The organism is Bacillus sp. NP247 (assembly GCF_018966865.1).
In the GTDB taxonomy this organism is placed as follows: Bacteria; Bacillota; Bacilli; order Bacillales; family Bacillaceae_G; genus Bacillus_A.
The window spans coordinates 2,305,180-2,420,522 of the sequence record NZ_CP076653.1 but is presented as its reverse complement, the minus strand read 5'-3'; the positions used below and the strand labels follow the sequence as shown (position 1 = coordinate 2,420,522).

The following is a 115,343-nucleotide window of genomic DNA, read 5'->3' as shown; positions in this document are numbered from 1 at the left end:
ATCTCGGTGATAATAACGGGAATGTCATGTATATGAAGGGCTCCCTAGCAGAATTCCTTGTAAAGGAGAGTGTGTCATGAGAAATATAGCCTTTTTCTTTTTTTTGCTAGTAATCGGAGGAGCGATGTCTAGTTGCTCTCGAGATACAACCTCTATTAAATATAATAAAAGTGGTCTCCCTATTTTGGATGATCGTCATCTTGTTGCGTATGTGGCGGCCCGCGAGGAAGTTGGTGAAGCTTTGCTTTCATCATTTTGTAAACAACGCGGGTGTACATATGAATTTATTCGCCTATCGACAGAAGAGCTTCTTCGGAGAGTAGAAGAGGAAGCTGGAAATCCGAAAGCGGATATTATTATTGGCGGTACAGTAGATGCGCATCAAATGATGAAGCAAAAGAACCTTTCTATTCCTGTTACGACCCAGCATGCGAACCGTATTTCAAAGTCTGTTAAAGATAAAGATGGTTATTGGTACGGTTATGAAGTGGAGAAACTAGCAATTGCGATTAATAAAGAGCGGTGGAATGAAGAAATAGCACCGCTCGGTCTTCCATATCCATCAAGGTGGCAAGATTTATTAGATCCGTTATATACGGGTAAGATTGCAATGCCTGATCCAAATGTTTCTGGCACAGCATATACGTTGTTTCAATCACTTATTGATACTTTAGGTGAAGAAGAAGCGAAAGAGTATGTTAAGAATCTTGCAAGGCAAGTTGGTGAAGTAACGGTGAATGGTTATATGCCCGCAGAACTGGTTGCGAGCGGTGAATATATGATAGGCATCAATTTTGCGGGAGATCAGAGAATGCTTCAGAAACAAGGCTTTCCTATTGTAAGTAATGAACCTGAGCAAACAGGTTTGTCTGTCAATGCGATTTCAAAACTAAAACGTGCACCGAGTGGTATTATTGCGGATTTATTTATTGATTATTGCTTATCAGAAGAAGCGGGGCACATTTTAGAAAAAGTTTCGTTTGGCGTACCAACGATGTTTGCGAAGAATCAGAAAGAGATAGAAGGTCAGCCAGTTAGAAGGACGAACAAAAATATATCAAATAGTGGGATAATCGAGATATGGAATAGACAGCGTCTCTCTCAAAAGTGAGAAAAGGAGACGAGAGTATATGTTTAAATGGCTTAAGCCAGCACCTGCAATTGAGAGATTACCAGCGGATATGATCGCTAAAGTATATACATTACTGCGTATTCGTGTACTAATTGGAATTTCAGTTGGATATGCTGCTTATTATTTAGTGCGCAGTAACTTTACGTTATCAAGTACGTATTTAGTACAAGAATATGGTTTTAGTACAGCTGAAATTGGATTACTAGGTTCAGTAATGGCAATTGTTTATGGATTTAGTAAGTTCTTTATGGGGAATTTATCAGATAAAGCTTTCGCCCAGCGTTTTATCGCAGTCGGATTATTCTTATCAGGGCTTGTAAATATTTGTTTCGGTTTTGCATCTTCATTTGGGATGATTGTTACATTACTTGTTCTGAACGGTATTGTACAAGGTATGGGAGCACCACCTTGTAGTATCGTTATGACGAAATGGTTCTCGAAGAAAGAACGTGGTACAAAAACAGGTATTTGGAATATTTCACATAACGTTGGCGGAATGCTAGTGCCGCCCCTTGTCGGAATTGGTGTAGGTATTTTCGGTGAAAATAATTGGCAGGGCGGAGTATTTATTTTCCCAGCGATTATCGCAATGGCAATTTCAGTTCTTGTTTGGATTAATGCGAAGGATACACCAGAGTCTGAAGGTCTGCCTCCAATTGATGAGTATCGTAATGACTATGAAAATCTTGAAAAAGCAGATAACGCTAGCAAGATGTCGCCAAAAGAAATTTTAATGAAATACGTAGTGAAAAATAAATTTGTATGGTTCTTATGTATTGCGAATGCATTTGTTTATTTAATTCGTTTCGGTGTTATTAACTGGGTTCCACTTTATTTAACGACAGTTAAAGGTTTTTCAAAAAATGAAGCACATGCAGCATACGCAATCTTTGAAGGTATGGCAATTCCAAGTTCATTAATTGTTGGTCTTTTAAGTGATAAATTATTTAAAGGGAAACGTATGCCATTGTGTATTATTAGTATGGTTGGAGTTGTTATTGGTACGGTTGTATATTGGCAAGCAACTAGCGTACTTGTTGTAAGTATTGCAGTTTCTATTATCGGATGTTTAATTTACGTACCACAGTTCTTAATCGGTTTAAGTGCGATGGAATTAGTACCGAAATTTGCAGTAGGTACGACAGTTGGTATGTGTGGTCTGTTCGGTTATGTAGGTGGAAGTCTTGTAGCAAACGCAGCAATTGGTGTTATTGTTGATCGTTCTGGCTGGGATGGTTGCTTTATCTTACTATTAACAGGTGCAATTTTATCAACAGTCTTCTTGTTCATCGTTCAACGTGGGCATGAGAGAAAAGCTCCTAAAGTGGCGTAATAGTTTATTCGGGAAAGCGATCCAATCATTATTTTGGATCGCTTTTTTATAATCGAAAGGACGACCATATGTAAAATTAAAGTTTTATGTGTAAATCGCTTATATATTAAATAGTACTTTCAGTTACTGAGGGGCTAGTTACTTAATATAATTTTTTTAGATTTAATAAACCGACTATATACATGGATAGACCAAAAAATCCGCCACCACAGCAGTAAAGCACAACATTAAATAAAGAAATCGAGATTTCTTCTGAGCCTAAATAGGGAAGGATATAATTCATAAAAACAAACATTTGGAAGCCCCAAAGTACACCTGCTTTTAAGCCAGCTTTTCTTAATGTTTTTTTATGTTTTAAATACTCTTCTTCTGTTGCACACTCAGTATCATTTAGGCCCTTCTTTTTCAATTTAAAGATTAAATAATTAGCATAAATCATATTAATAAGAAAAATAAATATAGTGCCTATAGATATTGTATGGTTCATAGTATCGACGAGTAACATAATAAGCATTACCAACATATTTAACCACCATAAACCAATTCCAGCTATAGCTAATTCTTTATTGATTTCTTGTTTTTGATACTCATCTCTTTCACTAATTGTTCCAATAAAATTATTATATACTTTTTCTTTCCATTCAATTTTCATCATTTAATCTCCCTCCCAAAATAGGCTGTTTAAATCTGTTTTTAACGCTTTTGCTAATTCGATACATAAAGCTAAAGAAGGATTATATTTATTGTTTTCAATTAAGTTTATTGTCTGTCTAGCCACATTAACTTTTTTAGCTAATTCTAGCTGAGATAGGCCTTCAGATTTTCGATAGTTTTTAACGTTATTCAAATATAAACCTCCTATTAATAGTTGTAGGCTTGTGTATCAAAATGTCATTTATATGTGACATTTTATACTTGAATAAGTAAAATGTCAAATATATATGACAAAAATGAAGGTGATGCAATTAGGAAAATCATTTTAAATAACTCAGCTTGGTAGAAAGTCCGTTAATATAGGAGGGCTTATATTCAATGTAGAATACTTGCAAATTCAATTTAAAGTGGCCTTTATCTTTTCCTTAAATCTATCTTAAAAGATAAGATGTCATATTTCTAATCATTGGTATTTTTGTTACAATATAAATGAATGTGTAAAACTTTGTAAAAAGAATGTAATAATATGTAATTTGTTTTCAGAAAGTTTTGTACAATCCGATTGTTTATTAAACTATTAAGTTATAAAGGGAGAGAGACTATGTTACCAAATACGGTTCGTACTCCAAACAAGAAGAAGAAATGGATTATCATCGGAGTTATTGCACTAATTGTTATTGTAGCAGCAGTTAATATTTTTGTTATGCAAGGTAAGAAGAAAGGTACGGCGAAGACAGATGCTGTAAGTTTTGAGAAAGTGACAGAGCGTAAGCTTAATAATACGAAATTAATTTCTGGTCAAGTGAAGCCAGGAAATATTGAAAGTTTCTATGCGGATCCGACTAAAGGAAAAGTGAAAGATATTGCGGTGAAAGAAGGACAAGAAGTAGAAAAAGGAACGAAATTATTCTCTTATGATAATGAAGAAATTAATCTTCAAATGAAGCAAGCTGATCTTGATCAGAAGATGGCTGATATGCGCTACGATCAAGGGAAAAAGAAGATTGATTCGTTGAAGAAAGAAATTAAGAAGGTAAAAGATAGTGGGGCTGGGAAAGAAGTAACAGACCCAATGGAAGAGCAAGTAAGTGAGTTAGAAATGGCGCAAAAGACAACTGACCTTGAGAAAGAAAAAGGGAAGTTACAAAAAGAAGAGTTAAGTAAAAAACAGAAAGAACTTACGATTTATAGTAATTTTACTGGTGTTGTACAGAAGTTAGATAAGGATGCAGCGCAAAGTTCATCTCAGGCATTAGGTGGCCAAGGGAAAGCATTCTTGCAAGTTGCTTCTAAAGATCCGTTCCAAGTTCAAGGGACTTTAACAGAGCTTCAAAAATCACAAATTCAAAAAGATCAAACGTTCACTGTAACTGCGAAAGCAAATAATAAGAAAAAGTGGACAGGTAAGATTACGGAAGTAAGTGAATTCCCAACGAGTGCAGAGATGGCTCAAGCTGCTGGTGAGGGAACTCAAAATATGTCTCAATATACATATAAAGCAAGTCTTGATAGCCAAGATGGTTTATCTCCAGGTTATCACGTTTCGCTGCAAGTAAATTTAGAGAATAAGACGATGATCGCTGTTCCAAGTAAGAGCATTGTAGAAAAAGGCGAAGATGCATTTGTTTATATCGAAGAAAAAGGAAAGCTTCGTAAACAAAATGTGAAAAAAGGTGCTACTGATGGAGATTGGACAGAGATTGTTGAAGGCGCAACAGTGGGGCAAAAGGTGGTTAAAAATCCTTCCGACAACGTGTATGACGGAATGGAAGTGAAAGAGAAATGATTACGTTAAATAATATTTCTAAAACGTATTATCAAGGGAAGTTGGCAGTGCCAATTTTACATGGTATTAGTTTAACGATTCAAAGCGGTGAGTTTATTTCGATTATGGGACCGTCTGGTTCTGGTAAATCAACGCTTATGAATATTATCGGTTGTTTAGATCGTCCAACAGAGGGCGAATATATGCTGAATGATGTGAATATCTTAACAGCAGACGAGTCAAAACTAGCTTTAATTCGTAATGAATATATCGGCTTTGTATTCCAGCACTTTAATTTATTACCGCGTCTTTCCGCAGTGGAAAACGTTGAACTTCCGCTCATCTATGGTGGGGTGAAGAAAGCAGAGCGTCGTCAAAGAGCTCTTGAAGCGCTGGGGAAAGTTGGATTATCAGATAGAGTACACCATTTACCTAGTGAGTTATCAGGTGGACAGAAGCAACGTGTAGCGATTGCAAGATCGATTGCAAATAATCCAACGTTCATTATGGCCGATGAGCCGACAGGTGCTCTTGATACGAAGTCTGGTGCACAAGTTATGGACATTTTCACGAAGCTAAATGCAGAAGGTACGACAATCGTTATGGTTACGCATGAAGAAGAGGTAGCAGCTTATTCTTCTCGTCGCATCGTATTGCGAGATGGGAAAATTACAGAAGATAGAAGGTGTGCAGTATGAGTTTACTAGATAGTATAAAAATTGCCCTATCTTCTATCCTAGCTCATAAACTGCGTTCAGCTCTTACGATGCTCGGTATTATTATCGGTGTTGGTTCTATTATTACCGTCGTTGCAATTGGGCAAGGCGGAGAAGCGATGCTGAAGTCAAAATTCGCAGGTTCTGGTGGTAATAACCTTATGCCAATTCAATTTAAACCAGATATTAATGATGAGTTTGCTATAGGTGGATTTCAAATGCCGAAGTTAACTGAAGAGGATATTTTGGAAGTAAAACAAGTGAAAGATGTTTCACACGTTATTACGACAAACCAGAATTCAGAGGTGCTTGATGTAAATGATAAAAAAGCAAATCTGAATGTTATTGGTCTTGATAATGAATATTTTGCAGTTAATAAAGTAAAGGTCGTAAAGGGACGTACTTTAAATGAATCAGATATTTCTCATGCAAATAACGTTGTGATGATTAGTACAAAAACAGAAGAGACGTTATTTAAGGACGTAAACCCAGTTGGACAAATTATTGAGATGAAGGGGCAGCCAATGCAAATTATTGGTGTGTATACATCTGATAATGAGTTTATGGGCTTTGAAATGGAAGAAGCGCTAATTCCCCTTACTTTATGGCCTGTTTTATACGGAACAGATGAGATTCAAAGTATAGCAATTCAATCTAAAAATGTAGACAATTTAGAATCAGCAGGGAAACAAGCTGTTGATGTATTAAATAGTCGTAAGCCAAGTGAAATTCCAGGTAAATATGAACTGGTGAATTTAAAAGAGTTCCAAGAAAATGTTTCTAAAGTTACTAATATCATGACGATGATCATCGGTGGTATCGCTGGTATTTCATTAGTCGTTGGTGGTATCGGTGTAATGAACATCATGCTCGTATCTGTAACAGAGCGTACACGTGAAATTGGGGTGCGTAAGGCACTTGGAGCAACACGTAGTAAAATTTTATTACAGTTTTTAATTGAAGCAGTTATGTTAACGCTTCTAGGTGGTTTAATCGGAATTGGTCTTGGGTATGGCGGGGCATATATCGTTTCCACATTTGCGAAGTGGCCACCGCTCGTTTCATGGGAAGTTGTCGTTGGAGGCGTGTTGTTCTCTATGACACTAGGTATTATTTTCGGATTAATTCCAGCGAACAAAGCTGCGAAGTTAGATCCGATTGAAGCACTTCGTTATGAGTAGATTATTAGTGTAGTAGAGAAGTTCTCTACTACAAGTTACCGTTCTAGTGGGCGGTTCGTAGCCTCTTGCATGAGGATGTGAACCGCCCGTTAGAACGGGTTATATAAATAGAGGGAGGCGTTATAATGGAAGCGAATATTAATACGCAAGATGTAGGTTCGAAAAAGCCATCATTATTTGGAATGATTACATCTCCAGGTGTGCAGTTTGAGAGAATGAAAACGAAAAGTCCGGTTTGGGGGGCATTTTTCCTGTTTGCTATACTTGGGACAATCACGGCAGCGGTAGTAGCTTATTTAGCGTTAGTTAATACCCCGGAGTTGGCAAAAGAGCTTAAGGGCGATTCAGCAGGTATGGTTAAAGGGTTTACTCTTGGAGGGGGAGCGATTTTTGGTTTCCTTGGAACAATTGTTGGTTTGTTTATTGTAGCTGGATTTTATAAGGTTATTATGATGTTCATGAGTAATGATACACCGTATATGAAGATATTATCTATTTATTTATATGCAAATATTGTTTATTATCTTGGTGGTATTCTAAATGCAGTGCTAGGTTTTATTCTTGGTGGAACTGGTACTGATAAATATACAAGTTTAGCGCCTTTATTTGATCAGGGAACGATTGCTTATGGTATTGGTTCTGCGTTTGAAGTGTTTAACATTTGGAGCTTGATCTTAACTGGTTTAGGCTTGCATATCGTTGCCGGTTTAAGTAAAAAACAGGCAATAATTTTAATTTCTATATTCTTTATCCTTACAATTGGATTTAGTATGTTAGGCGGTATGTTCTCTGGCTTTGGTAAGTAATATGTTATTTTGAAAAGGTGACTCTTCCTAGAGTCACCTTTTTTATTTTTACTCCTATTTCAAATACCCCCGGCAGAATTTCAAATACTGCCCAGTGTAATTTCAAATTCCGGCAGCAGTATTTGAAATTACCCACAATGAAATTTCCTTTCTCATTTTATATTGTAGAGGTACCGCGGAATACTGAAGAGGTATACCTTTTAGAAACGGGTACTGTGTGAAGCCAGCGACATTTGCAGATACGGTTGTTTTGTATGAAGGTATGATTGTAAATCAAATAAAGAGGTTAAATATTTACCAAGATTATGAAGAGTATTATCAATGTGGTTTAATCGGTCTTTGGCATGCTTATGAAAGGTATGAGGAGGAGAAAGGGAGTTTTCCTGCTTATGCTGTCGTAACAGTACGTGGTTATATATTGGGAAGATTGGAGAAAGAATGTGTAGTGCAAGAGAGGTATGTATGCACCGATGAGTATGAGGAACGATTTGAGTGTGAAGATGTGGGAACGAGAGCGAAGGACTTTATGAGTGTGTTAGATAAGAAGGAGAAGCACATCATTTCAGAGCGATTTTTTACAGGGAAAAATATGGGGGAGATAGCTTCTGAAATGGGGATGACGTACTATCAAGTGAGATGGGTATATCGACAAGCGCTTGAGAAAATGAGGGATAGTGTAAGGGGATAAGAATAATAAGTAGAATGGAAGGCAAGGGAAATATTGCGTTCCATTCTACTTATTTTAAGGCAGTAAATGTGGCAAGAGGTTTTTTGAGTGTAGTGAATCTTTTATGTTCATTCGGGATAATACATGTCCAGCTTTCAAAAATTGTTGCTGTAACTTATGAGAACCTATTTGTATTGTTATGGTAGTTCCGTTAAAAAAATGAATGTTAGCCTTGTTAGTTTTTTTTGAAAACTCTATCTCCTCTATATGGTTATAGAACAACCAAATGCAGTTTGGAGAAGAAGGAGATTCTGTTGGGAAAACACAAATATATTCTCTATGATTAATCGGAATTGGAACATTTTGTTTGAGCTTAAAGTTTATTTGGACTGCATGACGTCTACCTTGATAAGTAGAATGAACATGTGTTAGACAAAATTTCTTTATGAGTTGGATAGCTGTTTGGCAAGAGTACAGAGGGTTTCCACTACTGTCGATCATTTTTGTCCGGTAATAAGGGTGTTTGCAAGGTTCGAGCATCATTGTAGAACTAGAAATAAAAATATCATTTTCATTATCCATGATTCTAAAATCCTCCCTTGTGAAAATTATTATTCTGAATATAATTATATACGAATTATGTAAAAATATTATTAATCTTTTGTTTCATATTGTAAATTTTTACGGTTCGTTTACAATCAATAGATGATAGTCTTTCTAATTTGCATCGCTTGTACATATATATGAAAATAGAAAAGAGTAGGCGGTGATATAGCATGAAGAAAAAGTATATTATTATGGCTCTAGCTGTTGTTCTCTTAGTTTATTTAGCAAACAGTAATCCGGGTAAGGGAGAATATACGGATTGGGCAGCAAAACAATTTATGAAGCGTAATGATGTGAGTAAGAAGCTAGAAGAGGTTGAGAAAGAAAACAAAGAGGGTATACTTGGCGACTTAGCATCGGCGGGAAAAAAATTGGCAAATAAGTATGTTGAACCACAAGTTGGATTATTAATTGAGCATTATACAAAGCGAAATGATTATATTTTCTTCTCAACATATACGACAGAGTTTGATTTAGGTGGAGAAAATTATAAGTATGTTTGTGTTGGTTTTTCAAACATCTTTATTCCAATCGAAATGCCGAAGAAAAAAGACGAATCTGCAAAATAATGCAGATTCGTCTTTTTGATTTACAGAGTGATCTGAACTTCAGATACGTTTTTTTCTATGAGGCGAGCCCCTTTTTTACGAGTATTTTCACCAATTGATGAAAATACAGATGAAGAAAGAATGGTATCCATTACTTGATTTACGACTTGTTCATTTACTGGTGTGATGGGATTATCGATAGAAAAAACAACTGTTTTTCCATCTTCTTTCACGAAAATCATTTCGAGTACTTGCATGCTTTATTCCCTCCTTTTTAATTATAGATTAGAAAGATCTGACGTGCTTACAAGTTGTACAACGTGAAGAGATGATTGTTGTAGTGAAGCAAGAGCACGTGCTACTTCATGTACTTTTCCTAAATCTGCATTTGTTTTTACACGTTTGAATTGCTTGTTCTTAAAAACTGTTTTACCGTTTTTGTCTAATCCCCCGTTTAATACGAGACGTAAAGTTAAATCCATTACGATTGTTTCAACTGCCATGTTTATCACCCCCTTTCACTTTATAAATAGGTGGTAAATGTCATGTTTTGGCGTGAAATTTTTTCTTTTTTTTGGTACTCTTAAAAGACTAAGAGAGGAGTTTCGGGAGAATGAATCGTAAATGGTTATTTTGGATTCCTGTATTACTATGGATGGGGATTATTTTCTATTCTTCAGCACAGCCATATAAAAAACAGGATATGCGCTCGGATATTGAGCAATATATAAACGTTGAATTTGTGAAAGAGCATTTTTCATGGGTATCTATCGATTATGGCGGAGGTACACCTGTTAGTATCGCAAATAAAGGTGTAGGTGGATTTGTTGAGTTTTTCCTTCGTAAAGGTGCTCATTTTATGGTGTTCTTTATGCTCGGTTCATTGACGTATTATGCTTTTCATCGATCGGGTTATTCGAGAAAAAGGTGCTTTGTATACGCCCTCCTTTTCGTTGCGGGGTATGCAACATTTGATGAAATTCATCAATGGTTTACGGGAGACCGTACACCGATGTGGCAAGATTCATTGCTTGATACGTGCGGCGGGTTAACAGGAATTATAATAAGCAATTGGTTTTGGCATAGAAAAAGGAGCTAATCTCATTTAGAGATTTGCTCCTTTTTCATTTATCCATATCCACCTTATACGCCAAGTAATTCTTTTAGTTCGTCGGTTGATAGTTCGGTCATCCAACTATCGCTTGTAATGACGGCGTTATTTAATGATTGTTTTCGTTCTAACATTTCATCAATTTTCTCTTCAAGTGTTCCTGTTGTAATAAGTTTATGAACGTGAACGAAGCGTTTTTGGCCGATGCGATAAGCACGGTCTGTTGCTTGGTTTTCTACAGCTGGATTCCACCAACGGTCATAGTGAATGACATGGTTGGCAGCAGTTAAGTTTAATCCTGTTCCGCCAGCCTTTAACGATAAGATGAAGATGTCATACGTTCCGTTTTGGAACTGTTCGATCATCTTGTCACGTTCTTTCTTCGGTACGCTCCCGTTTAAGAAGAGTACGCGTTGACCGAATGTTTCTTCTAACATACTCTTTAGCATGTTCCCCATGCCAATGTATTGAGTGAAGATTAAGCAACTTTCATTTTGGTCTTTTATATTTTGGATGAGCTCCATTACTGTTTTTGTTTTCATAGAACGCTCGACGATGTTTTGTGGTTCTTCTTCTTTCAAATAAAGTGCTGGATGGTTACAGATTTGTTTTAGCTTGTTCAGCATTAGTAGTATAAAGCCGCGGCGCTCAATTCCGCTTAATCCTTCTACATTTTGTAATGTATCTTGAACAAGTTGTTCATATAAGGAAGCCTGTTCTCCAGTTAGTGGACAATAGGCTTTCTGTTCTTGTTTATCTGGTAAGTTTAATGCGACTGTTTGATCTTTCTTCGTACGACGCAGTAAAAACGGCGAGATAAATCGTTGAACTTGCTGGATTTTTCCTTCATCGCGGTCCTTTTCGATCGGTGTGACGAAGCGGCGCTGGAATTGTCCTAAACTTCCGAGATACCCATGATTGATAAAGTCGAAAATAGACCAAAGCTCAGCAAGTCGGTTTTCCATCGGTGTACCGGTCAAAGCAATTTTATGATTTGCTTGTAAGTTTCTTACTGCTTTCGACTGTTTCGTATGTGGGTTTTTTATATTTTGTGCTTCGTCTAAAATAACAGCGTCCCAGCATAACGTACTAAGTTCTTCTTCATCAAGCTGAGCTAATGCATAAGAAGTTAATATAACATCTGCGGATTGAAGAAAATCTTTAAATGACTCATCCTTAGCTCGGTTACTTCCATAGTGTAACTGAACACGTAAACTTGGTGCGAAACGCTCAAATTCTTTTTGCCAATTTCCAAGGACGGATGTTGGTGCCACAATTAATGCAGGACCTGTTTGGAGATTGTTTTCTTTAGCGTATAGTAAATAAGTTATCGTTTGAATACTTTTTCCGAGTCCCATATCATCGGCTAATAATGCTCCAAATCCAAGCTTTCGTAAGTATAGTAACCATTCAATCCCGTGTTGTTGATACGGGCGGAGTGTTGCTTGTAGCGAAGATGGTACATCTACTTTTGGAATATCTCCAATGTGTAGAAGCTTTTGGAAAAGCTCTTCATAATATCCATCTAGTTCGATTTCAATATCGGTAAACGGACTATCGTCTTCTACAATTTCTGTTTCCGCCGTATTAGATAAATGTTGCTGCAACACGTCTTTCATTTCTAGTCCATATTTATCTGCACGGTGCATTAGTTTTTTTACTTCTTCAATAAAGGCAGGATCAAGTCTCATCCATTGGCCATTTAAATTGAAAAGACGTTTGTTCTGCTCAACGAGTTCGAAAAATTCGCCTTCTGATAAATCAATTCCGTCTGTTGAAATGCGCCAGTCGAAATTAACGAGCGTATTCATGCCGAAGAAAGACTGTGTTTGTGCTGTACTTTGCTTCAGCTGAACGCGTAACCTCGGTTTTGTTGCTTTTAAATTTTGCCACCATGATGGTAGTAAAATTGTAATGCCTGCTGCGAGTAATTCATTACTTGCTTCGGTTAAGAAGTTCCAAGCTTCCGTTTCAAAGAGTTCTTCTCGGAACTTGTCGCCCTCTTTTAGCCACGGTACGAGCTTACTGAATCCCTCTTGTGTTTCAAGAATACGTTCTTCGTAATCGTGCCATCGTTTTGGTAAGGAATCGATACTTTCATATACATATATGCGATGCGCACCACGTTTTGGTGTAACGATTGTTTCAAGCTTCCACATTTCAAAGTTTTCTTGCGGTTCTTGTAGTCTTAAGCCGACTGTAAATGGAAGATCATCTTCAATATAACCAATTTTTCGAAGCCAATCTTCTTCATGTAGTGCTGCTTCCAATTGCCTTTTCGTAAAGTCGTAATGTTCATATAGCCTCTTTGCATCTTCCCATCCGTCATTTGAGCGAGCATCTTGCAAAATACTTTCGTTCACAGCGGCAGAGAAAAGAGATGCTAATATGTTATCTTCAATTGAGGTATTCTGGACTTTCCAAGATGGCTGTTGAGACCAATGCTTCATGTCAGGTGTGAAACTGCCGCTGACGAAAGCGTCCCATAATTCACTTGCGTCCTTTGTAAGCGCCGTAATAGGACCGTTCATTTGCATATTTGCAAATGAATTCATTGGTTTATTTGCGATGTATTCAAATGCCTGGGCATTCGTTAACATAACGCCTTGTTTTCCCTCATATGTTGCTTCTTTTAAAAACGTTCCATAGAAGGAAGTAGAGTGCCATGCGAATGCGTTTTTTTTCCAAGTTGCTACGGATAAGAGCGTACCGCTATCATCTTCTCCCCAAAGGAACCAACCTTGACTAACGTGCTGGAGCCTAATTGTTACTTCAGTTTGTATGATCATCGATTAATTTTCCTCTCCGTAATTCTTCTTGTAGTGCACGCAGGCGTGAATATAAGTTAGCGATATGAATAATGAAAGCATCCCATTCATCAGTTCGCTTTAGTCGTTTATAAAGCATACGTAATTTCTTTAAGTAACGAACGGCACGTTTATACGATTTGCGATTCCGCTCTTCAATTGCTTCCATTGCGGCATGGTGATAAAGAGGGAGTGCTGCTTCGGGCGCTTCTTTTTCAATATCTTTCAATGGTTCTTTCAAAAGTTCGATTACTTCAGATCCATATAAGAGCTGAAGTTCTGTCCATGCATGGTATTGTTTCTTCGCTAGTACGTATTGCTCATAGTTCGTGAAACTATACGGTAATAGTTCTTGCAAAATCATTTCTAAACCCGCTTGTTCATTCGTATGCGTTGCATATGTCTCATACATCATCACAAATAATCGAACGATATCTTGTATGAAGACGGTATTCTCTTGTTCCATTATCGTTTCCTTTACTTGTTTATAAGTAAAGGAAAGCCAATCTTTAGCACGATCCCACTCCATCGCACTTAATAACTCTTCTAACCAATAGAAGTAAAGGCTCACAACAGAAGCAGGCTGTTTTTTGAGTAATTCCATTGCTGATAAATCTTCATTGTTTAAAAAGAGCAGATGAGAAGATGCTAATGCTTTGGAAAGTGGATTGATTTTAGTATCGATTCGTTTTTCTTCTTCTTGTAGCTGCTCTTCTGTTCTTAACAGTTCACCCCATACGTGACGATAAATGAAGAATCGCTCTTGTGTATAGGCATCGGTAGAGAAGAATACTTCATGTATGAGCCGCGCTGTTTCTTGTAAAATCGGTTTAGATTCTTCTGGAATCGCCTCTGTTTTTAGGTCCCTAACGGTAGATTCAACTTTATCAACGAATAGGCGAACGACGTTAACTGGTTGGTGATAAGAATATAGTTTGTTTGCTTCAAACTCTTGAATTTCTTCTAATAATTTTTGAAAGCAATAAAGTGCCGCGTGCAACTTAAATAACTCATGAATAGCAACGATGCGCGGAGCTTTCCGTTCTAATTTTGTATAGAAGTCTGTAAAAAGACTCATAAGAAAATACATTTGTTTATAAGTGAGCCGCGCTTGTTCTTTTTTAAATGATTCATATTCATTTTCAAAGTATGTTTGCCAACTTTTATAATCCATTTCTTCAAAAGCTGATGATTGCAATACTTGTCGTGCAGTTCGAATAGGAGGAAGAGAAGGTTTTGTATTATTTTTGAATAAAGTTAAAACATCTCCTACTTGCCCAAAACTAGAAGCTGCAGATAGTAACACAGCAAGCATATGCTCACATTGCGTTGGCGCGAAGCAATCGCAATAGCTTTCAGTGACATTACGAATCGGGATGTGAACGCTATATACACTGCCTTCAGCATTTACAGTTCCGGATAGCGTATAGCCATCAAAGTCAACGTTATAGACAACACCACTACGATATAGGTGCCGAGCTGTAGCGACGTGCTCCTGATCAGCAACTTGCTGCGGATCAAGCCCTTGAACGAACTCATTCGCAATCATCATAATTTCATCTTTCGTAATTGAGTGTTGCAGCATAATATTCCTCCGTACACAGATTTCTTTCCTTTACCATTATAAACAAAAAATGCTCAAAACAGAAAAAATGAAATTTGGATTACAAAAAAGGATGTTGCCTAGTTGAACTTTCCTACTAGGAACATCCTTTTTGGGAATTAAGAGCGTGATTCTTGTAATACCGCTTTTACATATGGATCATGTAATATTTGTTTTATAATTGGTAACATGTTTTGCTCGAATGGAATATCAATAGGAAATGGCTTTTGAGAGCCTGGCTTTATTCCATATTGTACGATTTTGTAATGTGTATTTTCTTCAGACTTGAGCACAATTAATTTATAGCGATTGTCATCACTTGTGAGTGAGAAGTCAATTGCGATAGCATCATATGTTATATCATCTTTATATATGTACGGTTTTGGTGTACCGACCCAGTCTACCTTAGCTTGTAAATTCATGGACGTCACCTCCTTATATGTATTATATAAAAAATAAAAGCCAGCTCTCAATAAAGAGAACCGGCTGTAATTTAGCAGTCATTGGTTATTTTAAAATCTTCACTTTAACAGTTTTGCGTCCCCATTTGTTAGCAGCGCTATCTGATCCAAGTAGAATGTCGATACGGTTACCTTTAATTGCACCGCCAGTATCACCAGCGATTGCTTCTCCATAACCTTCTACCCATACTTTAGATCCTAATGGGATTACTTTCGGGTCAACAGCGATCATTTTCATGTTTGGGTTCGCTGTTAGGTCATGACCCATTGCAGTTAATACACGTCCGCCGTATGTGCCACCATTTTCGCTCGGATGAGCTGTATATGCTGTAGCTACAACTGTTAACTCACGACCACTAGATGGTTCGTTAGTTTCAGCAGCTTTCACAGCAGGCTTAGCAGCTGGTTTTGATGCCGCAGGTGCTACCTTAGCTGGTGCTGCAGCTTTAGCAGGAGTAGGCGTTTCTTGTTTCTCAATAACAGGTGCTGTACCTGTTAAGAAAGGAACATGAACATAAGCCGTTTTCCCGTTATATTCGAATTGTAACCACTCATTTTGTACTTGGTTCGTTGTTTCGATCATATCGTCTTTCTTAAGCGTTCCAAGAATTTCTGAGTTTGTGTTCGCTTCAGCACGTACATTTAATACGTTAGCTGTTACATAGTAAGAGTTCTTTGTAAACTCTGCACTTACGAATGCGTCTTTACCATCTAATTTGATTTGTGACCATCCGTTTTCTGTATTTAGAACATCTAATTTATGACCATTCTGTAATTTACCGACAACTTTTGATTCAGTAGTAGGGTTTTCTCGTACGTTTAGTACGTCTGTTGTTACAACAGTTTCTGCATTAGCAGATGAAGTGAAAATCCCAAGACCAAAAACTGCTGCTGTTGCTATTCCAATTAATTTTTTCATGATAGCCTCCATTGCGTTTGTTTTCGTGTCCTCATTATAGCAACAGATTTTTTCGGATTTTGGGAAAACACACAATTACAAACCATTCGTAATAAGTCGTTAACACTTTGTAACATAGCAGGAAATGAAGGAAAGCGTTTTTCACTCCGTATTTTTAGTAGGTTTATAGTTATAGTCAAAATTTTTAATACAACAGGTTTTTTTCAATGAAGCTAAAAATATTACGAGGACGTTACAAGATGATTACCATACGACTACATTCCTTGAGTATTTTACCGTTTTATGGGTAAAATAGTTATATAAACATAAACATCTCGTTTGTGAAGTTATAAACACGCGCTATATACTAGCAAAAAACCGCATAATTGTTACAAGAAGAAAGGGTTGCAAGGAATAAATCTGCCCTTTTTTAAAACTGTAACACATCCTTTTTTGGGAAAACCTCTTCCCATCCGCATATTTTCTCACGCAATTTGACAGTAGTATTCCTATCTTGTAGCTCTTGCAGAGTGAAAAGGTTGTACGGAAGGTAAGGCTGTCCATAAGAACTCTAATTGGTGAAGGCAAACTTGAAAGAGCCGAAAGAAAATCGCCGCAAAACTATGGTTTTTTATCCGATTTAACACATCGGAATTTATGATATTTACAAAAAATGAAACATACGAAGGGGGATTTGATGAGGAAACTGACGAAAACATTTATTGTCTCATTAACATTATGCATTGCATTTACACTTTGGGGGATTATTCCCGAATCTATTATTGGAGAAGGTAGCTTAGGAAATGTAACGACTGCAATTCAAGCTGCGTTAGTTAGTAAGTTTGGATGGTTCTATATTATTTCCGTTTCTATTTTCTTAGGAATTGCTATTTTCTTAATTGTTTCTAAGTACGGTTCGATTCGTTTAGGTAAAGATGATGATGAACCTGATTATAGTTATATGACATGGTTTGCTATGTTATTTAGTGCCGGTATGGGAATCGGTTTGGTTTTCTGGGGCGTTGCAGAACCGTTGAACCATTTATACACACCTCCGTTTGGAGAGGGTGCGACTGAAGAAAGTGCACGTCTTGCACTTCGTTTCTCATTTTTCCATTGGGGATTACATCCGTGGGGATTATATGCACTTGTAGCATTATGTATTGCGTATTTTACATTTAGAAAAGGAAGAGCAAGTACAATTAGTGCGACAGTGGGTCCGCTATTTAAAGGCGGTGAACATGGCCGTATTGCCCATACGTTTGATGTTCTAGCTGTATTTGCAACAGTATTTGGTGTGGCGACATCATTAGGGCTTGGGGCAAAGCAAATTGCGGGTGGTGTTAGTTATTTAACATCCATTCCAAACTCATTACCGACACAGCTAGTAATCATCGGAATTGTAACTGTCCTTTATATGCTATCTGCGCAAACGGGACTCGATAAAGGAATTAAATATTTAAGTAATGCGAATATTATTTTAGCGTTTGCACTTATGATAATTGTATTATTTGCAGGTCCAACAAACTTTATTATGAATTATTTCACTTCAACAATCGGTTCATACATTCAAGAATTGCCAAGTATGAGTTTCCGTTTAAGTCCATTAAATGAAGGCGGAAATCAATGGATTCAGTCGTGGACAATTTTCTACTGGGCATGGTGGATTGCATGGTCACCATTTGTAGGTACGTTTATTGCTCGTGTGTCACGCGGGCGTACAATTCGTGAATTTGTTATTGGTGTGTTACTCGTACCAACAGTAATTGGTGCGCTTTGGTTCTCTGTTTTCGGAGGAACAGGTATTCATATGGAATTGTTCGACGGGGCGAATATATATGGCCAAATTAAAGAAATGGGCACAGAAGTAGGATTGTTTGCTATGTTAGACCAAATGGGTAGTATGGGACCGGCTTTATGTGTGCTAGCTATTTTACTTATTTCAACATTCTTTATTACATCGGCAGACTCTGCTACGTTTGTGCTAGCGATGTTAACGACACATGGTAGCTTAAACCCACCAAATCGTATTAAAATGGTTTGGGGTATTGTGCTAGCGGCGTTAGCCTCGATCTTATTGTATGTCGGTGGCTTAGAGGCGCTGCAAACTGCGTCGATTATTGCGGCATTCCCATTTGTATTTGTTATTTTCTTTATGATCGCGGCACTATTTAAAGAGTTGCAAAAAGAAGGACGTATGAAACAACATAAATAATAGAAGGAAAGGGGCTGATTTTATGTCAGCTCCTTTTTTTATGAAAATATTAGGGAAAGTGTGGATAGCTGTAGTTTGAAAAGAAAAATCGATACGGTTCGACAATATCCGATATTTTACACATTATATTCATATTTTTGACAAAAATATGTCGGAAATGTGTTGTCACTTTTAGGTATATGTGCTATATTATTTCCTGTAAGCGATTTCAAATTGTTTTAAAGCGCATTCAAGGGGGACAACTAGAATAATGAAACGTTACGAAAGAAAGTGGAAGCATATTTGTTTGAAACGTGTGGCACATCGAAATGCCCAAGAAAGCACGGAACCAAAGATTGAAACTCGTAAAGAGCATCAAGAGAAGCAATTGGTTCTACAAAAATAGCAATCACTTTTTCGTATATAAATGAAGGTCGATCGTTCGTTGGGGGATGGACGTGAAATAACTTTCAGCTAAGGGGTATTGTCTGATATATATAGTATTACGGTAAAAAATAAGCACAGAGCATACGGCGCTCTGTGCTTATTTTTTAATGAAATCTATTTTTCTTTTTTAAATCGTACTGTTTTATCCCAACCAATTACTTGTTTCTTGCTCTTTGCACGTAAGTAAAGAATGAGACTGCGAATAAATAAATACGTAAAGAGCTGTGCGTACGTAAAGTACATAATGACGCTTATGAAAATATTGATCGGTGTAAAGGTTCGTTCGACGCTCTGGGCACTAAATAATTGAGAAACATATGTAATATATGCGACATACCACATAAATAGTAATGGAATGCTATATTGAATTTGGAATATCCCGAGCAGTCCAATTATAAACCAAACGTTTGAAATGATTAGGAATAGCCAAAATACGACATACACTAAAACTTGTTGTAAGGAATGGACGAGAAGTTTCCCTTTAAAGAAGCTTAACGAAGAAAACATTTTTTCTAAAATGTATAAGTTTCCTTGAAGCCAACGTGTACGCTGTTTAATAAGAATTTTTAAATGCTCAGGTTCTTGTTCCCATGTAACCGATTCTGGGACGATTGGTAAGAGATAGCCTTTTTGGGTAATTCTTAATGTTAATTCGGCATCCTCTGCGATTGCATAAGGATCATAGCCGCCAAGTTCTTCTAATGCAGAACGACGAAGAAGCATGTTTGTTCCGGTTAGTGAACCTGTTTGGAATAATAGCCAGCGTCCAGATTGCATAAGGAGCTGAAAAATTTGAAATTCTAATGAAATCATTCGTGTAAGCCAATTTCTTTTTTCATTTACTGTACGAACGTGTCCAACTGCCCCAACGGCATCCTGGGTTGTTTCAGCATGTTCTACGAGCATTCGCAGTGCATGTGGTTCAGGTTGATTATCTGCATCATAAACACAGAAATATTCACCGTCCGAAATGCTAAGGCCGTAGTTTAATACACGCGATTTTCCTTTCGGCTCGCCAGGTGGTACACGGATGTGATGAATATGAGCATAAGCTTTGTCGAAATCATCGCCAATTTCAGGTGTTTCATCTTGAGAGTTATCGTTTAATAAATAAACGTTTAGTTTGCCTGGGTATTCAATCTTTGCCATTGCTTCTAATGTATCTTTAATAACAACCCCTTCATTATGAGCGGGTATTAAAATATCTACACTTGGATAATGTTCTAGCGTACGATCTTTTCGTTTACTATTTCGATGAATTAAGCCCGCAATTGTTAAGAAAGAGTAATAAACGAGTAAAGCAGAGAATAGAAAGGCGGTAAAAATCAATACATATTTAATTGAAAATGTGATGCTGATCCAGAAAACGAGTACGCAGAACAGAAGGAATAAAAGGAGTATAACGAGTGTCATCATAATAATGTCGGTCCTTTGTTTCCAATTTGCTCTCGTGAAATTTTCATGTCTTGGATTGCCTCATTAGCAAGCCATTGCTCCATTTTTGGCTTTAGGCGGTTCATTACAATATCAGCACCGGCTTCATTTGTGTTTTGTAGTAAAATAACCAGTGTATTGCTGTCGTATTCAGCAGCAAGGTCAAAGTCATTCCTTACCGTTTCAACTAATAATGAAGCTACACGATCCATGACACTTTCCTTCGTATATTTACTAAAGGAAGTGAAATCAAAGAAAATGATAATGCCTGTTTCATTACGACGATTCATCGCAGTTGTTAATAAAGCTTGTCGTCTTTCGAATTCTTGTCTTGTTAATAATTTTGATTCTCCAATGTATTGCTCAAGCACTCTCACTCGTTCAGTTAACTCTTTATTTTTAAGGATAACCTTTTTTAATAAATGGGTTGAAATATAAACAATGAAGAAGTTAGCTGCCATCAGGAAGTGGGTAATAATATATTCCCATTGATCTGATGTACTCCATAAGTGAAGCCATGCTTGATAAAATAAATAGAATACTGAAATGATTGTTCCCAGTATGAAGAAAATAAATGCTGTTTTATCAGCTAAAAATAGGAATAGTACATTTATGATGACATATATAATTGTAAAAATGAGTGCGTGCTCATATTTCGTCACATGTACAGTAGTAAAATAAAATAAAATTTGTAAAATCCACATAGAGAGGACTTTATAGGACTTATCTTTCACGAAACTTTCCTCCTTACAGATAATTCGTGCTGGATATTTGTAGTATGCACAATTATTGAGAAATGGACCATGTAGCTGGAAGTTTTTTGGGGCGAGATACATCAAGTAGTATCCTTCTTGTACAAGAAAAAATAAACAGACATACTAATTATTGTAACATATCATCTATACATCTAGACATAATGGATTTAATATATACGAAAATTATATTTAGGATATATAAAAAAACCTCCTCTTTAAAAAGAGGAGGTTTTATATAAAATTATAGGAACATCATACCTGCAACTGCTGCGTTTAAGAAGTTCGCTAGTGTACCAGCGATAACTGCTTTAATCCCTAATTGTGCAATTTGTTTACGGCGAGTAGGAGCTAACGTTCCTGTTACACCTAATTGAATTGCGATAGAAGAGAAATTTGCAAAGCCACAGATTGCGAATGTTAAAATTAGATTTGTTTTTTCAGAGAAATCTGCCATGTGTGGTCCTAAGTTTGCATATGCAACGAATTCGTTGATTGCAAGTTTTTGACCGATGAAACTTGCCGCTTGTATAGCTTCACCTGGAGAAACCCCGATTAAGATTGCAAATGGTGATAGTAAGTAGCCGAAGATTAAATCAAGGCTAAGTTTAATATGGAACAAAGAGCCAACCAATCCTAATAGACCATTTAATAGAGCGATCAGTGCGATGAAAGCCATTAACATTGCTGCTACGTTAATAACAAGTTGCATACCTTCAGATGCACCACGTGCAGCTGCGTCGATAACGTTTGCGTCTTCACGTTCTGTAGAAAGTTCAACGTTGTTATCTACTTTTTCTGTTTCTGGCATAATTAGTTTTGCAATTAATAAACTTGATGGAGCTGCCATAATTGCTGCTGCTAATAAATGTTCTAATGGAATGCCCATCGCTGCATAGCCGACAAGAACTGATCCGGCAACAGCTGTCATACCACTTACCATAATAGTGAAGAACTCACTGTTAGTTAAACGTGCTAAGTATGGTTTAATTAAAATTGGTGCTTCTGTTTGTCCTAAAAATACAGTCGTTACTGCATTTAAGCTTTCTGCTTTAGAAGTTCCAAGAAGTTTGCTTAATGCACCACCAATGATACTAACAAATTTCTGCATAATACCTAAGTAATATAAGATTGCTACTAATGAACTAATAAATACGATTGGAAGTAGTGCTTGAATAACGAAAACAAATCCCCAAGGGCCTTTTGCGTTGACTAAATCCCCAGCAACGAACCTAATTCCCTCGTAAGAAAAATTAATTAATCCTTGAACGCCGTCAGCAGCAACTTTTAAGCCTGCTTTTCCAGCATCCCATCGTAATACAATAAATGAAAATGACATTTGTAATGCTAGCGCGATTAAAATTGTGCGCCAATTAATAGCTTTGCGGTTGGAAGATAGTAAGAAAGCAATTGCTAATACTCCAATCACGCCGCCAATTCCCCATAAAAGATTCATGCAGTGTATGCTCCTTCCTCATAGTAAAAAAGTGTATAACACAGTTGTCTATACTTCTGCAAATATAACATCTTAAGTAACTTATCATAATGGACATCAGAGGTCAAACGTCTGTCGAAAAGTTTAAATAAAAAGAAAATTCTTTGAAAAAACACATATAAAATGAATTGACATGAAATAGGTTATGTTTTTTATGGGAATATATTCATTATGATAACGTTATGGGCAATTTTTGTAGAATATAGTGTATGAAATAGGAGAATGAACGCATAATTTTTTCGTAGAGAGAATGAAAGGGGATTACTATATCGAGTTCTTTAAAAAGAGCCTTCTAGTAAACTAGAAGGCTCTGAAACTATAACTTAAGGTGCTTTTGTATACCCTAAGAAATGACTTTTCCAATAAGAGTTGCTTAATGAAGCGATTGCTACACCTTTATCTCCAGATTGGATAAATGATCCCCCGCCAAGGTAGATACCCATGTGAGAAGGACCTGCTTTATAAGTGTCTTTGAAATAAATTAAGTCTCCAGGTTGTGGACTTGAAGTTTGTGGTAAGCTGCTCCAATATCCAGCAACACTTTGACGGCTAATGTTATGACCAAATTTCTTAAATACGTGGTAGATGTAACCACTGCAGTCAACACCGTTAGCAGAAGTACCGCCCCAAACGTATGGTACGCCTTGCATAGATTTCGCGTATGCAAGTAGAGAAGAACTGTCACCGCTATTATTAGTATTGTTGTTATTGTTGTTATTGTTGTTATTGTTTTGATTGTTATTTTGGTTTTCGTTAGGCTTATTATCTACTGCGCCGCCAACTGGTGTTTTAGATAGGAAACGTGTTCCGATGTAACCATTTTGACCGTTGTAGTTAATTTTGCTCCATCCAGAGTTTTCAGAGATTACTTGAACCTTCTGTCCTTGTGGAAGTGCGCCTATGATTCTATAATTTGTACCTTCGCCGCTACGTACATTTAGTGCAGAAGCATTAATGTAGTAGTCGCCAATTGCACCTTGATCAGGTTGTTTTGGCTGATCAGGTTGTTTCGGTTGTTCAGGAGTAGCAGTGCCACCTTTAACGAATTTTACAAATTCGCTACTAACATAGCCTGTTTTTCCTTGGTAGTTTACTTTAAACCAGCCGTTTTCAGATCCAACTACGTTTAATGTTGTACCATTTAACACGCCGCCAATTACACTATGGTAAGCAGCAGGGCCTGTACGAACACGTAGAGATGTTGCGTTAACGACGTAAGTACCACCAGTTTGAACAGTTCCATTATTATTTTGCTCTTGGTTGTTACCTTGAGTAACGTTTTCGTTAGAGCCGCCTTTTGTTACGTAGTCTTTGCTTAAGTAAGCTGTTTGTCCTGCGTAATTGATTTTGAACCAATCTTGAACTTCGCCTACAACTTGTACTACTTGTCCTTGTTTAACAGAACCTACAGTTGGATGAGAAGTGCTAGGACCTGTACGAACGCGAAGGGAAGATACATTTACTGTATAGTTTCCGCTTGCTGGTTGAACAGTTGCTTCATTGTTACTATTGTTGTTACTGTTTGTAGAGCCAGTATTTGAAGAAGCACCTGATACAAATTGGCTACTAACATAACCAGTTTGTCCGTTATGGTTGATTTTCACCCAACCATTTTCTTCTCCAATTACGTTTAAAGTTTGTCCTTCATATACACGTCCTGAAACAGAACTAGAAGTGTTAGGAGCTGTACGTACACGTAATACATCAGCAGTAACTTTATTGTTTCCACCTGTACTTACATTGTTATTTGTTTTTGCACCATTTTTTGATACAAATTCGCCACTAACATAGCCTGTTTGACCATTCTGGTTAATTTTGAACCAACCATTTTCTTCTCCAATTACGTTTAATGATTGACCATTATAAACGCGAGAGATGATGTCGTGAGAAGTACTTGATCCTGCACGAACATGTAATACGCTAGTATTCACCGTATACGATGAACTGTTTGATGCGGAAGCTTGGACAGCTTGTGTAGCAGCTTTTTGTGCACTTTGTTCAGGGGCAGCTTGAACACTATCAAGTGTAGGAGCTGCTCCTCCTGCTACAGACACTGCCGCAAGACCGGCAAGGTATTTTTTCATAATTTGTCGATTCCTTTCTGTCTGTAATGTAGTGAAGAAATATTTACCAACTGTTAAAAATTCTAAAGAGCATGTCGATTACTGTCAAGACTTATGCGGTAATCTGAATATGACAAAAAGATTACAAGAAAAAATCAAGGCATAAATTCATACCTTGATTTCCATTTAAATACATATATTTGTTGTAGAAAGAGAGGAGATTATTCGTATTTAGGAAGATGTGCTGTTGGATTTTAAAAGGCTTTGAGAAAATGACCTTTGTAGTAATTTGGTGATAGGGCCAACTTGACCATCTTGAATCGCAGTTCCATCGAGATGGGTCATCGGTAAAATTTCAATAGTCGTTCCCGTAAAGAAGCATTCATCTGCTTGATAAACATCGCGAACGCTGAAAAGCTCTTCTTGTACCGGAAGTTGAAGAGTGTTAGCTAAAGAAAGGACGTACTGACGAATAATGCCGTTTAAAATAAGGTGATTGGCTGGATGCGTATACAGTGTTCCGTTTTTTATGAGAAAAAAGTTAGAGTGGCTACCTTCAGTTACAATACCATTTCGTACGAGAAGTGCTTCTTTACAACCTTTGCGTTCAGCTTTCGTATAAGCTAATACATTTGGTAATAAATTTAGCGATTTAATATCACAGCGGAGCCAGCGTGTATCAGGTTCTGATATAGCACGTACACCGTATTCAATCCATAAAGATGGTCTTTCTTTTTTTGAAATATAAGCATAGATTGTCGGAGATGTGTCATATGAGAATGCATGTGCTCGAGCTTGTACACCACGAGATACTTGTAAGTAAATTGTTCCGTCTTCGTGGAAATTATTGTTTTCAATTAATTTGTAGAGTAAGATGATGAGTTCGGCTTTTGAGAAAGGGAGCGATAATTCTATTTCGTCCATGGAGCGATATAATCTTGTTAGGTGTGGATCTAATAAGTGAAAGTTTCCGTTATAAAGGCGAATAATTTCATAGACACCATCGCCAAATTGTAAGCCTCTTTCTTCAAGTTCTATGTACGCGCGATGTTTCGTTGTATCAATAACTGCATCATTCCATAGTACAAATCTTTCATATGCCAATTTTCGTCCCATCCTTTCGTTAGTACATGAATAAAAAGCACTCTAGTTATTTTTATGTAAGTAATTCTCCGCATATGACGCATATGTATTTGTAAATCATAGAGAAGTAGTGGTGATTTATCCCGCATTAACTGCCCGTAAACGAACGATTGGTGAGGGCTAATAATCAGTGGGAGATGAACAAAACCCTACTGATTAAAGTTTCACTTTATAGCATTTTGTATATACAAATTCGAAAAGGAGAAATAAGAATCCTGCTTTTTGAAAAAAAAAAGCAACATTCGTATGGAATGCTGCACAAGGAGGGTAGCTATCTTTCATAGGGACATCGTCTTTAAAGGTTTCATTTATGCAAACAAAACACTTGGAAAGACAATTATAAGAAAATTGAAAACAAATGATGCGCATATTTCTCTAAGGGATCTTATTGAAGATGAGAGATAAGAAATATGTGGAACCTTGTTTACATATTTTATTATAAAGATGTTTCGTTAATATGGTGTAAATATTAGGTGAAGGTTATGTAATTTTAAAGTTAATGTATAGAAGAATTTGTAGAGAGGAAAATAAAAAAGAGGCTGAGGTTACTCAGCACTCTTCTTTTCTTCTTTAATAGCCGTTTTTACTTCACCAGTTTTGGTCTTATTGCTTTCAGAGAAGCGAAGTAAGTCGCCTTCAATGATTTTGTCAGACATGTGCAATTCATTTTGTGCACGATCAATAAGTGGTTGAGCTTCTTCTTTCGGTAATTGTACAACTTCACCTGTGTTACGATCGTAGAATGTACTGTTTGTGTACATGTACTTATCTGTAATGAAGCTACCGTCACGAAGAACAACGAATCCTTTATTGTCTGGTGAGAATACATCATGACCGAATTGGATTTGATTCGAAGAATCTACACCAAGTAGGTTTAGAATTGTTGGTTTAATGTCAATTTCACCAGTTGGTTTTGAAATTGTTTTACCCTCTTTTTGACCTGGAACGTGAATAAACATCGGTGTTTTTTGTAAGTTCATATGGTCAAATGTAGTAATTTCTTCTTTTCCTAAGAACTGTGCCATTGCACGGTTATGATTCTCAGAAATACCATAATGGTCACCGTAGAATACGATAACAGAGTTGTCGTAAATACCTTCAGCTTTTAGACGCTCAATAAAGTGCTTCATTGCTTCGTCTAAGTAGCGAGCTGTTACCATATAGCGGTCAAATACTCCATCACCAGAATTGTACTCGTCGATTAATTTCGTACTGTCATCATAAGTGAATGGGTAATGGTTTGTTAAAGTAAGGAAGCGAGTATAGAACGGCTGCTTCACTTGTTTTAACATATCGATAGACTGATCGAAGTATTCGATATCTTTTAGTCCCCAGTTTAATTTTGTTTCTGGCGTAATCTTGTAGTCAAGTTCGTTGTAGTAACGATCATAACCAAGTGCCGGATACATAATATTACGGTTCCAGAATGTTGCGTTGTTTGCATGGAATACTGATGTGTGATACCCTTGCTCACGCAAAATTTCTGGAGTTGCTGTATATTCGTTGTTACCGTGTGTGAAGAATACAGCACCACGGTCTAGTGGATATAACGAAGTATCTACTAAGAATTCAGCATCAGATGTTTTACCTTGCCCAGTTTGATGGAAGAAGTTATCGAAGTAATAACTTTCTTTCGCAAATTGGTTTAGGAATGGTGTAACTTCTTGTCCGTTAACTTGCGCACCAATTAAGAATGTTTGTAATGATTCAAGAGAGACAACAATTACGTTTTTCCCTTTTGCAGTACCATACATATTTGGATCTGGTTTACTTTGTGTTGTTTTCACATAGTTTTCTGCTTCTTGTAATTTACTACTATCAGCAAACGCTTTTTGTGAACTTGATTTTGCTTGTAGGCCAAGATCGTATGCTTGGTGTACATATAATCCTAAGTTTTTAACAAGCATAACGCGGTCGAATGAACGTGTTAATAGTTCTGGACGCTCAGCTTCTGCAAATCCTAGGTTTACGCAGAAAATAGCAACTGTTGACACGAAGTATAGGGAACGCATCGGACGTGCTACACGCTCTGTCGGTGCAAAATCTTTCTTCTTTTTCAATAGAACGAAGAATACGATAATATCCGCAAATGCAAGGATGATTTTGAAGTTAAATAATTCTTTCACACTAGAACCTAAACTTCCAAAATTAGATGTTTGTCCTAGTACTGGTAAAGTAACGAAGTCATTGTAGAATCCGTAGAACATTACGTTACCAACAAGAATGAACGTTAAGATAAAGTTAATTCCTAGTGCTATATAGTTACGTTTTTTCCCTTTTGCAAATAATGCAAGACCCACAAACAGTAATGATGCTGCTAATGGACTAATGAATAAAATGAATTCTTGCATGAAAGATTCAAGTTTTAAATCGAAGCTAGTGCGTGTAATGATGTAGGTTTTTAGCCATACGGCCAAAGCTACGAATAAAGTGAAACGCACATTTTGAAATTGTGATTTCATGGTTTCTTTCATTCATTTCCACCCTTTCTCTATCAGGCTTGGTCGATTTTGGAGCGAAAAATGTTAAAATAAAAAATACATAGTTTTCTTGGCCATAATTAGAGTTTCTATATTCACCCATATACGACTTTAACTATGCATACCCTTTTTGGTTTCTTGTGCTGCTCATAAGCATAACGTCATTTCTGTATTATACAACAAAATTCATTTCTGAGAAACACTATAACATTTTACATTTTTTGTATGTGATTTGTCACTACCAGAGAAAACTTTAACATTCGTTTATATGCTCGTCAACTATAAAATATAACAAAAATAGAAAAGAATGTTAAAGGGAATTGAAAGTTTTTTGGTTGAGAAATATGGAATAGAAATCTTTAAGTGGTTGTCTAGAAAACTATTATATGAAGGAAAATACGAAAAAATTAACGAACACTTGTTCTTTTTAGTTTTGTTTGTTACAATGAAATTTCATTGATAGATTATGTGTAATTTTGATGAACTTTTACTGATAACATAACATATTGTAGCTTATTTCTTTTGAAAATAGGGAGGCTTTTGAATGAAACAAAAATTTTCAGTTGAAGCGTTTTGGAAGAAAATAAAACATGTTGCGAAGCAGGCAGGGCAGTCGGTAATCTATGCGAGTTTATTGTTGTTTTACGTTTTGCAAAGACCGGATGTTCCAAAACGAGTGAAAATTATTGTCATCGGAGCACTTGCTTATTTTATTGCACCGATTGATGCAATCCCAGATTTTATTGCTGGAGTTGGTTATACGGATGATTTAGGTGCGTTAATGGCCGCACTATTACAAGCATCGATATACGTAAATGAAGAAGTGAAAGATAAGGCACGAGTGAAGTTGGCAGAATGGTTTGATTCGGATATAGACACATCATTTATCGATCAAAAATTAGATCAATAGGTGAGACCTGTCATAGGATGACAGGGCGAACGTAAGCGAGGAAGTGCATTATGCCATCAGGAAGAACGCATACGAAAATAAACTTAATATCCCTTCCGGTTGTTTTGTTTATGCTCTTTTCGTATGGATTAACAAATTTTGATTTTTTATTAACTTTTGCAATTGGCTTTTTAGTAGGTACTTCATTTTTAACACCGGATTTAGATACGTACAGTAATGCGTATAATAAATGGGGATTCCTCCGCATTTTTTGGTATCCATATAGGAGCGTAATGCCCCATCGTTCCTTCTTCACACATACGATTATAATTGGTGATATTATTCGTATTGCATACATGTTAATCGTATTTTCTCCGTTTTTATTCCTATTAAATATAATAGCATTCGACGGAAATTTAATAGAAATTGCGAAGGAACACGAGGTTGAAATTGTAACGTTTGTAATGGGGATTGTTGTGGCGAGTACGCTCCACATTATAGCGGATAAAGCGAATACGCGCCGAAAGAAAATGATGAGAAAAAAGAAGAAACGCAGAAGATAAAGAGAAGGCTCTTACTGTCTGTACATAGTGGGAAAAGGACACTTGCAATTTGCAAGTGTCCTTTTTTAATCAAACGTTTGTTTAAAGGAAGATTAAGCTTTCAGTACTTTAATACCTTTTACGATATTCCAAATGAAGTAGTATAAGCTAATGATTCCGCAAATACATAAGACAATCATTGCTCCAATTCCAAGTGTTACATCTGGTTGATCAGATCCGATGCCCATAATTCCTAAAATAACTAATCCAATAAATGAAGCGATGCTTGGAATGATATGTGTCCATAGAGCACGTTTTGCATGTGGTTTCGTTTCAGAATCGCCCACAATCCACACGATAATAGGGAATAAGATAGGCGCAAATAATACACTAAAGTATGATAAAGCTGCTAATATTTTGTTTCCGTTCATATATATCACCTCATAAATAATTTCCGTTGTTATACTTTTATTATGTAGTAAATTTGGCAAGCTTCCTATCGATTAACATTACAAGAACGTGACGTTTTTGTAAGATTTTTTATTTAAATGATATAATTTTCAAAAAAATCTTTTTAAATGAAAATTGTTGTGATAAAATTAGTGAAAACGTTTTCTTGAGCGTTTTTTTATTTTAGACTTAAAGGTATGATGACCTGATAGTCTATTGATAAGGTTATTCTATTTAAAAGGGGATTCTTTAGGGGGAGAGAACAATGAACACATGGACACAAGTTTACGATCCGTTCGGTAACATTTGGATTTCGGCAGCAGTCGCACTTATTCCAATCATCTTTTTTTTCTTAGCTTTAGCAGTTTTCCGCATGAAGGGGTATGTGGCAGGATTTATTACAGTTGTATTAACGATCTTGGTGGCGTTATTTGCGTATAAAATGCCATTCACAATGGCAATGGCAGCGACCGGATACGGTTTCTTATACGGATTATGGCCAATTGCGTGGATTATCATTATGTCAGTATTTTTATATAAAATTTCTGTGAAAACAGGTCAATTTGATGTCATTCGTGCATCTGTATTATCCATTACGAATGACCATCGTTTACTCGTTATTTTAATCGGATTTTCATTTGGAGCATTTTTGGAAGGGGCAGCAGGATTTGGTGCACCAGTAGCGATTACAGCAGCGCTTCTTGCAGGTCTTGGGCTGAACCCTTTATATGCAGCAGGCCTTTGTTTAATCGCAAATACTGCACCAGTAGCGTTCGGAGCGATGGGGATACCGATTACAGTTGCTGGACAAGTAACAGGCATTGATCCACATAAAATTGGACAAATGGCTGGGCATCAATTACCGTTCTTATCTTTATTTGTTCCGTTCTTTATCGTATTTTTAATGGATGGTTTTAAAGGAGTAAGACAAACGTGGCCTGCTTTATTTGTAGCGGGTAGTTCATTTGCAATTACACAGTTTATTACAGCGACGTTTTTAGGACCGGAACTTCCTGATATTACGTCAGCACTTGTAAGTTTAGTAAGTTTATCGCTATTCTTAAAAGTTTGGCAGCCGAAAGAAATTTATCAGTCTAAAGAAGCGAATAGTGAAGTAGCAGCAACGACGGCGACATCTATGCCGAAACTAACGGTAGGAAAAGTAGTAAAAGCATGGTCTCCGTTCATTATTTTAACTGTGATGGTAGTCATTTGGAGCCAAAGTTTCTTTAAAGCATTATTCGCTCCAGGTGGTACTTTAGAAAGTCTTGTATTTAAATTTGAAGTTCCAGGCTTGCACAATTTAGTAATGAAAGCAGAGCCAATTGTAAATAAACCAACACCTTATGAAGCAATCTTGAAATTAGATATTTTATCAGCGACTGGAACAGCAATTTTAATTGCTTGTATCATTTCAATTTTTATTTTGAAAATGAGTGCAAAAGATGCAGTAGCAACATTTAAAGAAACGTTAAACGAACTAAAGATGCCAATTCTATCTATTGGATTCGTATTAGGATTCGCATTTATCGCAAACTATTCTGGTTTATCTTCTACATTAGCGTTAGCACTTGCAGGAACTGGCGGACTATTCCCGTTCTTCTCACCATTCTTAGGTTGGATTGGGGTATTCTTAACAGGGTCAGATACGTCAGCGAACGCACTGTTCTCGAATTTACAAGCAATTACAGCGCAGCAAGTCGGTGTATCTGAAGTGCTTCTCGTTGCCGCAAATACAACGGGCGGTGTAACAGGTAAAATGATTTCTCCGCAATCGATTGCGATTGCTTGTGCGGCAGTTGGACTTGCTGGGAAAGAGTCAGATTTGTTCCGCTTTACATTGAAGCATAGTTTATTTTTCGTTACTATTGTTGGGATTATGACGTATGTGCAGGCTTATTATTTAACGTGGATGATCCCGTAAACAAAAAAGAAATAACCTTTGTATTTTTCAGATTATCGTGTATAATGGGAAAGTATTGAAAATTAAATCAGTGATAAACTAGGGGTGCCTAACGTATGCGTAGGCTGAGAGAGAAGCGTGTGAACTTCTTAACCCTTTGGACCTGATCTGGCTCGTACCAGCGTAGGGAAGTTAACGGCTTTACATAATTATGTCTTTATGAGCCAGGTCCTTATTTTTTTATGGACCTGGCTCTTTTTATTTTGGCATACGCTGGCCATATCTCGTCCTTGTCACGAACAGGGGGCAATAAAGGTTATGAAACAGTCTGTTTCTGCTGAGCAAATTGAATTGAAATCGAGTTTACCAGGAAGTAAGAAAGTGTATGTGGATGGGCCACGCGCGGGTATGAAAGTGCCGATGCGCGAGATTGAACAAAGCGATACGAATGGTGTTCAAAATCTGCCAATCCGTGTGTATGATACGAGTGGACCTTATACAGATCCAGAGTATAAAGTGGAGCTGGAAAAGGGGATTCCGACACCGCGCCATTCTTGGACCATGGGGCGTGGTGATGTAGAAGCATACGAAGGGCGCGAAGTAAAACCAGAGGATGACGGTGTGAAAGTGGCTTCGAAACATACACCTGTTTTCCCGCAAATGGATCGTAAGCCGCTTAGAGCGAAGCAAGGTGCAAATGTCACGCAAATGCATTATGCGCGTAATGGCATTATTACGTCTGAGATGGAATATGTTGCGATTCGTGAAGGGGTAGAGCCTGAATTTGTTCGTAAGGAGATTGCAGAAGGTCGTGCGATTTTGCCAGCGAACATTAACCATCCTGAAGCGGAACCGATGATAATTGGACGTAATTTTCACGTAAAGGTAAATGCAAATATCGGAAACTCTGCTGTATCGTCTTCTATTGCAGAAGAAGTAGAGAAGATGACGTGGGCGACTCGCTGGGGTGCAGATACGATTATGGATTTATCTACAGGTAAAAACATTCATACAACACGTGAGTGGATTATTCGTAATGCCCCGGTACCAGTTGGAACTGTGCCAATTTATCAAGCGCTTGAAAAAGTAAACGGAATTGCAGAGGATTTAACGTGGGAAGTGTACCGCGATACGTTAATTGAGCAGGCGGAGCAAGGCGTTGATTACTTCACGATTCACGCTGGTGTATTACTTCGTTACATTCCAATTACTGCAAAGCGTATGACAGGTATTGTTTCTCGCGGTGGTTCGATTATGGCGCAGTGGTGTTTATTCCATCATAAAGAAAACTTCCTATATACTCACTTTGAAGAGATTTGTGAAATTATGAAGCAGTACGATGTTTCGTTCTCTCTTGGAGATGGATTACGTCCAGGTTCTATTGCAGATGCAAATGACGAAGCGCAGTTTTCTGAGCTTGAAACACTTGGTGAATTGACGAAAATCGCTTGGAAACATGATGTGCAAGTTATGATTGAAGGACCTGGGCATGTACCGATGCATTTAATTAAAGAAAATATGGAGAAAGAACTTGATATTTGTCAGGGCGCGCCGTTCTATACACTTGGGCCGTTAACGACAGATATTGCACCAGGTTATGACCATATCACATCAGCGATTGGTGCTGCGATGATTGGCTGGTTTGGAACGGCGATGCTTTGTTATGTAACACCGAAAGAACATTTAGGTTTACCAAATAAAGATGATGTTCGCGAAGGGGTTATTACGTACAAAATCGCTGCGCATGCAGCCGATCTTGCGAAAGGGCATAAAACGGCTCATCAGCGTGATGATGCACTTTCAAAAGCACGATTTGAATTCCGTTGGCGCGACCAATTTAATTTATCTTTAGATCCTGAACGCGCGATGGAGTATCATGATGAAACGTTGCCAGCAGAAGGGGCGAAAACAGCGCATTTCTGTTCAATGTGTGGACCGAAGTTTTGTAGTATGAGAATTTCGCATGATATTCGTGAATATGCGAAAGAAAATGATTTAGAAACGACGGAAGCAATTGAAAAAGGAATGAAAGAGAAAGCGGTAGAATTCAAAGAAACTGGTAGTCACTTATATCAATAACACGTTACACCTCTTTACTTGATTGATCACACTGTACCTAACTTAAATATAGAAGAAGCCCCCTTTGCTAAGACGATAGCAAAGGGGGCTTCTGTTGTCTATAAGGCGAAGAATAATTGTACCCAGTAGTATAAGAGGAATAATGTGACGACTGTTGTGAGTGGGATTACGATGAGAGATACGCTTAAATAATCTTTCCATTTCACTTTAATTTTGTTTTGTCTCAGTATATACATCCAAATGAGGGAAGCTAGCGTACCAATTGGTAATAATAGTGAACCGATGTCACTACCAATAATGTTTGCGAGATAGATAGTTTTTAATGTGACTGGATCTAGTCCCATTTCTGTTAATGTGATTGTACCAATCATAAGTGCAGGGTGGTTATTGAAGACGTTAGAGAGGAGGGAAACGAGTCCGCCCATTGCAAAGCTGGCATAGAGCAGATGCTGACTTACAACTGGTTCGAGCCAATGGACAAGCGCCGCTGTTAATCCTGCGTTATGAAGCCCGTAAATAATTACGTACATAGAGAAGGCGAAAATTAAAATATGCCACGGTGTTTTTTTCAAAATATCGACTGGGTTTGTTCGTAAGTAGTACCATCTCCAAATGAGAAGAACGAGTGAACCAAGTACAGCAACAATTTCGATTGGAATCGATAAAAAGGATGCAACGAATAGAAGACAGCGCATAAGGAAGACGAAGCCTAATACTTTTAACATGAATTTTGTACGTTTTTGTTTTGTATCAACAGAATTTTTTCCTTTTAACGGATGGAAGTTTTTCGTGAAGAAAATTTCTTCAATATCATATGAAGAAACCGGTAATTTCTCTGGAAGTTTTTTCTTTAAAACTGTATACATGAGCCATGACATAAACAGTAGTCCTAGTGTTGCAGGTACAAACATCATAGCAGTATGCATATAAAGAGTCATATGAACAATATTTAATGCGATTAAGTTTACGATATTACTTACACCAATTGGTGCACTAGATGCAGTGGCGATTAAAGCACCGCTTAATAAATAAGGGATTTGCTGATGAGGTTTTAATTGAAGATTTTTCAGAAGAAGGATTAAAATTGGAGTTGTAATTAAAATACTACCGTCATTATTAAATAAAAGAGTCATAAGGAAACATAGTAATTGAATATACCAGTATAGGCGGCGTCCGGAACCTTTCGCTAAATTTGCGAGTTTTGCTGCAGCCCAATGGAAGAAGCCGAAGCTTTCTAATATAACTGCCATAACGATGGTCGCTAATATCGTTATGGAGGCGCCTCCAATTTTACTTATAATGTCCATGACATCTGGCTTTGATACAAGTCCAGTAATGAGGATGATACCAGCGCCGATTGCTGCTGGCCACGCTTCATTTAAACCACGGGGTCGCCAAAAGATAACAATCATCGTTAAGAAGAAAACAATAATAGTAATCCATATTTCAATGCTCATATTTAACCTACCTTTCTATTTTCCCTTGAACAAATGTAGCTTGTCTCAAGTTTATATAGCATTATATTCAAAAGAAAATAAGAAGAACTAGGCATCTACCTGAATCTAGTGAATATGTGTATTTTGAGCAATAAGGCAAGTATAAGTAGTAGTGTAATAACTATTAGGAGAGGAGTCTAATAAATGAGGGGCATTCTATGTGTGAATGCCCCTCATTTATTATTTTTCCTTCAAAAAAGTTCGATCCTTCAAGAATAAATTCCAGAAGAAAATGAATCCGGGTAGTAAAATTGCAATCCCGATTGCGTAAAGAATAAGAAGCGCATAGAATGTTTCGACCGTCGTAAAGCTTGTAAATACAGTTACGTCCGGGTAAATGATATACGGTAAATGGGCGACGCCGTAAGCGTAGCTTGCAAATGCATATTGAGCGACGACAGCTAAAACTGCAATGCGAGGAAAGCCTAGTGTGCTGTACTTCTTATTTGTCCACCAAAGGGAGGAATATCCGATAACAAATAAAATGATAGAGACTGTAAACCATGGGAATTGCTTTATTAGTCCTTGCATAAGCCAGTGTGTTTCAGGGTCCATTACAACGAGAGCGATAATAGCAGTCACGAGCGTTGCAGGACCAAGTATGATGGCATTTCTCCTATAAATTCGGTACGTATCTTCAGAACCTTGTTCCCTAGCAAAATCAGCAAGAAAGAGAGATGATAGAAATAGTTCCGAAGTTAGTCCGAAGAGCATATAACAATAAATAACGGGACTAGAAAGAAGTTTTCCGTAAAGGAGCACTTCTTTTCCTTCAGACATCGTAATATAGGCACCTTCTGTAACGGGTAGAACGGTAATTAATAGAGCTGGGATTAAGAGCCCTGTAATACCTGAAATAATCCGAAGAAGGTGTTGATACTTTGGCAGGGAGTAAGCGAATACCATAAATGTACTGCGAATCGCAACGAGTACTAAAATTAACATAACTGGTACAAACATAACCGTTGCCAGGGTAAAGGCTGCTTTCGGAAAGAAACCGAGAAAAGCGACAACGACAAAGACAAGAAACGTATTTGTTACTTCCCAAGTTGGTGATAAGTACCGATTAGCAAGCTTGGCAGCAAGCGTCGGGTGTTTAGCGTATACCATGCCCCAAAAACCAGCTCCAAAATCAATAGACCCTAGTATGCTATATACGAAAATAAGAGCCCATAAGATGATGATTGCAATGCTTTCCTCATGCACGAGAATCTCCTCCTTCGTGATGTAAATCATTCTTTAACGGATGTTTCTTAAAGAACGTCCGTAATACAAAGACTGTTAAAATACCGAGTCCAATATATAAAATGATGAATAAAACAAATAAAGGACCGACGAAATCAGCACGTGTAGAAGCATCTACCGTGCGTTGCATGCCATAAATTGTCCATGGCTGACGACCACTACAACTAAAAATCCATCCGAATTCAATACCGAGCAACATAACGGGTCCACATGCGGCAGCCCCCCAAAGAAGCCACTTTGGTAACTCTACTCCTTTTTTTCGGTAAACAAAGTACCAATATAAGAGGGCAATAGCTGCAACTGCAAAGGTAAAGGCAGCAGTGCCGACCATTAAGTTGAACAGTGTATGTGTGTAAAATGGTGGCCACGTTTCTTGCGGGAATTCATTTAGCCCTTTTACAACGGTGCTAGGGTCTAGTCCCACTAATAAGCTAAGCATGTTCGGAATTTCAAGGGCATAGTTTAGTTCAAGTGTGTTAGGATCCACAACCCCGCCAATCGATAAAGGAGCGTGTGATGTCGTTTCAAACAAAGCTTCAGCAGATGCTAGTTTTTCAGGTGAATGTTTATGTAAGGCAATAGCAGATTCGTGTCCTGAAAGCCACATTGTAGCACCTGTGATAAATGTAACGACAAGCCCTAACAGTAATCCTTTTTTATGGTAAGCAATTTCACGTGCACTTAAATTTTTCTTTAATAATTTAAATCCAGCGATAGAAGCGATAACAGCTGCTCCAGTTGTATAGGCTGTAATAACGACGTGAAATGCACTTGTGCCAAAGCTCGGATTAAAGAAAGCTTTCCACGGATCAACGTTAAAAACTGAGCCATCTGGCCCCATTGAAAAGCCCGCAGGTGTATTCATCCATGTATTTGCTGATGTAATAAGTACGGCGGATGCAGTGGCACCAATCATAACGAAAAATAGCGAGATTAATCTCATAACTGGAGGTAATTTATCAGCTGCATATACATAAATAGACATGAATAAAGCCTCTAAAAAGAAGGCGAAAATCTCAATTTGAAACGGAACAGAAATAACTTGGCCAACAATTTTGGCGAAACCAGGCCAAAGAAGTGAAATTTGTACACCAACAATTGTTCCAGTTGGAATTGCTACACCGAGAAGGATAGCAAAAGCCTTTGTCCATCTTTTTGCCATAATGGCATAGTCGGAATCTTTCTTCCAGTGATAGAGTATTTCACTTATAAAAATCATTAAAGAAAGTCCGACTCCAAGCGTTGCAAAGATAATGTGGAATGCTAATGAAGAACCAAAAAATGCTCTTGCTAATGTTACGGTATCCATATGTATACTCCTCTTCTTTTTTGCCATTATTTTCTGATTGAATTGGAAAATTTATTCAAAAAACTACCAAAAACATATATGTATTTAAAAAATGAGTACGGTAATATGGTGTTTAAATATTCTAAAAAGAAAGAAATTTATATTTAGTAATATTTTATTTGTTTTTTAGGGCTGAATCTTTTATAATCTTTTATGCGAACGTAAGTTCTGTTTCCGGGATGAAGAAGTTTATGTGAAATGGAGAGGGTGTTTTATGTATCCTGAAGTCATTAAAAAGATGGCATTTTCAAGAGAGCATAGAGATTTATTATTAAAGTTGTATAATAAAGAAATTACGCGTCGTGAATATGATCGACTTGTGGAATCGCTATATAGACCTTCTAAAGAGGCTTGCGAAGGATAAGGTGGGAGAGACAATCTAAAGGATTGTCTTTTTTATATTTGCGTATGTTCTGGTAAAATTAAGGTTAGTCTTACTAGGGAGGTGAAGAGTTTGCGAAAACGTTTATATATAGGGATTGGGGTTATTCTCTTAATCGCTTTAGGTGGAGTTGTATTTTGGTCAGCTTTACAAGGAAATCGTACCGAGCATTTTATTTTACGACATATGGTGAATGAAAATGGAACACTTGCAACGTATCGCCTAGAGGATACAAAGGCAGGTAAGGGTGAAGCGAAGGGCCGTGAAGCTTTATCAGAATCTGCAGGGTTATGGCTACAATATACACTTGATAAAGATGATCAAGCTTTATTTGATGAACAAGTGAAGGTTATTCAAAATAACTTTGTACACAAGGATCGCATCATTATATGGAAAATCTCTGAAAAGGGAGAAATGCAGTCGGCTACTAATGCACTTATCGATGATCTTCGTATTATAGAACAATTATATCGTGCTTATGAAATGTACAAGGAAGATCGTTATAAAAACCTTGCAGATCAATTGAGTGATTCTGTACTTCGTTATAATAAAAAAGGTAATTATTACGTTGATTATTACGATGCAGATGCAGGGAAACAAAATAACGTTGCAACAACATCTTACATAAATCCTCATGCATTCTCTTATATGAAAAAATACGGGAAAGTGTCTGCTGAACAATATCAGGAAGTGGTTCAATTTTTAGCTAATTATCCAAGGCAGGGCTGGGCATTCCCGAAAGAGTATAAAGATGATGGGACATTCACGTATGATAAAGAAGTGAATCTTATTGATCAATCATACGTTGCTTATCATCGTAGTTTAGGCGGTCTTTCATCAGATGCTTATTTGGAATTTATAAAGAAGAAATTTCGCGAAGACGGAAAGTTATACGGTCGTTATAACTTAGAAACGGGAAAACAAGCTGTGAACTATGAATCACCAGCATCTTACGGATTAACAATTTTGTACGTACTACAAACAGGTGATACAAAGTTTGCGAAGGAATTGTATGAGCGGATGACTACATTCCGCAATGATAATGTATTTAGTAGATATTATGGTGGGTATGTAACAGGTGAGAATAATAATACACATATTTTCGATAACGTACTACCGCTTTTGGCTGAAATGGAATTGGAGAAGAGTAAAAAATAGAGTGCCACCCTAGGGGCGGCACTTTTTTCTTATTTCTTTTCCATTACCGCAAAGTAATTGTTTTCATTATCAGCAAAATTAAATGCTCTACCAGTAGGTAAATCTACAACTTGTCCAACTGTAACATTTTTCTCAGAAAGGTCTTTATATAGACGGTCTAAGTCATTTGAGAAGAACATAAGTGAAGGTGTATTAAGATTTAGTTCAGGTTGCATCTTCGCGATTAACGCTTTATCGTGAAGGACAATGCTTGTTCCAGCATCTTTTGCTGGCGCAATTTCAATCCAGCGAAATCCTTGTCCATTATTTTCTTCCGCAATGATTTGGAAGCCTACTGTTTCTGTCCAAAACTGTACTGATTCATCTTGGTTATTTACATATAACATAATTTGTCCAACTTGATTAATCATAGATGTCTCCTGCTTTCTTTTCTTATATGAAATATTATTATATCAAAGATATGGTTTGAATAGTTTTGCATGATTTTTTTGAAGTACAATCTTCGCCCATTTCATATTTCTTGTAGGAGAAGGGCCTGTAATCCAAGTATGAAATGGTAGTGTGCTACAAATGACCATTGTTGAAATAGATAGAATAGCTGTTAATACAAATAGTAATAGGCTGTATAGTATAGTATTTTCTTGCAGCGTGAATAAAGAAAGAAGTTTTGTGCATAGTTGCAAGAAGAATAGATGAGCTAAATAAGCACCATACGTGTAATTTCCAATGAAACGTAACGTTTTATATAAGAAACCACGACGCTGTACTATTGTAATAGATAACACATATAGTATGATAATTTCGCATACGATATATAAAAACATAGATGGTTTTAAATAGGTAGAAACAGTTAGATGAATAGAGTTTGCTCCGTAAAAACTAAATAATTCATAATTGATGAATAAAAATAAGATGAAAAATAATATTGTTATAAGTGGGATATGTTTCATGACGAATAGACGCCAAGTTTTTAGTGCTACAGCGGCAATACCGCCCATAACGAAATAGAATGAGTAGAATAGAAATGATCGATCTGTATAATGTAAAATTGTTGAACTTGTTAATTTTTCTCCATTAAAAATATAGTGAGAAGAGAACCACATTAATAGGAAATATAGGCAGGCGAAAAAGGTCATATATTTATATATGTCTTTTTTATTTTCTGTACGTTTTTGAAACCAATAAAAAAGTGTGCATAGTAAAGGGAACAATAAGTGAATTTGGAACATCATAATAACATACCAAAGGTGAGGAGCAGCTGTTCCGAGTAATAAGCTTTTTATTCCGCTTTGTAATGTAATAAGATCGTTTGTTGTTAATAAGTAAAGAATAGACCAAAAGAAATAAGGAATGAGTAAGTGTGTCGCTTTTTCAGAAATATATTCTTTATATACTAATTGCTTTGTATAGTGACGAATTAAGTGAAATCCAACGATAAATATGAATGCAGGTGCTGAAAATTTTGCAAGATTAAATAGCATGCCCATAATGAGGGATTGCTCAAGTAAGACATTTCCTTGATTCATTGTATATAATAAGGAACTTTGCAAAACGACAGCAAGAAATGCAATGCTTTGCAAAACTTTAAATTCTGGTGCGCTTTGTGTCATCGTGTCCATCCCCTTCTCCATACATGATTATAGTACGGAGTAAGGATGAGAGGTGTGGAATATTTGTGAAGATTTTAACAAATTTGTGGCAGTAGTGATTGATATAAATAGAAAGAGGATGCTCTAAACGAGCATCCTCTTTCTATTTATTAAGCAAATTTATTTTTGATCCAGTTTTTACCTTCTACAAGACGAGCTGTCATTACGGCACAAGCATTATCTCCTGTTACGTTTAACACTGTTGCAGGAGGATCGATGATTGTACTAATTGCTGCGATAATTGGCAATGCTTCTGGCGGGAATCCATATAGAGAAACGATTAACATTTCACCAATCATACCCCCGCCCGGAATAGCACCCATTACTGTTCCTACTAATAGAGAAACAACAAGTGCAATTGCTAATGTTTTCGGTCCTTCGAATTCCATGTTGAAAATACCGAATAAGAAAGCAATTTTTAATACCCCGCCTAAAACAGATCCGTCTTTATGAAGTGTAGATCCAAGAAGGACAACTGTTTCACGAACGTCAGAAGAAATACCCATTTTCTTCGTTGCTTCTAAGTTCGCTGGAATACTTGCGGCACTACTACAAGTTGCAAGTGATGTAACTGTAGGAGAGACCATGTTCTTCCAAAATACTTGTACACCTTGTTTGCGACCTGCAAGGTACGCATAGAATGTAAAGAATACAAAGAAGTAAATAAGAGAAGCTGGATAGTATACCATTGCTGCTCGGAAGTAAGTTCCAAGAAGTTGTGGTCCGAATTCACCAACTAATGCTGCGAAGTAGGCAGCTAGTCCGATTGGAGCGTAGTACATAATGAAAGATACAACTTTCATTGAAATTTCTGCACCAGCTTGTAGGAATGTAGCGAATGGTTTTCCTTTTTCACCAACTGCTGAAGTTGCAACCCCCATTAAGATAGAGAAGAAAATCAGAGCTAACATGTTCTCACGAGATAGTAACTTTGAAAAGTCTGATACTGTTATGATACCAACAATTTGATCAGCAACGCTAACTGCTTTTTCAGCTTTATCAGGCTGCGTTAGTTCTAATACAACACCTTGTGCTGGCGGGAATACTTTCACGATAATAATCATAAAAATAGCAGCTAAAATACTTGTAAATAAGAAAGTTCCAGCCATACTAGACATAATTTTACCGAAACGTTTTAATCCATCCATATTAGCAATAGATGATGCGATGCTAAAGAACACTAACGGTACAACAATCGTAAACATTAAGTTTAAGAAAATGTCACCAAGCGGCTTTAAAGCAACTGCATCGGCACCCATGAAATAACCAATGAAACCACCAATTAGGATAGAAGATAATAAAATAAGCGGAAAGCGATATGCCTTCATAAATATACCCTCCTATCGATTATAAAAAATCATACTGAATCATTATAGCGAGTTAGAGACTTCTTTACTAGGAAAATACGGATAGATGGAATAGCGTGAAAACCGAGAAATTTTTGTGTTTAAGCTCGGCATACAGCAAGAAATCTAGACATATATATTTGTAACCTAGTGGTGGTAAGGGATGGGCCATAACTTAGGTTTAGAAAAAGGGGAGGGAAACAGGATGAATATTTTGCTTTGCTGTGCAGCGGGAATGTCTTCCAGTTTGATTGTTACGAAAATGGAGAAAGCGGCACAGGGAATGGGGATAGAGGTGAAAATTTGGGCTGTATCAGGTTCAGAAGTGCGAAATCATATTGATAATGCAGATGTACTTTTACTTGGCCCACAAGTACGTTATTTATTACCGAAGATGAAAGAATTATGTAAGGAGAAGGGGATACCTGTTGATGTCATTCAATCCGTCCATTACGGAATTTGTAATGGAGAAGCTATCTTGCAGGCAGCATTGTCAATGAAACCATGAGGAGAGTGGGATAGATGATACGGCTTTTAGAGAAATATGTGATGCCAGTAGCGGGGAAGGTTGCAGAGCAGAGGCATTTGCTAGCAATCCGTGATGGACTTGTCTTGACGATGCCATTCTTAATTATCGGATCAATTTTTCTTATTATTAGTACATTACCAATTCCAGGGTATCATGAATTTATGGCGAGTTTGTTCGGGAAAAATTGGAACATAGCATTAGGGTATCCAGTTAGTGCAACTTTTAATATAATGGCTTTAATAGCTGTTTTTGGAATCGCTTACAGGTTGGGTGAGTATTATAAAGTGGATGCTTTAGCATCTGGTGCATTATCGCTTGTAACCTTTTTACTCGCAACTCCATTTCAAGTTGCATATATTGTTCCAGGTACGAAAGAAAGTATACTGGTAGATGGAGTAATTCCAGCGGCATTAATGGGAAGCCAAGGTTTATTTGTAGCGATGATTATTGCAATTATATCTACTGAAATATACCGATTTCTTGTGCAGAAAAAGATGATTATAAAGATGCCTGAGACAGTTCCACCAGCAGTAACGCGTTCATTTGCAGCACTTATTCCCGGATTTATTGTTGTGACAGTTGTTTGGATCATTAGATTAATTTTTGAACAAACAACTTTCGGAAGTATTCATAATGTTGTAGGGAAGCTGTTGCAAGAACCACTTAGTGTACTTGGTGCTAGTCTTTGGGGAGCAGTTATAGCCGTTATTCTCGTTCATGTCCTTTGGGCGTGCGGAATTCATGGAGCTACAATTGTAGGCGGTGTTATGAGTCCAATTTGGTTATCATTAATGGATCAGAATCGAATTGCTTTTCAAGCTGGTCAAGATGTACCGAATACGATTACCACACAGTTTTTTGATCTATGGATTTATATGGGCGGTTCAGGTGCGACTCTAGCTTTAGTTGTAGGAATGCTACTATTTGCACGAAGCCAGCAATTAAAAAGTTTAGGAAGATTATCGATTGCACCTGGTATTTTTAACATTAATGAAATGGTGACTTTCGGTATGCCGATTGTAATGAATCCGCTTTTACTTATTCCATTTATATTGGTTCCAGTTGTGTTAACAATTGTTTCTTATTTCGCAATGGAATGGGGATGGGTGGCTCGACCAAGTGGTGCTGCTGTAACATGGACTACACCAATTCTATTTAGTGGATATTTAGGATCGGGTGGTAAAATTTCAGGTGTTATTTTGCAACTTGTTAACTTTGCATTAGCATTCTTTATTTACTTACCGTTCTTAAAAATATGGGATAAACAAAAGTTGGCAGAAGAAAAGGGGGAGTAAAGAACTAAAATGGATACGATAGAAACGAAAGCTTTTCATTTAATCTTGCATGGAGGAAATGCGAGAAGTTGTTCAATGGAAGCAATAGATTGCGCAAAGCGCGGGGAGTTTACAGAAGCAGAGGCTAAATTGCAAGAAGCATTAGAGGAGTTAAAAGAGGCGCACCGTGTACAAACGGAGCTCATCCAGAAAGAAGCCGGTGGTGAAAAGACCGAGGTTACCCTTCTGATGGTGCACGCACAAGATCATTTAATGAATGCAATTACGGTAAAGGAATTAGCGAGTGAGTTTGTAGAATTATATAAGAAGATGTCAGTGACTGAATGAACCTTGCGTATGCAAGGTTTTTTTATTTTATTAAATAATAGTGGGTTAAAATAATAAATTATTTTTTACTGAAAAAAGTTTTTTCAATGTTTTTTGTTTTAAACACAACTAGACAACCAAACACTAATCTATTTTCATACAGTTATGTGTTAAAAGCGTGTTGTTTTATAACACACTGTGTGGTTTTTGGGTGACACACTAATTGAAAGCGTTAACACACAAAGAAAAAGCTCGAAAAAACACTGATTTTAGGCGTTTTGAAAAATTGGCACGCTAATTGCATTAATAAATAGCGTAAAGAAAAATAAATAAACATAAATTTTTTATACTACACAAGGGGGATTTTCAAATGAATATTTTATTATGTTGCTCAGCAGGGATGTCTACAAGTTTACTAGTTACAAAAATGGAAGCGGCTGCAAAAGCTCGCGGTCTAGAAGGTAAGATTTGGGCTGTATCTGGGGATGCAGTAAAAAACAATATCGATCAAGCAGATGTACTATTATTAGGACCACAAGTTCGTTACATGCTTTCTACAATGAAAACGCTTGCCGATGAGAAAAACGTTGGAGTCGATGTTATTAATCCAATGCACTACGGCATGATGAATGGAGAAGCAGTTTTAGATCACGCGTTAACACTTAAAAAATAATTAGGGGGGAAGCGAAATGCAAAAATTTATTGCATTTATGGAGAAATATTTAGTTCCAGTCGCAGGAAGAATCGGATCGCAGCGTCATTTAGTTGCAATCCGCGATGGTTTTATCGCAGTTATGCCTCTTATTTTAGTTGGATCGTTTGCAGTACTTATAAATAATCTACCGGTTGATGCATTCCAAAAACTTATGAAGGGTGCATTTGGGGATGTTTGGAAAGATATCGGCGGTGGTATGTGGACAGGGTCCTTTGCAATATTAGCCCTCATAGCCGCAGTTGGGATAAGTTATAATTTAGCGAAATCTTACGGTGTAGACGCGTTGTCAGCAGCAATTATTACATTCGGTGCATTAATTATTATATCTCCGACAACGCCAAAAGAAGGCGGTATTGATTTAGCTTGGACAGGATCACAAGGTTTATTCGTTTCTATCATTGTAGCTCTTCTTGTAACCGAGGTATTCAGGTTCTTTGTTCAAAGGGATATTACAATTAAGATGCCAGATGGTGTTCCACCAGCAGTAATGAAATCCTTTGCAGCATTAGTACCAGCATTTGTTATTTTAATCGCAACAGCAAGTATTCAATTAGCTGTGAAATTAGCGGGAACAAGTATTCATAAAATCGTATTTGAAACAATTCAATTACCATTACAAGGTTTAGCAGGTACATTACCAAGTGCAATTATTGTAGCTCTACTTATTCATGTATTATGGTTCTTCGGATTACATGGCCCTAATATTATTGGTGGTATTATCGACCCAATCTATTTACCAGCACTAGAAAAGAACATTAAATTATTTAACGATGGTATGTCTGCATATGATGTACCGCACATTTTCACAAAGCCATTCTTTGATGTATACGTATACATCGGTGGATCAGGTGCAACATTAGCATTTTTAGTAGCAGTAATGCTTGTTGCAAAGAGTGCGCAACTTCGTGGTGTAGGTCGCGTATCTATCGGTCCTGGTTTCTTCAATATTAACGAACCAGTTATTTTCGGTACACCAATTGTATTAAACCCAGCGTTAATCATTCCATTCGTACTTACACCAGTTGTATTAGTTATTACTTCTTATACAGCAATTTCCTTAGGATGGGTGCCAAAAACAGTTGCTTTAGTTCCATGGACAATGCCACCAATCTTTAGTGGTTATCTTGTAGCAGGTGGAAGCATTGCTGGTGCTGCATTGCAGCTAGTAAACTTTGCAATCGCGGTAGTTATTTACTATCCATTCGTATTAATGTGTGACCGTACGTATGTACAAGCTGCGAAAGCTGAAACAAAAGGAAACGACAATTCAGTATCACTTTAAAAAGTGTTGTTCTGACGAGTTTTTATAGCTCGTCAGAACAACTACCTTTATATCATGTTCAGAAAGATGAGACCCATCTACAAGAACACCAAACTATCATTCATAAATTAATATTTTAATAGAAATGTTCAAACTGAAGGGGTATTTAAATCGGTTGAACCATAATAGAGAGGGCGGTAATTATGATGACTACAGCAGAACAAATTCCATTCCAATTGATTTTAAATAGTGGTAATGCACGAAGCTTTGCAATGGAGGCGCTTCAATTTGCAAAACAGGGGAAAATGGCGGAAGCAGACGAAGCGATGGTAAAGGCGAAAGAAGCGATTAATGAAGCGCATCATTTCCAAACAGAGCTCATACAATCAGAAGCAAGAGGGGAAAAAACAGAGATTAGTGTTCTTTTAATTCATGCACAAGATCATTTAATGAATTCTATTACAGTAAAAGAATTAGCAGCAGAATTTATCGACCTTTATAAAAAGCTTGAAGCGAAAGGGGAATAAAGCATGACTGGAATTAAAATTGTTACAATCGGCGGTGGATCTAGTTATACACCAGAGTTAATTGAAGGATTTATTAAACGTTATGATGAGCTTCCTGTTCGGGAAATTTGGTTAGTAGATATTGAGGCAGGAAAGGAAAAGTTAGAAATCGTTGGTAACTTAGCGAAACGTATGGTGAAAAAATCAGGTTTACCAATCGATATTCATTTAACACTTGATCGTCGTGAGGCATTAAAAGGTGCTGACTTCGTAACAACACAGCTTCGCGTTGGTTTATTGGAAGCGCGTGCAAAAGATGAAGCGATCCCGTTAAAATATGATGTAATTGGTCAGGAAACGAATGGTCCTGGTGGTTTATTCAAAGCGCTGAGAACGATTCCTGTTATTTTAGATATTTGTAAGGACATGGAGGAACTTTGTCCAAATGCATGGTTAATTAACTTCGCGAATCCAGCTGGCATGGTAACAGAAGCTGTCCTTCGTTATACAAATATTCAAAGAGTAGTTGGTCTATGTAACGTTCCAATCGGAATTCGTATGGGTCTTGCAAGATTACTTGAAGTAGATGCAAGCCGTGTCCACGTTGATTTCGCTGGTTTAAATCATATGGTATACGGGTTAGATGTATACTTAGATGGAGTAAGTGTAATGGACCGTGTACTAGAACTTGTAACAGATCCAGAAAAGCAAATTACGATGGAAAACATTGCTGCACTTAACTGGGAGCCAGACTTTATTCGCGGCCTTCGTGCAATTCCATGTCCATACCATCGTTACTACTATAAAACACGTGAAATGTTAGAAGAAGAGAAAGAAGCTTCGATTGAAAAAGGTACACGTGCAGAAGTAGTAAAACAATTAGAAGATGATTTATTCGAGTTATATAAAGACCCGAATTTAGATATTAAGCCACCACAATTAGAAAAACGCGGCGGAGCTTATTATAGTGACGCAGCATGTAGCTTAATTACGTCTATTTACAATAATAAAGGTGATATCCAGCCTGTTAATACACGAAACAACGGAACAATTGCAAGCTTGCCACATGATTCGGCTGTTGAAGTGAACTGTATTATTACGAAAAAAGGTCCAAAACCAATTGCGGTTGGAGACTTACCGGTACCAGTTCGCGGTTTAGTACAGCAAATTAAATCATTTGAGCGCACAACAATTGAAGCTGCTATTACAGGGGATTATCATAAGGCGCTGCTTGCTATGACAATTAATCCACTTGTACCATCTGATAAAGTTGCAAAACAAATTTTAGATGAAATGTTGGAAGCACATAAAGAACATCTTCCACAGTTCTTCAAAAAGGTAGAGAAATAAAAGCGGCGCTATTTAGCCCGCTTTTTTTATTCTATTAGGAGGTATTACGATGATTAAGTTAATTGTAAATGCAGATGATTTCGGTCTTACAGAAGGTACAAATTATGGCATTATTGATGGACATATAAATGGGCTTGTAAATTCAACGACGATGATGATGAATATGCCAGGGACAGAGCATGCTGTAAGCTTAGCGAAAGAGTATAAAACGTTAGGGGTAGGAGTGCATCTCGTATTAACGGCAGGAGAACCGCTTCTTAAAGACGTTCCATCACTTGTAAGTAGCGATGGCTTGTTTCATAAACAAATAGTTGTATGGGAAGGAAATATAAATCCAGAAGAGGTAGAAAGAGAGTGGACGGCTCAAATTGAGAAGTTTTTATCTTACGGTTTAATACCAACTCATTTAGATAGTCATCATCACGTGCATGGGTTACCGCTTTTACACGACGTTCTTGAGAGATTAGCAAGTAAATATAATGTTCCAATTCGTCGTTGTGAGGAAGAGCGAGCGGTGCGCCCATTTTCAGATGTGTTTTACAGTGACTTTTACGCTGACGGTGTGACGGAAGATTACTTTGTGCAGTTAAAAGAAAGAGTACAAGATGAACAAACGGTAGAAATTATGGTCCATCCAGCTTATATTGACCCAGAGCTTGTGAAACGTTCTTCTTACATAATGGATCGTGTGAAAGAATTGCGTATTTTAACGGAGAGCGAGTTGCCTGAAGGAATAGAGCTTGTGAAGTTTTAATAGAAAAAACGACGGCTAAATGGGGCCGTCGTTTTTTTAGGTTTACAAAATGGATAGAACATATCCGCCGAAGGTCCCGAGTATAACGATAACCCAAGGGGGCGTTCTCCAAAAAGCGAGTAAGCAAAATAGAAGAGAAGCAAAAACGAAATCTACAGAATTCATAATTGTACTCGTCCAAATTGGATCATAAAAAGCTGCAAGTAAAATGCCGACAACGGCTGCGTTTACTCCAAGTAGTGCACCTTGTATATAAGATACTCTCCTTACACTGTCCCAAAATGGTAAAACGCCAACAACGAGCAGGAAGGCAGGAAGAAAGATAGCGATCGTTGCAACAACTGCTCCGGCGGTTCCATTTAGCACTGCTCCTATATAAGAAGCGAATGTAAATAGTGGCCCTGGCACTGTTTGTGTTAATCCGTATCCAGCTAGAAATTGTTCTTTTGTCATCATCCCGTTTTGTACAAACTCACTTTCAAGAAGAGGAAGTACGACGTGTCCTCCGCCAAATACAAGTGCACCAGAGCGATAGAAGCTGTCAAATAAAGATATAAAATAAGAGTACGGTCGTAACATTGGTAGCAGTATTAATAGTCCGAAGAATAAGATGAGGCAAGAAATTGCTACCATTTTTGAAATAGGGACGTTTATTTTGTGAGCTTGGTTAACGGGTTGGCCGCGATATAAAAACCAACCGATGAAACCAGATACTATAATGAGAATTACTTGTGTCCAGCTACTTGGCCATAATAGGGCGATTGCGGCAGTTGCAATTGCAATTGTTGCACGGTTTCGGTCCGGTGTTAACTTTTGAGCCATTCCCCATATTGCATGAGCGACAATTGCGACCGCTACAAGTTTCAGTCCGTGAATCCAGCCTGTACTTCCAAGCTCGAATTGGTTAAGGAATGAAGCGAAGAAAACTAAAACGAGAACAGACGGGAGAGTGAATCCAATCCATGAAATAATTGCTCCTAATAGTCCACCTCGTAATAATCCAACTCCCATCCCGACTTGGCTGCTAGCAGGGCCAGGAAGGAATTGACATAGCGCTACTAAGTCTCCGTAACTTCGTTCATCCATCCATTTTCTTTTTTGCACGTATTCATGATGAAAATAACCAAGATGGGCGACAGGACCACCAAATGAAGTAAGTCCTAATTTAAATGAGACGAAAAAAATCTCCATTAATGATTGAATAGAATAGTTAGGATTTTTCAAGATACCCCCCAGAATGTTTTTCTAAGTGCATTATACAAGAGGTAGTAAAGTGAATGAAATGATTTCTATGTAAAGATTTTGTGAATCTTTTAGTTGTAATTAAAATTTGAAAAAGTCATAAATGATTACGTCTAAACCATAAAGTAGTAGAAGTAGTGCTGGGAAATTTATATGAGGAGAATGCCCGTATGACAACACATTTCTTTGCTAGGTTAACAGGGAAGAGGGAAGTACCTCCTGTAAATACAGAAGCTTACGGTGTAACAGAGCTCATTTTTAGTGAAGATTTAAAGAAGTTGCAATATCGGGTCATATTAAAAAACATAAAAAAAATCACGTCATGCCAAATTCATTTAGGAAAAGCGAATCAAATTGGTCCAGTTGTTTTAAGTTTGTTTGGTCCGTTAGAGCAAGGAATTAGTGTGAATGAAGGAGTCGTTACTGGTGTAGCTAAAGTGGAGGATTTTGAAGGGCCTTTACAGGGGAGAGCATTTGACAGCTTGTTTCAAGAGATAATGCAAGCAAATGTATATGTAAATGTTAATACGAAATCTAATAAAAAGGGAGAAATAAGAGGGAGAATAAGGGAAGTAAAGAAGTAAGAGAAAAGGCTGTCCAAAAAAACATTTTGGAACAGCCTTTTCCAATTATATAGAGTGCTACTATTGTTAATTATTGTCGGTAAATCGATATATTTTAAAAACGGCTAATATAATTTCACTTACTACCTACTAGGGTATTATTTGAAAAGAGAAGTTACAATATCGCCTAGTTTAATTTTTTACAGGTTGATTTTTGATGAAGAAGTCCATTACATAAAACACTTCGTCATCTGGTATTTGTATTTCAAATGTATTTTCGATAGGTTGCAGTGCTTTTTTCACTTTCATATACATCCAGTACTCATCTTGTCTTCGTTTCTCTTTATCAGGATGAGGGAGGAGACTTTCGCCTTTTTGAAGACGGTCAACCATGCAGCTCATATGCAAAATCACACCCATTAAACTGTCGGAAGTTAGCTGTAAAGAAATCAATTCTTGAATTGTATTTAATGCATAACGAATTGTTTTAATAAGTAATGCCCCGTCGTTACGCTGCATTTGTTGCTCAAGAATATCAGCCATTTTTGCATATGTTTCTTCATACGTAATCAATTCTTGAATTGGTTGAATAGCTGTGTAGTTCACAACTTCTTGGAAATGATATGTTAAGCAAGGTACTTGCACATCGAAATTCGTGACGATACAAATGATGTTACGCTCTTTCTTAATGTTCTCAATCATTTTCGTTAAATCTTTTTCGTGAACGATGCTAATCGGAATAATTTCAATTAAGTCTTTGTCAAAACGTAAATAGTTCTCTAACATTTTTTGAATAGCTAAAGCACTTCCTTCGCCGGTTAAACAAGCTGTTAAAATAACAGATTTCATAGGAGAGAGTGGCTTTTTCTTTTCTTCTTGTACGTTTAAGTAAAACGGTGTTAAATTTTTCACTGTTTCATATAGTGCGTCTAATGAGTAACCGAGCTGAGCTTTTCGAGCTGCTTCTAGTGCATGTGGTGTACTCGTCATGGAAAGAACACGTACAGGAATTTTGAATTCAGTTTCTAATATATCACCAATATAAGCGAGAGATCCCATATCAACAAGTAAGAGAAGCCCGTTTACATTTTGAAGTGTTTTCATATACACCTTAACACGCTCTAAGAAATCTTTCGGTGATTCATGCAAGGGCATATCGATACCAGTTACTTCATCAATACCGAGAAGTTCGTTTGCAACGTTTGCCATTTCTGTTGCGATGCCATTACCGTGTGCTAATATTAATACTTTTACTTCTGTTTGTGAGGCAGGAATTGGATCAACAACGAAGAACATTGTTAAAAAGCCTGCTTCATCCATGGGCATTGTTATTTGTAATTCTTCTTCCAGTAGTTGAATGCATTGCATAGCTACGGAAAAAGCTTCTTTATATTTCGTACGAATTTGATTCAATTGTGGGTGATGAATTTGCTTCCCGCCCTGTAAACGTTGTAGAGTTGTCTGTACATGTAAACTTAATGCGAGAAAGACTTTTTCATCAAACGTCTTAGATAAATGTTTTTCAGCGAGTTCCGCAATTTTTTCACATACGGAAACGATATTACGATCAACAATTTTAAAAACATTTTCATGGTTTGTCTTTTTAGACATTTGGTTAAAATATTGGACAAAAAAGCTTTGAATATCATTTTCTATTAATAATTCTAATTCTTCCTCTTCAATACCGCGTGCTTGAAGCTCTTCATATTTATAATCAATATAGTCGTAAATAGAAGAACGTTTTTCATCTTCTGTTTTATGCTTGCTCCAGCCTTCATCACCTGTAAATACAAATGTTTCATTTGATATTTGGTATAGGTGACGGCTCTTTCTTTCGATAAACAATCCTTCTTTCATATACCAAGGTAAATCTGTACTTGAAACACAGACAGAATCACGTTTTTTTGTTACGAAATCAGAATAAGCTTTCGCACAGGCAATTTGTACGTCCGTTTTCAATTGACCGATGTTATTTGGACAATTGTAAAAGACGAAAGCGCGCATTGTATTTGGACTAACATGAATCTCTTTCCTTAGACGAATTGCTTCATTTGTGAAAAATAGCTGTAGTAAAGCAAACCGTTCTTTATGTGTTCGCTCACGAAGTGGTGGAAGCGTAACGGTCATCGGAATACGTCTTGTAAATGTTTTTAATAAAAATGAATTTGGTTCTTCGGTTGTTGCAGTAATAATCAACACTCGTGCCTTACGTTCATTTTCCGTTTCTCCAAGGCGGCGGTATACTCCGCGATCAATAAATGTGAAGAGCATCTCTTGTCCTTCTGGAGGAAGGCGATGTACTTCATCTAAGAAAAGGATTCCTTCATGTGCTTTTTCAATTAACCCTTTTTGATCACTGGCACCTGTATAAGCTCCTTTTTTTATCCCAAATAACTGTCCAAGTAGTAGTTGTGGATTGTTTGCATAATCAGCACAGTTAAAGACGATAAAAGGTGCATCTTTTGGAAGTTGTTCCACTTCAATTGCGTATTCGTGCATTAAAGAAGCGAACATCGATTTTCCGACACCTGTTTCTCCAAGTAGTAAAGTATGCATACCGTTTGGAGGATAGAGAATAGAAGCTTTTGCTTTTTCAATTGCAATTTTTAGGCTTGTATTTTCAATAGCAAATGTATCTAATGAAGTACCCCTTGTTGAATGCGTTTCCAATGAAGTGTTCGTTTCTATATAAAAACGGACAGGGCGTGTACTCGTTTTTAATAAACGATTATCTTTCACAAGCTTGTTTAAATCGCTACTAACATTTGCACGGTCTAACTGTAGAAGTGCAGCGAGTTCTGATGCTGTTACACCTTCTGTATAATTCCCTTTTTGTATTGCGTTAAAAATGAGATCTATTCGTTTCATTTCTATTCACCTCGAAACTTCATCACTATTTAAAATTTTACACAAAAAAGGGAAGTGTGGGAAGAGAAAAATAAAACAGCTTTAGTACATAGGCACTAAAGCTGTTACAATCTTGTGTCTTTCCAAAAATTCACTGCGAGATGGGAAGATGGATTGTAGGGAAGTAGTTTATATCCTTGTGAGTGTAAATAATCAATTACTTTTGGGAGTATTTGCACTGTGACACTAGAATCATGCATTAAAATAACCTCTACTTGTTCATCGCTTTGATTTCGTACTCTTTCTAGTATTGCGGAAGGATTATCATAGCTTTTCCAGTCATATGTATCAATTGTCCAATCCCACATTTTATACTGGGCAGATACGAGTGCATCACGGTAATTCTTTTTTAAGTAAGGCATGCTACCGTATGGGACACGAACGAGATGTGTATTTAAATGTGTAACTTGCTGGACAATATTTTGGGTTTGTTCCATTTCTGCAATTAAAACAGATGGATCGCCAGTATAAAGACGTTTTACATCATGTGACATACTATGGAGACCGATATAATGTCCATCTTTAATCAATCGCTCCATCGTTTTTTTATATTGTGGCACCTTTCCGCCAATAACGAAGAAAGTTGCTTTTCCGTTCTTCTCTTTTAAAATATTTAAAATTTGTGGTGTGTATTTATTTGGTCCGTCATCAAATGTTAAGTACGCAATTTTTTTTGTAGGAGAGGTAGTTTGAGTGCTTTGGTAATCTTCTGCTTGAATGTCTGTAGTTGCTTTTGTATTCGATGATGCGTACATAGTAATAGTTAAAAATAAAATTATACATTGAAGTAATCGCTTGATCATAACATTCACCCTCAGTTTGACAATCAAGATGTAAAAATGAAATTTGATACTTTTTTCGTTATACGTATATCTTTCTCCAATAGAGGCACTCTCAAACAATCTATATTTTGGAAATGGGGAATAAGGATTAAAAAATAAAAAAATAGCATCCTCTTATGAAAAGAGGATGCTATTTGAATATTTCATAATAGTAAAGGCTATACTACAATTAGTCTTCGCGTTTTTTCACTTTTTTATAGAAGGAAATAATTGGTTTGTAACGTTCGTGTACAAGTCCGATTACTTCAGCAATGATTTCTGTAAAGAAGATTAAAACGAAAAGAAGAATAATGGATAACCATAATGTTGCACTACTGAAAATAATTGCATTTACACTAAAGAAAATACCCAATGCGTAAATAATTAGTACCGTTTTACGATGAGAGAATCCCATTGCAAGTAAGCGGTGATGTAAATGCGATTTATCTGGTGCTGAAATAGGTTTTTTATTGACGATACGGCGGATGATTGCAAATGTCGTATCAAATACAGGTACACCTAAAATGATAACTGGAACGATAAAACTGAATAGCGTTACGCTTTTGTATAATCCAAGTAACGATATAACAGAAATACAGTATCCTAAAAATAATGCTCCTGTATCTCCCATGAAAATTTTTGCTGGATGGAAGTTGTAGAATAAAAATCCAATTGTACTTGCTAATGTAATCAGTGCTAGAGGTAATATAATAGCTGCTCCAGTACCCCATGGGCTAGTGAAGGCCATATATGCTAGCGTTGCAAGTACGATAGATGAAATCCCTGCGGATAATCCATCTAATCCATCAATTAAGTTGATGGCATTTGTAATACCGACAATCCAAAATACTGTAATTGGATAAGCAAGCCACCCGAGTTCAGTATCTCCAAGGATTGGAATATATAATACTTGCACTAATAATCCACTTTTGACAATCATGATGGCAACTAATAGTTGTCCACCGAATTTTACCCTCGCAGATAGTTCGTACATATCATCTAAAATCCCGATGATAACAATGATGATAGCACCTAAAGTTATCGATAGCATTCTTTGTTCGTATAATCCACCGACAACAAATCCTACAGCTACACCAATGAAAATTGCTAACCCGCCAAGACGAGGCATAATTTTTTGGTGTACTTTACGCGCGTTTGGCTTATCTGTTGCTCCTATTTTGAAAGCTAATTTAATAACTAAAGGAGTAACGACGAGTACAGTGATGAAAGATGCCAAAATGGCATAAATCACTTGTGAGTCCATTAATACCCCACCCTTTATAGTTTAACGTAATTTTTTCAATTGTATTTATCTGAAAATTATGATGTTTATTTACAGGCTCATAACATATGGTATCACAAAAAGATTAGAATTCAATCTTTTTTTCTTTTGGCTGTAAAGGGGAGTGAATAGAATATATGACAATTGGATATGGAATGTTGTGTCCTTTGAGAAGGTTGCTCTCATATTGTGGCTTGTAATATGACATTGTACTTCCCTCTCATATAGCGATGACTTTTGTTTCAGTATTATAAGTGTTGCACGTAAAATGAGTAAGTTCCGTGTTAAATTGTGGGAATTTACGTTTTGTATATATTGCATCATTTAACTTTACAAAATCTTAAAAAATAATAAAAAAACAATTCATATAATAAAGAAGTGAAAGAGTTTTCTCATTTTTAGTGTGAGAGGGGGAAGCACAGGGAGAATTCTATGTATTCGTATATTTTCTTATGTACATTCCTGTGCGAAAGGAAAATGAAAATTACGATAATAGGTACCGGATATGTTGGATTGATTACAGGAGTAGGATTGGCGAGATTGGGACATTCAGTTACATGTTTCGATATAAATAGTGGCAAAATTGAACGGATTAAACAAGGCGAGTTACCTATTTATGAATGTGGATTAAATGAATTAATAAATGAAGCATACGAAAATAATCATTTAACTTTTACAGCAAGTAAATCAACGGCATTTAATGATGTAGAGTTTATATTTATTGCAGTTGGAACGCCATCTTTATTAGATGGAACAGCAGATTTAACGTATATTCGTAGCGCTTGTGATGATATTGGAACATATGTGAATAACGATATTATTGTTGTTACGAAAAGTACGGTTCCTGTAGGGACAAATGATGTAATGAGAAAATGGATTGAGGAAAAACTACAAGGTAGACATGAATTATATATTGTATCGAATCCAGAATTTTTAAGGGAAGGTTCTGGTATTTATGATTTTTTTCAGGGTGATCGTATCGTAATTGGAGCATGTAGTGAAGAAGTGGCAAAGAAAGTAGAGAACTTGTACAGCAAATTAAGCTTAGAAACGTATATTACAGATATTCGAAGTGCTGAGATGATTAAATATGCATCTAATGCTTTTTTAGCCACGAAGATTAGTTTTATTAATGAAATTTCTAATATATGTGAGCAAGTGGGTGCAGATATAGTAGATGTAGCTACAGGGATGGGGATGGATAAGAGAATTGGTGCATCTTTTTTAAATGCAGGCATCGGATATGGAGGATCTTGTTTTCCAAAAGATACGAAAGCACTTGTGCAAATTGCAGGGAATGTTTCTCATGATTTTCGCTTGTTGAAAGCAGTCATTGAAGTGAATAATAAACAACAGTTGTTGTTAGTTGAAAAAGCGAAGAAAATTATAGATATGAAGAAGAAGCGAATTGCGGTTCTTGGTGCAGCATTCAAACCGAATACTGACGATATTAGGGAAGCGCCATCGCTTATTATAATAGAAGAATTAATTAATGTAGGTGCGGATGTGGTTTTATATGACCCGCAAGCTATTCAAAATGTAAGAGGTTTATTTGGAAATACGATACGATATGCTGAGTGTATAGATGAATCGATTAGAGAGGCGCATGCAGTTTTTATCGTAACAGAATGGGAATCAATTCGAAATTATCCGCTAGAAAAGTATGCACAGCTTATGAGGGAACCTATTCTATTTGATGGGAGAAATTGTTATACTAATGAGGATGCCGAGAAGCATGGATTAAATTATTACTCAGTTGGGCGAAAAGACGTCTGTAATAGTAATGTTTCTCAGGTGCGTTAAAAAGTGTATTTTCACATGCATATTTTTATATGCGATAATAGAAGTTTTAACTAGTGAAAGAAAAGAGGCAATGAAATGACTGAACGTTTAAAAGTAATGACAATTTTCGGGACACGACCAGAAGCAATTAAAATGGCACCTCTTGTATTAGAGTTGCAAAAGCACCCAGAAAAGATTGAATCAATTGTGACTGTAACAGCACAACACCGTCAAATGTTAGATCAAGTATTAAATATCTTTGGAATTACGCCAGATTTCGATTTGAATATCATGAAAGATCGTCAAACGTTAATTGATATTACAACACGTGGTTTAGAAGGTTTAGATAAAGTAATGAAAGAAGCGAAGCCTGATATCGTACTTGTGCATGGTGATACAACGACGACATTTATTGCAAGCTTAGCTGCTTTCTATAATCAAATTCCAGTAGGACATGTTGAAGCAGGACTTCGTACATGGGATAAGTATTCTCCATATCCAGAAGAGATGAATCGCCAACTAACAGGTGTAATGGCGGATCTTCATTTCTCACCTACAACAAAATCAGCAACGAACTTACAAAAAGAAAATAAAGATGAGTCACGCATTTTCGTAACAGGAAATACAGCGATCGATGCACTGAAGACAACTGTAAAAGAAACTTATAGCCATTCGGTGTTAGAGAAACTTGGAAATGATCGTCTTGTACTTATGACAGCACACCGTCGTGAAAATTTAGGAGAACCAATGCGCAATATGTTCCGTGCAATTAAGCGTCTTGTTGATAAGCACGAAGATGTACAAGTTGTATACCCTGTTCATATGAATCCTGTTGTTCGCGAAATAGCGAATGATATTTTAGGCGAGCATAGCCGCATTCATTTAATTGAGCCGCTAGATGTAATCGATTTCCATAACGTTGCAGCTCGTTCATACTTAATGCTAACTGATTCTGGTGGTGTACAAGAGGAAGCACCATCACTAGGTGTGCCAGTTCTTGTCCTTCGTGACACGACGGAACGCCCAGAAGGTATCGAAGCAGGTACGCTGAAATTAGCAGGAACAGATGAAGAGACAATCTTTGGTCTTGCTGATGAGTTATTATCTAATAAAGAAGCCCATGATAAGATGACGAAAGCATCTAACCCTTACGGAGATGGTCGTGCATCAGAGCGTATTGTAGAAGCGATTTTACAACACTTCAACAAGTAGAGTGAAACTTTAATAAATGGGGTTTTCATCTTCCGTTTATTATTAGCCCACAACAATTGCGGGAAATAAAAAGAGCCAAATCGTATACGATTTGGCTCTTTTTTTATTCATGATTCCTCATAATCCACTCTGCATGAGCATTTGTAGAAGGGGGAGGAGGCGGTGGTGTTTTGTTCTCACTCGGTTCCTTCTTTGCTTTTGCGCTGGAGTTAGAATTTGAATTGGAGTTTGTATTCTCATTTTTCGTAGTCTCTGTCGGGACTTTTGCTTTTTCTCCTATTTCCTTTTCAATTTCGTTACGTACCGTCTCTACACTTATTGGATCTGGAAGGAAGTAATAAATACCGCCTATTTTTCTGTCTTCTCCTTCAATTTTTAACGTTTGTATTGTAGAAGGATCAAATCCAGAGAGTTTATTGTAAAGAGCAAGTCCGTCTGAAATAGGAATGTCGGTTTTTATATATTTTCCAACGACAGTCGTTAAATCTTTAATTTTAAATACAGTAGAGGCGGAATTTAGTTTTTGAGCAACAGCGGCTAGTAATTGTCTTTGTCTAGCGGCCCGACCATAATCGCCGTTTGGATCCTGCTTTCGCATACGGACGTAAGCAAGTGCTTCTTCGCCGTTTAAATCTTGTTTCCCTTGTTTAAATTGGATTTTTTTGTAGTAATCCACGTCAGAACGTTCCCAAAAATCGAAGGGGACATCAACGGTAACACCGCCGACAGCATCAACGATACCTTTAAAGCCTTGGAAATCAATTTTAATATAATGGTCTACAGGAACCTTTAGAAAACCTTCGACAGTTTTAACTGCCATTTTTTCTCCGCCGTAAGCATGGGCAGCGTTAATTTTGTCTTCTTTGTCCTTTCCAACAATTGGAACACGACTATCACGAGGAATACTCATAAGCGAAACCTTTTGAGTTTTCGGATTGACTGTCGCAAACATTAATGAGTCTGTACGACCATTTTGACCGTCTGTTGCATAATCCTCTATTCCCATAATGAGGATTGTAAATGGTTCCTTTGTAATTTTTACATCTCCGGTTCTTAAATCCGATTTTTCACGAGCAAATCCACTGTACATCCCCATGAGAGAGGTGTAGGAATTTAACACATAAAGTCCTACGCTACCAAATAAAAATGCGAAAATAAGAAAGAAAAAAAGTTTTCTTCTACGTTTCTTCTTTATTCTGCTATTTTGGAGATGATAATAACGTTCTTCCATATATAATCTCCTTAGTTCATTTGTAGGGAATTAATTCACTACATTAATCTTTAAAGGGGATAAGTTAGTTATTCTTAGTTAACATCTTGTTCTAAGTACAACATATCTCCTTCTTTAATTGTACATTTCCCGTTTGTTAATTCAATCATCCAATCTGTGAATGGTTGTTTTTTATCCTCTTCTACATACGTATCGAACATGACATTTTCTAAATAATGTATATCTTTAATGGCATATTCTGAATTGCGTAATGCATTTTCAACTTTGCCAAGTAAAGTGTAATCAATTTCTGCTTGCATAACGCGCATTAGCTTGCACTCAACAATGCCTACGTGGTTAAGCCCTTCACTTGTACATTTTCCGTATGCGCGAATTAATCCGCCGGCACCAAGTTTAATGCCACCAAAATAGCGCGTAATGACAACGACAGTATCTTTTAAAGCACGTTTTTTTAATACCTCTAACATAGGTACACCAGCTGTACCGCTCGGCTCGCCGTCATCGTTTGCTTTTTGAATTTGATCTTGTTCACCGATTAAATACGCGGAACAATTATGTGTTGCATTCCAATTTTGTTTTTTTATTTTTTGTATAAATGTTTGAGCTTCATCTTCCGTTGTGGCGCGACTCACATAGCAAATGAATCTTGATTTTTGAATGACAATTTCGTGCTCGCCGTAGTCTTTAATTGTTAAATATTGTAATAACAATGATATACGCCCCTATCTTTCAAAATGACTAGTACTTTACATTTTAAAAGCGAGCGTTTTTATATTCAAACATTTTTTACAAATATGTTGAAATTTTTGGTGAGTATTTTATCCCGCTATTTGTGGGCAGTAAGATTCCCACCTCAAAATTCAGCTGGAGCAAAGAAGTTAGGTGGAAGCCCTGCTGCCCGTAAAAGCCCGATTGGTGAAGGCTAATAATCAGCGGGGGATGAACAAAACCCCCACTGATTAAAGTTTCACTTTATCTTTTTGTTGTAATTTGTCGAGTGGGTGATTGTAGTTTCTGACCGGCATTTTTATGTATGGATGCACCTTTTCTAGTTTTCGTGTAAAATTAGGGGATAAAAATTTTTTATAAGGCAGGTACGAAAATGAAAACAGCTATTGTTACTGATAGTACAGCATATATACCGAAGCATATTCGTGACGAACTAAATATATATATGATTTCATTAAACGTTGTGTTTGGAACGGAATCTTATCAAGAAGAAGCTGAAGTTTCAGCAAATGATTTTTATGTAAAAGTACGTGAACAGGAAGAACTTCCGAAAACTTCGCAGCCGGCGATTGGAAAGTTTTTAGAGTTATATGAAGAGTTATCTAAAGAATATGATGCAGTTATTAGCATTCATCTTTCAAGTGGAATTAGTGGTACATATCAAACAGCAACGACAGCTGGCCAGATGGTAGATGGTATTGATGTATATACGTATGACTCTGAAATCAGTTGCGAAGTACAAGGTTTTTTCGTACGTGAAGGTGCGAAATTAGCAAGTGAAGGGAAGGCACCAGAAGAGATTATCGCCCGCTTTGATGAAATGAAGCAAACGATGGATGCTTATTTTGTAGTGGATGATTTACATCATTTACAACGTGGTGGAAGATTAAATAGCGCGCAAGCTTTCATCGGTAGTTTGTTACAAGTAAAACCAGTACTATACTTTAGAGATAAAGTAATTATTCCATTCGAAAAAATTCGTACGCGTAAAAAAGCTTTAAAGCGTATCGTTGAAATCTTTGATGAACAGGCAAATAAAGGTGTGCCTATGGAAGCTGTTATTATTCATGCGAATCGTGAAGAGGAAGCTAATGAATGGAAACAAGAATTAGAAGAGATATACCCTCATGTTACAATTCGCACGAGTTATTTCGGAGCTGTAATTGGGACACACTTAGGTGAAGGTGCGCTTGGTTTAGGTTGGTATACGAAGTGATAAAGATATAAAGGCTCTCTTACTTGAAGAGGGTTTTTTTACGGATATTTTACGGGAATTTGACAAGTTAATATTTGGAAATGGTAAAATGTACGTAAAATTAAATAATGAGGAAAGTTTTATTACTTACTTTTTACAAGAAACTATCTTATAATAGAAGAGAGGTGAAACATATGGAGCATAATTCTTGTTTATGTCCAAAGTTTGAGTCAGCTTTTACAATGCTTAGTAAGAAATGGACTGGCTTAATTATTAAATCTTTGCTTGAAGAGCCGAAACGTTTCAGAGAAATCGCAGATATTATACCGAATATGAGCGATCGTATGTTGTCAGAACGTTTAAAGGAATTAGAAGGTGAAGGTATTGTAGTTCGTAATGTTTACCCAGAAGTACCAGTTAGAATCGAGTACGGTTTAACTGATAAAGGGAAAGCGTTGGAAAGTGTTATGGATGAGGTCCAAAATTGGGCTGAGAAATGGATGAAGTAACGTTTCTATCTCATTCATATTGGTGTATTTTCAAAACGTAAGGGATTCCCTTACGTTTTTTTTCAATTCTATAAAAAATGGCGTAAGGCTCTTAAAATTCTACATATATATACAAATTTAGATATACTTTGCTAAAGAGATAAATGTAATATTACATTTATTTTACAAAACCGTAACATTAGCAAAAAAACTCCCGAATTATGGTATAAATTTTAATAGGTTATATACGGAAAATGAAAAAAGAAAGCGGTGTAAAAAATAAAATGAAAAAGCTAAAAATGGCATCTTGCGCATTAGTTGCAGGGTTAATGTTTTCAGGGCTAACACCAAATGTATTTGCAGAAGATAAAATTTCTGACGTGAAATCACAAATTAACACACAAAATGATACTTTACATAAACAACAACAAGAACGTGATGAATTACAAAAACAAATGAATGATTTAAACAAAACAATCCAAGGTTTGGATAAGTCTGTTCAAGAGAACGCTTCAAAACTTGATGAAACAACAAAAAAAGTTTCTGATACTGAGCAATTAATCGAAAATAAAAATAAAGATATTGCAGAACTACAAACAAAGATTGCAAAACGTGAAGAGTTATTAAGAAAACGTTTAGTTGCACTACAAGAACAACCGAACACGAACATTGTAACAGAAGTTCTTGTAAACTCTAAAAACGTTGCAGATTTAGTTGATCGTTTAGCTTCTGTGTCTAAAATTATGGAATCTGACGAAGATATCATGAAAACACAACAAGAAGATCAAGTGAACGTGAAAAAAGATGTTGAAACAGTAAAAACGAAGCAGAAAGAATTAAAAGAAGCACAAGCTCAAATTGAAACTGCTAAGAAAGAACTTGACGTTGAAAAAGAGAAAAAAGCAACAGCGGTAAACGATTTAAGTGGTAAAATGGATACAGTTGTAACTACAATGACAAGTACGGAAGGTCAATTGAAAGATCTTGAGAAACAAGCACTACAATTACAACGTATTGCTGAACAGGAAGCACAAGCAAAAGCTGCACAAGAAGCTGCTGCTCAAAAACAAGCAGAACAAGCTGCTAAAGCAAAAGAAGCACAAACTCAACAAGCACCAGCTGCAGCGCCAGCAGAGCAAGCTGCTCCAGCAAACAATGCGGGACAAGCTCAAAAAGAAGAGCCTAAAAAAGAAGAGCCTAAAAAAGAAGAGCCTAAAAAAGAAAAGCCAGCACCAGCACCAGCATCAAATGTGGGTGGCGTAATTGGTAAAGCACAAGAATACTTAGGTTTACCATATGTTTGGGGAAGTGCATCTCCATCAAACGGTGGTTTTGACTGTAGTGGATTCATTTCTTACATCTTTGGTGTAGGTCGTCAAGACGTTAATGGATATTGGAACTCAGTTTCTAAAGTAAGTAGCCCACAACCTGGAGATTTAGTATTCTTCCAAGGTACTTATAAACCAGGTCCATCTCACATCGGTATTTATGTTGGTAACGACCAAATGATTCATGCTGGTGATAAAGGGATTGCTTACTCTAGCTTAAGCAGTAGCTACAACCAAAAACATTTCTTAGGATACGGTAGATTCTAGGATTTATAATCGAATAAAAAACGTGTATAAAGTCGATAGCTTACTATTTTATAAGTAGGTTATCGGCTTTTTTGAGTTTTTACGAGATAAAGGGAAGGATTTATAGTAGTGCTGGAGGTGGCTATTGATGATGTTAGCTGGTAGACAGTTACTGTTAGAAGAACTTTCTTCAGATTGGCAGGATAAATTGGATCATTTGAAAAAGAATCGAGAAGTCGTTTGTGTACAAGGGGTAATTAAGAAGTCTTCAAAATATATGTGCCAACGCTGCGGAAATATGGAGCAGCGGCTATTTGCATCATTTCTATGTAAAAGATGCAATAAAGTATGTACGTATTGCCGAAAATGTATAACTATGGGCAGGGTAAGTGAATGTGCTGTACTTGTTCGCGGGATTGCTGAAATAAGCGGAGAAAATTATTTGAATCCGTTACAGTGGGAAGGTGTTTTGTCTGCTGGTCAGGAGTTAGCTGCGCAAAGTGTCGTTGACGCTGTTAAGCAGAAAGAATCATTTTTTATTTGGGCGGTGTGCGGGGCTGGGAAGACAGAAATGTTGTTTCATGGAATTGCAGAAGCACTTCAAAAAGGAGAGAGAGTTTGTATTGCAACGCCGAGAACGGACGTTGTACTTGAATTAGCACCAAGATTACAAGAAGTGTTTCCAAATATAAATGTAGCTGCTTTATACGGAGGGAGTTTAGACCGAGAAAAAGATGCGGCGTTAATCGTTGCAACTACACATCAATTGTTACGTTATTATAGGGCGTTCCATGTCATGATTGTAGATGAGATAGATGCTTTTCCATATCATGCGGATAAGATGTTGCAGTATGCAGTAAACGAAGCGATGAAAGAGAAAGCAGCACATATTTATTTAACGGCAACTCCAGATGAAAAGTGGAAGCGTAAATTGCGGAATGGTAAGCAAAAAGGAGTTATTATTCCAGGGCGTTATCATCGTCATCCCTTGCCAGTTCCAGCATTTCGGTGGTGCGGAAATTGGAAAAAAGACCTCATGCGTAACAAAATCCCTCGGGCCGTATTACAATGGCTAAACATGTACTTAGATAAACAATATCCCATTTTTCTATTTGTTCCCCATATACGATACGTAGAAGAAATCAGCTTCTTATTAAAATCAATAAACAGTCAAATTGACGGTGTGCACGCAGAAGATCCGAAGAGAAAAGAAAAGGTTGCGGCTTTTCGAAAGGGAGAAATTCCTTTATTAGTTACAACGACGATCTTGGAACGAGGGATAACTGTGAAGAATTTACAAGTAGTAGTTTTAGGAGCAGAAGAAGAAATATTTTCAGAAAGTGCTCTCGTTCAAATCGCAGGGCGCGCTGGTAGAAGTTCTGATGAACCGCATGGAGATGTTATCTATTTTCATTATGGAAAGACAGAGGCGATGGTGCGTGCGAAAAAACATATTCAAAGTATGAATAAGAATGCTAAAGAACAAGGATTGATAGATTAATGCATTGTCTACTTTGTGATGAATATATTTCATGCGCGATTAGTTGGTACACTTTTTTTGTTAAGCTTCATAAAAAGTATATATGTGATAGATGTGAACAAAAACTTTCCTATATTATAGGAGATATTTGTAAGGAGTGTGGTCGGCCTTTAGAACTTGTACCAGTTGAATATAAAACTGGGGATATTTGCATGGACTGCATAAGGTGGACGAACGAGCAGAGGTTTCCGTCTCTCGTAAATCGTTCGTTGTATGTGTACGATGAGGGAGTGAAAGGAATATTAGCACAGTTTAAATTTCGAGGAGATGCTGAATTAGTGCATATTTTTCATCAGCCTTTTCGAAGTCTTTTTCAAAAATATTTTGCGAATGTTTCAGCTGTCATTCCGGTCCCCCTTAGTGAAGAGCGAGAATATGAGCGTGGTTTTAATCAAGCTGAGTTACTAGCTTCTTGTTTGCCTATCAAAATGTTTTGTACATCATTAAGAAGAATAGAAACAGAAAAACAAAGTAAGAAGAAGCGTAAAGAAAGGATATCGGGAGTTAATCCTTTTTATTTTCAGGGAGAAGAGATGTTTAATGGACAACATGTTTTAATCGTTGATGATGTGTATACGACAGGAATTACAGTTAGGCAAATTGGAAGTCTTTTGTATGATAGAGGAGCTAGAGAAGTTTCTTGTTTGACGCTTTGTAGAGGTTAATATGTGAATGTCGAAAGGGATAATAAAAAGACGACAGATCTTCTTTGACTAACAGTCTTGTCATTCGTTATAGTCAGAATATGGGGCAGATGCCCTGATTTTAAGAGTGAAGGGAATGGAATGAACATGCAAGGACGAGTAAAATGGTTCAATGCAGAAAAGGGATTTGGGTTTATTGAGCGTGAAGATGGTGACGATGTGTTTGTTCATTTTTCTGCTATTCAACAAGATGGGTATAAGTCGTTAGAAGAAGGTCAACAAGTGGAGTTTGATATTGTTGATGGAGCACGTGGACCACAAGCGGCTAATGTTGTGAAACTGTAAAAATTAAGTTTTTGGAAAAGATAGAGCTGTATTTTTAGCAGCATTATATAGATGGTGAAAGCTCTTGCTCGTACCAAGGGCTTTTTTGTTGCAGAGAAGTTGTCAAAAAGTTGTCTCTTTTCTGTAACCAATTGTCCACAGTTACATTCGTTATTCACGCTGTTAATAGGATAAAATAAAGATAGAAACGATGCATCTTTTCATTTCAACAAAAAACGATAAAAAAATCGCAATTCCACTAATTTTTTTAAAAAAGTTAGAAGGAGTTTTTAAGCCAATGTCGAAATTATAGTACATAGGCTTGAAAGGAGGAATTCATCTATGAAATTCAACATTCGTGGTGAAAATATTGAAGTAACTCCAGCATTAAAGGAATATGTAGAGAAAAAACTAAGTAAATTAGAGCGTTATTTTGATACATTCCCAGAGATTAAAGTTAATTTAAAAGTATACTCTGACAAGCAACGTATCGAGGTAACAATTCCATTTACAGATTTATTACTTCGTGCAGAAGAAACAAATAGCGATATGTACGCTGCTATCGATTTAGTAGTTGATAAACTTGAGCGACAAATTCGTAAACATAAAACAAAAGTAAACCGTAAATTACGTGAAAAAGGTTCTGTGAAAACTAATTTTATCCTTCCAGAAGCAGTAGCTGTTCTGGATGCGGTAGAAGAGGATGAATTAGAACTTGTACGTACAAAACGATTCGATTTAAAACCGATGGACGTTGAAGAAGCGATCTTACAAATGGATATGCTGGGACATAATTTCTTCGTCTTCACAAATGCTGATACAAATGAAACTAATGTTGTATATGGCCGTAAAGATGGGAAATATGGTTTAATCGAAACTAAATAATAATTCGAAAGCGCAGCCGAATGAGGCTGCGCTTTTTTATATATTTTTATTTTTGTATTTCGTAATGGGATTTAGAAGTCATGTCTTGTTACTGTCAATTGTATTACAATTCCAAAAGGATCTCGAACAATGGCTTGGAAATCTTTAGATTGAATACAAAAAGATGAGCTATTACTTAATTGCCAAGGGCGTGTGGAATCAATTGCCTGCTCTGCAATCATGATTTTATTAGTGCCAATTTGTAAAACGGAATGGGTAATATAATGTTCTTGGCTTTCTGCATATGTGAAATTTGGATCTATTTCTTTCATCGAAGTTATGGGAAGAACCCGGAGATACATATTTAATAGGAACTTATGAGCCTGTGGAAATAAACTTTATTATTTCGTATTTAGCCAGTTTTGGTAAAAATGTAAAAATAATCGAGCCATTTTCTTTAAAAGAAAGCTTGAAAGAATATTACTTAGATTTAATAAATAATTTGTAATATGAATTTGAAATAGCAAGAATTAGATTGTTTGGACAGATTAAATAAAATAGTAGGGATTGTAGTTGAAAAAAATCCCCTGAAACTAGACCGACATTCCGCCGATTGTTGTCATAGTTATAAGACAAGTGTTACAATTATCATTAGGTTTATACATTTTAGTTTTTTTAATTAGGAGAAAAATTGGCATAACATAAATTTGATTTTTATAACGACTGATTGTAAAGAGAAAAAGAAAGCAATCGGAAGTTTTATTTTAATAAAAGAGGAGCGTATTTCCTATGATCGGTATTTTAAAAAAGGTATTTGATGTCAACCAACGCCAAATTAAACGTATGCAGAAGACAGTGGAGCAAATTGATGCATTAGAATCATCTATTAAGCCGCTAACTGATGAACAATTAAAAGGAAAGACGATTGAATTTAAAGAACGTCTGACAAAAGGTGAGACAGTAGATGATCTACTTCCTGAGGCTTTTGCTGTTGTTCGTGAAGCAGCAAATCGTGTTCTTGGAATGCGTCCATATGGCGTACAGCTAATGGGTGGTATCGCCTTACATGAAGGAAATATCTCTGAGATGAAAACAGGTGAAGGTAAAACGTTAACATCTACTTTACCTGTATATTTAAACGCATTAACAGGAAAAGGTGTTCACGTTGTTACAGTCAATGAATACTTAGCACAACGTGATGCAAGTGAAATGGGACAACTTCATGAGTTCCTTGGCCTAACTGTAGGGATTAACTTAAATAGTATGTCACGTGAAGAGAAACAAGCTGCTTATGCTGCTGATATTACGTATAGCACAAATAACGAGCTTGGATTCGATTACTTACGTGACAATATGGTGTTATATAGAGAGCAGTGCGTTCAGCGTCCACTTAATTTTGCTATCATCGATGAAGTCGATTCTATTTTAGTCGATGAAGCACGTACGCCGCTTATTATTTCTGGACAAGCTCAAAAATCAACAGAGCTATACATGTTTGCAAATGCATTCGTTCGTACATTAGAAAATGAAAAAGAGTATTCATTTGATGTGAAAACGAAAAATGTAATGTTAACTGAAGATGGTATTACGAAAGCAGAGAAAGCTTTCCACATTGAAAACTTATTTGATTTAAAACATGTAGCACTTCTTCACCATATTAATCAGGGGCTTCGTGCACACGTTGTTATGCACCTTGATACAGATTATGTTGTACAAGAAGGCGAAATCGTAATCGTAGACCAATTCACTGGTCGTCTTATGAAAGGTCGTCGTTATAGCGAAGGTTTACACCAAGCTATTGAAGCAAAAGAAGGCGTAGAAATTCAAAATGAAAGTATGACGCTTGCAACAATTACGTTCCAGAACTACTTCCGTATGTACGAAAAATTATCTGGTATGACTGGTACAGCGAAAACGGAAGAAGAAGAATTTCGTAGTATTTACAATATGAATGTTATCGTAATTCCAACGAATAAAGATATTATTCGTGATGACCGTGCTGATTTAATCTTCAAATCAATGGAAGGTAAATTCAATGCAGTTGTTGAGGATATTGTAACTCGTCATAAACAAGGGCAACCTATTCTTGTTGGTACAGTTGCAATTGAAACGTCAGAGCTTATTTCAAAAATGTTAACACGTAAAGGTGTACGTCATAATATCTTAAACGCAAAAAACCATGCGCGTGAAGCAGATATCATTGCAGAAGCTGGTATGAAAGGCGCTGTAACAATTGCGACGAATATGGCTGGTCGTGGTACGGATATTAAGTTAGGCGAGGATATTAAAAACATTGGCCTAGCAGTTATCGGTACAGAGCGTCACGAAAGCCGTCGTATTGATAATCAGTTACGTGGTCGTTCTGGTCGTCAAGGGGACCCTGGTGTAACACAGTTCTACTTATCAATGGAAGATGAACTAATGCGCCGCTTCGGTTCTGACAATATGAAAGCGATGATGGATCGTCTTGGTATGGATGATTCACAGCCAATCGAAAGTAAAATGGTTTCTCGTGCGGTAGAATCTGCACAAAAACGTGTTGAAGGAAATAACTATGATGCACGTAAACAGCTATTGCAATACGATGATGTACTTCGTCAACAACGTGAAGTAATTTATAAACAACGTCAAGAAGTAATGGATTCAGAGAACTTACGCAGCATTATTGAAGGTATGATGAAATCTACGATAGAACGTGCTGTTGCACTTCATACGCAAGAAGAAATCGAAGAAGATTGGAACATTAAAGGTCTTGTCGATTACTTAAATACAAACCTTCTTGAAGAAGGAGATGTAAAAGAAGAAGAGTTACGTCGCCTTGCTCCAGAAGAAATGAGCGAATCAATCATCGAGAAATTATTAGAGCGTTATAATGAAAGAGAAAAGCTTCTACCTGAAGAGCAGACGCGTGAATTCGAAAAGGTTGTTGTATTCCGTGTTGTAGATACGAAATGGACAGATCATATCGATGCAATGGATCACCTTCGTGAAGGTATTCATTTACGTGCTTACGGACAAATCGATCCACTTCGTGAATACCAAATGGAAGGATTCGCAATGTTCGAGTCGATGATCGCTTCTATTGAAGAGGAGATCTCTCGTTACATTATGAAAGCTGAAATTGAGCAAAACTTAGAGCGTCAAGAAGTTGTTCAAGGTGAAGCGGTTCATCCATCAAGCGATGGCGAAGACGCGAAGAAAAAACCGGTTGTAAAAGGTGACCAAATGGGCCGTAACGATTTATGTACATGCGGTAGTGGCAAGAAATATAAAAACTGCTGTGGTATTGGGAAGTAATATGAGACTGTAGTTTAGGCTGCTTTGCAAATTTTTATATCAAAAATGTATACCAAAAAGGATTAAACTCTCTCCGTAATAAGCGGAGAGAGTTTCCCTTGTTTTCATATGAAAGTAACAGCAATTACATAGAGGTGAAGGAAATGGAATTAGTAGAAATTAGGCAAGAATTAGAAAAAATGGCTAAGAGATTAGCGGCTTTTAGGGGGTCTCTTTGACCTTCCTACTAAGGAAAAACAAATTGCAGAATTAGAAGAAAAGATGATGGGCGCAGGATTTTGGGATGACCAACAAGGCGCACAAACTGTAATTAATGAAGCGAATGCGCTGAAAGATATGGTTGGAAGGTTCCGTCAGTTAGATGAGACGTTCGAAAACTTAGAAATGACGCATGAACTACTTAAAGAAGAGTACGATGAAGATTTACATGAGGAATTAGAATCTGAAGTGAAAACTTTAATTCAAGAAATGAATGAGTACGAGCTTCAGTTACTATTAAGTGATCCTTATGATAAAAATAATGCTATTTTAGAATTACACCCAGGTGCAGGTGGAACAGAGTCACAAGACTGGGGTTCTATGTTATTACGTATGTACACACGCTGGGCTGAAAAACGTGGATTTAAAGTAGAAACAGTTGACTACTTACCGGGCGATGAAGCTGGTATTAAGAGTGTTACATTACTAATTAAAGGTCATAATGCTTACGGTTACTTGAAAGCGGAGAAAGGTGTACATCGTCTTGTACGTATTTCACCGTTCGATTCTTCAGGTCGTCGTCATACATCGTTCGTATCTTGTGAAGTTGTACCTGAATTCAATGATGAAGTTGAAATTGAGGTGCGTACAGAAGATTTGAAAATAGATACGTATCGTGCAAGTGGTGCAGGCGGACAGCACGTTAATACGACAGATTCAGCAGTTCGTATAACGCATCTACCAACAAACACGGTTGTAACATGTCAGTCAGAGCGTTCTCAAATTAAAAACCGTGAACATGCGATGAAAATGCTGAAAGCGAAATTATATCAAAAGAAATTAGAAGAACAACAAGCACAATTAGATGAGATCCGCGGGGAGCAAAAAGAAATTGGATGGGGCAGCCAAATCCGTTCTTACGTATTCCACCCGTACTCTCTTGTGAAAGACCATCGTACAAATACAGAAATTGGTAACGTACAAGCAGTTATGGATGGGGAAATTAATCCGTTTATTGATGCGTATTTACGTTCTCGTATTTAATAAGAGAAAAAGCCAACAGAATTGTTGGCACATGTTGAGGTCCAAGAGGATATAAAGAGGCTTATCTTATTTATATTGATGAAATAAAGAGGAAGAGAAGTTGGAGGCGACAACTTCTCTTTTTGATGAGATTATATGTAGAATACAATGCCGTATATTGTTTTGTAAAAAGTAGAGAATAGTAAAACAGAGCGGTAATAGAGTAGTGCTTTATATAGGGATTCTCAGTTTTGGTTTGGAGAAAAAGGCTCTTTATAGAACTTTTTAAGGTGTTCACAGAATTGAAACAATTTATGGAAGCTTATTTTATTAGGCCTCTCACTATATTTGTAAAAAATATGAAATATACCTTGGTTTTTCTATATAAAGATAATGCTTATAATGAATATTGAATGTGTTATGAAAACTATTGCCTAGTTATGAATAAAAAGAATATCAACAATGGGGAGCGATAGAAGTGAAAAAGAAATTGTTGGCTATTACGCTGGGAACATCAGTCGTTTTTGCTTTAGGAGCATGTGGAAATAAAGAAGAGAGTAAACCATCAAAACAATCTGCAAGTACAGATAGTGCAGAACAAATTTTCCAAAAAAGTTGTATAGGGTGTCACGCTAAAGATTTATCAGGAGCAACTGGACCAGATTTACGAAAAGTAGGACAGAAATATGACGCAGTAGAGATTGAAAAGATTATTGAAAAAGGTCGCGGTTCAATGTCACCAGGAATTATTCAAGGTGAAGATGCGAAAAAAGTAGCTGAATGGTTAGCGGAGCATAAATAAGAGACGTAATTAATAAACGAGCTTATTGTATAACTTGACCGAAAAGTGCTTCGAGTTAAGTAATTACATGAGCTCGTTTACCTTTTCTTGGTATGTAACATAACTGTAACAAAATTGTATCCGAATTGGAAACCGATTGATGTTACAATGGGGTTTGTAGAATTTTGATGAAATATATTACATAGAGTAGCGTTGCTAATAAAAAGCATGTATGGAAGCTACCTTCAACAAGAATGGTCGAGCGAAAATAAAGGTTTTTCTTTTATTTTCAAATGTACAGAAAAGTATTTCGAAAAAAATCATTAAGTATTGGGTGATAAATAATGATAAAAATGACGAATGTTTATAAGGAGTACCCAAATGGTATGAAAGCCATTGCTGGTCTCACAGTTAACATTAAACAAGGTGAATTCGTATACGTAGTTGGACCGAGTGGAGCCGGAAAATCTACATTTATTAAAATGATGTATCGTGAAGAGAAGCCATCTACAGGATCAATTAATGTAAATGGACTTGTAATTGAAACATTAGCAGAAAGAGATGTTCCATATTTCCGTCGTCAATTAGGCGTAATTTTCCAAGATTTTAAATTGCTACCTAAATTAACGGTATATGAGAATGTTGCGTTTGCTTTAGAAGTAATTGAAGAAGAACCAGATGCGATTCGTGAACGTGTTACAGAAGTGTTAGGTCTTGTAGGTCTAGATGATCGTGCAGATGCACTTCCAAGCGAACTTTCAGGCGGAGAGCAACAACGTGTGGCGATTGCAAGAGCGATTGTTAATAGACCAAAGGTTGTAATTGCTGATGAGCCAACAGGTAACTTAGATATTGAAACAGCGCTTGATATTATGAGTATTTTTAAACGTATTAATGAGCGTGGTACAACGATTGTTATGGCGACACATAACGCAGATATCGTAAATACAATTCGTCATCGTGTAATTGCAATTGAAGGCGGAAAAATTGTTCGAGACGAGATTGAGGGAGGATACGGATATGAAGGCTAAAACCCTTAGTCGACATTTGCGAGAAGGTGTGAAAAATTTATCCCGTAACGGATGGATGACATTTGCTTCTGTAAGTGCAGTAACAGTTACGTTATTACTTGTAGGTGTCTTTTTGGCAGCGATTATGAATATGAACCATTTTGCGACGAAAGTAGAGCAAGATGTAGAAATTCGTGTGCATATTGATCCAGCAGCAAAAGAAGCTGATCAAAAGAAATTAGAAGAAGATATGAGTAAAATTGCGAAAGTAGATTCTATTAAATATTCTTCTAAAGAAGAAGAGTTGAAACGTTTAATTAAAAGCTTAGGCGATAGTGGAAAAACGTTCGAGTTATTTGAGCAAGATAACCCACTGAAAGATGTATTTGTTGTAAAGGCGAAAGAACCAACAGATACAGCAGCGATTGCAAAAAAGATTGAGAAAATGCAGTTTGTAAGTAATGTTCAATACGGTAAAGGTCAAGTTGAAAAGTTATTTGATACTGTAAAAACTGGTCGTAACATCGGGATTGCGTTAATTGCTGGTCTTCTATTCACAGCGATGTTCTTAATCTCTAACACAATTAAAATTACAATTTATGCTCGTAGTACTGAGATTGAAATTATGAAACTTGTTGGTGCAACAAACTGGTTTATTCGTTGGCCGTTCTTGTTAGAGGGGTTATTCCTAGGAGTATTAGGATCAATTATTCCAATTGGCCTAATTTTAGTTATATATAATTCATTGCAAGGTGTGTTTAATGAAAAACTTGGCGGAACAATTTTCGAGCTTCTACCATACAACCCATTCGTATTCCAATTAGCTGGTTTATTAGTGTTAATCGGTGCATTAATCGGTATGTGGGGAAGTGTAATGTCAATTCGTCGCTTCTTAAAAGTATAAAAAGTTGCAAACATAATTCGTACAAGCTTATCATATAGTAGAAATAGGTAAAGGCATCACACATCGTGTGATGCCTTTTGCTACACCACCTGTGTGTTCTGGAAAGGGGAATTCCGCATTGAAACGTAGAGTTGCAATTATTGGAATGGTTGTTGCATTTTTAATTGGTGCTGGCGGGATGTTTGGTGGTATGTACTGGCTTGGGATAAACCCAGCGTATGTAACGCAAACAGTATCGAATGGTAATGCTGGCACAGCGCAAGGGAATTTGACAAAGATTAATGAGGCGTACGCACTAATTGATTCACGTTATGTGGAAGACGTGAAAGACGATAAATTAGTCGAAGGTGCGATACAGGGAATGTTGTCTACGCTGAAGGACCCTTATTCCACGTATATGGATAAAGAAACGGCAAAACAGTTTAGTCAGTCACTAGATCCTGAACTTGAAGGGATTGGAGCTGAAGTGAACAAGACGGACGGTAAGCTTATTATCGTATCGCCAATTAAAGGTTCACCAGCAGAAAAGATAGGAATTAAACCGAATGACCAAATTTTATCTGTAGATGGAAATAGTGTGAAAGATTTATCACGTGAAGAAGCAGTATTAAAAATTCGTGGTAAAAAAGGAACGACTGTTGCAATTGAAATTAAGCGCGCAGGAGTGGCTGATCCGATAGAATTTAAAATTAAGCGTGAAAAGATTCCGATTTTCACTGTATTTAGTTCCGTAAAGCAAGAGAGTGAAAAAGACATCGGTTATATGCAAATTACTTCTTTCGCTGAAAATACTGCGAAAGAATTTAAGGATCAGTTAAAAGAGTTAGAGAAGAAACATATAGCAGGCTTAGTTATTGACGTACGTGGTAATCCTGGTGGCTATTTAAATAGTGTAGAAGAAATACTAGGAGACATCATGACAGATAAAAAACCAATGCTACAAGTAGAACAGCGAAATGGTGAGAAGAAGAAATTCTCTACGGAGCTGAAAGAAAGAAAGTCATATCCAATTTCAGTATTAATTGATAATGGAAGTGCTTCTGCTTCAGAGATTTTAGCGGGTGCGCTGAAAGAGGGAGAAGGATACGATTTAATTGGTGAAAAAACGTTTGGTAAAGGTACTGTTCAGCAGGCTGTTCCATTTAAAGATGGCAGCAACATTAAATTAACAATGTTTAAATGGTTAACACCAGATGGCAATTGGATTCATAAAAAAGGAATCGCGCCAACTGTAGAAGTAAAGCAACCAGATTTTTATCATGCAACGCCAATTCAAATTGAAAAGACACTTGCATACAATTCAAATGATGTACAAGTAAAACACGCGCAAGAAATGCTTAAGAGCTTAGGATATGTACCAGGACGTGAAGATGGATACTTTAGCAAAGAGACAGAATCAGCACTAAAAGCATTCCAAAATGCGAATGAGATGGAAGCAACAGGACAACTCGATAAAAAGACAGCTGAAGCGATTCAAACTAAAATCATTGAAAAAATCCGTTCTGGAGAAAATGATTTACAATTACAAACCGCATTGAAATTAATAGCGAAATAAGAAAGAATACAGGCACTTTGATGCCTGTATTTTTTTATGTGTTAAACAAACATTTCTTTAGTTATGATAAGATAAAAAGAAAAAATGATATAAATGGTGGTGAATGAATTCGTGGAGGCATGGCTTTTTGAAATACTACGAGCAGTTGGACGTTTTTTCTTACACCCTGCTGTCTATGTATTTTTAATTAGTAGTATCTTCGTTGGATACTTACGTATATTACGAGAACGAAAAGATTTTTCTTTTAAAGTATATGATATTTGGTTTGAACTACGAACAACTCTATTTGCAGGCATTGGGTACGGATTAATCGTATCTATTATTACGGTTGGGCTTGGGCTTGTTGTTTCAAAAGCGAGTTTATGGGCAATTTTACTTTGGACGTTATTATTCGGATTAATTGCTATGTATCGATATTTATCTGTAGCTTATACTTTCGGAATCGCTATTGCACTCGTGTTGTTATCGTCTAAGATGCCAGTTTCCTTCTTACAGCTTGGAGAAGGTGAAGAGGGTACGATTGTATCCCTTGCTATTTTATTAGGCGTTATGCTCGTTGTAGAGGGGTTATTAATCTCTAAAAATGCAGTTCGCTATTCTACGCCGAAAATTAACAAAGGTAAGCGTGGGCTACGAATTGGGCTACATGAATCAAATCGTTTATGGCTTGTGCCAGTATTTATTCTTATACCAGGAGACGCGGTGACAGGATTTATTTCTTGGTGGCCTGTCGTTTCAATAGGTTCGACTACATACTCTTTATTCCTCGTTCCATTTTTAATTGGATTTATGAGAAAGGTTAGAAGTTATGAGCCGACAGAAGCTTTATTATTTACAGGAAGACGTGTCTATGGATTAGCAGGGCTCGTACTCGTTTTAGGTGTCGCAAGTTATTGGTGGCACGTACTCGCAATTATCGCGATGGGAGTCGCAATGCTTGGGCGCTTTACAATCTCGATGCAAGAGAAAATTGCAGACGAGAAAAGACCAGCATACTTTGCAGCACGTGATGATGGACTTGTTGTGTTAGATACAATTCCGAATACAATTGGGGCAGAGATGAATTTAAAGCCTGGAGAAGTTATTACGAAAGTAAATGGAATTATTCCAAGAAGTACCGAAGAGTTTTATGACGCGCTTCAAACGAAGACGACAGGAGCATTTTGTAAATTAGAAGTAGTAGATACAAATGGTGAGCTTCGTCTTGCTCAAACAGCATTATACGCCGGGGGACATCATGAATTAGGTGTTGTGTTTGTCCAGCAAGAGCATGAGTGGGATTCGGAAGCTATATAAAATAAAATGGAAACCTTCATCAAACACAGATGAAGGTTTTTTTAGTTTCATAGACGGATAACTTGAATAATTATTTGATAATGGTTATCATTTAGAGAGTCTTTTAATTTGGAAAAGGGAGGAAAGATATGCTACGTAAATTTTTTTCTTACTATAAACCGTACAAAGGTTTATTTATACTTGATTTTTCCTGTGCAGTTATCGCAGGTTTACTCGAACTTGGTTTCCCGCTTATCGTAAATCAATTTATTGATAAGTTATTACCAGGGCAAAACTGGACGCTTATTTTATGGGCTTGTTTCGGTTTATTCGCAGTTTACGTGTTAAATGCAGGTTTGCAATACGTTGTTACATATTGGGGACATATGCTTGGTATTAACATTGAAACTGATATGAGACAGAAATTATTTGATCATATTCAAAAGCTATCATTCAGATTTTTTGATAATAATAAAACAGGTCATTTAATTTCACGTCTTACAAACGATTTAATGGAAATTGGGGAAATTGCTCACCATGGACCAGAAGATTTATTCATTGCCATTATGACTTTAGTCGGAGCATTTTCATTTATGATGATGATTAACTGGAAGTTAGCACTTCTAACATTCTTCGTAATTCCATTCTTATTATGGTTGGCACTTTACTTCAATAAAAAAATGACAGGTACGTTTAGACGTTTATTCTCAGACGTTGCTGATTTTAATGCATGTATCGAGAACAATGTTGGTGGTATCCGCGTTGTACAAGCATTCGGAAATGAAAAGTTTGAGAAAGAGCAATTTGCTGTAAACAATGCTCGTTTCCGTACAACAAAATTAATGGCGTATAAAATTATGGCGTTAAATTCATCTATTAGTTATATGCTCATGCGCCTTGTAACACTCTTTGTATTAATATGTGGTACATGGTTCGTACTGCAAGGTGAATTAACGTACGGTGGATTTATCGGATTCGTTTTATTAACGAATATTTTCTTCCGCCCAATTGAAAAAATTAATGCGGTTATCGAAAGTTATCCGAAAGGAATCGCTGGTTTTAAAAGATATGTAGAACTTCTGGAAACAGAGCCGGATATTGTAGATTCTAAAGATGCAATCGAAGTTAAACATGTACACGGCGATATTCAATACAATAACATCACGTTCGGATATGAAAATAAAGAGCCGATTTTAAAAGATATTAATTTGAAAATACATGCAGGTGAAACAGTTGCTTTCGTTGGGCCATCAGGGGCAGGGAAAACAACACTATGTAGTTTATTACCGCGTTTTTATGAACACTCATCCGGATCGATTCAAATTGATGGCATTGACACGAAAGAGATGACGTTATCGTCACTTCGTAAGCAAATCGGAATTGTGCAGCAAGATGTTTTCTTATTCTCAGGAACAATTCGTGAAAATATCGCTTACGGAAACTTAAAAGCTTCAGAAGCTGAAATTTGGCAGGCGGTAAAACGTGCCCAGTTGGAGGACTTAATTTACTCGCAACCAGACGGTTTAGAGACAGTTATTGGTGAGCGTGGTGTGAAACTTTCAGGAGGACAAAAGCAGCGTTTAGCAATTGCCCGTATGTTCTTGAAGAACCCGCCAATTTTAATTTTAGATGAAGCAACTTCTGCGCTAGACACAGAGACAGAACTTGCTATCCAAAAATCACTTGCTGAACTATCTGTCGGCCGTACAACATTAGTTATCGCTCACAGGCTTGCAACTATTAAAAATGCAGATCGTATCGTCGTTGTAAATAAAGAAGGTATTGCAGAACAAGGTTCACATGAGGAACTAATTGAGCAAGGCGGAGGATATAGCAGGTTATATGAAGCGCAGTTTAGTTCCTAAATATAATTTCTGCTGAATTAGTGCACCATAAGTGGGTAGAAATCTCATATGGGGGGCTCTAAAGTATGATTGTAACAACAACGTCTACAATTCAAGGAAGAGAAATTATTGAGTATATCGATATCGTGAATGGAGAAGCGATTATGGGTGCGAATATCGTTCGTGACCTTTTTGCCTCTGTCCGTGACGTTGTCGGCGGTCGTGCAGGTGCTTATGAAAGCAAATTAAAAGAAGCGCGCGACATTGCAATGGAAGAGATGAAAACTCTCGCAAGACAAAAAAATGCGAATGCCATCGTTGGTATCGACGTGGATTACGAAGTAGTTCGCGAAGGAATGCTAATGGTTGCAGTGAGCGGGACTGCTGTCCGTATATAAAGTGAAACTTTAATCAGTGGGGGGCAACATCCCCACTGGTTATTAGCCTTCACCAATCGGGCATTTACTGCCCACAAATAGCAAGATAAAGTGAAAAGCCGTGCTGGTGCACGGCTTTTTGTTATTGTGGTGTCTAATATTATCTTTATGTCGAAGCCGCGATATTTCTTGGGAAATGTGGAAGGTCCCGTCGATATATAGGGAAGACATTAGAGCACTTCTTTACACCGCTGAATTTGAACTAATAATTTTTCATATTCTTGTTCAAGAAATGTGATGTCATCGTGATGATTGGGTATAGAAATTCGGCTGATGACTTCTGTTAATTTTGTCTGTAATCGCAATAATTCTTGTTCAGTAACGTTTACGGAAGCTTGGTTGGTTCTTTTGATGTATTGCTCGTAATTGCCATGGAATATTCGTGGTTCGCTCTCATCTACTTGTAGAATATGGTCTGCAACAGAACGAATAAAGGCACGGTCATGGCTAATGAAAAGTATAGTGCCAGGATACTCTTGTAACATGCTTTCTAATTCTTCTTGCGTTGCCAAGTCTAAATAGTTTGTCGGTTCGTCGAGCAGAAGCATATTATAGTTTCCTAAAAATACTTTTGCGAGTGCAACCTTCATGCGTTCTCCACCACTTAAGACGTGCACAGGTTTATGAACATCTTCACGGCGGAATAGGAGCCTTGCAAGTATTGTTCGAACGAACGATTCTGTGTAGTTTGTTTCTTCTAGAACGTTTTCTAAAATTGTTTTATCTGTTTTTAAAATAGATAATGTTTGTTCAAAGTATCCAATTTTACAACTTTTCGAAAGCTGAATGCCACGCTCGTTCGCGAGAAGCATTTTGAACAAAGTTGTTTTCCCACTTCCGTTTGCCCCTAAAATAGCAAGCTTTGCCCCAGGGACAATTGTTCCATTCATATTTTTAAATAGTGTGCGATCCCCTATTTTCTTCGTTGTTTTATTAAACTGAACAACTGCTTTACTATGAATTGGTGTGTGGTATTGTACGTCAAACTGAGCTTGAGAAAAGTCCTTCGGTTTTTCTTTCTGTTCCAACTTTTCAAGGCGTGTTTCCAGTGCTTTCGCTACTTTGCTAACATTTTCTTGCCCATGAGCCCCGCTGCACTTATAAAGTTTAGATTCAGATGAACTGAACCGTGTTGGGATTTTTGTCATGCTAGAAGCACGTTGCTTTCTTTGTGAAATTGACTGTTCTAACCGATTTTTTTCTTGTATATATTGATCATATTCTGCTTGCTTTTGTATTCGCTCACGTTCTTTTTGCTTTCGATAGTTTGAATAATTCCCTTTGTACTCTTGAATAGTACCGTCTTCAACTTCGATGATTTTTGTACATATGGCATCTAAAAAATCACGATCATGCGATATTAAAACAAGTGCACCGTTATAAGATAAAAATGTCTTTTCTAATTGCTCTGTACCAAACATATCTAAGTGACTTGTTGGCTCATCAGCAAATAGAATGCCTGCATCTTGTTCGAGGGCATGGGCGATCTTTAGGCGCATTCGTTCACCGCCGCTCATTGAATTTGCGACGTTTGAAATATTCCATTTTCCTTTAGCGAGGGAAGAAGTGATTTCCGGTATTTCTTCGCTAAGCTGAGGAATGATGGCGATAGAACTATGATGAGTTACTGTTCCTTTGTCAGCTTCTATTTCTTTACTTAATATTTGTAATAACGTAGATTTTCCAGCTCCGTTGACTCCGACAATTCCTATACGATCGTTTGCTTGAATTTCTAGTGATGGTAACGTAAATATGGTGCGATCACCAAAGCTCTTTTCGATATTACGTGCGATTAAAATAGTCATAAAAAAACCTCCCTAGTTTCACTAGAGAGGATAAACGTCGCCCTTCAATGTAAAAATCGTACATAAATAAACGATTTTTCACATGATCGTCTCGAAAGAAAGTATCGACAAATGGACAGACTAATCCCCTGCTAGTTTTCATCATTTTTGTTCACTATTTGTGATGGATGAAATAAATAAGAGAATTAGAACTTCATTGGTCAAAGTACCTTCCTTTCATAATATTATTTTTATTGTATGCGCATACAAACGGGCTTGTCAAACTTATTTCTGTTGGCTATTTTTAAATTCGCTATTATACAGTTGTGCCTTTGTGAGTGCTTCAGCATCATTTTTGATTTCATCTAATCCGTTCGCATCCCCGATAATATACCCTTCAAATGATGAACCAACAAAATCAAAGATATATTGGAATTGAGCAATAAGTGGCAATGCTTTCAGTTTCGGATTGTCTCCACCAACGATGACAACGTACATTTTTTTACCTTTCATTTTCTCTCTGAAATGAAGAGAGGTATTGCGTAAGCTTTGTGACCAGCGATCAACGAAGTTTTTCATATGGCCGCTCATTCCGTACCAGTATAGTGGTGTAGCAAAGATAATCGTGTCGTGCTCTAGCATGCGTTTGGTTAACTGCTCGTAGTCATCATTTACAGGTTGAAATCCTTCTGCATCATGGCGCTGATCTGTAATAGGATAAATGGTATGATCACGCAAATAAATTTGTTCTGTTTCAATTCCATCAATCATCATATGTGTTAAAGATTCCGTATTTCCGTTTTGTCTTGAACTGCCGTGTATAACAAACATGCAATCATCCCTTTTCTTTTTCTTGTTTTAGGAGTGAAACGTGTTTTTGTAAATTCGTTTGAATGTTGGAAAGTAATGAGATTTGCCTTGTTACTTCATTGAGCTTATCTTCGTAAAGTGCAAGGATACTGCTGCATGGATTTTCGTATAGATGTGGTTCGATTTCGAGGCAACGCAGCATTCTTGCGGTCTCTTCTAAATTTAAGCCGAGCTGTAAGTACATTTGGATAAGCTCTACTTTTTCAATGGCACTTTGATCGAAATCACGATAGCCGTTTGTGAGGCGATTTGAAGGGAGCAATCCCTTTTCTTCATAATGTCTTAGTGATCTTTCGCTAACGCCAGTTTCTTTTGATAACTCTCCAATTCGCACTGCATTTCACTCCTTTTACATGTATTGTAAACCTTCACACTAATGTGAGGGTCAACTCTGTTTTTTCGCAAAAGAATCTACATGATTTAAAAACACTTGAATGGCTTTAGACGGAATGAAATATTTGCCGCGCACGATGGAGAATGGACGGATTAGTTTTTCAGTTGGAACTTCGACGTGGAATAGTTCTTGAGCTAGTAGTTCTTTCCGCACGGTCCAATCAGAAAGTATAGCGATGCCAAGCCCGGCAGCGACGGCTTCCTTTACACTTTGAATGCTACTAAATGTAAAGAATCGTTTCATTTTTAAATGATGTTGATGAATAAAACGATCGCTATAGGCACGTGTCCCAGAGCCACTTTCTCTTAATACCCATACTTGGTCTTGGAGAGTAGCTTCGTTTATATCCTCGATGTGAAGTAATGGATGATTTGGAGGGACGACGAGTTTCATTTCATCTTGCATAAAAGTTTCAACATCTACGTCAGCGTATACGACTTGGCCTTCCACTAAGCCGATATCAATTTGATTAGAACGAAGGCTTTGCAAAACTTCTTCTGTATTAGAGATAAGGGTATGAACTTCGACGTGCGGATTTTCATTGGCAAAGCGCGCAAGTATTTTCGGAAGTAAGTATTCACCAATTGTAAAGCTAGCGCCGATGCGAAGTGTTCCTGTTACGACGTTATGCAGCTCGTTAATTTCCTGTTTTGCATCTTCATAAAGAGAGAGCATTTGTTTTGCATGTATGTATAATATGTTTCCGGCTTCCGTAACTTGGACATGCTTCGGGGAGCGCTGAATGAGTGTAGTTCCAAATTCGTTTTCTAAGTTGCGTATATGCATGCTTACACCGGGTTGTGAAAGGTTTAATAGTTCCGCAGCACGCGAAAAATGCTTTTGCTCAACGACAGTAACAAAGATTTTTAAAATGTCGACGTTCATTTGTTAGGCCCCTTTATTTTTGTTTTCATTTTATCATAAGTATTTCTGATGATAGGGATTCAATATTGATATTAAACTTATTATTAAAACTCTCTTATAATGTAAGTAGAAAGAACATGCATGTTCCAATATGATCATTGGGGTGGTACGAAGTGGAACAAACACTTGTTATACAAAAGAAGAAGGGCTTTGGATTTTCACAAGGTATTGGGATTACATTATTAATCGCCATTGCCGCGAAATATTTAGCGGAGCTTCCATTTTTAAATATTATGGGACAATTAGTAATTGCTATTCTAATTGGGATGGTTTGGCGCGCGGCGATCGGGATTCCTCAAGAGGCGATAGCGGGAACGAACTTTGCGAGTAAGAAGTTGCTTCGCTTTGGGATTATCTTACTTGGAATGCGATTAAATCTTGTTGATATTGCGAAGGCGGGGCCGAAAGTATTGGTCATCGCAGCGGTTGTTATTACATTTACAATTTTCGTTGTATATGGACTGACAAAAGTATTTAAAGTAGAAAAGAAACTTGGGATTTTAACGGCGTGCGGGACTGCAATTTGTGGCGCGGCAGCGGTCGTGGCGATTGCACCACAAGTGAAAGCAAAGGACGATGAAACGGCGGTTGGTGCCGCAATCATTGCAATTTTAGGTACAATATTTACACTTATTTATACATTATTATATCCAGTGCTTGGCTTATCTCCGTACGGTTACGGTGTATTCTCAGGTGCGACGCTGCATGAAATCGCTCATGTCATCGCAGCTGCGGCGCCAGGAGGAAGTACGGCTGTAGACATCGCAGTTATAGTGAAGCTAACGCGCGTTGCGATGCTTGTGCCAGTAGCAATTTTAATTGGATTATGGTTTGGTAAGAGTGAAGGTAGCGAGGAAAAACGATCTTGGCGAGACCTTCCGATTCCTTGGTTTATCTTTGGATTTTTAGCAATGAGTGCGGTGCATTCGCTTGGGATTATCCCAGAATTTGTTGCCGGATATATTGTAGTAATTGCGTACATGCTTATTGCAATGGCGATGGCAGGGCTAGGTTTAAATGTAGAGTTTAAAACGTTCCGCAAATTAGGAAGTAGGGCATTCGTCGCAGGGCTGATTGGCTCGGTTTGTCTATCGGTTCTTGGATACATTCTTGTATGGGCATTAGGATTTATGTAGTAGGAGGAAGAGGCTGTTCTCAAAGGTATTTGGGAACGGCTTTTTCTTATGATTATCGTGCAGCGGTTGTCAGTGTTTGTCGGTAATTCGATATATTCGGAGAATCGCCGATATAAACCTAATTACTATCGTACTTTGTTAGAGAAGGCATTCAGTGGAATGTTTTTTTAAAATTTGTAAATAAATTTTTACTTGTAATTGGAAAATATTTACAATTTAAGTAAAGATATCTTTACTTTTGAAGGTGGAGCCTATGGGTGTGAAAAATAAAATTAAAGAATTAAGAAAGCAAAATCATATAACACAAGTTGAAATGGCAAAGGCGATGCAGGTGACGAGGCAGACGATCGTGGCGATTGAAAATCACCATTACAATCCGAGTCTAGAGTTATCCCTAAAAATCGCCAAATATTTTGGGATGAAGGTGGAGGAAATCTTTACGCTGGAGTAAGTAAGGAGAGAGGAAATGAACGATACTAAAAAGTTGTATATCGCTACTGTCTTAGGATTATGTGGAGGGGACGTTTTAGTTCGTAGTATGGATCCATCCATACCGATGTTATCGCTAATAGTTAGTAACATTTTAGCAATTCTACTTTTAACAGTTTATGTGTATTACAAAAAGCGTAAGTACAGAAAAGAAGAACTTCCAGATATAGATGAGCGAGTAAATGAAAACATAAAAAGGTATGTAAATGTCTCATTTGTATTCGCGTTTATTCTACTTATTGTTTATATTGTTGCGAGCAAAGTGATAGGACGAATTACTATACCTATTACAGAAATATTCATTGTATGTAGTTTCTTATTTGCTGGTAGTCTCGTCATAGGAGTTATGGCGGGGAAACGGGCATAGCGATAGGAGGAATGAAAAATGCAAGATGAATTTGAGAGATTTCAGTCAGATAAAGCGTTTAAATATGTAGGGTTATTTTTTACGATTAGTTTAGCGATATGGAGTTTATATAATTTAATTATTGACGGAAATGCTGGTATGCCATTTGTTTTATTTGTACTCGGGCAGTTTGTTTATTTCTTTGTGAACTATTGGCCGAAATGGAAATATAGAAATAGTAAAGAGGCTGATCGTGTATGAGTATGGCATCGACGAGTGTGTTAGCAACAAGAAATAATAGATAGAAAAAGGGGAACTGGGATGGGATTACCGGTGTTATGTGTCGCTACAGCTATATTTGCGCTTCTTTGGGGAATGCAAAACTTTTCTCGTAATCCAGTGCCGAGTATTTGTATTATGATTGGTACTGTAGGTTTATCATATTATTTATTATTATCAGCGGATTACCATAAAACAGCAACGAGTGTTGTTGTTGTTGTTGTTGTTGTTGTTGTTGTTGTTGTTGTTGTTGGAGCGCTTATTTTATTTTGTGGGCGTGCTGTACAAAAGGGGTTATTTCCATAAAAGCTGTTTATACAAAGTGTATAAACAGCTTTTTGTATTTTTTTACAAAATGCTTGAAAGTTACGTAACATCATCTTTTATAATGAAGGGGAAGAGGTGATGGTAGTGATTTCAATACAAGAATTGACGAGAGAAACAGGGGTTACAGTACGTACACTGCGTTATTATGATCAAATAGATTTATTAAAACCGAGCGGAAAAACAGAGGGTGGGCATCGTTTATATAGTGAAGCTGACGTAATTCGTCTGCAACAAATTTTATTTTTGAAAGAAATGGGATTTTCATTAAAAGAAGCTGCGAATATGTTAGTAAAAGGTGAGCTTAACTTAAAGGATTCGCTTGAAAAGCAACTTCGATTTGTACAGGAAGAACAAAAGAAATTTAATCGAATGGAGCGTGTTTTACAAGCAGTTGTTTATTCGGTAGATGTAGAGGGGGAACTGGATTGGAAAGTTATGTTCGAACTCATTCAGCTTTCGAAACAGTCTCCTCGTATACGTGAAATATTTCAAAATGAAGTTTTTTCGAAAGAAGAGCAAGATTTACTTCACAATTTTCCAAATATGAGTGAGGAAGATCCGAATGTGTTAGAGTGGATAGATTTATTAAAGCAATTACGTAATTTTATGAAAGACGGTAAGAAAGCGGCAAGTGATGAGGTACAAGAGGCAACGAAGAAATTAATGCAGAAGTGTTTAGAGATGGCAAATGGTGATGAATCGTTTTTAGATAAGCTATGGGAAGTTAGAAAATCGAAGGATGATTCACAGAAAATGAGTATGTATCCAATTGAGGAAGAGCTTCTATTATATATGGATGAGGCTTTTCGTATATATGACGAAAGGGAGAGGGATAAATGAGTATACTCGCAGAATATCGTTGGTATTTTTTAATTGGGGCAGAGATTGTATTTTGGTTATCGGCTATCGGATTCTTTTTACTTCGTTATGGGTTCCGTTTGAAAAAGGCGAGTTTTATTATGGGGATTGTGCTACTCGTAAATGAAGTGTTTATTTTAACATTAGGGGTAGTTGATTATTATCAAACAGGAAAGTTCTCTAACTTTCAGATTATTACTGTCATTATTTTATTATATGCGGTCTTCTACGGGAAAAAGGATTTGAAGAAGCTTGATATATTTGTACAAAAATTAGTTGCGAAATGGAGGAATGAACCAGCGCCTATTATTGAAGAACAGGTAGAATTAACAGGTATGGCCTATGCAAAGCAGGAAATGAAAAATTGGGTATTACATCTTGTTTTATTCGTTGGTGTTCATATATTCTTTTTCTTCGCGTATGGATTTATTCCATTTGAACAATGGGGCAATTGGTTAGAGTCAGGAATCGTTTTAAATAAAGCTGCAAGCCGCGCGAGCCAAGTGTGGGCTATTATTCTTTTAGCGGATACTGCAATTTCATTTTCATATGTGATTTTTCCGAAGAAAGAGAAAGGGAAAAGAGATACTACTTTCATAAGATGAGAGTAGTTTTTTCTTGATAAAAGGTTCGGTGAAAGAGAGTATAGAACTTTTTAATTGTGTATACAAATAGTTTGAATAGGAGAGGATGACAATAGGAAAAAGAGCGAGTTTCATATGTGTTTTCTTCTTCAATTTAGTAGCATGTTCACAATCTAGCAGTACAGTTGATGAGAAGGATGATATCATTGCGAAAAGGACAGGGATTTCTAATCTATACAAATTTGAAAAGTTCGTTTTGAACGTTGAACAAGGAAAAGTTGATGAAATAAGGATTGTAAATTATACACATGAAGGCGATCCGATCTTTCAAACGTTAGAACATAGTGGAAAAGAGATACGTCATATTTTAGATAATAGACGAGATGAATTCGCAGGTGATAATAAAGGTGTTCAGTCTGATAGTTGTAAAAGAATAGTCAAAGAAGTTCGTGAAGTGGATATAAGGTATAGGTTGATAGATTGTATGAATGAAGACGGACGAAATGGATATGATTTGTTAGATGTGCCATTAAAATAAATTAGAGAGAGGAAGGAAGTATGTACTCCTTCCTTTTTCTATGTATATATTGTCGAAAATTTTACCGAATATCTGTTCGTTTTTTTAGGTTTTTTATGAGCATTCGTGGTAAAATAATAATACAGATTTTTTATGAGGAGGTCGGATTTTACTTGGAACATCAATTTGAAATTATCTCAGAGTATTCCCCGCAAGGTGATCAGCCGGGAGCGATAGAGAAGCTTGTAGAGGGAATTAATAGTGGAAAGAAAAAGCAAGTGTTGCTTGGAGCGACAGGAACGGGTAAGACATTTACGATTTCAAATGTCATTAAAGAGGTGCAGAAGCCAACACTTGTAATGGCTCATAATAAAACGTTAGCAGGACAGTTATATAGTGAGCTGAAAGATTTCTTTCCTAACAATTCTGTTGAGTATTTTGTTAGTTATTACGATTACTATCAGCCAGAAGCGTACGTACCACATACGGATACGTTTATTGAAAAAGATGCGCAAATTAACGATGAAATTGATAAATTACGCCACTCGGCAACGTCTTCCTTATTTGAACGAGATGATGTTATTATCGTTGCGAGTGTGTCGTGCATATACGGTTTAGGTTCTCCGGAAGAATACCGCGAGTTAGTTGTTTCACTTCGAGTTGGTATGGAAAAGGACCGCAATCAATTGCTTCGTGAACTTGTTGATGTACAGTATGGCCGTAATGATATTGATTTCAAGCGTGGTACATTCCGTGTGCGCGGAGATGTAGTTGAAATCTTCCCCGCATCACTTGACGAGCATTGTATTCGAATTGAATTTTTCGGGGATGAAATAGATCGTATTCGAGAAGTAAATGCATTAACGGGTGAAGTATTAGCAGAACGTGATCATGTAGCAATCTTCCCGGCATCTCACTTCGTTACACGTGAAGAAAAGCTGAAGGTCGCTATTGAAAATATCGAGAAAGAATTAGAAGAGCGTTTAAAAGAATTAAATGATAACGGTAAGTTGTTAGAGGCGCAGCGCATAGAACAGCGAACGCGTTATGATTTAGAAATGATGCGCGAGATGGGTTTTTGTTCAGGGATTGAAAACTATTCCCGTCATTTAACACTTCGTCCAGCAGGTTCAACGCCGTATACGCTTTTAGATTATTTTCCAGAGGATTTCTTAATTGTTATGGATGAGTCGCATGTATCGGTTCCGCAAGTAAGAGCGATGTATAACGGGGACCAAGCACGTAAGCAAGTGCTTGTTGATCATGGATTCCGTCTGCCATCAGCTTTAGATAATAGACCGCTCACGTTTGATGAGTTTGAAGAGAAAACGAATCAAGTTATTTACGTTTCGGCAACGCCAGGACCGTACGAGTTAGAGCAGTCACCGGAAGTAGTAGAACAAATTATTCGTCCAACAGGGCTTTTAGATCCACCAATTGATATACGACCAATTGAAGGACAAATAGATGATTTATTAGGAGAAATCCATGACCGGATTGCGAAAAATGAACGTGTATTAATTACGACTTTAACGAAGAAAATGTCAGAGGATTTAACGGACTATTTAAAAGATGTAGGAATTAAAGTGAACTATCTTCACTCTGAAATTAAAACGTTAGAACGTATTGAAATTATTCGTGACCTTCGCCTTGGTAAGTTTGATGTACTTGTCGGTATTAACTTATTACGAGAAGGATTAGATATTCCAGAAGTATCACTTGTAGCTATTTTAGATGCTGATAAGGAAGGGTTCCTACGTTCAGAGCGTTCATTAATTCAAACAATTGGTCGTGCGGCGCGTAATGCAAACGGCCGCGTTATTATGTACGCAGATCGCATAACGAGATCAATGGGAATTGCAATTGAAGAAACACAGCGTCGTCGTAGTATACAAGAAGCTTACAATGAAAAGCATGGTATTACGCCGAAAACGATTCAAAAAGGGGTACGTGACGTTATTCGTGCGACAACAGCAGCTGAGGATACGGAAACATATGAAGCAACACCAGCTAAGAAGATGACGAAAAAAGAACGTGAAAATACAATTGCGAAGATGGAAGCAGAGATGAAAGAAGCAGCAAAGGCGTTAGATTTCGAGCGTGCAGCTGAATTAAGAGATTTACTATTAGAATTAAAAGCGGAAGGGTGAAAAGAGTGAGTAAAGATTTTATTGTTGTAAAAGGTGCTAGAGCGCATAATTTAAAAAATATTGACGTAACCATTCCGAGAAATCAGCTTGTTGTTGTGACGGGATTGTCTGGTTCGGGGAAATCATCGTTAGCATTCGATACGATTTATGCAGAAGGACAGCGTAGATACGTGGAATCTTTATCTGCGTATGCGCGCCAGTTTTTAGGGCAAATGGATAAGCCGGATGTTGATATGATTGAAGGTTTATCTCCAGCGATTTCAATTGATCAAAAAACGACGAGTCGTAATCCTCGTTCAACGGTTGGAACGGTAACGGAGATTTATGATTATTTACGTTTATTATTCGCACGAATTGGTACGCCGATTTGTCCGAATCATGGAATTGAAATTACATCACAAACAGTGGAACAGATGGTAGACCGTGTTCTTGAATATCCTGAACGTACGAAGTTGCAAGTGCTAGCGCCTATCGTGTCAGGGCGTAAAGGTGCGCATGCGAAAGTATTAGAAGATATTAAGAAGCAAGGTTATGTTCGTGTGCGCGTTGATGGAGAGATGCTAGATGTATCTGAAGAGATTACTTTAGAAAAAAATAAGAAGCATTCAATTGAAGTTGTTATTGACCGTATTGTTGTGAAAGAAGGAATTGCAAGCCGACTTGCAGATTCACTAGAAAGTGCTTTAAAGCTTGGCGGGGGCCGAGTTTTAATCGATGTAATGGGAGAGGAAGAACTTCTATTTAGTGAACATCATGCTTGTCCACATTGTGGTTTTTCAATCGGAGAATTAGAGCCGCGTATGTTCTCGTTTAATAGTCCGTTCGGCGCGTGTCCTTCTTGTGATGGACTTGGATCGAAGTTAGAGGTAGATTTAGAACTTGTTATTCCGAACTGGGATGTATCATTAAATGAACATGCGATTGCTCCTTGGGAACCGACAAGTTCACAATATTACCCGCAATTATTAAAATCTGTGTGTAATCATTACGGCATCGATATGGATATGCCGGTGAAAGATATACCGAAGGATTTATTTGATAAAGTGCTGTACGGAAGTGGGGAAGAGAAGCTTTATTTCCGCTATGTGAATGAATTTGGTCAAGTAAAGGAAAATGAGATTTTATTTGAAGGTGTTATTCCGAATATTGAGCGTCGTTATCGTGAGACGAGTTCTGATTATATTCGTGAGCAAATGGAGAAATATATGGCAGAGCAAGCTTGTCCGAAGTGTAAAGGTGGACGCTTAAAGCCTGAGAGTTTAGCTGTTTTCGTTGGCGATAAAACGATTGCCGATGTAACGAAATATTCTGTTCAAGAAGTACAGGAGTTCTTCTCAACTGTTGAGTTAACGGAGAAACAACAGAAAATTGCTCATTTAATTTTAAGAGAAATTCAGGAGCGCGTTGGGTTCTTAGTGAACGTCGGTTTAGATTATTTAACGTTAAGTCGTGCCGCAGGAACTTTATCAGGTGGTGAGGCGCAGCGTATTCGTTTAGCGACACAAATTGGTTCTCGTCTTACGGGTGTACTTTACATTCTTGATGAGCCTTCTATCGGTTTGCATCAGCGTGATAATGATCGTCTTATTCGTACATTGCAGGAAATGCGTGACTTAGGAAATACGTTAATCGTTGTTGAGCATGATGAAGATACGATGATGGCTGCTGATTATTTACTTGATATCGGACCTGGTGCAGGTATTCATGGTGGTCAAGTTGTATCAGCGGGTACACCAGCTGAAGTTATGCAAGACGAGAATTCATTAACAGGGAAATATTTAAGCGGTAAAGAGTTTATTCCGGTACCACTTGAGAGACGTAAAGGTGACGGACGTAAAGTGGAGATTATCGGTGCGAAAGAAAATAACTTAAAGAATGCGAAGATGTCATTCCCTCTAGGAACATTTGTAGCAGTAACAGGCGTATCTGGCTCTGGAAAAAGTACGATAATTAATGAAGTGCTATACAAATCGTTAGCTCAAAAGCTATATAAGGCGAAAGCGAAGCCAGGGGCTCATAAAGAAATTAAAGGTCTTGAGCAGTTAGATAAAGTTATTGATATTGATCAATCACCAATCGGGCGTACACCGCGTTCCAATCCAGCAACATATACGGGTGTATTTGATGATATTCGTGATGTATTTGCGCAAACGAATGAAGCGAAAGTACGTGGATATCAAAAAGGACGTTTCAGCTTTAACGTAAAGGGTGGCCGTTGTGAAGCGTGCCGCGGTGATGGAATTATTAAAATTGAAATGCATTTCTTACCAGACGTGTATGTTCCGTGTGAAGTTTGTCACGGTAAACGTTATAATCGTGAAACGTTAGAAGTGAAATATAAAGATAAGAATATTTCTGAAGTGTTAGGGATGACAATTGAAGATGGGGTAGAGTTCTTTGCTAATATCCCGAAAATTAAGCGTAAACTTCAAACGCTTGTAGATGTAGGGCTTGGTTATATGAAATTAGGACAACCAGCTACGACGTTATCAGGTGGTGAGGCGCAGCGTGTGAAATTAGCTTCTGAATTACATCGTCGTTCTACAGGGCGTACGTTATACATTTTAGATGAGCCAACGACTGGCTTACATGCACATGATATTGCACGTCTTCTAGAAGTGTTGCAACGTCTTGTTGAGAGTGGCGAGACGGTACTTGTAATTGAGCATAATTTAGATGTTATTAAAACAGCTGATTATATTATTGACCTTGGACCAGAAGGCGGAGACAAAGGCGGACAAATCGTTGCTTCAGGAACGCCAGAGCAGGTAGTAAAAGAAGAACGCTCGTATACAGGTAAGTATTTAAAAGAGATTTTAAATCGTGATAAAGCAAGAATGAAAGAGAAGATAAAAGAAGTAGAATTATCGCAATAAGTTTATTTATGAAAACCGAGTGGGAAGTACACTCGGTTTTTATTTTGCAAAGGAAAACTGGTAAGAGTGTTAGTAGGTATACAAGCGTAAAGAATAGAATAAGTTGGTATAAGTATTTGTATGATACTTGCGTTTATTATCTATTAGCGTATGATGAAATATATATGTTAAAAGGATGTGTAAGGAAATGAGATGGATTGTATCACTTCTTGTAAATAGCGTTGTGTTAATCGCTGTATCCGGACTTTTAAAAGGGGTTGCACCAGACGCATTTTACATAGCAAATATACAAACTGCAATTATTGCGAGTATTATATTGGCGATTTTAAACGTATTTGTAAAGCCGCTTTTAATTTTAATTACGCTACCAATTACTCTTGTAACTTTCGGTTTCTTCTTAATTGTTATTAATGCGATTACGTTAAAGATGACGGATTCATTATTAGGGGACGCCTTTAATATATCTGGATTTGGTGTAGCGATTGTTGCGGCAATTTGTATTTCGATTTTTAATATGATAATTGAAAAAGTAATTGTTGAACCATTACATGAAAAAAAGAGAAAATGACAAAAAGAAAAACATTTCATGATTCATATGAAATGTTTTTTTCTATTTATTAGAAACCATGTTTCTTGTTCCCAGAAAAAAATGGTACAATATCCGATAGAATGGAATTTTACATCAAATGAGACTGAACCCGCAGCGGAGTGGAGGTTTATACATATGCCGAAAGTAAGGACAAAAGATTTAATTGAACAATTTCAATTGGAGTTAGTAAGTGGTGAAGAAGGGATCCATCGTCCGATTGATACGAGTGATTTATCACGACCTGGAATTGAAATGGCAGGATTTTTTACATATTATCCAGCTGATCGTGTGCAGCTTCTTGGAAAAACGGAGCTTACGTTCTTTGATACGTTAACGACAGAGCAAAAGCAAGAGAGAATGAAAGCGCTTTGTACTGAAGAGACGCCTTGTATTATTGTAACTCGTAATCAAGATGTACCGGATGAGTTATTACAAGCATCACGTAAATCAGGCGTGCCTTTATTACGTTCTGCTCAAACGACGACGAGATTATCAAGTCGTTTAACAAACTACTTAGAAGGTAAGTTAGCGCCAACAACAGCTGTTCATGGTGTGTTAGTAGATATTTATGGCGTTGGTGTTTTAATTACAGGTCAAAGTGGTGTCGGGAAAAGTGAGACAGCACTTGAACTTGTAAAGCGTGGTCACCGCCTTGTTGCGGATGATAGCGTAGAAATTCGTCAAGAAGATGAAGACACATTAGTAGGAAGCTCACCTGATTTAATTGAGCATTTATTAGAAATTCGTGGTCTAGGTATCATTAACGTAATGACGTTATTCGGTGCAGGGGCAGTACGAAATTATAAACGTATTACGCTTGTTATTAATCTTGAAATTTGGGATCAAAAGAAAAATTATGATCGCTTAGGTCTTGATGAAGAGAAGATGAAGATTATTGATACAGAACTTACGAAGATTACACTTCCAGTTCGTCCTGGTCGAAACTTGGCTGTTATTATTGAAGTAGCAGCGATGAACTTCAGATTAAAACGTATGGGAGTCAATGCGGCACAGCAGTTCTCTGAACGATTAATGAGTGCGATTGAGTTAGGAAATCAAGAGTAGACTCTGGAGAGGGAGGTCATATATATGCTGTTAGGTTCTGTACCACAGCTTGACCGTGTAGCAGTCCAACTTGGACCGTTCCCTGTTTATTGGTATGGGGTTATTATCGGTACAGGTGTGCTATTAGGTCTTTGGCTAGCAACTCGCGAGGGAGAAAGGCTTGGTATTCACAAAGATACATTTATTGATCTTGTATTAATTGCAGTACCAATTGCGATTCTTTTTGCGAGAATGTATTATGTCATTTTTGAATGGGAATATTATTCGCAAAATCCGAGTCAAATTATTAATATTCGTCAAGGTGGTTTGGCGATTCATGGTGGTTTAATCGGGGCTGTTATTACAGGAATCCTTTTTGCGAAACGACGCGGGCTTTCATTCTGGAAGTTAGCGGATATTGCTGCGCCGAGTATTTTATTAGGACAAGCAATTGGCCGATGGGGAAACTTTATGAACCAAGAGGCGCATGGTGATGAAGTAACGAGACAGTTTTTAGAAGGTCTTCATTTACCAGATTTCATTATTAATCAAATGTACATTGATGGTGTGTATTATCACCCAACATTTTTATATGAATCATTATGGAACTTTGCAGGTGTTATTTTACTACTCGCGTTACGAAAAGTGAATTTACGCCGTGGTGAATTATTCTTCACATATTTAATTTGGTATTCAGTGGGACGCTTCTTCGTAGAAGGTTTGCGTACAGATAGTTTAATGTTAGGACCACTTCGTATTGCACAAGTAATGTCTATTGGAATTGTTGTTATTTCTATCATTTTCATTATTGTGAGACGAAAAATGGGGCAAGCTGATAAAAGATATTTAGAAAATTAGAGAAAAGTAGCATCTTATATAAGATGCTGCTTCTTTCATATTCAGGTAATGAAAGGATTAAGGACGATGAAAATAAATACAGTGTTATTTGATTTAGATGGAACGTTAATTAATACAAATGAACTTATTATCTCTTCTTTTTTACATACGTTAAATCACTATTATTCTAATCAGTATAAGCGTGAAGATGTATTGCCATTTATCGGTCCATCTTTGCATGACACTTTTAGTAAGATTGATGCAAGCAAGGTTGAAGAGATGATTACATGTTATCGCCAATTTAATCATGAGCATCATGATGAATTAGTGGAAGAATATGAAACTGTATATGAAACGGTTCAAGAATTGAAGAAGCAAGGTTATAAAATCGGCATCGTTACAACGAAAGCGAGACAGACGGTTGAAATGGGATTAAAGCTTTCAAAACTTGATCAGTTTTTTGATGTTGTCGTGACGATTGATGATGTGGAACATGTGAAACCACATCCAGAACCACTTCAAAAAGCATTGAAATTATTAGATGCAAAGCCAGAAGAAACATTGATGGTTGGTGATAATCATCATGATATCGTCGGTGGACAAAATGCAGGTACGAAAACAGTAGCGGTTTCATGGACATTGAAAGGTAGAGCATATTTAGAAGCGTATAAACCAGATTATGTGCTAGATAAAATGAGTGATTTACTACCGATTTTGTCCCGTATTAACGGGTAGTAAGATTCCTGCCTGTAAATGCTTGATTGATGAGAGTTAGTAATCAGAGGGGAAAAGGGTTCCTATCGGTTAAAGTGTCACTTTATATAAGTAGAGGAGAGAGTTCAGTGCGACGGACAACGCGCTATCCTGTTTCAGGAGAAAATTCATTGTGGAATGTGTATAAAACAGTTTCTTTTTGGAAGGTAATGAAAAACTTTATTATCATCCAAATCGCACGTTACACGCCATTTTTATCCGTGAAGAATTGGTTATATCGCACGTTTTTACGGATGGAAGTAGGAAAGAAAACGTCGTTTGCACTTATGGTAATGCCAGATATTATGTTTCCAGAAAAGATTACTGTGGGAGACAATTCAATTATCGGCTATAATACAACGCTTTTAGCACATGAATATTTAATTCGTGAGTATCGACTCGGAGAAATCGTCATAGGGAATGAAGTTATGATTGGAGCGAATACGACAGTTTTACCAGGTGTGACGATTGGAGATGGTGCTATCGTTTCTGCAGGCACACTTGTCCATAAAGATGTACCAGGCGGCGCTTTCGTAGGCGGAAATCCGATGCGTATTATTTATACGAAAGAGGAAATGGCCACTAGAGAAGGTTGATGTTAAAAATGTAACATTTCTCTTCTCTTTTTATGAATAAAAAGGAAATAATTGATTATAATATACTGTTTTGTTTTTTACGGAATCGTTTATACTTATAGATAGAAGAATGTGTGAACGAAGAAAACAAAAAACTGGAGGATATATGGGGAAAAATCAAAGAATATATAAGGAGAACGGACAAGTTATCTCTTTTAATCAGTTAGCGGACTTCTTTTATAAAAAAGGGATGAGGGCTTATAAAGGGCAAAAATTGCAAGATGCAATTAAATATTTTCGAAGAGCGTCACAAAGCGAGAAGGAGCCGTTTATTTTATGCCAACTAGCAATAGCATTATCTGAATCTGGTGAATATCAAGAGTCGAATCAGATATTTCTAAAGCTTGTTAGATCCAATCCGGAACTTGAGCAATGCTATTATTTTATTTCAAATAATTATGCATATATGGGCTTGTTTCAACAGGCGAAGAAGTATGCAGAGCGATATTTAGAAGTTGCGGAAGAGAAGGAATTCGTAGAAGATACATTAGAATTGCTTGAGATTATGGAAGAAGAAGCAATGGGTGAGGAAGAGATTGAGGATGAAGATGAGCTAATTGTTATGCAAGAAGAAGCGAACCGATACATTCGTAACGGACAATTAGAAGAGGCGATTGCTACACTAGAAGTTGTTACGAAAGAATATCCAGAATTTTGGTCGGGCCATAATAATTTAGCGATTGCACATTTTCAATCAGGTAATGTAGATCAAGCGCTTAAGTTAACAGAAATGATTTTAGAGAAAAGTCCTGGTAATATGCATGCGCTTTGTAATACGCTTATTTTTCTATATTCCATTGGAGAGCATAAGCAAGTAGAGTCATTAGCAGGGCAGTTAGTTTCGGTATATCCAATTTCATTTGAGCATCGTTTGAAACTTGGAACAACGCTTGCAACAATTGGTCATTTTGAACCTGCATATAAATGGTTCAAAGTATTAAAGCGTCAAGGGTACGAAGGAGACGTTAGTTTTTATTACTGGTTTGCATACTCTGCGTATATGGTGAAGGAACAGCAAGTAGCTGAAAAACTGTGGCAACATGTTGTGGAATTGCATCCTGATAAAAAAGGAAAAGAACCGTGGAATGCACTGAATTTAGCAGATGAAGGACAAAATCTTTTATTTGAAGAGTTACGAAAATCATTTCAGCAAAGTACGACGCTAGAAGAGAAAATGCTAGCCTTATATTTAATGAATGAATTGTCAACACCAGAGAAGATTGGATTCTTCTTTGATGTAACGCAAGCGAAAAATGGTGTTCCAATCGTATCGCAACTTGCAAAATATTTCTTTTTACTTAATAGTCATAAAAGCATCCCAGCTGATTTACAGCAATTTGAACAGTGCGTACGAATCGCGGATGCATTATACAATTATACGAAAAAAGACGATGAATTAATCGAAGAGTGTTTAAATTTTTGGTTTTGTACGTTCATACGTTTATATACATCTGGAGCGACTTTTACAAATGTGTACGGTTGGTCAGCGGCAATTGAATACATTGTGCGCGGCGAACAAAGAAATAAGATGACACAGGCAGAGCTTGGTGATGTATATAATGTATCTGTAGCGACTGTACGAAAGTATGTGCAGGCTGTTAAGCGCACGCACATGTAGGATAGGCAAATCATTGGGAAAAAAATGATGCTAACAGTATAATGAGGGTAACTTAATGTGTATGAATGGGAGTGAATAGTGTGTCAGAAGAAAAAATTTATGATGTCATTATTATTGGTGCAGGACCAGCTGGTATGACAGCTGCGGTATATACATCTCGTGCGAATTTAAGCACACTGATGCTTGAGCGTGGTATTCCAGGTGGACAAATGGCAAATACAGAAGATGTAGAGAACTATCCAGGTTATGAGTCTATTTTAGGACCAGACTTATCAAATAAAATGTTTGAGCATGCGAAGAAATTTGGTGCTGAATATGCATACGGTGATGTGAAAGCAATCATCGATGGTAAAGAGTACAAAACAATTATTGCTGGCAAAAAAGAATATAAAGCACGTGCAATTATCGTTGCAAGCGGTGCAGAGTATAAAAAAATTGGTGTGCCAGGTGAAACAGAACTTGGCGGCCGCGGTGTATCGTATTGTGCAGTATGTGATGGTGCATTCTTTAAAGGGAAAGAACTTGTTGTTATTGGCGGCGGAGATTCTGCTGTTGAAGAGGGTGTGTTCTTAACACGCTTCGCATCAAAAGTAACAATCGTTCACCGTCGTGACACTCTTCGTGCACAGAAAATTTTACAAGATCGTGCTTTCCAAAATGAGAAAGTAGATTTCATTTGGAATCACACTATAAAAGAAATTAACGATGCAAATGGTAAAGTAGGAAGCGTAACACTTGTAGATGTAAACAGCGGAGAAGAACAAGAAGTTAAAACTGACGGCGTTTTCATATACATCGGTATGCTACCACTATCAAAACCGTTTGTTGAGCTAGGTATTACAAATGAAAATGGTTATGTTGAAACGAACGAGCGTATGGAAACGAAAGTTCCTGGTATTTTCGCAGCTGGTGATGTTCGTGAAAAAATGCTTCGTCAAATTGTAACTGCAACAGGCGATGGTAGTATTGCAGCGCAGAGTGCACAGCACTACGTAGAAGAGTTATTAGAAGAATTAAAAACTGTAACAGAAAAATAAGGGGTAATATACCTTTTGAGAAGAAAGCTACCGATAGGAGCTTTCTTTTTTTTGTGAAAATGTCAAAGTTTTGTCAAAAACAATTAGGATTATAAGTTTTCTTATTGATATACTGGACTTTACGAAAAAAATCACTATAAGAAATGAGGAATTTATTCAGTATGGAATGGCGTAATATATATCGTGGATTTTGTATGGGCGTTAGTGATTTAATTCCTGGTGTGAGCGGCGGAACAATCGCTGTTGTGTTAGGGATTTATGAACAATTGCTCGCAGCAATTAGCGGATTCTTTAGTCGCGAATGGAAAAAACATTTAGCGTTTTTAATCCCACTTGCAGCGGGTGTAGCGGCAGCTTTTCTAACGTTAAGTCACGTTATTAAATATTTATTAGCAAATCATTATGAACCGACTCAATTTTTCTTCCTCGGTTTAATTATTAGTATATTACCGATGTTAATGAGAGAAGCTGATGCAAAGGCAACGTTTAAAGGCGGCCATATCGCCTTATTAATAATTGCAGCAATTCTTGTTGCGATAACAGCATTCTTTAAACCAGATAAGGCAGCTGATCCGATTACGACGTTAACAATTTTAAATGCAATTGGTTTATTTTTCGCAGGATGGATGGCTAGTATGGCTATGCTTCTTCCTGGAATTAGCGGATCGTTTATTTTATTAATTATTGGTGTGTACCCGACAGCAATTAACGCTTTAACTACACTCAATTTACCGTTAATCGTGGTTATTGGTGCTGGCGTGATGGCCGGATTTGTTGTAAGTAGTAAAGGAATTAGCTTTTTATTAGATCGTTATAAAAGTATGACATTTGCGGCAATTATTGGGCTCGTTATCGGGTCGATTGTCATTGTGTTCCCTGGTATTCCGACTGGTGGAATTTCAATTGTAAGTTCAATTATTACTTTTATTTTAGGATTCGCGGTTGTTACTTATTTCGGTAAAAAATAAGGATTTCTCGTCCCCTTAACGGTAAAAACGTTAAGGGGATTTTTATGTGCTATTCATGGGAAGTAAGGCATTTTGCTAGCTTGTTATAGAAAGATTTTTTACAATTGCTTAGCAAAAGGGGACTGGCACCTTCGTTGTAGCAAACTGTTTTTGATAGTATAATGAAATGAGTATGCAGTGAAAAATTTTGCTGCAAGTAGCTGAGGTGAAGAAACATGCAAAGAGTGACAAACTGTGTGTTAATTAGAGATAATGAAGTACTCTTACTCCAAAAACCTCGCCGAAATTGGTGGGTTGCACCGGGCGGGAAAATGGAGCGTGGTGAGACAGTAAGAGATTCCGTTGTTCGCGAGTATCGTGAAGAAACAGGTATTTATTTAAAGAATCCAGCATTAAAAGGGGTCTTCACTTTTGTCATCCAAGAAGGTGATAAAGTTGTTTCTGAATGGATGATGTTCTCCTTTTTAGCAACAGATTTTGCAGGAGAAAACAAATTAGAGAGCGAAGAAGGCATCATTGGTTGGCATACATTTGATAAAATTGATGATTTAGCGATGGCACCAGGAGATTATCACATTATTGATTATTTAATTAAAGGGAATGGTATAATCTACGGTACATTTGTATATACCCCAGATTTTGAGTTGCTTTCATATCGATTAGATCCGAGTTAAACCTGCAAGGAGAGGATACGATGACAGAGAATAATGATATAAAAATGGTAATTATTACAGGGATGTCTGGAGCTGGAAAAACGGTAGCGTTACAAAGTTTTGAAGATTTAGGATATTTTTGTGTAGATAATTTACCACCGATGTTATTGCCGAAGTTTATTGAACTTATGGCGGATTCAAAAGGTAAAATGAATAAAGTAGCACTCGGTATTGATTTACGTGGCCGAGAGTTTTTTGAATATTTATGGGGAGCACTTGATGATTTATCAGAACGCACATGGATTATTCCTCATATTTTATTTTTAGATGCGAAAGATAGCACACTTGTAACTCGCTATAAAGAAACGAGACGTTCGCATCCACTTGCGCCAACTGGCTTGCCGTTAAAGGGAATCGAAGCTGAGCGTGGTCTATTAACTGATATGAAGGCGCGAGCGAATATTGTGCTTGATACATCTGATTTGAAACCGAAAGAATTACGAGAGAAAATTGTTCACTTGTTCTCAACAGAAACTGAGCAAGCATTCCGTGTAAATGTTATGTCATTTGGATTTAAGTACGGAATTCCAATTGATGCTGATTTAGTATTTGATGTTCGTTTTTTACCAAATCCATATTATATTCCACATATGAAGCCATTAACAGGACTGGATGAAGAAGTTTCGTCGTATGTGTTGAAATTTAATGAAACACATAAGTTTTTAGAGAAATTGACGGATCTTATTACTTTCATGCTGCCTCATTATAAAAGAGAAGGTAAGAGTCAACTTGTAATTGCTATTGGATGTACAGGTGGGCAACATCGTTCTGTTACGCTTACAGAGTACCTTGGGAAACATTTGAAACCAGAGTATAGCGTTCATGTATCTCATCGTGATGTGGAGAAGAGAAAGGGCCATTAAGGGATGAAAAAAGAGAGAAAACCTAAAATTGTTATCATGGGAGGTGGAACTGGACTTTCTGTTTTATTAAGAGGATTAAAACAATATCCTGTTGATATTACAGCAGTTGTAACAGTAGCCGACGATGGAGGCAGTTCAGGTAGACTGCGTGATGAGCTAGAAATTCCACCTCCAGGTGATATTCGTAACGTACTTGTTGCGTTATCGGATGTAGAACCATTAGTGGAAGCTTTATTTCAGCACCGTTTTACCACTGGGGACGGACTGAAAGGGCATGCGTTAGGAAATTTACTATTGGCAGGTATGACTTCGATTACAGGAGACTTTTACCATGCGATTACGGAAACGAGTAAAGTATTAAATGTCAGAGGACGTGTATTGCCAGCAGCGAATCAAAGTGCGGTACTTCATGCAGAATTAGAAGATGGAGAAATTGTAACAGGTGAATCCAAGATTCCTTATTTCGGGAAGAAGATTAATCGTGTCTTTTTAACTCCAGAAGATGTAGAACCGTTATGTGAAACGTTGACGGAAATTAAACGAGCTGATTTGCTTGTTTTCGGTCCAGGAAGTCTGTACACAAGTATATTACCGAATTTAGTTGTTAACAAAATTGGAGACGCTGTTCTTGCTGCGAAAGCGAAGAAGGTATATGTATGTAATGTTATGACGCAAGCGGGCGAAACGAAGGGTTATACTGCGTTTGATCACGTGCAGGCGTTACATGATCATTTAGGTAAACCATTTATCGACACTGTGATTGTAAATAATCGTGATATTCCTCGTGAATTACGTAATTTATATGAGGAAGAAATGTCGGAACCAGTTGTACTGGATACAGATCGTTTTGCTGAACATAATATTGAAATCATTCAAGATCAATTAGCGAAATATGATGATCGTGTTGTAAGACATGATACATTAAAGTTAGCTTCTATTTTATATTCATTGTTATAAATGTGCGTTGCCTCGTTTGAGGTAACGCTCCTCATTCATATAGGACAAGATTTTTGTTCCAAAGTAATAGTATAAGGAGGTGTTGACTGTGTCATTTGCATCAGAAACAAAGAAAGAGTTGACCAACCTTGAAATGAAGGAATGCTGCGAGAAATCAGAATTATCGGCGTTGCTTCGAATGAACGGATCGCTTTCTTTTTCAAACCGTCGCCTATCTATCGATATTCAAACGGAAAATGCAGCAATTGCAAGAAGGATTTATACGCTTTTGAAAAAGGGATATGATGTGACGGTAGAATTACTTGTTCGTAAAAAAATGCGATTGAAGAAAAATAATGTATATATCGTGCGGCTTGTTGAGAAGTCTCGCGAAATATTAGCAGATCTTCACATTGTTCGAGATGACTTTTCGTTTATTCGAAATATATCACAGGGATTAATCGAGAAGAAATGTTGTAAACGATCGTATTTACGCGGTGCATTTTTAGCAGGTGGTTCAGTAAATAACCCAGAAACATCATCTTATCATTTAGAGATCTTTTCGTTATATAAGGAACATAATGATTCTATATGTGAACTGATGAACGGATTTGATTTAAATAGTAAGACGTTGGAAAGAAGAAAAGGGTACATTACGTATTTGAAAGAAGCTGAGAAAATTACAGAGTTTTTAAATATTATAGGTGCTCATAATGCACTTTTAAGATTTGAAGATATTCGAATTGTTCGCGATATGCGTAATTCAGTAAATCGTTTAGTTAACTGCGAAACAGCTAATTTAAATAAAACAATTGGTGCAGCGCTAAGGCAAATTGAGAACATCCGCTATATTGATGAGACGGTTGGGCTTGATATTTTGCCAGATAAATTAAGAGAAATTGCACAGTTACGAAGAGATTATCAAGATGTAACATTGAAAGAGTTAGGTGAGATGGTATCCGGGGGGAAAATTAGTAAATCGGGTATTAATCATCGTTTGCGTAAAATCGATGAAATTGCAGAGAAATTACGCGCGGGGGAAACAGTAGCAAAAAAATAAGAGGTTAAAGGGGAAATGGAGCTGTGGTTCAAAAACTGGTTAAAGTTGCATTAAAAAACGGCTTACAAGCACGTCCGGCTGCGTTGTTTGTACAAGAGGCGAATCGCTTTCATTCTGATATTTTCATTGAGAAAGATGGAAAGACGGTTAATGCAAAGAGCATAATGGGGATTATGAGCTTAGCAATCGGAACTGGTAGCATGATTACAATCACAACAGAAGGTTCAGATGCAGAAGAGGCTTTGGAAGCATTAGCTGCATATGTACAATAAAAGGCTATCGCGAATGTGCGATAGCTTTTTTGTTTTGTTACTTGCGGGCATTCTGTTTGGTGCGGGGTAACAATCAGTCGGGTATGTTGGTGGTTCGTGCTTGTCGGTAAGTCGATATATTGAAAAAATCGCTGATATAATTTGAGTTGTGTTCGATATAATTGAAAAATCGCTGATATATCTCGGTAAATACAAGATGGGGTATGTGCGCGGGAGTACATGATAAAAAAGCGCCCTGTAATAGGGCGCTTCCGCTTTTAGTTATATCTAGCTCCAGTGGCTAGCTCTTCGTGTCTAAGAACCTTCCGCATAAGAAGGCAAAAAGCGCCTTTTATGCGAAAGAACCTTAGCCAGTCAGAGCTGAACGAGCCGCCTCTGCTTTTAGTATATCCAGCTCCAGCGGCTAGAATCTCCGGTCGTTTCGCCCCTTGATTCGAGGCAAAAAGCGCCTCGGAATCAGGGGCTCCATCGCCCTGCAATTCTGAACGAGCCGCCTCTGCTTTTAGTTATTAACGATTTGTAAAGATCTTATCGATTAAACCGTATTCTAGAGCTCTTTCTGCTGTCATGAAGTTGTCGCGGTCTGTGTCGCGTTGTAGAACTTCAAGTGGTTGACCTGTGCGGTCAGCAAGGATTTGGTTTAATTTTTCACGTAAGAATAGGATGCGTTTTGCAGCGATTTCGATTTCAGTCGCTTGACCTTGTGCACCACCAAGTGGTTGGTGAATCATTACTTCACTGTTAGGAAGAGCGAAACGTTTTCCTTTTTCACCTGCTGCAAGTAAGAATGCACCCATAGATGCAGCCATACCGATACAGATTGTTGATACTTGTGGTTTAATAAACTGCATTGTATCGTAAATTGCCATACCAGCTGTGATAGAACCACCAGGGCTGTTGATATAGATGTGAATATCTTTTTCTGGATCTTGAGATTCCAAGAATAAAAGCTGGGAAACGATTGAGTTTGCTACGTTGTCATCAATTGCGCTACCAAGCATAATGATGCGGTCTTTTAATAGTCGAGAGTAAATATCGTAAGCGCGTTCTCCACGATTTGTTTGTTCAATTACTGTAGGAATTAAATTCATCTGTTATTTCCTCCTTTGAAAGCTTTCTTAGTTTATAATACAATTATGGTCAATAAAGGTCAAACGAAACCACTTTAAATCAAAAAAATATGTAGTTGTATCATGAAATATTCGCTATGTTTTTGAAATTCCCTGCTTATGTATCTTCAACATCATAACCGAATTACATAAATTTAAACGTCATGAAAACTGTAGGAAAAAAGAAAAGAACGCCTTTTGATTGAAGCGTTCTTTCGGTATTTATTCTTTTAAAAGATAGGTTACTCTATTTAAAATCTTTTCGATTTGTTTCGCGTTTTTACTATACATTTCGCTAGCTGATTTCGACTTTGTTTCTAAAGAAAATAGTTCAAGATCAGCATGGCATTTTTTTAAAGATGCTAATAATAAAGGTTTGTTTTGAGGAGAAGGCATTTGGAGTTTGTCATTATAAATGTCGATAGTGAGTTGTCCGTATGAGTCAACTTGACCGAGAAAGACATTTTCGATGACAACGCCGAGTTTTTCTAATTCTGAATGTAGCCAAGCCCGGTTATGCCCGCTTGATGACAGAGGTTCATCTAGTATATTTCCATCCATAATAACAGTTTGTGGTTCCTTCTCGTTTGGTACTTTTAAGCCTACGTCTTTTGCTGTAAGTGGTTGGCGATCTTTCTTTAATAATACATTTAATTCACCGCTCGGTTCTAGTACTGCAAATTCAACATCAGCTACGCTGAACGCATCTTTTCCTCGGAGTAGTTCAAGTAATTCGTCACTTGTATATTTTTCTTTCTTTAAGTTATCTTCGAGTATTTTTCCATCTTTTATTAATACGGTAGATTTTCCTTCAAAGAAGTCCCGAGCTGTTTTGTTCTTTAAGGAGAGGATTCCTGTGAAAAAAGGTACTACAGCGAAAATGAGTATCGCAAAGACGCCGTGGAAAAATTTTGAATCGAGCCCTGTAGATACTTGGGCAGCGATGTCACCGATTGTCATTCCGGCTATGTATTCAAAAAAGGAGAGCTGAGAGATTTGTCTTTTCCCTAGCCATTTCGTAATAGCGAATAAAATGATTAATATGAATACAGAGCGAAGAATAACGAGTGTCCATTCGGGCAGGTGAGACATAGTCATTTCCTCCAGTCTACTTAAAACCCTTTATATTGAGGTTCTTCACGTTCTAATACTGAAATTCTATCCTTTAAATCAGCGATGACGCTGTCCATTTCTAACATACATTCATGAAATACGCGTTTTGATTCCGCGTCCTGTGAATTTAATGAAAGAGAGCTTAAACTTGCTTGAGCGCCCCTTACACTTGCAAGGCAGGTTTTTACGCTAGCGATAACAGTCATGAAAACACCTCTTATCCTTTCGGTTTGAATAGCAATGCTCCAATGAATCCGAAAATAATAGCTGCTGATACACCAGCACTCGTTACTTTAAACATACCGGTAATTACGCCGACGATTCCATGTTTAGCTGCTTCTTCCATCGCGCCGTGAACGAGGGCATTACCGAAGCTTGTAATTGGTACTGTTGCCCCGGCCCCAGCGAAATCAATTAGTGGTTCATACAAATTGAATCCGTCTAATATAGCTCCAGCAACAACGAGCGTTGCCATCGTATGTGCAGGTGTAAGTTTGCCGACATCAAACATAAGTTGCCCGATTACGCATATAAGTCCACCAATGACGAAAGCCCAGAAAAAAATCATTACGTTGCACCTCCAAATTCAATTGAAACAGCGTGAGCGATACATGGAATTGTTTCTTCTTGTTGGAATGTAAGAGGAGATAGTAAAGCACCTGTCGCAACAACTAGTATCTTTTTGAATTCTCCTTTTTTCATTCTATTTAATAAATGTCCGTACACGACTGTTGCTGAACAGCCTGGGCCACTTCCGCCGGCTATTACAGGTTGACCTTCTCTATAAATGAGTAACCCGCAATCTTGAAATTGTTCACTTGTTACTTTTGTCCCATGTTTATGTAGTAAGTCATAAGCAATTTCGCGTCCAACGTGTCCGAGATCGCCTGTTACGATTAAATCGTAGTGAGATGCATCGAGATTTCTTTCTCTTAAATGAGCTTCAATTGTATCGACAGCAGCAGGAGCCATTGCGCCCCCCATATTAAATGGATCTGTTAACCCCATATCAACAATGCGCCCGATTGTGGCGGAAGTTACTCTTGGGCCATGTCCTGTATCACTTAAAATAGCTGCGCCTGCACCGGTCACTGTCCACTGGGCAGTAGGGGGTTTTTGACCCCCATATTCAGTTGGATAACGGAATTGTTTTTCCACGGCAGCATTATGGCTTGATGCACCAGTTAATAAATATTTTGCACCTTTTGCATTTACAATACTTGCCCCAAGTGCTAAACCTTCCATAGAAGTAGAACAAGCGCCGAATAAACCGAGATAAGGTGTGCCAAGTGTGCGGCATGCAAAGCTCGTTGGAGTTATTTGATTAATTAAATCTCCGGCGAGTACGAATTGAATATCATCTTTCCTAAGTTTGGCTTTTTCTGTAGCACGGCTACAAGCCTCTTCAAACAAAATTTTATGTGCTTTTTCATAGGAATCTTGTCCGAGCCATAAATCTTCATGCAGGGTATCGAAGTCTTCAGGGATTTTTCCATTTGCTTCAAATGGGCCGCCGACTACACCTGTTGAGATGATAACTGGTTTGTTTTCGAATACCCATGTTCGGTGTCCTTGTAACATTTACAGCCCTCCCCATTGAAAGAGAATCGTTTTAATAAGAGCGATGACGAAAGCTGAAAATACGCCAAATAAGATGACCGATCCTGCTAGTTTAAACATGTTACCACCAACACCGAGAACGAAGCCTTCTGTACGGTGTTCAATACATGCGGCAATAACAGAGTTACCAAATCCAGTAACGGGAACTGCGGTACCAGCACCAGCGAATTGTCCAAGGCGATCGTAGACGCCAAATCCCGTCAGTAGCATGGAGATAAAAATAAGAGTTGCAACGGTAGGATTCCCGGCAGAGCGTTCAGTGAAATCAAAATAGGTAATATAAAAAGTGGAAATCAGTTGGCCTATTAGACAAATTAATCCTCCGACGAAAAAAGCTTTAATACAATTTTTTAAAACGGGACGCTTCGGTTCGCGCTGTTGTTCGAATTTTTTATATTCTTGTTGTACAGGTGTTAAGTTTTTATCTTTACTAGACATTTGAATCCTTCCTTCTCTTGTAGAAAGCTTAAATATTAGATCCCATTTCCGATTGAATGAGTTTCAATTGTTTTTTGATGCCATCTTTACTTACTTTCTTTTTCTTAATTTTGTTTTCAAGTTCTTCTATGAGCATAAAGATCTTTTTGTCTGTACTTACACGAATATCGAAAGTAGGGTTTTCATCACTTAGCTTCTTTTTTAATTTACTTCGTAAAGGTTTTAAACTAAATCTTTCGTGATGTTCAGGCTTGACGGCTATGTAAAGATCTAAATTTGTATTAACGGCGGTAGCTTCTATAATTCCCTCTATAGCGAGAGCTTTTTTCTTAGCTTCTTGCGATATAGATTGATTAAAGGATTCTGTACTCATTTTTGTTAACTTAGGGCCCTTGTCTTCTTCCGTTCGTTTTGCTTCTTCTTTTTTTACCTTTTTATCTAACGGGCTATTATCACATCCGGTAAGTGAACCGAATAGGAGCATAAATAACGCGGTTATGATTCCAAGTTTTCGCATTATAATCATTCCATTTCTATTGCATTATGTAATGTGAGAGAAAAAGGATGATTGCATATCACCCTTTTTCTCACATTGAGTACCATTAGATGAATTGGTACTTTCGGTTATTGCTGTGTGTATTGTGGTTCTTCTTGCTGGACTTCTTCAACACGTGGGTTTAAAGAATCAATAATTGTTTGTGTTTGCTGCGCAGCTGTTTGGAAAAGTTGCTTTGCTTGTTGGTTATCCGTATCAAGAGCGAATCCCTCTAAGCTAGCTTGTGCACTTTTTAATCCAGAAACAGTTTGCTTAAGTTTTGTAATTACAGTCATTGAATGAAGCCCCCTTTGGAATATCAATTCAAAGATTATAATTTGTGAGTTGAGGTGAATTTATGATTGGAAAATTTAGGGGGAGGATATGTTTTATAGGCTCCTAGCTAAGGTATATAAAGGATTAAGGGGATATTTTTATTGATTTAGATGGATTTTATTTCTATTATTATGAGAAGAAAATAAGCAGGTGCTTACTTGTTATATTTCACTTCTATTAGAGGTTTTTCGCAAGAAATTAAATGTGGAAAAGCGGAATAGAAGAAGGCTTAAAACCTTGATAACAAACGGTTTATAAAATTTTATCATGCGCCCATAGCTCAGTCGGATAGAGCGGTGGTTTCCGGTACCACGTCTAGAGTCGGATAGGAAGTCAATGAAGTCTCAAGGCGTGATATAAAGCCGTTTGGTAGTGTTTTTGACGCTTAACTTGAGCGAGAACAAACCGCAATTGTCCTACGAAGGCATTAGCGAGTTAGTGTCGCATAGTTAGGACATGCTATGGACTGTTAAATGAGGATAACGATAATATATTTACGGAGAGCGTCCGTCTGAAAAAAATTCAGATAGGGGGCTCTTTTTTATTATGTTAAAAAATAGACGAGTTGTAAAAAGACGAAGAGAAATAGTCGATTCAAAGGCGCAACGATCCCAGAAAATGCGATCTATGAATTCAGCGCTTATTTAGCTATCGTGTACAATGATACGAATCGAATGCAACAACAGGGGATCGCATCGTTTAGTATTACGGGGGGTGGTTCATTCACGTTCAAAGAAAACAACGTATCAAGCGCGATCGGCTAGCCATTATCCGAGTTGATCCCTAATAGTGTGTTACAATTAATCGAAGCGGAAAGCGAGGATCTCCAATTGACTGGACGTGTGATCGGTTGGACAGTTTAAGAAGGTTGTATAAAACAGGGAGATGACGCAAAGATGGCGAAAGCAAAAGAGAGTGATTTAACGGAGAAATTGGCAGAAGGTCAACGACAATATGGTGACGGCAACTTTACAATACAGAACATCGGTGATGAAACTAACCCGAATTGGACTGTCGTAAAAAATGTGAGGAAGGGATCAGCAGGCATTCGCGAAGAGGAAGATATATTAAGGCTGCGATCAAAATATATAAAATAGTGCGGAAATGGGCGGAAATCACTTCGCCTGTCTTTCGTTTTATAGGCTATATTCAAAAACTGCGAGACACAGATTGGCAATACTCGGCGATTAACTTTTATTTCGTAGGGGTCTTAAATGCGTTCTATTTCATTTTAAGCAGATTAAGAAACGGGCAAACGTAGGGGAAATATGTGATAGTGCTAGTGTAGAAGGCACTTTTATACTTGCGCATTCGGTTAACGTCGAGATATAATATTACATATGTAAAGAAGCGAACGTCTACGTGTTGGTGTTCGTATCCTACGTTTAACTTTCGGTAAGAACAAATCGGAAGAAGACGGAAGCAAACCGTTGATATTATCATATTTTCATGCGCCCATAGCTCAGTCGGATAGAGCGGTGGTTTCCGGTACCACGTCTGCCGGGGGTTCGAATCCCTCTGGGCGCGTCAAAAAGTCCTAACTTACGTTTTGTAGGTTAGGACTTTTTTATTTCCCTCTTGTTATATCTAGTTATAGGATTTACTATTAGTATGTGGTAATAACTTTTGTGCGTTATTATTTTCTTTCAATATTATTCATTTTTCGGTTGTAAGTTGTAAATCTCATTAATACATATAAATTAATAATATTTTGGAATGGGTGTCTGCGATAGGATTCTCCTTTTACCAAACTTATTGTACAATAGAAACAAGGGGGAGATTAGTTTGAAGGCAAGTCTTTTACAAGAACAAAGCTTACGTTTGGCAATGACACAAGAGTTAAGGCAAGCGATTACAATGCTCCAGTATAATGTACAAGAATTATCGGAGTTTTTATATGAGCAATCGTTAGAGAATCCCCTTATTGAGTTAGGTGGTTTTGAGAGGGAGAAGAAAAAGAGCTCTAACACAAGTAAAAGTACCAGCAAACAAGTCGAGAATCAAATGGAAATCTACAGTGTGGATTCTACAACGATTCAGCAACATTTATTAAATCAACTCCAGTATTATAAAATAGATGAAGAAGAGCGAAAAGCAGCTTCTTTCATTATTATGAACATGGATGGAAATGGCTATTTACAAGAAACAAATGAAGAGCTATCAGAGCTTCTTTCTGCGCCAATCGATGTAGTGGACCGTTCCATAGAGCTTGTTCAATCGTTAGAGCCAGCAGGGGTAGGTGCGCGTAATATTCAGGAATGTCTATCAATCCAATTGAAGCGCTTACAAAGAAGGAATGGGTTGGCGGAAGAAATTATAGATGATCATTTTAATTATTTCGTTAAGAAAGATTGGCGAAAGCTTGTTCAAGCTATGAAGTGTACCAACGAGGAATTACAGGATGCGGTGAACTGTATTACATCATTACAGCCGAAACCAGGTCTTGCATTTTCTTCGGATAAACCACTTTATATCGTGCCTGATATGGCGGTAAAAAAAGATGGCGATCATCTCGTTTTACAGATGAATGAGAGAAATATGCCGAGAATTGAAATTCACTCTGAGTATAGTGCGTTACTAAATAATAGTGAAAGTGAAGTGGCTTCTTACGTATCGGAGAAGTATCAGCATGTGCAATGGATTATGCGCAGTTTGAAACAGAGAAAACAAACACTCTTACAAGTGATGAATATTATTATGGAAAAACAGCATGATTTCTTCTGGAGAGGTCCAGAGTATTTAAAACCACTTGCTTTAAAAGAGGTGGCGGAAGAGTTAGGTGTGCATGAGTCTACAATTAGTCGTGCAACGCGTAATAAATATGTGCAAACGCCGCATGGTTTATTTGAGATGAAATCGTTCTTTAGTAATTCTATTTCTACGACGGAAGATGAGGCGGTTTCTACAAAGCGTGTGAAACAATTCATTCAAACGCTTGTTGGAGCAGAAAATAAGAAAAAGCCACTTTCGGATCAAAAGATTTCAAAATTATTAGAAGAAGAGCATGAAATCGTTATTTCTCGCAGAACGGTTGCGAAATATAGAGAACAAATGCATATTCCCGCTTCGTCTCTAAGAAAAACAATTGGATAGGTGAAGAAGATGAAAGTTGTACTATATACAAAAAAAGATTGTGGTCTTTGCGTGAAGGCGAAACAAATTTTAAAGGAAGTACAATGTGAATATTCTTTTCAAATTGAGGAAATAGATATATATGAAGATAATGACCTTTTAGAGAAATACCATCTAATGATTCCTGTTGTAGAAATAGGCGGAAGACAAGTAGAATATGGTAACATTCACAAAGGTGTCATAATAAACTATATAAACAATGCAGTTAAGAGTTGAATAAGTTTCTATCTCCTGTTACAATAATACACGTAGCAGGGATTATTTTTTTAACCTAAGTGGGACACAAAATGTCACTACGGGACATAAAGTGACCACGAAGGAAAATGAACCGATGTAGTGAGGAGAAAAGATATGCGCTCATGGATTCAGAACACAAAAAAATTATTACCTGATCTGCTACCTGTTATGCAAACGAGAATGCAAGTACTTCAGTACATTAGGCTTATGCAGCCGATTGGGAGAAGAAACTTATCTGCAAGTCTCGGTATGACAGAACGAGTATTGCGAAGTGAAGTTCAAGTTTTGAAAGAACAAAACTTAGTTCACGTCGCTTCTTCTGGAATGACTTTGACAGAAGAAGGAACAGCTTTAGTTCTTGCTTTGGAAGACTTTATGAAAGAAATTTCCGGGTTAAAGGTTTTAGAAAAACAACTTAAGGAAACATTAGACTTGGATGAAGTTTTCGTTGTCCCTGGTGATAGTGATGAATCACCTTGGGTCAAACTGGAGATGGGCCGTGCTTGTGTGACTTGTATAAAAGACCGTCTGACAGTGAATAATATCGTTGCTGTGGCTGGAGGAACTACGCTAGCTGCTGCTGCGGACATGATGCAACTTGATTGCAAAGATTTACATATGCTATTTGTCCCAGCACGTGGTGGAATTGGAGAAGGTGTCGAGTTAGAAGCCAATACCATTTGCGCCAAAATGGCACAAAATACGATGAGTAATTATCGCTTATTGTATGTTCCAGATCACGTTAGTAGCGAAGCATATGCGTCTATTGTAACAGAGCCCTCCGTGAAAGAAGTTCTTGAGTTGATTCGATCTTCCAATATCGTCATTCATGGAATTGGTGATGCGTTAACAATGGCACGTCGCAGAAATACTTCAGAAGCAGATTGGTTAAAGATTCAGGCAAGCGAAGCAGTTGGCGAAGCTTTCGGTTACTACTTTAATGAACAAGGAAATGTTGTTCATAAAGTAAGAACAGTTGGTATGCAACTTGAAGATTTACAACATGTATCTCACGTTGTCGCAGTCGCTGGAGGTTCTTCAAAAGCAAAAGCAATACAGGCTGTAATAAAGCAAGGGCACACTTCAATTCTAATTACAGATGAAGGTGCAGCAAAACAATTAACAAAGGGTATTACCCTTTAATATAATCCCCCAAGGAGGAAATTTAAATGACTAAAATTGGTATTAATGGATTTGGACGTATCGGACGTAACGTATTCCGCGCAGCTCTTAACAACTCTGAGGTAGAAGTAGTAGCAATCAACGACTTAACAGATGCTAAAACATTAGCTCACCTTTTAAAATATGATACAGTTCACGGAACTTTAAATGCAGAAGTATCTGCTAACGAAAACAGCATCGTTGTTAACGGTAAAGAAATTAAAGTTATCGCTGAGCGTGACCCAGCTCAATTACCATGGAGCGACTACGGAGTAGAAGTAGTAGTAGAATCTACTGGCCGTTTCACTAAAAAATCAGACGCTGAGAAACACTTAGGTGGATCAGTTAAGAAAGTTATCATCTCAGCTCCAGCTTCTGACGAAGATATCACTGTAGTTATGGGTGTTAACCACGAACAATACGATGCAGCTAACCACAACGTAGTATCTAATGCTTCTTGTACTACAAACTGTCTAGCTCCATTCGCTAAAGTATTAAACGAAAAATTCGGCGTAAAACGCGGAATGATGACAACAATTCACTCTTACACTAACGACCAACAAATCTTAGACTTACCACACA

113 protein-coding genes, 1 tRNA gene, 3 pseudogenes and 1 riboswitch (2 of these 118 only partly in view) are annotated in these 115,343 nt (G+C 37.3%); of the genes and pseudogenes, 76 read left to right on the top strand and 41 right to left on the bottom strand.

Going from position 1 to position 115,343, the window contains the following annotated elements:
• The 3 genes in view from KPL75_RS12835 to KPL75_RS12825 are tightly spaced (at most 19 nt apart) and all read left to right on the top strand, a layout consistent with a single transcriptional unit that may run on beyond the window.
• Positions 1 to 80, top strand: partial view of a DUF3919 family protein gene (locus KPL75_RS12835; RefSeq protein WP_219920902.1) — the final stretch only. The gene continues 703 nt to the left of window position 1, outside the view; 80 of the gene's 783 nt are visible here — the last part of the coding sequence; its start codon lies beyond the left edge, outside the window; its stop codon occupies positions 78 to 80.
• Entirely contained in the window at positions 77 to 1,111 is a 1,035-nt protein-coding gene (locus KPL75_RS12830; protein ID WP_219920901.1) for an ABC transporter substrate-binding protein, read from the top strand. The genes KPL75_RS12835 and KPL75_RS12830 overlap by 4 nt, the downstream gene beginning before the upstream one ends.
• Positions 1,112 to 1,130: 19 nt before the next feature.
• Positions 1,131 to 2,465 (top strand): MFS transporter, encoded by a 1,335-nt coding sequence (locus KPL75_RS12825; protein ID WP_219920900.1) that lies wholly within the window; start codon positions 1,131 to 1,133, stop codon positions 2,463 to 2,465.
• A gap of 142 nt (positions 2,466 to 2,607) precedes the next feature.
• Here the strand turns inward: KPL75_RS12825 and KPL75_RS12820 are convergent, their stop codons facing one another.
• A complete protein-coding gene (locus KPL75_RS12820; protein ID WP_219920899.1) occupies positions 2,608 to 3,120 on the bottom strand; it encodes a DUF3278 domain-containing protein in 513 nt (170 codons plus the stop codon).
• Positions 3,121 to 3,312 (bottom strand): helix-turn-helix transcriptional regulator, encoded by a 192-nt coding sequence (locus tag KPL75_RS12815; protein ID WP_002089683.1) that lies wholly within the window; start codon positions 3,310 to 3,312, stop codon positions 3,121 to 3,123.
• 408 nt (positions 3,313 to 3,720) lie between these two features.
• On the opposite strand from KPL75_RS12815, the gene KPL75_RS12810 reads away from it, so the two are divergent.
• The 5 genes from KPL75_RS12810 to KPL75_RS12790 all read left to right on the top strand — a co-directional run bounded on the left by KPL75_RS12810 (position 3,721) and on the right by KPL75_RS12790 (position 8,275).
• Positions 3,721 to 4,905, top strand: coding sequence for an efflux RND transporter periplasmic adaptor subunit (locus tag KPL75_RS12810; RefSeq protein WP_219920898.1), 1,185 nt, complete (start codon positions 3,721 to 3,723; stop codon positions 4,903 to 4,905).
• A complete protein-coding gene (locus KPL75_RS12805; RefSeq protein ID WP_002144795.1) occupies positions 4,902 to 5,582 on the top strand; it encodes an ABC transporter ATP-binding protein in 681 nt (226 codons plus the stop codon). Before KPL75_RS12810 ends, KPL75_RS12805 begins: the two co-directional genes overlap by 4 nt.
• Positions 5,579 to 6,781: an ABC transporter permease gene (locus tag KPL75_RS12800; RefSeq protein WP_016096513.1), complete on the top strand. Its 1,203-nt coding sequence runs from the start codon at positions 5,579 to 5,581 to the stop codon at positions 6,779 to 6,781. Before KPL75_RS12805 ends, KPL75_RS12800 begins: the two co-directional genes overlap by 4 nt.
• 125 nt (positions 6,782 to 6,906) lie before the next feature.
• Positions 6,907 to 7,587, top strand: coding sequence for a YknW family membrane protein (locus KPL75_RS12795; protein ID WP_003192860.1), 681 nt, complete (start codon positions 6,907 to 6,909; stop codon positions 7,585 to 7,587).
• Between the two features lie 217 nt (positions 7,588 to 7,804).
• The gene (locus KPL75_RS12790) at positions 7,805 to 8,275 is read left to right on the top strand and encodes a sigma-70 family RNA polymerase sigma factor (protein ID WP_219920897.1); all 471 of its coding nucleotides are present in this window, start codon (positions 7,805 to 7,807) and stop codon (positions 8,273 to 8,275) included.
• 54 nt (positions 8,276 to 8,329) lie between these two features.
• Here the strand turns inward: KPL75_RS12790 and KPL75_RS12785 are convergent, their stop codons facing one another.
• Entirely contained in the window at positions 8,330 to 8,836 is a 507-nt protein-coding gene (locus tag KPL75_RS12785) for a competence protein ComK (RefSeq protein ID WP_219920896.1), read from the bottom strand.
• 194 nt (positions 8,837 to 9,030) lie between these two features.
• Here KPL75_RS12785 and KPL75_RS12780 point away from each other — a divergent pair, with 194 nt between their 5' ends.
• Positions 9,031 to 9,429, top strand: coding sequence for a DUF4359 domain-containing protein (locus KPL75_RS12780; RefSeq protein ID WP_002034805.1), 399 nt, complete (start codon positions 9,031 to 9,033; stop codon positions 9,427 to 9,429).
• A 20-nt stretch (positions 9,430 to 9,449) separates the two neighbouring features.
• On the opposite strand, the gene KPL75_RS12775 is transcribed toward KPL75_RS12780, so the two are convergent.
• On the bottom strand, positions 9,450 to 9,665 hold the full coding sequence (locus KPL75_RS12775; protein WP_219920895.1) for a DUF2922 domain-containing protein: 216 nt from the start codon (positions 9,663 to 9,665) through the stop codon (positions 9,450 to 9,452).
• A gap of 21 nt (positions 9,666 to 9,686) precedes the next feature.
• On the bottom strand, positions 9,687 to 9,911 hold the full coding sequence (locus tag KPL75_RS12770; RefSeq protein WP_219920894.1) for a DUF1659 domain-containing protein: 225 nt from the start codon (positions 9,909 to 9,911) through the stop codon (positions 9,687 to 9,689).
• 110 nt (positions 9,912 to 10,021) lie between these two features.
• On the opposite strand from KPL75_RS12770, the gene KPL75_RS12765 reads away from it, so the two are divergent.
• The gene (locus KPL75_RS12765) at positions 10,022 to 10,507 is read left to right on the top strand and encodes a VanZ family protein (RefSeq protein WP_219920893.1); all 486 of its coding nucleotides are present in this window, start codon (positions 10,022 to 10,024) and stop codon (positions 10,505 to 10,507) included.
• 44 nt (positions 10,508 to 10,551) lie between these two features.
• Here KPL75_RS12765 and KPL75_RS12760 read toward each other — a convergent pair whose 3' ends face one another.
• The 4 genes from KPL75_RS12760 to KPL75_RS12745 form a co-directional block, all read right to left on the bottom strand.
• The gene (locus KPL75_RS12760; protein WP_219920892.1) at positions 10,552 to 13,308 is read right to left on the bottom strand and encodes a DEAD/DEAH box helicase; all 2,757 of its coding nucleotides are present in this window, start codon (positions 13,306 to 13,308) and stop codon (positions 10,552 to 10,554) included.
• Positions 13,292 to 14,911 (bottom strand): SWIM zinc finger family protein, encoded by a 1,620-nt coding sequence (locus tag KPL75_RS12755; protein ID WP_219920891.1) that lies wholly within the window; start codon positions 14,909 to 14,911, stop codon positions 13,292 to 13,294. Before KPL75_RS12755 ends, KPL75_RS12760 begins: the two co-directional genes overlap by 17 nt.
• Positions 14,912 to 15,048: 137 nt before the next feature.
• The gene (locus tag KPL75_RS12750; RefSeq protein WP_219920890.1) at positions 15,049 to 15,351 is read right to left on the bottom strand and encodes a DUF3910 family protein; all 303 of its coding nucleotides are present in this window, start codon (positions 15,349 to 15,351) and stop codon (positions 15,049 to 15,051) included.
• A gap of 85 nt (positions 15,352 to 15,436) precedes the next feature.
• The gene (locus KPL75_RS12745; protein ID WP_258237029.1) at positions 15,437 to 16,309 is read right to left on the bottom strand and encodes a cell wall-binding protein EntA; all 873 of its coding nucleotides are present in this window, start codon (positions 16,307 to 16,309) and stop codon (positions 15,437 to 15,439) included.
• Positions 16,310 to 16,985: 676 nt separating this feature from the next.
• Here KPL75_RS12745 and KPL75_RS12740 point away from each other — a divergent pair.
• Positions 16,986 to 18,503, top strand: a complete 1,518-nt coding sequence (locus KPL75_RS12740) for a glycine betaine transporter OpuD (RefSeq protein WP_219920888.1) — start codon at positions 16,986 to 16,988, stop codon at positions 18,501 to 18,503.
• A 250-nt stretch (positions 18,504 to 18,753) separates the two neighbouring features.
• On the top strand, positions 18,754 to 18,888 hold the full coding sequence (locus tag KPL75_RS27420; protein WP_002166439.1) for a hypothetical protein: 135 nt from the start codon (positions 18,754 to 18,756) through the stop codon (positions 18,886 to 18,888).
• A 155-nt stretch (positions 18,889 to 19,043) separates the two neighbouring features.
• On the opposite strand, the gene KPL75_RS12735 is transcribed toward KPL75_RS27420, so the two are convergent.
• The 6 genes from KPL75_RS12735 to KPL75_RS12710 form a co-directional block, all read right to left on the bottom strand.
• Positions 19,044 to 20,345 (bottom strand): glycosyltransferase family 2 protein, encoded by a 1,302-nt coding sequence (locus KPL75_RS12735; RefSeq protein WP_219920887.1) that lies wholly within the window; start codon positions 20,343 to 20,345, stop codon positions 19,044 to 19,046.
• Positions 20,342 to 21,097, bottom strand: a complete 756-nt coding sequence (locus tag KPL75_RS12730; RefSeq protein WP_033717593.1) for a diguanylate cyclase domain-containing protein — start codon at positions 21,095 to 21,097, stop codon at positions 20,342 to 20,344. Before KPL75_RS12730 ends, KPL75_RS12735 begins: the two co-directional genes overlap by 4 nt.
• Before the next feature lie 262 nt (positions 21,098 to 21,359).
• Entirely contained in the window at positions 21,360 to 22,571 is a 1,212-nt protein-coding gene (locus tag KPL75_RS12725; protein ID WP_219920886.1) for a NupC/NupG family nucleoside CNT transporter, read from the bottom strand.
• Positions 22,572 to 22,933: 362 nt separating this feature from the next.
• Positions 22,934 to 24,694 (bottom strand): C40 family peptidase, encoded by a 1,761-nt coding sequence (locus tag KPL75_RS12720; protein WP_219920885.1) that lies wholly within the window; start codon positions 24,692 to 24,694, stop codon positions 22,934 to 22,936.
• Between the two features lie 210 nt (positions 24,695 to 24,904).
• Positions 24,905 to 25,789, bottom strand: a complete 885-nt coding sequence (locus KPL75_RS12715; RefSeq protein WP_219920884.1) for a D-amino-acid transaminase — start codon at positions 25,787 to 25,789, stop codon at positions 24,905 to 24,907.
• A 572-nt stretch (positions 25,790 to 26,361) separates the two neighbouring features.
• Positions 26,362 to 28,290, bottom strand: a complete 1,929-nt coding sequence (locus KPL75_RS12710; RefSeq protein ID WP_002144821.1) for an LTA synthase family protein — start codon at positions 28,288 to 28,290, stop codon at positions 26,362 to 26,364.
• Positions 28,291 to 28,840: 550 nt separating this feature from the next.
• On the opposite strand from KPL75_RS12710, the gene KPL75_RS12705 reads away from it, so the two are divergent.
• Both KPL75_RS12705 and KPL75_RS12700 read left to right on the top strand, forming a co-directional pair.
• Complete coding sequence (locus KPL75_RS12705; RefSeq protein WP_219920883.1) at positions 28,841 to 29,206, top strand: YkvA family protein; 366 nt, start codon at positions 28,841 to 28,843, stop codon at positions 29,204 to 29,206.
• Positions 29,207 to 29,256: 50 nt separating this feature from the next.
• Positions 29,257 to 29,748 (top strand): metal-binding protein, encoded by a 492-nt coding sequence (locus tag KPL75_RS12700; protein WP_070145518.1) that lies wholly within the window; start codon positions 29,257 to 29,259, stop codon positions 29,746 to 29,748.
• A 92-nt stretch (positions 29,749 to 29,840) separates the two neighbouring features.
• Here the strand turns inward: KPL75_RS12700 and KPL75_RS12695 are convergent, their stop codons facing one another.
• On the bottom strand, positions 29,841 to 30,158 hold the full coding sequence (locus KPL75_RS12695) for a magnetosome magnetite crystal formation protein family (RefSeq protein WP_001014107.1): 318 nt from the start codon (positions 30,156 to 30,158) through the stop codon (positions 29,841 to 29,843).
• 284 nt (positions 30,159 to 30,442) lie between these two features.
• Between KPL75_RS12695 and lldP the strand changes: the two genes are divergently transcribed.
• Both lldP and thiC read left to right on the top strand, forming a co-directional pair.
• Positions 30,443 to 32,101: an L-lactate permease gene (gene lldP / locus KPL75_RS12690; protein WP_219920882.1), complete on the top strand. Its 1,659-nt coding sequence runs from the start codon at positions 30,443 to 30,445 to the stop codon at positions 32,099 to 32,101.
• A gap of 70 nt (positions 32,102 to 32,171) precedes the next feature.
• A riboswitch (TPP riboswitch) is annotated at positions 32,172 to 32,287 on the top strand.
• A gap of 111 nt (positions 32,288 to 32,398) precedes the next feature.
• A complete protein-coding gene (gene thiC / locus KPL75_RS12685; RefSeq protein ID WP_219920881.1) occupies positions 32,399 to 34,159 on the top strand; it encodes a phosphomethylpyrimidine synthase ThiC in 1,761 nt (586 codons plus the stop codon).
• A gap of 98 nt (positions 34,160 to 34,257) precedes the next feature.
• Here thiC and KPL75_RS12680 read toward each other — a convergent pair whose 3' ends face one another.
• The 3 genes from KPL75_RS12680 to cydA all read right to left on the bottom strand — a co-directional run bounded on the left by KPL75_RS12680 (position 34,258) and on the right by cydA (position 38,209).
• The gene (locus KPL75_RS12680; RefSeq protein WP_219920880.1) at positions 34,258 to 35,616 is read right to left on the bottom strand and encodes an arsenic transporter; all 1,359 of its coding nucleotides are present in this window, start codon (positions 35,614 to 35,616) and stop codon (positions 34,258 to 34,260) included.
• A 219-nt stretch (positions 35,617 to 35,835) separates the two neighbouring features.
• Positions 35,836 to 36,861, bottom strand: coding sequence for a cytochrome d ubiquinol oxidase subunit II (locus tag KPL75_RS12675; RefSeq protein ID WP_070168177.1), 1,026 nt, complete (start codon positions 36,859 to 36,861; stop codon positions 35,836 to 35,838).
• A complete protein-coding gene (gene cydA, locus KPL75_RS12670) occupies positions 36,854 to 38,209 on the bottom strand; it encodes a cytochrome ubiquinol oxidase subunit I (RefSeq protein WP_219920879.1) in 1,356 nt (451 codons plus the stop codon). Before cydA ends, KPL75_RS12675 begins: the two co-directional genes overlap by 8 nt.
• Before the next feature lie 253 nt (positions 38,210 to 38,462).
• Between cydA and KPL75_RS12665 the strand changes: the two genes are divergently transcribed.
• Together KPL75_RS12665 and KPL75_RS12660 are read left to right on the top strand one after the other, a co-directional pair.
• Positions 38,463 to 38,612 (top strand): hypothetical protein, encoded by a 150-nt coding sequence (locus KPL75_RS12665; protein WP_002016173.1) that lies wholly within the window; start codon positions 38,463 to 38,465, stop codon positions 38,610 to 38,612.
• Between the two features lie 90 nt (positions 38,613 to 38,702).
• Entirely contained in the window at positions 38,703 to 39,788 is a 1,086-nt protein-coding gene (locus KPL75_RS12660; protein WP_219920878.1) for a transcriptional regulator, read from the top strand.
• Positions 39,789 to 39,817: 29 nt separating this feature from the next.
• Here the strand turns inward: KPL75_RS12660 and KPL75_RS12655 are convergent, their stop codons facing one another.
• The 3 genes from KPL75_RS12655 to KPL75_RS12645 all read right to left on the bottom strand — a co-directional run bounded on the left by KPL75_RS12655 (position 39,818) and on the right by KPL75_RS12645 (position 42,765).
• Positions 39,818 to 40,198 (bottom strand): VOC family protein, encoded by a 381-nt coding sequence (locus KPL75_RS12655; RefSeq protein WP_002144833.1) that lies wholly within the window; start codon positions 40,196 to 40,198, stop codon positions 39,818 to 39,820.
• 42 nt (positions 40,199 to 40,240) lie between these two features.
• The gene (locus KPL75_RS12650) at positions 40,241 to 41,398 is read right to left on the bottom strand and encodes an acyltransferase (RefSeq protein WP_219920877.1); all 1,158 of its coding nucleotides are present in this window, start codon (positions 41,396 to 41,398) and stop codon (positions 40,241 to 40,243) included.
• A gap of 149 nt (positions 41,399 to 41,547) precedes the next feature.
• Positions 41,548 to 42,765 (bottom strand): dicarboxylate/amino acid:cation symporter, encoded by a 1,218-nt coding sequence (locus tag KPL75_RS12645; protein ID WP_002016167.1) that lies wholly within the window; start codon positions 42,763 to 42,765, stop codon positions 41,548 to 41,550.
• 223 nt (positions 42,766 to 42,988) lie between these two features.
• Here KPL75_RS12645 and KPL75_RS12640 point away from each other — a divergent pair, with 223 nt between their 5' ends.
• The 8 genes from KPL75_RS12640 to chbG all read left to right on the top strand — a co-directional run bounded on the left by KPL75_RS12640 (position 42,989) and on the right by chbG (position 49,499).
• Positions 42,989 to 43,291 carry a PTS sugar transporter subunit IIB gene (locus KPL75_RS12640; RefSeq protein WP_219920876.1) on the top strand — a complete coding sequence of 101 codons (303 nt, stop codon included), beginning with the start codon at positions 42,989 to 42,991 and terminating at the stop codon, positions 43,289 to 43,291.
• A gap of 14 nt (positions 43,292 to 43,305) precedes the next feature.
• Positions 43,306 to 44,607 carry a PTS cellobiose transporter subunit IIC gene (gene celB, locus KPL75_RS12635; RefSeq protein ID WP_002144838.1) on the top strand — a complete coding sequence of 434 codons (1,302 nt, stop codon included), beginning with the start codon at positions 43,306 to 43,308 and terminating at the stop codon, positions 44,605 to 44,607.
• Positions 44,608 to 44,616: 9 nt separating this feature from the next.
• Positions 44,617 to 44,934 carry a PTS sugar transporter subunit IIA gene (locus KPL75_RS12630; protein ID WP_219920875.1) on the top strand — a complete coding sequence of 106 codons (318 nt, stop codon included), beginning with the start codon at positions 44,617 to 44,619 and terminating at the stop codon, positions 44,932 to 44,934.
• A 349-nt stretch (positions 44,935 to 45,283) separates the two neighbouring features.
• On the top strand, positions 45,284 to 45,586 hold the full coding sequence (locus KPL75_RS12625) for a PTS sugar transporter subunit IIB (protein ID WP_001023565.1): 303 nt from the start codon (positions 45,284 to 45,286) through the stop codon (positions 45,584 to 45,586).
• Positions 45,587 to 45,602: 16 nt separating this feature from the next.
• The gene (gene celB / locus KPL75_RS12620; protein ID WP_002129949.1) at positions 45,603 to 46,910 is read left to right on the top strand and encodes a PTS cellobiose transporter subunit IIC; all 1,308 of its coding nucleotides are present in this window, start codon (positions 45,603 to 45,605) and stop codon (positions 46,908 to 46,910) included.
• A gap of 182 nt (positions 46,911 to 47,092) precedes the next feature.
• Positions 47,093 to 47,416 (top strand): PTS lactose/cellobiose transporter subunit IIA, encoded by a 324-nt coding sequence (locus KPL75_RS12615; protein WP_000989054.1) that lies wholly within the window; start codon positions 47,093 to 47,095, stop codon positions 47,414 to 47,416.
• Between the two features lie 3 nt (positions 47,417 to 47,419).
• A complete protein-coding gene (celF, locus tag KPL75_RS12610; RefSeq protein WP_219920873.1) occupies positions 47,420 to 48,745 on the top strand; it encodes a 6-phospho-beta-glucosidase in 1,326 nt (441 codons plus the stop codon).
• A gap of 49 nt (positions 48,746 to 48,794) precedes the next feature.
• On the top strand, positions 48,795 to 49,499 hold the full coding sequence (gene chbG / locus KPL75_RS12605) for a chitin disaccharide deacetylase (RefSeq protein WP_219920871.1): 705 nt from the start codon (positions 48,795 to 48,797) through the stop codon (positions 49,497 to 49,499).
• Between the two features lie 42 nt (positions 49,500 to 49,541).
• On the opposite strand, the gene KPL75_RS12600 is transcribed toward chbG, so the two are convergent.
• Positions 49,542 to 50,723 (bottom strand): chromate transporter, encoded by a 1,182-nt coding sequence (locus KPL75_RS12600; RefSeq protein ID WP_219920869.1) that lies wholly within the window; start codon positions 50,721 to 50,723, stop codon positions 49,542 to 49,544.
• Positions 50,724 to 50,911: 188 nt separating this feature from the next.
• Between KPL75_RS12600 and exsM the strand changes: the two genes are divergently transcribed.
• Positions 50,912 to 51,325, top strand: a complete 414-nt coding sequence (gene exsM / locus KPL75_RS12595; protein WP_002016152.1) for an exosporium regulatory protein ExsM — start codon at positions 50,912 to 50,914, stop codon at positions 51,323 to 51,325.
• A gap of 171 nt (positions 51,326 to 51,496) precedes the next feature.
• On the opposite strand, the gene KPL75_RS12590 is transcribed toward exsM, so the two are convergent.
• The 3 genes from KPL75_RS12590 to KPL75_RS12580 all read right to left on the bottom strand — a co-directional run bounded on the left by KPL75_RS12590 (position 51,497) and on the right by KPL75_RS12580 (position 56,296).
• Entirely contained in the window at positions 51,497 to 54,172 is a 2,676-nt protein-coding gene (locus tag KPL75_RS12590; RefSeq protein WP_219920868.1) for a sigma-54-dependent transcriptional regulator, read from the bottom strand.
• A 104-nt stretch (positions 54,173 to 54,276) separates the two neighbouring features.
• A complete protein-coding gene (locus KPL75_RS12585; RefSeq protein WP_219920866.1) occupies positions 54,277 to 55,014 on the bottom strand; it encodes a polysaccharide deacetylase family protein in 738 nt (245 codons plus the stop codon).
• A 208-nt stretch (positions 55,015 to 55,222) separates the two neighbouring features.
• On the bottom strand, positions 55,223 to 56,296 hold the full coding sequence (locus KPL75_RS12580; protein ID WP_002144848.1) for a UDP-N-acetylglucosamine--undecaprenyl-phosphate N-acetylglucosaminephosphotransferase TagO: 1,074 nt from the start codon (positions 56,294 to 56,296) through the stop codon (positions 55,223 to 55,225).
• A 450-nt stretch (positions 56,297 to 56,746) separates the two neighbouring features.
• Here KPL75_RS12580 and KPL75_RS12575 point away from each other — a divergent pair, with 450 nt between their 5' ends.
• Entirely contained in the window at positions 56,747 to 58,117 is a 1,371-nt protein-coding gene (locus KPL75_RS12575; protein ID WP_219920865.1) for a UDP-glucose dehydrogenase family protein, read from the top strand.
• A gap of 75 nt (positions 58,118 to 58,192) precedes the next feature.
• Positions 58,193 to 59,308, top strand: a complete 1,116-nt coding sequence (gene wecB, locus KPL75_RS12570) for a non-hydrolyzing UDP-N-acetylglucosamine 2-epimerase (protein WP_219920864.1) — start codon at positions 58,193 to 58,195, stop codon at positions 59,306 to 59,308.
• Positions 59,309 to 59,411: 103 nt separating this feature from the next.
• Here the strand turns inward: wecB and KPL75_RS12565 are convergent, their stop codons facing one another.
• Positions 59,412 to 60,539 carry an LCP family protein gene (locus KPL75_RS12565; protein ID WP_219920862.1) on the bottom strand — a complete coding sequence of 376 codons (1,128 nt, stop codon included), beginning with the start codon at positions 60,537 to 60,539 and terminating at the stop codon, positions 59,412 to 59,414.
• 74 nt (positions 60,540 to 60,613) lie between these two features.
• Entirely contained in the window at positions 60,614 to 61,249 is a 636-nt protein-coding gene (locus KPL75_RS12560; protein ID WP_219920861.1) for a YigZ family protein, read from the bottom strand.
• Positions 61,250 to 61,641: 392 nt separating this feature from the next.
• Here KPL75_RS12560 and KPL75_RS12555 point away from each other — a divergent pair, with 392 nt between their 5' ends.
• From KPL75_RS12555 to hpf, 7 genes are all read left to right on the top strand, one after another.
• Positions 61,642 to 62,484, top strand: coding sequence for a DegV family protein (locus KPL75_RS12555; protein WP_219920858.1), 843 nt, complete (start codon positions 61,642 to 61,644; stop codon positions 62,482 to 62,484).
• A gap of 173 nt (positions 62,485 to 62,657) precedes the next feature.
• Positions 62,658 to 62,972, top strand: coding sequence for a winged helix-turn-helix transcriptional regulator (locus KPL75_RS12550; RefSeq protein WP_002112882.1), 315 nt, complete (start codon positions 62,658 to 62,660; stop codon positions 62,970 to 62,972).
• 233 nt (positions 62,973 to 63,205) lie between these two features.
• Positions 63,206 to 64,546: a C40 family peptidase gene (locus tag KPL75_RS12545; protein WP_219920856.1), complete on the top strand. Its 1,341-nt coding sequence runs from the start codon at positions 63,206 to 63,208 to the stop codon at positions 64,544 to 64,546.
• Positions 64,547 to 64,676: 130 nt separating this feature from the next.
• Positions 64,677 to 66,026, top strand: coding sequence for an ATP-dependent helicase ComFA (gene comFA, locus KPL75_RS12540; RefSeq protein WP_219921107.1), 1,350 nt, complete (start codon positions 64,677 to 64,679; stop codon positions 66,024 to 66,026).
• Entirely contained in the window at positions 66,026 to 66,730 is a 705-nt protein-coding gene (locus KPL75_RS12535) for a ComFC family protein (RefSeq protein WP_219920855.1), read from the top strand. The genes comFA and KPL75_RS12535 overlap by 1 nt, the downstream gene beginning before the upstream one ends.
• A 126-nt stretch (positions 66,731 to 66,856) precedes the next feature.
• The gene (gene cspC / locus KPL75_RS12530; protein WP_001990088.1) at positions 66,857 to 67,054 is read left to right on the top strand and encodes a cold shock protein CspC; all 198 of its coding nucleotides are present in this window, start codon (positions 66,857 to 66,859) and stop codon (positions 67,052 to 67,054) included.
• Positions 67,055 to 67,375: 321 nt separating this feature from the next.
• Positions 67,376 to 67,918 carry a ribosome hibernation-promoting factor, HPF/YfiA family gene (hpf, locus tag KPL75_RS12525; RefSeq protein WP_000671183.1) on the top strand — a complete coding sequence of 181 codons (543 nt, stop codon included), beginning with the start codon at positions 67,376 to 67,378 and terminating at the stop codon, positions 67,916 to 67,918.
• Positions 67,919 to 67,989: 71 nt separating this feature from the next.
• Here hpf and KPL75_RS12520 read toward each other — a convergent pair.
• Positions 67,990 to 68,229 (bottom strand): annotated as a pseudogene (locus KPL75_RS12520) (VOC family protein); the annotation flags it as partial.
• Here KPL75_RS12520 and KPL75_RS27415 point away from each other — a divergent pair.
• The 10 genes and pseudogenes from KPL75_RS27415 to KPL75_RS12475 form a co-directional block, all read left to right on the top strand.
• Positions 68,226 to 68,405, top strand: a pseudogene (locus KPL75_RS27415) (WYL domain-containing protein); the annotation flags it as partial. The pseudogenes KPL75_RS12520 and KPL75_RS27415 overlap by 4 nt on opposite strands.
• A gap of 281 nt (positions 68,406 to 68,686) precedes the next feature.
• Positions 68,687 to 71,194: a preprotein translocase subunit SecA gene (gene secA, locus KPL75_RS12515; RefSeq protein WP_219920852.1), complete on the top strand. Its 2,508-nt coding sequence runs from the start codon at positions 68,687 to 68,689 to the stop codon at positions 71,192 to 71,194.
• Between the two features lie 143 nt (positions 71,195 to 71,337).
• Positions 71,338 to 72,436, top strand: a protein-coding gene (gene prfB, locus KPL75_RS12510; protein WP_219920851.1) for a peptide chain release factor 2 whose coding sequence is annotated in 2 segments (ribosomal slippage) — positions 71,338 to 71,409 and positions 71,411 to 72,436 — 1,098 coding nt in all. Because the reading frame shifts where the segments join, the coding sequence is not laid out codon by codon here.
• 457 nt (positions 72,437 to 72,893) lie between these two features.
• Positions 72,894 to 73,217, top strand: a complete 324-nt coding sequence (gene cccB / locus KPL75_RS12505) for a cytochrome c551 (RefSeq protein ID WP_219920850.1) — start codon at positions 72,894 to 72,896, stop codon at positions 73,215 to 73,217.
• Between the two features lie 365 nt (positions 73,218 to 73,582).
• Positions 73,583 to 74,227 (top strand): cell division ATP-binding protein FtsE, encoded by a 645-nt coding sequence (gene ftsE / locus KPL75_RS12500; RefSeq protein ID WP_002112860.1) that lies wholly within the window; start codon positions 73,583 to 73,585, stop codon positions 74,225 to 74,227.
• A complete protein-coding gene (gene ftsX / locus KPL75_RS12495) occupies positions 74,217 to 75,110 on the top strand; it encodes a permease-like cell division protein FtsX (protein ID WP_002112857.1) in 894 nt (297 codons plus the stop codon). Before ftsE ends, ftsX begins: the two co-directional genes overlap by 11 nt.
• A gap of 70 nt (positions 75,111 to 75,180) precedes the next feature.
• Positions 75,181 to 76,665, top strand: coding sequence for a S41 family peptidase (locus KPL75_RS12490; protein ID WP_219921106.1), 1,485 nt, complete (start codon positions 75,181 to 75,183; stop codon positions 76,663 to 76,665).
• A gap of 111 nt (positions 76,666 to 76,776) precedes the next feature.
• Positions 76,777 to 77,961, top strand: coding sequence for a PDZ domain-containing protein (locus KPL75_RS12485; RefSeq protein ID WP_219920849.1), 1,185 nt, complete (start codon positions 76,777 to 76,779; stop codon positions 77,959 to 77,961).
• A 128-nt stretch (positions 77,962 to 78,089) separates the two neighbouring features.
• Complete coding sequence (locus tag KPL75_RS12480; protein WP_219920848.1) at positions 78,090 to 79,805, top strand: ABC transporter ATP-binding protein; 1,716 nt, start codon at positions 78,090 to 78,092, stop codon at positions 79,803 to 79,805.
• Between the two features lie 65 nt (positions 79,806 to 79,870).
• Entirely contained in the window at positions 79,871 to 80,182 is a 312-nt protein-coding gene (locus tag KPL75_RS12475) for a heavy metal-binding domain-containing protein (protein ID WP_219920847.1), read from the top strand.
• Positions 80,183 to 80,391: 209 nt separating this feature from the next.
• Here the strand turns inward: KPL75_RS12475 and abc-f are convergent, their stop codons facing one another.
• From abc-f to KPL75_RS12455, 4 genes are all read right to left on the bottom strand, one after another.
• Positions 80,392 to 82,026, bottom strand: coding sequence for a ribosomal protection-like ABC-F family protein (gene abc-f / locus KPL75_RS12470; protein WP_219920846.1), 1,635 nt, complete (start codon positions 82,024 to 82,026; stop codon positions 80,392 to 80,394).
• 264 nt (positions 82,027 to 82,290) lie between these two features.
• A complete protein-coding gene (locus tag KPL75_RS12465; protein WP_219920845.1) occupies positions 82,291 to 82,836 on the bottom strand; it encodes a flavodoxin family protein in 546 nt (181 codons plus the stop codon).
• 4 nt (positions 82,837 to 82,840) lie between these two features.
• Positions 82,841 to 83,209, bottom strand: coding sequence for a MerR family transcriptional regulator (locus KPL75_RS12460; protein WP_219920844.1), 369 nt, complete (start codon positions 83,207 to 83,209; stop codon positions 82,841 to 82,843).
• Between the two features lie 51 nt (positions 83,210 to 83,260).
• Positions 83,261 to 84,154 (bottom strand): LysR family transcriptional regulator, encoded by an 894-nt coding sequence (locus KPL75_RS12455; RefSeq protein WP_219920843.1) that lies wholly within the window; start codon positions 84,152 to 84,154, stop codon positions 83,261 to 83,263.
• A gap of 152 nt (positions 84,155 to 84,306) precedes the next feature.
• Between KPL75_RS12455 and KPL75_RS12450 the strand changes: the two genes are divergently transcribed.
• The 23 genes from KPL75_RS12450 to KPL75_RS12340 all read left to right on the top strand — a co-directional run bounded on the left by KPL75_RS12450 (position 84,307) and on the right by KPL75_RS12340 (position 105,080).
• Positions 84,307 to 85,329, top strand: coding sequence for a YeiH family protein (locus tag KPL75_RS12450; protein ID WP_219920842.1), 1,023 nt, complete (start codon positions 84,307 to 84,309; stop codon positions 85,327 to 85,329).
• A gap of 253 nt (positions 85,330 to 85,582) precedes the next feature.
• The gene (locus KPL75_RS12445) at positions 85,583 to 85,780 is read left to right on the top strand and encodes a helix-turn-helix transcriptional regulator (protein WP_000538363.1); all 198 of its coding nucleotides are present in this window, start codon (positions 85,583 to 85,585) and stop codon (positions 85,778 to 85,780) included.
• Positions 85,781 to 85,795: 15 nt separating this feature from the next.
• On the top strand, positions 85,796 to 86,185 hold the full coding sequence (locus KPL75_RS12440) for a hypothetical protein (protein ID WP_219920841.1): 390 nt from the start codon (positions 85,796 to 85,798) through the stop codon (positions 86,183 to 86,185).
• Positions 86,186 to 86,203: 18 nt separating this feature from the next.
• Positions 86,204 to 86,425, top strand: coding sequence for a hypothetical protein (locus tag KPL75_RS12435; RefSeq protein WP_219920840.1), 222 nt, complete (start codon positions 86,204 to 86,206; stop codon positions 86,423 to 86,425).
• A 60-nt stretch (positions 86,426 to 86,485) separates the two neighbouring features.
• Entirely contained in the window at positions 86,486 to 86,749 is a 264-nt protein-coding gene (locus KPL75_RS12430; RefSeq protein WP_219920839.1) for a hypothetical protein, read from the top strand.
• 99 nt (positions 86,750 to 86,848) lie between these two features.
• Complete coding sequence (locus tag KPL75_RS12425) at positions 86,849 to 87,610, top strand: MerR family transcriptional regulator (RefSeq protein ID WP_219920838.1); 762 nt, start codon at positions 86,849 to 86,851, stop codon at positions 87,608 to 87,610.
• A complete protein-coding gene (locus KPL75_RS12420; protein WP_219920837.1) occupies positions 87,607 to 88,233 on the top strand; it encodes a hypothetical protein in 627 nt (208 codons plus the stop codon). Before KPL75_RS12425 ends, KPL75_RS12420 begins: the two co-directional genes overlap by 4 nt.
• A gap of 85 nt (positions 88,234 to 88,318) precedes the next feature.
• On the top strand, positions 88,319 to 88,750 hold the full coding sequence (locus KPL75_RS12415) for a DUF4362 domain-containing protein (RefSeq protein WP_219920836.1): 432 nt from the start codon (positions 88,319 to 88,321) through the stop codon (positions 88,748 to 88,750).
• Positions 88,751 to 88,902: 152 nt separating this feature from the next.
• A complete protein-coding gene (gene uvrB / locus KPL75_RS12410) occupies positions 88,903 to 90,879 on the top strand; it encodes an excinuclease ABC subunit B (RefSeq protein ID WP_219920835.1) in 1,977 nt (658 codons plus the stop codon).
• Between the two features lie 5 nt (positions 90,880 to 90,884).
• Positions 90,885 to 93,755, top strand: a complete 2,871-nt coding sequence (gene uvrA, locus KPL75_RS12405) for an excinuclease ABC subunit UvrA (protein ID WP_219920834.1) — start codon at positions 90,885 to 90,887, stop codon at positions 93,753 to 93,755.
• Positions 93,756 to 93,942: 187 nt separating this feature from the next.
• On the top strand, positions 93,943 to 94,323 hold the full coding sequence (locus KPL75_RS12400) for a phage holin family protein (RefSeq protein ID WP_002089574.1): 381 nt from the start codon (positions 93,943 to 93,945) through the stop codon (positions 94,321 to 94,323).
• 156 nt (positions 94,324 to 94,479) lie between these two features.
• The gene (gene hprK, locus KPL75_RS12395) at positions 94,480 to 95,409 is read left to right on the top strand and encodes an HPr(Ser) kinase/phosphatase (RefSeq protein WP_219920833.1); all 930 of its coding nucleotides are present in this window, start codon (positions 94,480 to 94,482) and stop codon (positions 95,407 to 95,409) included.
• Positions 95,410 to 95,433: 24 nt separating this feature from the next.
• On the top strand, positions 95,434 to 96,246 hold the full coding sequence (gene lgt, locus KPL75_RS12390) for a prolipoprotein diacylglyceryl transferase (protein WP_002144893.1): 813 nt from the start codon (positions 95,434 to 95,436) through the stop codon (positions 96,244 to 96,246).
• A 66-nt stretch (positions 96,247 to 96,312) separates the two neighbouring features.
• A complete protein-coding gene (gene ppaX, locus KPL75_RS12385) occupies positions 96,313 to 96,960 on the top strand; it encodes a pyrophosphatase PpaX (protein ID WP_002089567.1) in 648 nt (215 codons plus the stop codon).
• A gap of 107 nt (positions 96,961 to 97,067) precedes the next feature.
• Positions 97,068 to 97,574 carry an acyltransferase gene (locus tag KPL75_RS12380; RefSeq protein ID WP_219920832.1) on the top strand — a complete coding sequence of 169 codons (507 nt, stop codon included), beginning with the start codon at positions 97,068 to 97,070 and terminating at the stop codon, positions 97,572 to 97,574.
• Positions 97,575 to 97,719: 145 nt separating this feature from the next.
• A complete protein-coding gene (locus KPL75_RS12375) occupies positions 97,720 to 99,231 on the top strand; it encodes a tetratricopeptide repeat protein (RefSeq protein ID WP_219920831.1) in 1,512 nt (503 codons plus the stop codon).
• A gap of 80 nt (positions 99,232 to 99,311) precedes the next feature.
• Complete coding sequence (gene trxB, locus KPL75_RS12370) at positions 99,312 to 100,268, top strand: thioredoxin-disulfide reductase (protein ID WP_219920830.1); 957 nt, start codon at positions 99,312 to 99,314, stop codon at positions 100,266 to 100,268.
• 161 nt (positions 100,269 to 100,429) lie between these two features.
• Positions 100,430 to 101,236 carry a DUF368 domain-containing protein gene (locus KPL75_RS12365; RefSeq protein ID WP_219920829.1) on the top strand — a complete coding sequence of 269 codons (807 nt, stop codon included), beginning with the start codon at positions 100,430 to 100,432 and terminating at the stop codon, positions 101,234 to 101,236.
• Between the two features lie 215 nt (positions 101,237 to 101,451).
• Entirely contained in the window at positions 101,452 to 101,910 is a 459-nt protein-coding gene (locus KPL75_RS12360) for an NUDIX hydrolase (protein WP_001190080.1), read from the top strand.
• 20 nt (positions 101,911 to 101,930) lie between these two features.
• Entirely contained in the window at positions 101,931 to 102,812 is an 882-nt protein-coding gene (gene rapZ, locus KPL75_RS12355; RefSeq protein WP_002016084.1) for an RNase adapter RapZ, read from the top strand.
• Between the two features lie 3 nt (positions 102,813 to 102,815).
• Positions 102,816 to 103,769 carry a gluconeogenesis factor YvcK family protein gene (yvcK, locus tag KPL75_RS12350; protein WP_219920828.1) on the top strand — a complete coding sequence of 318 codons (954 nt, stop codon included), beginning with the start codon at positions 102,816 to 102,818 and terminating at the stop codon, positions 103,767 to 103,769.
• An 88-nt stretch (positions 103,770 to 103,857) separates the two neighbouring features.
• The gene (gene whiA / locus KPL75_RS12345; protein ID WP_219920827.1) at positions 103,858 to 104,808 is read left to right on the top strand and encodes a DNA-binding protein WhiA; all 951 of its coding nucleotides are present in this window, start codon (positions 103,858 to 103,860) and stop codon (positions 104,806 to 104,808) included.
• A 23-nt stretch (positions 104,809 to 104,831) separates the two neighbouring features.
• Positions 104,832 to 105,080: an HPr family phosphocarrier protein gene (locus KPL75_RS12340; RefSeq protein ID WP_002124065.1), complete on the top strand. Its 249-nt coding sequence runs from the start codon at positions 104,832 to 104,834 to the stop codon at positions 105,078 to 105,080.
• Positions 105,081 to 105,589: 509 nt separating this feature from the next.
• Here KPL75_RS12340 and clpP read toward each other — a convergent pair.
• The 8 genes from clpP to KPL75_RS12300 all read right to left on the bottom strand — a co-directional run bounded on the left by clpP (position 105,590) and on the right by KPL75_RS12300 (position 110,191).
• On the bottom strand, positions 105,590 to 106,171 hold the full coding sequence (clpP, locus tag KPL75_RS12335; RefSeq protein WP_001049156.1) for an ATP-dependent Clp endopeptidase proteolytic subunit ClpP: 582 nt from the start codon (positions 106,169 to 106,171) through the stop codon (positions 105,590 to 105,592).
• A 240-nt stretch (positions 106,172 to 106,411) separates the two neighbouring features.
• Positions 106,412 to 107,281 (bottom strand): DUF421 domain-containing protein, encoded by an 870-nt coding sequence (locus tag KPL75_RS12330; protein ID WP_219920826.1) that lies wholly within the window; start codon positions 107,279 to 107,281, stop codon positions 106,412 to 106,414.
• A gap of 20 nt (positions 107,282 to 107,301) precedes the next feature.
• Positions 107,302 to 107,508 (bottom strand): DUF1657 domain-containing protein, encoded by a 207-nt coding sequence (locus tag KPL75_RS12325; RefSeq protein ID WP_167316875.1) that lies wholly within the window; start codon positions 107,506 to 107,508, stop codon positions 107,302 to 107,304.
• Between the two features lie 11 nt (positions 107,509 to 107,519).
• A complete protein-coding gene (spoVAE, locus tag KPL75_RS12320; protein WP_000575919.1) occupies positions 107,520 to 107,870 on the bottom strand; it encodes a stage V sporulation protein AE in 351 nt (116 codons plus the stop codon).
• A complete protein-coding gene (spoVAD, locus tag KPL75_RS12315) occupies positions 107,870 to 108,883 on the bottom strand; it encodes a stage V sporulation protein AD (protein WP_219920825.1) in 1,014 nt (337 codons plus the stop codon). The genes spoVAE and spoVAD overlap by 1 nt, the downstream gene beginning before the upstream one ends.
• Positions 108,884 to 109,360, bottom strand: coding sequence for a stage V sporulation protein AC (gene spoVAC / locus KPL75_RS12310; RefSeq protein WP_002034730.1), 477 nt, complete (start codon positions 109,358 to 109,360; stop codon positions 108,884 to 108,886).
• 28 nt (positions 109,361 to 109,388) lie between these two features.
• Positions 109,389 to 109,877 (bottom strand): YhcN/YlaJ family sporulation lipoprotein, encoded by a 489-nt coding sequence (locus KPL75_RS12305; RefSeq protein WP_219920824.1) that lies wholly within the window; start codon positions 109,875 to 109,877, stop codon positions 109,389 to 109,391.
• A gap of 107 nt (positions 109,878 to 109,984) precedes the next feature.
• Positions 109,985 to 110,191: a DUF1657 domain-containing protein gene (locus KPL75_RS12300; RefSeq protein WP_000216167.1), complete on the bottom strand. Its 207-nt coding sequence runs from the start codon at positions 110,189 to 110,191 to the stop codon at positions 109,985 to 109,987.
• Positions 110,192 to 110,896: 705 nt separating this feature from the next.
• On the opposite strand from KPL75_RS12300, the pseudogene KPL75_RS27815 reads away from it, so the two are divergent.
• The 7 genes and pseudogenes from KPL75_RS27815 to gap all read left to right on the top strand — a co-directional run.
• A pseudogene (locus KPL75_RS27815) lies at positions 110,897 to 111,094 on the top strand (hypothetical protein); the annotation flags it as partial.
• Positions 111,095 to 111,127: 33 nt separating this feature from the next.
• Entirely contained in the window at positions 111,128 to 111,328 is a 201-nt protein-coding gene (locus KPL75_RS12295; RefSeq protein ID WP_219920823.1) for a cytoplasmic protein, read from the top strand.
• Between the two features lie 354 nt (positions 111,329 to 111,682).
• A tRNA-Arg gene (locus KPL75_RS12290) sits at positions 111,683 to 111,758 on the top strand.
• Between the two features lie 258 nt (positions 111,759 to 112,016).
• Positions 112,017 to 113,324, top strand: coding sequence for an RNA polymerase factor sigma-54 (gene rpoN, locus KPL75_RS12285; protein ID WP_219920822.1), 1,308 nt, complete (start codon positions 112,017 to 112,019; stop codon positions 113,322 to 113,324).
• A gap of 9 nt (positions 113,325 to 113,333) precedes the next feature.
• A complete protein-coding gene (locus KPL75_RS12280) occupies positions 113,334 to 113,579 on the top strand; it encodes a glutaredoxin family protein (protein WP_002144911.1) in 246 nt (81 codons plus the stop codon).
• Between the two features lie 135 nt (positions 113,580 to 113,714).
• On the top strand, positions 113,715 to 114,743 hold the full coding sequence (gene cggR / locus KPL75_RS12275; RefSeq protein WP_002089545.1) for a gapA transcriptional regulator CggR: 1,029 nt from the start codon (positions 113,715 to 113,717) through the stop codon (positions 114,741 to 114,743).
• Positions 114,744 to 114,769: 26 nt separating this feature from the next.
• Positions 114,770 to 115,343, top strand: the 5' portion of a protein-coding gene (gap, locus tag KPL75_RS12270) for a type I glyceraldehyde-3-phosphate dehydrogenase (protein ID WP_002016071.1). 431 nt of this gene lie beyond the right edge of the window; the window shows 574 of its 1,005 coding nt (coding positions 1-574); its start codon is at positions 114,770 to 114,772; its stop codon lies off the right edge, out of view.

Excerpts from the sequence above, each read along its gene's own strand:
- ppaX (WP_002089567.1), top strand. The coding sequence starts at position 96,313 with ATGAAAATAAATACAGTGTTATTTGATTTAGATGGAACGTTAATTAAT.
- KPL75_RS12415 (WP_219920836.1), top strand. The coding sequence starts at position 88,319 with ATGACAATAGGAAAAAGAGCGAGTTTCATATGTGTTTTCTTCTTCAAT.
- KPL75_RS12805 (WP_002144795.1), top strand. The coding sequence starts at position 4,902 with ATGATTACGTTAAATAATATTTCTAAAACGTATTATCAAGGGAAGTTG.
- KPL75_RS12825 (WP_219920900.1), top strand. The coding sequence starts at position 1,131 with ATGTTTAAATGGCTTAAGCCAGCACCTGCAATTGAGAGATTACCAGCG.
- KPL75_RS12800 (WP_016096513.1), top strand. The coding sequence starts at position 5,579 with ATGAGTTTACTAGATAGTATAAAAATTGCCCTATCTTCTATCCTAGCT.
- KPL75_RS12630 (WP_219920875.1), top strand. The coding sequence starts at position 44,617 with ATGGATACGATAGAAACGAAAGCTTTTCATTTAATCTTGCATGGAGGA.
- chbG (WP_219920871.1), top strand. The coding sequence starts at position 48,795 with ATGATTAAGTTAATTGTAAATGCAGATGATTTCGGTCTTACAGAAGGT.
- hpf (WP_000671183.1), top strand. The coding sequence starts at position 67,376 with ATGAAATTCAACATTCGTGGTGAAAATATTGAAGTAACTCCAGCATTA.
- celB (WP_002144838.1), top strand. The coding sequence starts at position 43,306 with ATGATACGGCTTTTAGAGAAATATGTGATGCCAGTAGCGGGGAAGGTT.
- KPL75_RS12295 (WP_219920823.1), top strand. The coding sequence starts at position 111,128 with ATGGCGAAAGCAAAAGAGAGTGATTTAACGGAGAAATTGGCAGAAGGT.
- KPL75_RS12760 (WP_219920892.1), bottom strand. The coding sequence starts at position 13,308 with ATGATCATACAAACTGAAGTAACAATTAGGCTCCAGCACGTTAGTCAA.
- KPL75_RS12490 (WP_219921106.1), top strand. The coding sequence starts at position 75,181 with ATGCCTTTTGCTACACCACCTGTGTGTTCTGGAAAGGGGAATTCCGCA.
- KPL75_RS12700 (WP_070145518.1), top strand. The coding sequence starts at position 29,257 with ATGCCATCAGGAAGAACGCATACGAAAATAAACTTAATATCCCTTCCG.
- KPL75_RS12300 (WP_000216167.1), bottom strand. The coding sequence starts at position 110,191 with ATGACTGTAATTACAAAACTTAAGCAAACTGTTTCTGGATTAAAAAGT.
- KPL75_RS12625 (WP_001023565.1), top strand. The coding sequence starts at position 45,284 with ATGAATATTTTATTATGTTGCTCAGCAGGGATGTCTACAAGTTTACTA.
- KPL75_RS12615 (WP_000989054.1), top strand. The coding sequence starts at position 47,093 with ATGATGACTACAGCAGAACAAATTCCATTCCAATTGATTTTAAATAGT.
- KPL75_RS12830 (WP_219920901.1), top strand. The coding sequence starts at position 77 with ATGAGAAATATAGCCTTTTTCTTTTTTTTGCTAGTAATCGGAGGAGCG.
- KPL75_RS12330 (WP_219920826.1), bottom strand. The coding sequence starts at position 107,281 with ATGTCTCACCTGCCCGAATGGACACTCGTTATTCTTCGCTCTGTATTC.
- clpP (WP_001049156.1), bottom strand. The coding sequence starts at position 106,171 with ATGAATTTAATTCCTACAGTAATTGAACAAACAAATCGTGGAGAACGC.
- KPL75_RS12665 (WP_002016173.1), top strand. The coding sequence starts at position 38,463 with ATGTATCCTGAAGTCATTAAAAAGATGGCATTTTCAAGAGAGCATAGA.
- rapZ (WP_002016084.1), top strand. The coding sequence starts at position 101,931 with ATGACAGAGAATAATGATATAAAAATGGTAATTATTACAGGGATGTCT.
- KPL75_RS12480 (WP_219920848.1), top strand. The coding sequence starts at position 78,090 with ATGCTACGTAAATTTTTTTCTTACTATAAACCGTACAAAGGTTTATTT.
- KPL75_RS12565 (WP_219920862.1), bottom strand. The coding sequence starts at position 60,539 with ATGGAAGAACGTTATTATCATCTCCAAAATAGCAGAATAAAGAAGAAA.
- secA (WP_219920852.1), top strand. The coding sequence starts at position 68,687 with ATGATCGGTATTTTAAAAAAGGTATTTGATGTCAACCAACGCCAAATT.
- comFA (WP_219921107.1), top strand. The coding sequence starts at position 64,677 with ATGTTAGCTGGTAGACAGTTACTGTTAGAAGAACTTTCTTCAGATTGG.
- ftsE (WP_002112860.1), top strand. The coding sequence starts at position 73,583 with ATGAAAGCCATTGCTGGTCTCACAGTTAACATTAAACAAGGTGAATTC.
- spoVAC (WP_002034730.1), bottom strand. The coding sequence starts at position 109,360 with ATGTCTAGTAAAGATAAAAACTTAACACCTGTACAACAAGAATATAAA.
- KPL75_RS12585 (WP_219920866.1), bottom strand. The coding sequence starts at position 55,014 with ATGATCAAGCGATTACTTCAATGTATAATTTTATTTTTAACTATTACT.
- KPL75_RS12420 (WP_219920837.1), top strand. The coding sequence starts at position 87,607 with ATGAGTATACTCGCAGAATATCGTTGGTATTTTTTAATTGGGGCAGAG.
- KPL75_RS12755 (WP_219920891.1), bottom strand. The coding sequence starts at position 14,911 with ATGCTGCAACACTCAATTACGAAAGATGAAATTATGATGATTGCGAAT.
- thiC (WP_219920881.1), top strand. The coding sequence starts at position 32,399 with ATGAAACAGTCTGTTTCTGCTGAGCAAATTGAATTGAAATCGAGTTTA.
- KPL75_RS12820 (WP_219920899.1), bottom strand. The coding sequence starts at position 3,120 with ATGATGAAAATTGAATGGAAAGAAAAAGTATATAATAATTTTATTGGA.
- KPL75_RS12435 (WP_219920840.1), top strand. The coding sequence starts at position 86,204 with ATGCAAGATGAATTTGAGAGATTTCAGTCAGATAAAGCGTTTAAATAT.
- KPL75_RS12645 (WP_002016167.1), bottom strand. The coding sequence starts at position 42,765 with ATGAAGGCATATCGCTTTCCGCTTATTTTATTATCTTCTATCCTAATT.
- hprK (WP_219920833.1), top strand. The coding sequence starts at position 94,480 with ATGCCGAAAGTAAGGACAAAAGATTTAATTGAACAATTTCAATTGGAG.
- KPL75_RS12795 (WP_003192860.1), top strand. The coding sequence starts at position 6,907 with ATGGAAGCGAATATTAATACGCAAGATGTAGGTTCGAAAAAGCCATCA.
- celF (WP_219920873.1), top strand. The coding sequence starts at position 47,420 with ATGACTGGAATTAAAATTGTTACAATCGGCGGTGGATCTAGTTATACA.
- KPL75_RS12400 (WP_002089574.1), top strand. The coding sequence starts at position 93,943 with ATGAGATGGATTGTATCACTTCTTGTAAATAGCGTTGTGTTAATCGCT.
- KPL75_RS12715 (WP_219920884.1), bottom strand. The coding sequence starts at position 25,789 with ATGGGACGAAAATTGGCATATGAAAGATTTGTACTATGGAATGATGCA.
- KPL75_RS12740 (WP_219920888.1), top strand. The coding sequence starts at position 16,986 with ATGAGGAAACTGACGAAAACATTTATTGTCTCATTAACATTATGCATT.
- lgt (WP_002144893.1), top strand. The coding sequence starts at position 95,434 with ATGCTGTTAGGTTCTGTACCACAGCTTGACCGTGTAGCAGTCCAACTT.
- KPL75_RS12765 (WP_219920893.1), top strand. The coding sequence starts at position 10,022 with ATGAATCGTAAATGGTTATTTTGGATTCCTGTATTACTATGGATGGGG.
- KPL75_RS12365 (WP_219920829.1), top strand. The coding sequence starts at position 100,430 with ATGGAATGGCGTAATATATATCGTGGATTTTGTATGGGCGTTAGTGAT.
- KPL75_RS12650 (WP_219920877.1), bottom strand. The coding sequence starts at position 41,398 with ATGACACAAAGCGCACCAGAATTTAAAGTTTTGCAAAGCATTGCATTT.
- KPL75_RS12775 (WP_219920895.1), bottom strand. The coding sequence starts at position 9,665 with ATGCAAGTACTCGAAATGATTTTCGTGAAAGAAGATGGAAAAACAGTT.
- spoVAE (WP_000575919.1), bottom strand. The coding sequence starts at position 107,870 with ATGATTTTTTTCTGGGCTTTCGTCATTGGTGGACTTATATGCGTAATC.
- KPL75_RS12655 (WP_002144833.1), bottom strand. The coding sequence starts at position 40,198 with ATGATTAATCAAGTTGGACAAATTATGTTATATGTAAATAACCAAGAT.
- KPL75_RS12810 (WP_219920898.1), top strand. The coding sequence starts at position 3,721 with ATGTTACCAAATACGGTTCGTACTCCAAACAAGAAGAAGAAATGGATT.
- KPL75_RS12360 (WP_001190080.1), top strand. The coding sequence starts at position 101,452 with ATGCAAAGAGTGACAAACTGTGTGTTAATTAGAGATAATGAAGTACTC.
- cydA (WP_219920879.1), bottom strand. The coding sequence starts at position 38,209 with ATGGATACCGTAACATTAGCAAGAGCATTTTTTGGTTCTTCATTAGCA.
- KPL75_RS12455 (WP_219920843.1), bottom strand. The coding sequence starts at position 84,154 with ATGAACGTCGACATTTTAAAAATCTTTGTTACTGTCGTTGAGCAAAAG.
- KPL75_RS12280 (WP_002144911.1), top strand. The coding sequence starts at position 113,334 with ATGAAAGTTGTACTATATACAAAAAAAGATTGTGGTCTTTGCGTGAAG.
- KPL75_RS12770 (WP_219920894.1), bottom strand. The coding sequence starts at position 9,911 with ATGGCAGTTGAAACAATCGTAATGGATTTAACTTTACGTCTCGTATTA.
- KPL75_RS12535 (WP_219920855.1), top strand. The coding sequence starts at position 66,026 with ATGCATTGTCTACTTTGTGATGAATATATTTCATGCGCGATTAGTTGG.
- KPL75_RS12590 (WP_219920868.1), bottom strand. The coding sequence starts at position 54,172 with ATGAAACGAATAGATCTCATTTTTAACGCAATACAAAAAGGGAATTAT.
- KPL75_RS12745 (WP_258237029.1), bottom strand. The coding sequence starts at position 16,309 with ATGAAAAAATTAATTGGAATAGCAACAGCAGCAGTTTTTGGTCTTGGG.
- KPL75_RS12735 (WP_219920887.1), bottom strand. The coding sequence starts at position 20,345 with ATGATGACACTCGTTATACTCCTTTTATTCCTTCTGTTCTGCGTACTC.
- KPL75_RS12720 (WP_219920885.1), bottom strand. The coding sequence starts at position 24,694 with ATGAAAAAATACCTTGCCGGTCTTGCGGCAGTGTCTGTAGCAGGAGGA.
- KPL75_RS12325 (WP_167316875.1), bottom strand. The coding sequence starts at position 107,508 with ATGACTGTTATCGCTAGCGTAAAAACCTGCCTTGCAAGTGTAAGGGGC.
- KPL75_RS12640 (WP_219920876.1), top strand. The coding sequence starts at position 42,989 with ATGAATATTTTGCTTTGCTGTGCAGCGGGAATGTCTTCCAGTTTGATT.
- cggR (WP_002089545.1), top strand. The coding sequence starts at position 113,715 with ATGCGCTCATGGATTCAGAACACAAAAAAATTATTACCTGATCTGCTA.
- KPL75_RS12550 (WP_002112882.1), top strand. The coding sequence starts at position 62,658 with ATGGAGCATAATTCTTGTTTATGTCCAAAGTTTGAGTCAGCTTTTACA.
- KPL75_RS12680 (WP_219920880.1), bottom strand. The coding sequence starts at position 35,616 with ATGAGCATTGAAATATGGATTACTATTATTGTTTTCTTCTTAACGATG.
- KPL75_RS12375 (WP_219920831.1), top strand. The coding sequence starts at position 97,720 with ATGGGGAAAAATCAAAGAATATATAAGGAGAACGGACAAGTTATCTCT.
- KPL75_RS12555 (WP_219920858.1), top strand. The coding sequence starts at position 61,642 with ATGAAAACAGCTATTGTTACTGATAGTACAGCATATATACCGAAGCAT.
- KPL75_RS12575 (WP_219920865.1), top strand. The coding sequence starts at position 56,747 with ATGTATTCGTATATTTTCTTATGTACATTCCTGTGCGAAAGGAAAATG.
- KPL75_RS12425 (WP_219920838.1), top strand. The coding sequence starts at position 86,849 with ATGGTAGTGATTTCAATACAAGAATTGACGAGAGAAACAGGGGTTACA.
- KPL75_RS12445 (WP_000538363.1), top strand. The coding sequence starts at position 85,583 with ATGGGTGTGAAAAATAAAATTAAAGAATTAAGAAAGCAAAATCATATA.
- KPL75_RS12710 (WP_002144821.1), bottom strand. The coding sequence starts at position 28,290 with ATGAAAGAAACCATGAAATCACAATTTCAAAATGTGCGTTTCACTTTA.
- KPL75_RS12785 (WP_219920896.1), bottom strand. The coding sequence starts at position 8,836 with ATGGATAATGAAAATGATATTTTTATTTCTAGTTCTACAATGATGCTC.
- wecB (WP_219920864.1), top strand. The coding sequence starts at position 58,193 with ATGACTGAACGTTTAAAAGTAATGACAATTTTCGGGACACGACCAGAA.
- KPL75_RS12705 (WP_219920883.1), top strand. The coding sequence starts at position 28,841 with ATGAAACAAAAATTTTCAGTTGAAGCGTTTTGGAAGAAAATAAAACAT.
- KPL75_RS12465 (WP_219920845.1), bottom strand. The coding sequence starts at position 82,836 with ATGTTTGTTATACACGGCAGTTCAAGACAAAACGGAAATACGGAATCT.
- KPL75_RS12750 (WP_219920890.1), bottom strand. The coding sequence starts at position 15,351 with ATGAATTTACAAGCTAAGGTAGACTGGGTCGGTACACCAAAACCGTAC.
- ftsX (WP_002112857.1), top strand. The coding sequence starts at position 74,217 with ATGAAGGCTAAAACCCTTAGTCGACATTTGCGAGAAGGTGTGAAAAAT.
- yvcK (WP_219920828.1), top strand. The coding sequence starts at position 102,816 with ATGAAAAAAGAGAGAAAACCTAAAATTGTTATCATGGGAGGTGGAACT.
- KPL75_RS27420 (WP_002166439.1), top strand. The coding sequence starts at position 18,754 with ATGAAACGTTACGAAAGAAAGTGGAAGCATATTTGTTTGAAACGTGTG.
- KPL75_RS12475 (WP_219920847.1), top strand. The coding sequence starts at position 79,871 with ATGATTGTAACAACAACGTCTACAATTCAAGGAAGAGAAATTATTGAG.
- KPL75_RS12430 (WP_219920839.1), top strand. The coding sequence starts at position 86,486 with ATGGGATTACCGGTGTTATGTGTCGCTACAGCTATATTTGCGCTTCTT.
- KPL75_RS12545 (WP_219920856.1), top strand. The coding sequence starts at position 63,206 with ATGAAAAAAGAAAGCGGTGTAAAAAATAAAATGAAAAAGCTAAAAATG.
- celB (WP_002129949.1), top strand. The coding sequence starts at position 45,603 with ATGCAAAAATTTATTGCATTTATGGAGAAATATTTAGTTCCAGTCGCA.
- KPL75_RS12780 (WP_002034805.1), top strand. The coding sequence starts at position 9,031 with ATGAAGAAAAAGTATATTATTATGGCTCTAGCTGTTGTTCTCTTAGTT.
- KPL75_RS12580 (WP_002144848.1), bottom strand. The coding sequence starts at position 56,296 with ATGGACTCACAAGTGATTTATGCCATTTTGGCATCTTTCATCACTGTA.
- KPL75_RS12725 (WP_219920886.1), bottom strand. The coding sequence starts at position 22,571 with ATGAATCTTTTATGGGGAATTGGCGGCGTGATTGGAGTATTAGCAATT.
- exsM (WP_002016152.1), top strand. The coding sequence starts at position 50,912 with ATGACAACACATTTCTTTGCTAGGTTAACAGGGAAGAGGGAAGTACCT.
- spoVAD (WP_219920825.1), bottom strand. The coding sequence starts at position 108,883 with ATGTTACAAGGACACCGAACATGGGTATTCGAAAACAAACCAGTTATC.
- KPL75_RS12695 (WP_001014107.1), bottom strand. The coding sequence starts at position 30,158 with ATGAACGGAAACAAAATATTAGCAGCTTTATCATACTTTAGTGTATTA.
- KPL75_RS12440 (WP_219920841.1), top strand. The coding sequence starts at position 85,796 with ATGAACGATACTAAAAAGTTGTATATCGCTACTGTCTTAGGATTATGT.
- cspC (WP_001990088.1), top strand. The coding sequence starts at position 66,857 with ATGCAAGGACGAGTAAAATGGTTCAATGCAGAAAAGGGATTTGGGTTT.
- KPL75_RS12305 (WP_219920824.1), bottom strand. The coding sequence starts at position 109,877 with ATGCGAAAACTTGGAATCATAACCGCGTTATTTATGCTCCTATTCGGT.
- abc-f (WP_219920846.1), bottom strand. The coding sequence starts at position 82,026 with ATGACTATTTTAATCGCACGTAATATCGAAAAGAGCTTTGGTGATCGC.
- lldP (WP_219920882.1), top strand. The coding sequence starts at position 30,443 with ATGAACACATGGACACAAGTTTACGATCCGTTCGGTAACATTTGGATT.